This window comes from Rhizobacter sp. SG703, from assembly GCF_012275445.1.
In the GTDB taxonomy this organism is placed as follows: Bacteria; Pseudomonadota; Gammaproteobacteria; order Burkholderiales; family Burkholderiaceae_C; genus Rhizobacter.
Genome location: NZ_JAAZQK010000002.1, coordinates 1 through 114,647, shown reverse-complemented (window position 1 = coordinate 114,647; position 114,647 = coordinate 1). Strand labels below are relative to the sequence as shown.

The 114,647-nt window shown below is 68.6% G+C and carries 97 protein-coding genes (1 of these 97 running past the window's edge); 43 read left to right on the top strand and 54 right to left on the bottom strand.

Annotated features, from left to right (window positions below):
- From FHT26_RS03505 to FHT26_RS03495, 3 genes are all read left to right on the top strand, one after another.
- Window positions 1-1,632: the 3' portion of a C1 family peptidase gene (locus FHT26_RS03505; RefSeq protein ID WP_168558801.1), read on the top strand. It extends 309 nt beyond the left edge of the window; only the last 1,632 of its 1,941 coding nucleotides appear in the window; its start codon lies off the left edge, out of view; its stop codon occupies window positions 1,630-1,632.
- Between the two features lie 549 nt (window positions 1,633-2,181).
- Window positions 2,182-3,330: a sensor histidine kinase gene (locus FHT26_RS03500; protein WP_168558800.1), complete on the top strand. Its 1,149-nt coding sequence runs from the start codon at window positions 2,182-2,184 to the stop codon at window positions 3,328-3,330.
- Window positions 3,327-4,112 (top strand): LytR/AlgR family response regulator transcription factor, encoded by a 786-nt coding sequence (locus tag FHT26_RS03495; protein WP_056806651.1) that lies wholly within the window; start codon window positions 3,327-3,329, stop codon window positions 4,110-4,112. The genes FHT26_RS03500 and FHT26_RS03495 overlap by 4 nt, the downstream gene beginning before the upstream one ends.
- Window positions 4,113-4,133: 21 nt before the next feature.
- On the opposite strand, the gene FHT26_RS03490 is transcribed toward FHT26_RS03495, so the two are convergent.
- Both FHT26_RS03490 and FHT26_RS03485 read right to left on the bottom strand, forming a co-directional pair.
- Complete coding sequence (locus tag FHT26_RS03490) at window positions 4,134-4,346, bottom strand: hypothetical protein (RefSeq protein ID WP_168558799.1); 213 nt, start codon at window positions 4,344-4,346, stop codon at window positions 4,134-4,136.
- 144 nt (window positions 4,347-4,490) lie between these two features.
- Entirely contained in the window at window positions 4,491-6,311 is a 1,821-nt protein-coding gene (locus FHT26_RS03485; protein WP_168558798.1) for an aminopeptidase P family protein, read from the bottom strand.
- Between the two features lie 177 nt (window positions 6,312-6,488).
- On the opposite strand from FHT26_RS03485, the gene FHT26_RS03480 reads away from it, so the two are divergent.
- Window positions 6,489-7,358, top strand: a complete 870-nt coding sequence (locus tag FHT26_RS03480; protein WP_168558797.1) for a hypothetical protein — start codon at window positions 6,489-6,491, stop codon at window positions 7,356-7,358.
- Here the strand turns inward: FHT26_RS03480 and FHT26_RS03475 are convergent.
- On the bottom strand, window positions 7,282-7,611 hold the full coding sequence (locus tag FHT26_RS03475; protein WP_168558796.1) for a darcynin family protein: 330 nt from the start codon (window positions 7,609-7,611) through the stop codon (window positions 7,282-7,284). The genes FHT26_RS03480 and FHT26_RS03475 overlap by 77 nt on opposite strands.
- Window positions 7,612-7,727: 116 nt before the next feature.
- On the opposite strand from FHT26_RS03475, the gene FHT26_RS03470 reads away from it, so the two are divergent.
- The gene (locus tag FHT26_RS03470; protein ID WP_168558795.1) at window positions 7,728-8,357 is read left to right on the top strand and encodes a TetR/AcrR family transcriptional regulator; all 630 of its coding nucleotides are present in this window, start codon (window positions 7,728-7,730) and stop codon (window positions 8,355-8,357) included.
- Between the two features lie 66 nt (window positions 8,358-8,423).
- Window positions 8,424-8,831 carry a hypothetical protein gene (locus FHT26_RS03465; protein ID WP_168558794.1) on the top strand — a complete coding sequence of 136 codons (408 nt, stop codon included), beginning with the start codon at window positions 8,424-8,426 and terminating at the stop codon, window positions 8,829-8,831.
- 10 nt (window positions 8,832-8,841) lie between these two features.
- Here the strand turns inward: FHT26_RS03465 and FHT26_RS03460 are convergent, their stop codons facing one another.
- The 23 genes from FHT26_RS03460 to FHT26_RS03350 all read right to left on the bottom strand — a co-directional run bounded on the left by FHT26_RS03460 (window position 8,842) and on the right by FHT26_RS03350 (window position 34,447).
- A complete protein-coding gene (locus tag FHT26_RS03460) occupies window positions 8,842-9,807 on the bottom strand; it encodes an ABC transporter permease (protein ID WP_168558793.1) in 966 nt (321 codons plus the stop codon).
- Window positions 9,800-10,795 (bottom strand): ABC transporter permease, encoded by a 996-nt coding sequence (locus FHT26_RS03455; protein WP_168558792.1) that lies wholly within the window; start codon window positions 10,793-10,795, stop codon window positions 9,800-9,802. The genes FHT26_RS03460 and FHT26_RS03455 overlap by 8 nt, the downstream gene beginning before the upstream one ends.
- Window positions 10,792-12,309, bottom strand: coding sequence for a sugar ABC transporter ATP-binding protein (locus FHT26_RS03450; protein ID WP_168558791.1), 1,518 nt, complete (start codon window positions 12,307-12,309; stop codon window positions 10,792-10,794). The genes FHT26_RS03455 and FHT26_RS03450 overlap by 4 nt, the downstream gene beginning before the upstream one ends.
- Before the next feature lie 64 nt (window positions 12,310-12,373).
- Window positions 12,374-13,498: a sugar ABC transporter substrate-binding protein gene (locus FHT26_RS03445; RefSeq protein WP_168558790.1), complete on the bottom strand. Its 1,125-nt coding sequence runs from the start codon at window positions 13,496-13,498 to the stop codon at window positions 12,374-12,376.
- 136 nt (window positions 13,499-13,634) lie between these two features.
- Window positions 13,635-14,078, bottom strand: coding sequence for a prepilin-type N-terminal cleavage/methylation domain-containing protein (locus tag FHT26_RS03440; protein ID WP_282597137.1), 444 nt, complete (start codon window positions 14,076-14,078; stop codon window positions 13,635-13,637).
- A 3-nt stretch (window positions 14,079-14,081) separates the two neighbouring features.
- Window positions 14,082-14,450, bottom strand: coding sequence for a type II secretion system protein (locus FHT26_RS30240; RefSeq protein WP_168558788.1), 369 nt, complete (start codon window positions 14,448-14,450; stop codon window positions 14,082-14,084).
- Between the two features lie 217 nt (window positions 14,451-14,667).
- Window positions 14,668-16,461, bottom strand: a complete 1,794-nt coding sequence (locus FHT26_RS03430; RefSeq protein WP_168558787.1) for a pilus (MSHA type) biogenesis protein MshL — start codon at window positions 16,459-16,461, stop codon at window positions 14,668-14,670.
- Complete coding sequence (locus FHT26_RS03425) at window positions 16,458-16,850, bottom strand: hypothetical protein (protein WP_168558786.1); 393 nt, start codon at window positions 16,848-16,850, stop codon at window positions 16,458-16,460. The genes FHT26_RS03430 and FHT26_RS03425 overlap by 4 nt, the downstream gene beginning before the upstream one ends.
- A complete protein-coding gene (locus FHT26_RS03420; RefSeq protein ID WP_168558785.1) occupies window positions 16,847-17,500 on the bottom strand; it encodes a hypothetical protein in 654 nt (217 codons plus the stop codon). Before FHT26_RS03420 ends, FHT26_RS03425 begins: the two co-directional genes overlap by 4 nt.
- Complete coding sequence (locus tag FHT26_RS03415) at window positions 17,497-18,087, bottom strand: PilN domain-containing protein (protein WP_168558784.1); 591 nt, start codon at window positions 18,085-18,087, stop codon at window positions 17,497-17,499. The genes FHT26_RS03420 and FHT26_RS03415 overlap by 4 nt, the downstream gene beginning before the upstream one ends.
- 13 nt (window positions 18,088-18,100) lie before the next feature.
- Window positions 18,101-19,153 carry a type IV pilus biogenesis protein PilM gene (locus tag FHT26_RS03410; RefSeq protein WP_168558783.1) on the bottom strand — a complete coding sequence of 351 codons (1,053 nt, stop codon included), beginning with the start codon at window positions 19,151-19,153 and terminating at the stop codon, window positions 18,101-18,103.
- Between the two features lies 1 nt (window position 19,154).
- Window positions 19,155-22,181, bottom strand: a complete 3,027-nt coding sequence (locus FHT26_RS03405; protein WP_168558782.1) for a PA14 domain-containing protein — start codon at window positions 22,179-22,181, stop codon at window positions 19,155-19,157.
- The gene (locus tag FHT26_RS03400) at window positions 22,178-22,663 is read right to left on the bottom strand and encodes an agglutinin biogenesis protein MshP (RefSeq protein ID WP_168558781.1); all 486 of its coding nucleotides are present in this window, start codon (window positions 22,661-22,663) and stop codon (window positions 22,178-22,180) included. Before FHT26_RS03400 ends, FHT26_RS03405 begins: the two co-directional genes overlap by 4 nt.
- A complete protein-coding gene (locus FHT26_RS03395; RefSeq protein WP_168558780.1) occupies window positions 22,644-23,501 on the bottom strand; it encodes a PulJ/GspJ family protein in 858 nt (285 codons plus the stop codon). Before FHT26_RS03395 ends, FHT26_RS03400 begins: the two co-directional genes overlap by 20 nt.
- Window positions 23,479-24,060, bottom strand: a complete 582-nt coding sequence (locus FHT26_RS03390; RefSeq protein ID WP_168558779.1) for a PilV family protein — start codon at window positions 24,058-24,060, stop codon at window positions 23,479-23,481. Before FHT26_RS03390 ends, FHT26_RS03395 begins: the two co-directional genes overlap by 23 nt.
- A 44-nt stretch (window positions 24,061-24,104) precedes the next feature.
- Window positions 24,105-25,340, bottom strand: coding sequence for a type II secretion system F family protein (locus FHT26_RS03385; RefSeq protein WP_168558778.1), 1,236 nt, complete (start codon window positions 25,338-25,340; stop codon window positions 24,105-24,107).
- Between the two features lies 1 nt (window position 25,341).
- On the bottom strand, window positions 25,342-27,108 hold the full coding sequence (locus FHT26_RS03380; protein ID WP_168558777.1) for a GspE/PulE family protein: 1,767 nt from the start codon (window positions 27,106-27,108) through the stop codon (window positions 25,342-25,344).
- A 37-nt stretch (window positions 27,109-27,145) separates the two neighbouring features.
- Window positions 27,146-29,641: a GspE/PulE family protein gene (locus FHT26_RS03375; RefSeq protein ID WP_490362767.1), complete on the bottom strand. Its 2,496-nt coding sequence runs from the start codon at window positions 29,639-29,641 to the stop codon at window positions 27,146-27,148.
- 204 nt (window positions 29,642-29,845) lie between these two features.
- A complete protein-coding gene (locus FHT26_RS03370) occupies window positions 29,846-31,147 on the bottom strand; it encodes a TRAP transporter large permease (RefSeq protein WP_168558776.1) in 1,302 nt (433 codons plus the stop codon).
- Window positions 31,140-31,649 carry a TRAP transporter small permease gene (locus tag FHT26_RS03365; RefSeq protein WP_168559205.1) on the bottom strand — a complete coding sequence of 170 codons (510 nt, stop codon included), beginning with the start codon at window positions 31,647-31,649 and terminating at the stop codon, window positions 31,140-31,142. Before FHT26_RS03365 ends, FHT26_RS03370 begins: the two co-directional genes overlap by 8 nt.
- 8 nt (window positions 31,650-31,657) lie before the next feature.
- Window positions 31,658-32,632: a TRAP transporter substrate-binding protein gene (locus tag FHT26_RS03360; protein WP_168558775.1), complete on the bottom strand. Its 975-nt coding sequence runs from the start codon at window positions 32,630-32,632 to the stop codon at window positions 31,658-31,660.
- A 222-nt stretch (window positions 32,633-32,854) separates the two neighbouring features.
- Window positions 32,855-33,811, bottom strand: coding sequence for an alpha/beta fold hydrolase (locus tag FHT26_RS03355; protein WP_168558774.1), 957 nt, complete (start codon window positions 33,809-33,811; stop codon window positions 32,855-32,857).
- A 147-nt stretch (window positions 33,812-33,958) separates the two neighbouring features.
- Complete coding sequence (locus FHT26_RS03350; RefSeq protein WP_168558773.1) at window positions 33,959-34,447, bottom strand: MarR family winged helix-turn-helix transcriptional regulator; 489 nt, start codon at window positions 34,445-34,447, stop codon at window positions 33,959-33,961.
- 95 nt (window positions 34,448-34,542) lie between these two features.
- On the opposite strand from FHT26_RS03350, the gene FHT26_RS03345 reads away from it, so the two are divergent.
- The 15 genes from FHT26_RS03345 to FHT26_RS03275 all read left to right on the top strand — a co-directional run bounded on the left by FHT26_RS03345 (window position 34,543) and on the right by FHT26_RS03275 (window position 56,770).
- The gene (locus FHT26_RS03345; RefSeq protein WP_168558772.1) at window positions 34,543-35,532 is read left to right on the top strand and encodes a LysR family transcriptional regulator; all 990 of its coding nucleotides are present in this window, start codon (window positions 34,543-34,545) and stop codon (window positions 35,530-35,532) included.
- 125 nt (window positions 35,533-35,657) lie between these two features.
- Entirely contained in the window at window positions 35,658-36,452 is a 795-nt protein-coding gene (locus FHT26_RS03340; RefSeq protein WP_168558771.1) for a putative hydro-lyase, read from the top strand.
- 35 nt (window positions 36,453-36,487) lie between these two features.
- Entirely contained in the window at window positions 36,488-37,771 is a 1,284-nt protein-coding gene (locus tag FHT26_RS03335) for an ABC transporter substrate-binding protein (RefSeq protein ID WP_168558770.1), read from the top strand.
- 22 nt (window positions 37,772-37,793) lie between these two features.
- Entirely contained in the window at window positions 37,794-38,660 is an 867-nt protein-coding gene (locus FHT26_RS03330; protein WP_168558769.1) for a branched-chain amino acid ABC transporter permease, read from the top strand.
- Window positions 38,657-39,703, top strand: a complete 1,047-nt coding sequence (locus FHT26_RS03325) for a branched-chain amino acid ABC transporter permease (RefSeq protein WP_168558768.1) — start codon at window positions 38,657-38,659, stop codon at window positions 39,701-39,703. Before FHT26_RS03330 ends, FHT26_RS03325 begins: the two co-directional genes overlap by 4 nt.
- A complete protein-coding gene (locus FHT26_RS03320) occupies window positions 39,700-40,413 on the top strand; it encodes an ABC transporter ATP-binding protein (RefSeq protein ID WP_168558767.1) in 714 nt (237 codons plus the stop codon). The genes FHT26_RS03325 and FHT26_RS03320 overlap by 4 nt, the downstream gene beginning before the upstream one ends.
- On the top strand, window positions 40,413-41,117 hold the full coding sequence (locus FHT26_RS03315; RefSeq protein WP_168558766.1) for an ABC transporter ATP-binding protein: 705 nt from the start codon (window positions 40,413-40,415) through the stop codon (window positions 41,115-41,117). The genes FHT26_RS03320 and FHT26_RS03315 overlap by 1 nt, the downstream gene beginning before the upstream one ends.
- Window positions 41,118-41,178: 61 nt before the next feature.
- Entirely contained in the window at window positions 41,179-44,856 is a 3,678-nt protein-coding gene (locus FHT26_RS03310) for a hydantoinase B/oxoprolinase family protein (protein WP_168558765.1), read from the top strand.
- Window positions 44,857-45,102: 246 nt separating this feature from the next.
- The gene (locus FHT26_RS03305) at window positions 45,103-45,882 is read left to right on the top strand and encodes a hypothetical protein (RefSeq protein ID WP_168558764.1); all 780 of its coding nucleotides are present in this window, start codon (window positions 45,103-45,105) and stop codon (window positions 45,880-45,882) included.
- 209 nt (window positions 45,883-46,091) lie between these two features.
- The gene (locus FHT26_RS03300) at window positions 46,092-51,239 is read left to right on the top strand and encodes a putative Ig domain-containing protein (protein WP_168558763.1); all 5,148 of its coding nucleotides are present in this window, start codon (window positions 46,092-46,094) and stop codon (window positions 51,237-51,239) included.
- A gap of 102 nt (window positions 51,240-51,341) precedes the next feature.
- Entirely contained in the window at window positions 51,342-51,797 is a 456-nt protein-coding gene (locus FHT26_RS03295) for a hypothetical protein (RefSeq protein ID WP_168558762.1), read from the top strand.
- Window positions 51,794-52,366 carry an SCO family protein gene (locus FHT26_RS03290; RefSeq protein WP_168558761.1) on the top strand — a complete coding sequence of 191 codons (573 nt, stop codon included), beginning with the start codon at window positions 51,794-51,796 and terminating at the stop codon, window positions 52,364-52,366. The genes FHT26_RS03295 and FHT26_RS03290 overlap by 4 nt, the downstream gene beginning before the upstream one ends.
- A 195-nt stretch (window positions 52,367-52,561) precedes the next feature.
- Window positions 52,562-53,809 carry an N-6 DNA methylase gene (locus FHT26_RS03285; RefSeq protein ID WP_282597136.1) on the top strand — a complete coding sequence of 416 codons (1,248 nt, stop codon included), beginning with the start codon at window positions 52,562-52,564 and terminating at the stop codon, window positions 53,807-53,809.
- Entirely contained in the window at window positions 53,806-55,569 is a 1,764-nt protein-coding gene (locus tag FHT26_RS03280) for a zinc ribbon domain-containing protein (RefSeq protein ID WP_168558759.1), read from the top strand. The genes FHT26_RS03285 and FHT26_RS03280 overlap by 4 nt, the downstream gene beginning before the upstream one ends.
- A gap of 16 nt (window positions 55,570-55,585) precedes the next feature.
- On the top strand, window positions 55,586-56,770 hold the full coding sequence (locus FHT26_RS03275) for a hypothetical protein (RefSeq protein WP_168558758.1): 1,185 nt from the start codon (window positions 55,586-55,588) through the stop codon (window positions 56,768-56,770).
- Window positions 56,771-56,876: 106 nt separating this feature from the next.
- Here the strand turns inward: FHT26_RS03275 and FHT26_RS03270 are convergent, their stop codons facing one another.
- From FHT26_RS03270 to FHT26_RS03255, 4 genes are read right to left on the bottom strand one after another with little or no spacing between them, the layout of a single operon-like run.
- The gene (locus FHT26_RS03270; RefSeq protein ID WP_168558757.1) at window positions 56,877-57,506 is read right to left on the bottom strand and encodes an ATP-binding cassette domain-containing protein; all 630 of its coding nucleotides are present in this window, start codon (window positions 57,504-57,506) and stop codon (window positions 56,877-56,879) included.
- A gap of 4 nt (window positions 57,507-57,510) precedes the next feature.
- The gene (locus FHT26_RS03265; RefSeq protein ID WP_168558756.1) at window positions 57,511-58,236 is read right to left on the bottom strand and encodes an ABC transporter ATP-binding protein; all 726 of its coding nucleotides are present in this window, start codon (window positions 58,234-58,236) and stop codon (window positions 57,511-57,513) included.
- Window positions 58,233-58,976: an ATP-binding cassette domain-containing protein gene (locus FHT26_RS03260; protein WP_168558755.1), complete on the bottom strand. Its 744-nt coding sequence runs from the start codon at window positions 58,974-58,976 to the stop codon at window positions 58,233-58,235. Before FHT26_RS03260 ends, FHT26_RS03265 begins: the two co-directional genes overlap by 4 nt.
- A gap of 3 nt (window positions 58,977-58,979) precedes the next feature.
- A complete protein-coding gene (locus tag FHT26_RS03255) occupies window positions 58,980-60,008 on the bottom strand; it encodes a branched-chain amino acid ABC transporter permease (RefSeq protein ID WP_168558754.1) in 1,029 nt (342 codons plus the stop codon).
- Between the two features lie 125 nt (window positions 60,009-60,133).
- Between FHT26_RS03255 and FHT26_RS03250 the strand changes: the two genes are divergently transcribed.
- The 11 genes from FHT26_RS03250 (at window position 60,134) to FHT26_RS03200 (ending at window position 77,053) form a co-directional block, all read left to right on the top strand.
- Window positions 60,134-61,084: a MurR/RpiR family transcriptional regulator gene (locus tag FHT26_RS03250; RefSeq protein ID WP_168558753.1), complete on the top strand. Its 951-nt coding sequence runs from the start codon at window positions 60,134-60,136 to the stop codon at window positions 61,082-61,084.
- The gene (locus tag FHT26_RS03245) at window positions 61,081-63,072 is read left to right on the top strand and encodes a bifunctional 5-dehydro-2-deoxygluconokinase/5-dehydro-2-deoxyphosphogluconate aldolase (RefSeq protein ID WP_168558752.1); all 1,992 of its coding nucleotides are present in this window, start codon (window positions 61,081-61,083) and stop codon (window positions 63,070-63,072) included. Before FHT26_RS03250 ends, FHT26_RS03245 begins: the two co-directional genes overlap by 4 nt.
- 31 nt (window positions 63,073-63,103) lie before the next feature.
- Window positions 63,104-64,015, top strand: a complete 912-nt coding sequence (locus FHT26_RS03240; RefSeq protein WP_168558751.1) for an NAD(P)-dependent oxidoreductase — start codon at window positions 63,104-63,106, stop codon at window positions 64,013-64,015.
- Window positions 64,016-64,054: 39 nt separating this feature from the next.
- A complete protein-coding gene (locus tag FHT26_RS03235) occupies window positions 64,055-65,386 on the top strand; it encodes an ABC transporter substrate-binding protein (protein ID WP_168558750.1) in 1,332 nt (443 codons plus the stop codon).
- A 74-nt stretch (window positions 65,387-65,460) separates the two neighbouring features.
- Entirely contained in the window at window positions 65,461-66,744 is a 1,284-nt protein-coding gene (locus tag FHT26_RS03230) for an ABC transporter substrate-binding protein (RefSeq protein WP_349238085.1), read from the top strand.
- Between the two features lie 27 nt (window positions 66,745-66,771).
- Window positions 66,772-67,701, top strand: a complete 930-nt coding sequence (locus FHT26_RS03225; protein ID WP_210427238.1) for a branched-chain amino acid ABC transporter permease — start codon at window positions 66,772-66,774, stop codon at window positions 67,699-67,701.
- Window positions 67,702-67,721: 20 nt separating this feature from the next.
- Window positions 67,722-68,468, top strand: a complete 747-nt coding sequence (locus FHT26_RS03220) for an SDR family NAD(P)-dependent oxidoreductase (RefSeq protein ID WP_168558748.1) — start codon at window positions 67,722-67,724, stop codon at window positions 68,466-68,468.
- A gap of 2 nt (window positions 68,469-68,470) precedes the next feature.
- Window positions 68,471-69,274 carry an SDR family NAD(P)-dependent oxidoreductase gene (locus tag FHT26_RS03215; protein ID WP_168558747.1) on the top strand — a complete coding sequence of 268 codons (804 nt, stop codon included), beginning with the start codon at window positions 68,471-68,473 and terminating at the stop codon, window positions 69,272-69,274.
- An 81-nt stretch (window positions 69,275-69,355) separates the two neighbouring features.
- The gene (locus tag FHT26_RS03210; RefSeq protein WP_168558746.1) at window positions 69,356-70,210 is read left to right on the top strand and encodes a MurR/RpiR family transcriptional regulator; all 855 of its coding nucleotides are present in this window, start codon (window positions 69,356-69,358) and stop codon (window positions 70,208-70,210) included.
- A gap of 277 nt (window positions 70,211-70,487) precedes the next feature.
- Entirely contained in the window at window positions 70,488-74,459 is a 3,972-nt protein-coding gene (locus FHT26_RS03205; protein ID WP_168558745.1) for an Ig-like domain-containing protein, read from the top strand.
- An 11-nt stretch (window positions 74,460-74,470) separates the two neighbouring features.
- Window positions 74,471-77,053, top strand: a complete 2,583-nt coding sequence (locus FHT26_RS03200; protein WP_168558744.1) for a PQQ-dependent sugar dehydrogenase — start codon at window positions 74,471-74,473, stop codon at window positions 77,051-77,053.
- 395 nt (window positions 77,054-77,448) lie between these two features.
- Here the strand turns inward: FHT26_RS03200 and FHT26_RS03195 are convergent, their stop codons facing one another.
- From FHT26_RS03195 to FHT26_RS03175, 5 genes are all read right to left on the bottom strand, one after another.
- Window positions 77,449-78,177, bottom strand: coding sequence for an RHS repeat-associated core domain-containing protein (locus FHT26_RS03195; RefSeq protein WP_168558743.1), 729 nt, complete (start codon window positions 78,175-78,177; stop codon window positions 77,449-77,451).
- 17 nt (window positions 78,178-78,194) lie between these two features.
- The gene (locus FHT26_RS03190) at window positions 78,195-78,827 is read right to left on the bottom strand and encodes a hypothetical protein (RefSeq protein ID WP_168558742.1); all 633 of its coding nucleotides are present in this window, start codon (window positions 78,825-78,827) and stop codon (window positions 78,195-78,197) included.
- Window positions 78,828-78,848: 21 nt separating this feature from the next.
- The gene (locus FHT26_RS03185) at window positions 78,849-79,439 is read right to left on the bottom strand and encodes an RHS repeat protein (protein ID WP_168558741.1); all 591 of its coding nucleotides are present in this window, start codon (window positions 79,437-79,439) and stop codon (window positions 78,849-78,851) included.
- A 334-nt stretch (window positions 79,440-79,773) separates the two neighbouring features.
- Window positions 79,774-80,682 (bottom strand): site-specific tyrosine recombinase XerD, encoded by a 909-nt coding sequence (gene xerD, locus FHT26_RS03180; protein ID WP_168558740.1) that lies wholly within the window; start codon window positions 80,680-80,682, stop codon window positions 79,774-79,776.
- A complete protein-coding gene (locus FHT26_RS03175) occupies window positions 80,679-81,659 on the bottom strand; it encodes a tripartite tricarboxylate transporter substrate binding protein BugE (protein ID WP_168558739.1) in 981 nt (326 codons plus the stop codon). The genes xerD and FHT26_RS03175 overlap by 4 nt, the downstream gene beginning before the upstream one ends.
- A 154-nt stretch (window positions 81,660-81,813) precedes the next feature.
- On the opposite strand from FHT26_RS03175, the gene FHT26_RS03170 reads away from it, so the two are divergent.
- Entirely contained in the window at window positions 81,814-82,719 is a 906-nt protein-coding gene (locus tag FHT26_RS03170; protein WP_168558738.1) for an AEC family transporter, read from the top strand.
- Window position 82,720: 1 nt separating this feature from the next.
- Here FHT26_RS03170 and FHT26_RS03165 read toward each other — a convergent pair whose 3' ends face one another.
- The 4 genes from FHT26_RS03165 to queG all read right to left on the bottom strand — a co-directional run bounded on the left by FHT26_RS03165 (window position 82,721) and on the right by queG (window position 88,254).
- Window positions 82,721-84,943, bottom strand: coding sequence for a TonB-dependent receptor (locus FHT26_RS03165; protein ID WP_168558737.1), 2,223 nt, complete (start codon window positions 84,941-84,943; stop codon window positions 82,721-82,723).
- Between the two features lie 83 nt (window positions 84,944-85,026).
- The gene (locus FHT26_RS03160; RefSeq protein ID WP_168558736.1) at window positions 85,027-86,061 is read right to left on the bottom strand and encodes a purine-nucleoside phosphorylase; all 1,035 of its coding nucleotides are present in this window, start codon (window positions 86,059-86,061) and stop codon (window positions 85,027-85,029) included.
- On the bottom strand, window positions 86,058-87,092 hold the full coding sequence (locus FHT26_RS03155; protein ID WP_168558735.1) for a 5'-methylthioadenosine/S-adenosylhomocysteine nucleosidase: 1,035 nt from the start codon (window positions 87,090-87,092) through the stop codon (window positions 86,058-86,060). Before FHT26_RS03155 ends, FHT26_RS03160 begins: the two co-directional genes overlap by 4 nt.
- 64 nt (window positions 87,093-87,156) lie before the next feature.
- Window positions 87,157-88,254, bottom strand: a complete 1,098-nt coding sequence (queG, locus tag FHT26_RS03150) for a tRNA epoxyqueuosine(34) reductase QueG (RefSeq protein ID WP_168558734.1) — start codon at window positions 88,252-88,254, stop codon at window positions 87,157-87,159.
- Between queG and tsaE the strand changes: the two genes are divergently transcribed.
- Together tsaE and FHT26_RS03140 are read left to right on the top strand one after the other, a co-directional pair.
- A complete protein-coding gene (gene tsaE, locus FHT26_RS03145; RefSeq protein ID WP_246867701.1) occupies window positions 88,255-88,734 on the top strand; it encodes a tRNA (adenosine(37)-N6)-threonylcarbamoyltransferase complex ATPase subunit type 1 TsaE in 480 nt (159 codons plus the stop codon). It abuts the gene before it with no gap.
- On the top strand, window positions 88,731-90,092 hold the full coding sequence (locus tag FHT26_RS03140) for an N-acetylmuramoyl-L-alanine amidase (RefSeq protein WP_168558733.1): 1,362 nt from the start codon (window positions 88,731-88,733) through the stop codon (window positions 90,090-90,092). Before tsaE ends, FHT26_RS03140 begins: the two co-directional genes overlap by 4 nt.
- A 106-nt stretch (window positions 90,093-90,198) precedes the next feature.
- Here FHT26_RS03140 and FHT26_RS03135 read toward each other — a convergent pair whose 3' ends face one another.
- Window positions 90,199-90,843 carry a DedA family protein gene (locus FHT26_RS03135; protein ID WP_168558732.1) on the bottom strand — a complete coding sequence of 215 codons (645 nt, stop codon included), beginning with the start codon at window positions 90,841-90,843 and terminating at the stop codon, window positions 90,199-90,201.
- Between the two features lie 77 nt (window positions 90,844-90,920).
- Entirely contained in the window at window positions 90,921-92,534 is a 1,614-nt protein-coding gene (locus tag FHT26_RS03130) for a cation:proton antiporter (protein WP_168558731.1), read from the bottom strand.
- A 128-nt stretch (window positions 92,535-92,662) separates the two neighbouring features.
- Here FHT26_RS03130 and mutL point away from each other — a divergent pair, with 128 nt between their 5' ends.
- On the top strand, window positions 92,663-94,546 hold the full coding sequence (mutL, locus tag FHT26_RS03125) for a DNA mismatch repair endonuclease MutL (protein WP_168558730.1): 1,884 nt from the start codon (window positions 92,663-92,665) through the stop codon (window positions 94,544-94,546).
- Between the two features lie 2 nt (window positions 94,547-94,548).
- A complete protein-coding gene (locus FHT26_RS03120) occupies window positions 94,549-95,142 on the top strand; it encodes a MarC family protein (RefSeq protein WP_210427237.1) in 594 nt (197 codons plus the stop codon).
- Between the two features lie 59 nt (window positions 95,143-95,201).
- On the opposite strand, the gene FHT26_RS03115 is transcribed toward FHT26_RS03120, so the two are convergent.
- From FHT26_RS03115 to FHT26_RS03105, 3 genes are all read right to left on the bottom strand, one after another.
- A complete protein-coding gene (locus FHT26_RS03115) occupies window positions 95,202-96,170 on the bottom strand; it encodes a porin (protein ID WP_168558728.1) in 969 nt (322 codons plus the stop codon).
- Between the two features lie 186 nt (window positions 96,171-96,356).
- Window positions 96,357-97,109, bottom strand: a complete 753-nt coding sequence (locus FHT26_RS03110; RefSeq protein ID WP_168558727.1) for an amino acid ABC transporter permease — start codon at window positions 97,107-97,109, stop codon at window positions 96,357-96,359.
- An 18-nt stretch (window positions 97,110-97,127) separates the two neighbouring features.
- On the bottom strand, window positions 97,128-97,997 hold the full coding sequence (locus tag FHT26_RS03105; RefSeq protein ID WP_168558726.1) for a basic amino acid ABC transporter substrate-binding protein: 870 nt from the start codon (window positions 97,995-97,997) through the stop codon (window positions 97,128-97,130).
- Between the two features lie 206 nt (window positions 97,998-98,203).
- On the opposite strand from FHT26_RS03105, the gene FHT26_RS03100 reads away from it, so the two are divergent.
- The gene (locus FHT26_RS03100; protein WP_168558725.1) at window positions 98,204-99,400 is read left to right on the top strand and encodes an acyltransferase family protein; all 1,197 of its coding nucleotides are present in this window, start codon (window positions 98,204-98,206) and stop codon (window positions 99,398-99,400) included.
- Here the strand turns inward: FHT26_RS03100 and FHT26_RS03095 are convergent.
- Window positions 99,363-100,151: a ferritin-like domain-containing protein gene (locus FHT26_RS03095; RefSeq protein WP_168558724.1), complete on the bottom strand. Its 789-nt coding sequence runs from the start codon at window positions 100,149-100,151 to the stop codon at window positions 99,363-99,365. The genes FHT26_RS03100 and FHT26_RS03095 overlap by 38 nt on opposite strands.
- A 37-nt stretch (window positions 100,152-100,188) precedes the next feature.
- On the opposite strand from FHT26_RS03095, the gene FHT26_RS03090 reads away from it, so the two are divergent.
- The 3 genes from FHT26_RS03090 (at window position 100,189) to FHT26_RS03080 (ending at window position 102,284) form a co-directional block, all read left to right on the top strand.
- On the top strand, window positions 100,189-100,716 hold the full coding sequence (locus FHT26_RS03090) for a gamma carbonic anhydrase family protein (protein ID WP_168558723.1): 528 nt from the start codon (window positions 100,189-100,191) through the stop codon (window positions 100,714-100,716).
- Window positions 100,717-100,816: 100 nt separating this feature from the next.
- Window positions 100,817-101,788: an Hsp33 family molecular chaperone HslO gene (gene hslO / locus FHT26_RS03085; protein ID WP_168558722.1), complete on the top strand. Its 972-nt coding sequence runs from the start codon at window positions 100,817-100,819 to the stop codon at window positions 101,786-101,788.
- A 19-nt stretch (window positions 101,789-101,807) separates the two neighbouring features.
- On the top strand, window positions 101,808-102,284 hold the full coding sequence (locus FHT26_RS03080; RefSeq protein ID WP_168558721.1) for a CopD family protein: 477 nt from the start codon (window positions 101,808-101,810) through the stop codon (window positions 102,282-102,284).
- Between the two features lie 45 nt (window positions 102,285-102,329).
- Here FHT26_RS03080 and FHT26_RS03075 read toward each other — a convergent pair whose 3' ends face one another.
- From FHT26_RS03075 to mutS, 9 genes are read right to left on the bottom strand one after another with little or no spacing between them, the layout of a single operon-like run.
- Entirely contained in the window at window positions 102,330-102,956 is a 627-nt protein-coding gene (locus tag FHT26_RS03075) for an AAA family ATPase (RefSeq protein ID WP_168558720.1), read from the bottom strand.
- Complete coding sequence (gene pnuC, locus FHT26_RS03070; protein WP_246867700.1) at window positions 102,953-103,582, bottom strand: nicotinamide riboside transporter PnuC; 630 nt, start codon at window positions 103,580-103,582, stop codon at window positions 102,953-102,955. Before pnuC ends, FHT26_RS03075 begins: the two co-directional genes overlap by 4 nt.
- Before the next feature lies 1 nt (window position 103,583).
- Window positions 103,584-103,865 carry a cell division protein FtsB gene (ftsB, locus tag FHT26_RS03065; protein ID WP_168558719.1) on the bottom strand — a complete coding sequence of 94 codons (282 nt, stop codon included), beginning with the start codon at window positions 103,863-103,865 and terminating at the stop codon, window positions 103,584-103,586.
- Between the two features lie 21 nt (window positions 103,866-103,886).
- Window positions 103,887-105,170, bottom strand: coding sequence for a phosphopyruvate hydratase (gene eno, locus FHT26_RS03060; protein WP_047594661.1), 1,284 nt, complete (start codon window positions 105,168-105,170; stop codon window positions 103,887-103,889).
- Window positions 105,171-105,217: 47 nt separating this feature from the next.
- Window positions 105,218-106,072, bottom strand: a complete 855-nt coding sequence (gene kdsA / locus FHT26_RS03055) for a 3-deoxy-8-phosphooctulonate synthase (RefSeq protein ID WP_168558718.1) — start codon at window positions 106,070-106,072, stop codon at window positions 105,218-105,220.
- Complete coding sequence (pyrG, locus tag FHT26_RS03050) at window positions 106,069-107,748, bottom strand: CTP synthase (protein ID WP_168558717.1); 1,680 nt, start codon at window positions 107,746-107,748, stop codon at window positions 106,069-106,071. Before pyrG ends, kdsA begins: the two co-directional genes overlap by 4 nt.
- A gap of 51 nt (window positions 107,749-107,799) precedes the next feature.
- Complete coding sequence (locus FHT26_RS03045) at window positions 107,800-108,627, bottom strand: alpha/beta fold hydrolase (RefSeq protein WP_168558716.1); 828 nt, start codon at window positions 108,625-108,627, stop codon at window positions 107,800-107,802.
- A 3-nt stretch (window positions 108,628-108,630) separates the two neighbouring features.
- Window positions 108,631-109,455 (bottom strand): proteasome-type protease, encoded by an 825-nt coding sequence (locus FHT26_RS03040; protein WP_168558715.1) that lies wholly within the window; start codon window positions 109,453-109,455, stop codon window positions 108,631-108,633.
- Window positions 109,452-112,007 carry a DNA mismatch repair protein MutS gene (mutS, locus tag FHT26_RS03035; protein WP_168558714.1) on the bottom strand — a complete coding sequence of 852 codons (2,556 nt, stop codon included), beginning with the start codon at window positions 112,005-112,007 and terminating at the stop codon, window positions 109,452-109,454. The genes FHT26_RS03040 and mutS overlap by 4 nt, the downstream gene beginning before the upstream one ends.
- Before the next feature lie 238 nt (window positions 112,008-112,245).
- Between mutS and FHT26_RS03030 the strand changes: the two genes are divergently transcribed.
- Complete coding sequence (locus tag FHT26_RS03030) at window positions 112,246-113,553, top strand: tyrosine-type recombinase/integrase (protein ID WP_168558713.1); 1,308 nt, start codon at window positions 112,246-112,248, stop codon at window positions 113,551-113,553.
- Window positions 113,554-113,942: 389 nt separating this feature from the next.
- Complete coding sequence (locus FHT26_RS03025; protein ID WP_168558712.1) at window positions 113,943-114,440, top strand: hypothetical protein; 498 nt, start codon at window positions 113,943-113,945, stop codon at window positions 114,438-114,440.
- Window positions 114,441-114,647: the final 207 nt, after the last annotated feature.

Genomic DNA, 114,647 nt, shown 5'->3' with positions numbered 1-114,647 from the left:
ATGGCGCGCCGCTACGACGAGTACCCCGGCTCGTCGGAAGACAAGGGCTCCAGCCTGCGCGGTGCGATGAAGGGCTGGTTCAAGCACGGCGCCTGCCGCGAGCCGCTGTTCCCGGGGCTGGAGATGCCGGCGGCGAGCACGAGCCTGGCCGACGACTGGTGGTTCGATGCCGTCAAGCGCCCGCTCGGCGCCTACTACCGCATCGACCACAAGGCGATCACCGACATGCATGCCGCGCTGAACGAGGTCGGCATCCTGTATGCGAGCGCCGGCTGCCATTCCGGCTGGGACGACGGCATCGAGCTCACCGCGCTGAAGAAGCGGCCGACCTCGTTCGCCGAGCCACGCAAGGGCATCTGGGAAATCCCGGTCAAGGGCGGCCATGCGCGGCACTCGGGCCACGCCTTCGCGATCGTCGGCTACAACGAGCGCGGCTTCCTGATCCAGAACTCCTGGGGCACCGACTGGGGCTCCTACAGCTACGCGATCCTCAGCTACGACGACTGGATCGCCAACGCGATGGACTGCTGGGTCGCGCAGCTGGGCGTCGTGACGCAGGACCACACCGCGATCTCGAAATCGATCAGCCTGCGCACCGACGCGGCCGGCCGCGTCGCGCTCGCCGCCAGCGAGGTGCTGCGCAACCGCGAGCTGTCGCCGTTCATCGTCAACATGGGCAACAACGGCGCGCTGAGCAACAGCGGCGTGTTCCGCACCCGGCCCGACGACGTGCGCGCGATCGTCGATGTGCAGCTCGCGCAGGCACGCAAGCAATGGGGGCTGCAGGACGACGTGGTCGACGTCTGCATCTTCGCGCACGGCGGCCTGGTCGGCGAGGCCGCCGCGGCCGACATCGCGGCGCAGTGGATCCCGATGCTGTACGAGCAGCGGATCTTCCCGATCTTCCTGATGTGGGAGACCGACTTCTTCACCAGCGCGCTGAACTGCATCGACGACGCGATCCGCGACGTGCCGCGCAGCACCGCCGCCGGTTCGTCGATGGGCGCCTGGTGGAACGAGCGGCTGGAGCGCGTGCTGTCGCGTCCCGGCACGCGCATCTGGGGCGAGATGAAGCAGAACGCCGATGCGATGAGCCTGTACAAGCCCGGCGTGCCGGACGACGAGCAGGCGGGCGCGGTGCTGCTGTACGGGCACTTCAAGCATGGCGTGGCCGACAAGCGCATCCGCATGCATTTCGTCGGGCATTCGGCCGGCAGCATCGTCGCGAGCCTGATGATCGACCGGCTGGCGCAGGAGGGCCTGCGTTTCGAGTCGGTCAGCTTCCTGGCGCCGGCGGTGCGCGTCGACACCTTCGAGCGCTGCGTGCGGCCGCACCTCGACTCGGGCGTGGTGCGGCGCTACCAGCAGTTCCACCTGAGCGAGCGCGCCGAGCAGCAGGACCACACCTGCGGGCCGTACCGGCGCTCGCTGCTGTACCTCGTCAGTGAATCCTTCGAAGGCGGCAGCACCACGCCGATCCTCGGGATGCAGCGCTTCTTCGAGGCGATGCCGACGCTGCCGAACACCACCGCGTGGGTGTCGCCGGGGCCGGTGAGCGCCAGCACGACGCACGGCGGCTTCGACGACGACCCGGGCACGCGGGCGCAGGTGGTGAAGTTCATCCGGGGTTGAGCACGGCATGGCAGTGCCGGGTCTCGCCCCGGCGGGCGAGTCACTTTCATTTGCTGGCTCAAATGAAAGTAACCAAAGCAAAGAGCCTCCAACCCGAACACCATACGGCTCGTTCTGGCCCGCGTCGGACAACACTGCCGCTTCGGCTGGAACTCCACCTTCGTTGGGATTGTTGGCCGTTCTTCTCCACCCGGCTCGCTTCGCGTTGCCTTGAGTGACGCTCGCGTGCGCGCGACGATGCGAAGCGAGTCGTGCGAAAAAGAGGAAGGGCAACAATCCCGAGCAAGGCGGATGTGCAGCGGCGTGGCAGTGTTGTCCGCAGCGTGCAGAACGAGCCGTATGGTGTTCGGGTTGAAGGGCCCTTTGCTTTGGTTACTTTCATTTGGGCCAAATGAAAGTGACTCGCCCGCCGGGGCGAGACCCGGCAGCAGCCCCACGCAGTGCTCCATGCTCAGCCCTGCCGTCATTCACCCCCCGGGATCCGGCGTCCGTCGCATACCGGGCCGCGCGGCTTGCCGGGCCCGGCCCCGCGCCGTATCGTGGTACCCCATGAAACCCGTTCCGCCCACCACCGCCGCATCGCCGGCGCCTGCTGCCCGGCACCTCGCCCACCTGTGGGCTTCGCTGACGCCGCGCCGCATCGCGATCAACCTGGTGGTGGCGACCGTCGCCGCGATCGCGCTGAACCCGATCTTCGAAACGCCGTTCCTCAGCGTGTGGGGGCGGAGCATCTTCGTCGGGCTGATGCTGCTGGTGGCCTTCGACATCGCCGGGCACTGGCCGTCGCGCTGGCTGCCGCGCTGGGTGGTGCAGGTGGCGGCGGTGGTCGTCACCGCGCCGGTCGCGACGCTGGTCGCCTACCTGGTGATGGTGCAGGGCGACGTGACCAGCTTCCAGCGCAACGAAGGCCTGCTGTGGGGCTTCTTCTCGATCGCGACCACCGGCCTGGCGGTCGGCCTGACGCTCGCGCTCGGCGCGCTGTACCGCGAACGCGATGCCCAGGCCCGCTCGCAGGCGCTGGCCTTCGCGCTGGAACGCAGCACGCTGGAGAAGCAGGCGCTCGACGCGCGGCTGCGCCTGCTGCATGCGCAGGTCGAGCCGCATTTCCTGTTCAACACGCTGGCCAACGTGCAGCAGCTGGTGGAGTCGGGGTCCGAACGGGCCGGCCCGGTGCTGAAGAGCCTGATCGCCTACCTGCGCGCTGCGGTGCCCAGCCTCGCGCAGGGCAGCAGCACGCTCGGTCACGAGATCGGCCTGGTGCGCGCCTACCTCGACCTGATGCGCATGCGCATGCCCGACCGGCTGGCGTTCGAGGTGTCGATGCCGCCGGCACTGGCCGAGCTGCCGTTTCCGCCGATGGCCTTGCTGACGCTGGTCGAGAACGCGGTGCGGCATGGCATCGACCCGAGCGAGACCGGCGGGCGCATCGAGGTCGGCGCGCGGGCCGATGCGCAGCAGGCCCGCGTCGAGATCTGGGTGCGCGACACCGGCGCCGGCCTGGACGAGAAGGCGGTGCCCGGCACCGGCCTGGCCAACCTGCGAGAGCGGCTGAAGGCCACCTATGGCGATGCAGCGCAGCTGCAGCTTGCCGACGAGTCGCCGCACGGCCTGCGCGCGACGCTGCTGCTGCCCGATCCGCGTCCGGATTTCGACGGCGCTGCGGCCGCCGCAGGCGCAGCGGCAGGAACGACCCGATGACCCAGCCCACCGCACTGATCGCCGACGACGAACCGCTGCTGCGCGAGCGGCTGCGCGGGCTGCTGCAGCGGCTGTGGCCGGCGCTCGAGATCGTCGCCGAGGCGCGCAACGGCCGCGAGGCGGTCGAGCTGTTCGACCAGCATGCGCCGCAGGTGGTGTTCCTCGACGTGCACATGCCGGGGCTGAACGGGGTCGATGCGGCGCGCTCGATCGCGCGGCGCGCGCTGGTGGTGTTCGTCACCGCCTACGAGCAGTACGCGGTGACGGCATTCGAGCAGGGTGCGCTCGACTACGTGGTGAAGCCGTTCGACGAGGAGCGCCTCGCCGACACCGTGCAGCGGCTGCGCGAGCGGCTGGCCGGCCCGCCGGCGGCCGCCGACGACGACCGGCTGCAGGCGGCGATCGAGAAGATGTCGGCCGAACTGCGCCGCCAGGCCCCGGCGCAGCAACCGTCGGGCTGGCTGCAGTGGATCAAGGCGTCGGTCGGCAACAGCGTGCGGCTGATCCCGGTCGAGCAGGTGGCCTACCTGCGCTCGGACGAGAAATACACGCTGGTGGTGTGGGAGGGCGGCGAGGCGCTGATCCGGCGCACCATCCGCGAACTGGCCGACGAGCTCGACCCGGCGTGCTTCGTGCAGGTGCACCGCTCGGTGATCGTGAACCTGCGGCAGGTGGCGCAAGTGGTGCGTGGGCCGAACGAGACGGCCGATGTGCACATCAAGGGCCGCAGCGAGCTGCTGCCGGTGAGCCGCAGCTTCGTGCACGTGTTCCGGCACATGTGACGGCCGGCCACGCGAGGCCGGTCATTCCATCGTCGTGCGCAGGGCCTGGGTGGCTTCGGCGACGCTCTGCACGCGCTTGCCGGTGATCGTGACGGCCGGCATCGTGATGACGTCGGCGCTGGCCTGCTGCGCTGTGCTGCTGCGGCCTTCCTCGAGCATCGCGGTCGCGATGGCCAGCGTGGCGGCGATCAGCAGCGTGAAGGTCAGCAGCGGGGCGAAGGTGCGGTCGAACATGTCGGTCTCCAGCGGGGGTGTCGTTGGAGTGAACTGTAGGCACCGGTGCGCGCCGGCGACAGCGCGCTGAGACGAAGCGTCGAAACATGGGGACAGGCTGCGGGCCGACGTGACGGGGCGCGCCGCCGGCCGCGCTGTCGGAGGTCAGATCGGCTCGGTGCGCTCGACCAGCCAGGCCAGCGCCGCACCGCTCACCAGCGGCGACAGCCGCTCGCGCACCACCCGGTGGTAGTCGTTCAGCCACGTCGCCTCGTCGGCGCGCAGCAGGCCGCGGTCGATGCAGCGGGTGTCGATCGGGCAGAGCGTCAGCGTCTCGAAGCCGAGGAACTCGCCGAACGCGCCCGCCTCGGGCGTGTCGACCGGCACGTTCAGCACCAGGTTCTCGATGCGCACGCCCCACTGGCCGCCGCGGTACAGCCCCGGCTCGATGCTGGTGACCATGCCGGGCTCCATCGCCATGTGCGGCTCGGGGATGGCCTTGCTGATGCTCTGCGGGCCTTCGTGCACGTTCAGGAAGTAGCCGACGCCGTGGCCGGTGCCGTGGCCATAGTCGAGGCCGTGCTCCCACAGCGGCGCGCGGGCGATCGCGTCGAGCATCGGCGACAGCGTGCCGCGCGGGAAGCGGGTGCGGCTCAGTGCCAGCGTGCCCTTCAGCACCAGCGTGTAGTCGCGCCGCTGCGCCGCCGAGACGGTGCCGATCGGCCAGACGCGCGTGATGTCGGTCGTGCCGCCGAGGTACTGGCCGCCGGAATCGATCAGCAGCAGGCCGTCGCCCTCGATCACCGCATGCGATTCGGGCGTGGCCCGGTAGTGCGGCATCGCGCCGTTGGCGTTGAAGCCGGCGATCGTGTTGAAGCTCAGGCCGACGAAGCCGGGCCGGCGTGCGCGCGCGGCGCTCAGCTTCTCGTCGATCGTCAGCTCGGTGATGCGCTCCTTGCGGTGCGGATCGCGCAGGGCCTGCTCGAACCACGCATAGAACTCGCACATCGCGGCACCGTCTTCGGCCATCGCGTCGCGCACGAAGGCGGCTTCGGCGCTGCTCTTGCGGCTCTTCAGCAAGGTGCTCGGGTTGATGGCTTCGACCACCTTGACCGCGGCCGGCACGTTCTCGCGCAGGCCCAGCGTGATGCGGCGCGGGTCGATCAGCAGCGTCGTGTCGGCGCCCAGGCGGGCCAGCGCGGCGGCCGCGTCGGCGTAGGGCGCGAGCTCCACGCCGTCGGCGGCCAGCACCGCCTGCAGCGCCGGCGACACCTTGCCGGCGCCGACGAACAAGGTGGCGCCATGCAGGCCGACCAGCGCATGCGCCAGGAACACCGGGTTGTAGCTGACGTCGGCGCCGCGCAGGTTGAACAGCCACGCGATGTCGTCGACTGTCGATACGAAATGCTGGTTCGCACCGTGGCGCGCCATCGCTTCGCGCACCTGGGCCAGCTTGGCGCTGCGGGCCAGCGGCGCGTGCGGCGCCGCATGTTCGTGGACCGGTGCGCCGGGCAGGCCGGGGCGCTCGGGCCAGACGTCGTCGAGCAGGTCGAGGTCGGTGCGCAACGGCACGCCGGCGCGGGTCAGCGCGGTGCGCAGTTGCTGCGCGGCGGCCAGGCCCAGCACGGCTCCGTCGACCGACACCACCTGCCCGGGCGGTACCTGGCTGGCGAGCCAGTCGATGTGGTGGGTGGCCGCACCGCTCGGGATCTTCACGAGGTCGATGCCGGTGCCGGCCAGTTCGGCCTCGGCCTGCACCCAGTAGCGGCTGTCGGCGAACAGCGCGGCCCGCTCGGTGGTGACGACCAGCGTGGCCATCGAACCGGTGAAGCCCGACAGCCACTCGCGGCCCTGCCAGCGCCCCGGCAGGTACTCGGACAGGTGCGGATCGCTCGACGGCACGAGCAGCGCGGCCATCTGGTGCTGCTTCAGGGCGTCGCGCACGCGCTCCAGGCGCAGGCGGATCGGGGAGGTGCGGGTGTCCATGGGGTTCGGCTCCGGTCGGGACCCGCACGCGTCCCGGGTCGGGAGGCCAGCGGGGGGAGCGCCGATTCTAGGCCCGGGCAGGGTTTACACCGGGCAAAGCAGGCGTGCAGCCGAGGGGCATCTGCAACTTCTCTTCGCAGTTGCCGCGCAATCTCGGCAACGCCCCCAGGAGATGCCATGCCGTTCGACCCCCGGATCGAGAAAGAATCCTTCCTGCACGCCGATCGTGCGCTGCTGCGGCAGCTTCTCGACACCGAATTCAAGATCTACCGCCCGATGGGCTACCTGGCCTCGACCGTGCTGCACAAGCTGGTGTACTGCTGGCTGGTCGGCCTGCACGACGAGATCGCGCCGGTGTTGCCGCGCGTGATCGGATGGCTCGACCATGCAACCGCTGCGGCGCCCGTCGAGCCGGCGGGCGACGAGCCGCGCGGGCCGCCCATCAACCTGCACGCGACGCTGGCCATCGCGCGTTGGCTGTACCGCGGCGATGCGGCCCGCGACGACTGGCGCGCCGCGCGTGGCGCGCAGCCCGGCTGGCACGCCAGCCTCGCGCGTGGCGAGCGCCGCACGACGCCCGGCCAGATCGCGCTCGACGACTACCTCGCCTGGTGCGTGCAGTCCGGCGACCACGCCATCGGCGTCGAGTTGATCGAGAGCCAGCTGGCGCTGCGAGCGTCGGCACCAGCGCATGCGGTGCTGACGCGCCTGCCGCGCCCGCGCGAGTTCGCCTATGCGATCTGCCTGCACCACGTGCGCGGCCGCTTCGAGCCGGCCGAGCTGTTCGAGGCCGGCAAGCGCATGCTCGGCGGCTGCCTGGACGAAGCCTGGCTTGCCACCGGCGAATCGCTGCGGGCGGCGATGTGGCTGAAGATCGTCTACGCGGACCTGGCCGCGCCGCTCGGCCTGGCCGCCGCCAGCCCGCTCGACGCGGTACGGCGCGCGCACGACCACCTGGCGGCGGCGGCGCTCACAGTGCGCACGATTGCGACACCGCGAAGTCGTCTTCTCGCCAGCACTCGCCGTGTGTCGGAATCACGTCGATGACCTCGAAGTACGGCAGCCCGAAGTACTCGCAGCGGTGCAGCGCGTCGACCGCGGCGTGGTACTCGTCGAGGTCGGGCGTCTCCCAGACCGCGACCTCGGCGCACTGGGTCTCCCAGCGCGATTCGCAGGTGGCGAACTGGCGCAGCCGCAGTGTCGGGAAGCCCTGGAACACCAGCACCAGCACGCGTTCGCGGAACGCCGCGCGCTGCTCGGCATCGAGCGAGCGCCAGTGGTGGGTGGCTTGCAACAACATGAAGAAAGTGTGGACTCTTGGCATGGCGAGCGTGGGGGTGGAGTTGACGCAGCGAAGCGCCTTGCCGACACTATGCGAGTTTTTATTCGTATTTGAAACTCGCATTTCGACCACCGATGTCCGCGCCCCAGAATGCCACCCTGATCCCCCGCAAGGCGCCGCGCCAGGCCCGGTCGCGCGCCACCGTCGACGCGATCCTCGATGCCGCGGCTCGCGTTCTGGTGCAGCGCGGCTATGCCGCGACGACGACCAACGCGGTGGCCGAGGTGGCCGGCGTCAGCGTCGGCTCGCTGTACCAATACTTCCCGAACAAGGATTCGCTGATCGCCGCGCTGCATGACCGGCACGGCCGGCAGATGAGCGCGCTGCTCGACGCCGCGCTGCTGCAGCACCGTGGCTCGACGCTGCCCGAGGCGCTGGCCGGCGTGATCGAGTCGGCCGTCAAGGCGCACCAGCTCGATGCCGACCTGCATCGCGTGCTCGAGAAGCAGGTGCTGGGCCTCGACCCGTTCCCCGGCGAGGACGACTCTGCCGACGAGATCGAGCGCCGCCTGCGCGGGCTGCTCGAAGCGCACCGCGCCGAGATCGTCGTCGAAGACCTGCGGCTGGCCACGTACATGGTGATGCACGCGGTGCATGCGCTGATCCATGCGGTGGTGCTGGAACGGCCGAGCGGCGTGTCGGTAAAGGCCGCCACGCGCGAGACGGTGCGCATGGCGCTGGCCTACCTCACCGCGCGGCTGTGACGTGGTGGAACCCGGGCGCCTGGGGCGTTACTCACCGGGCATCACGGACATGACAAGGACTTCGGAATGCAGCCATTCAGGCGCGTCCTTCAATGCTGCGCCGGACTCGGGGCGCCGCTCACCGACGAAGAACGGGATCCGCAACGGCCCGCGCCGATCCCGCTCCAGATCGAAGGAGCACGCCGGTACCTGGCCGCCAACGTGCCGTCCAGCGCCACGTTGGTCAAGGGCGGCGTCGCAGGAACGGTCACCTTCCTGACGCTGGCCATCCTGTTGCTGCACAAGTCGGAGAACCTGGCCCGCGACGATGCCGACCACCAGGACGGTGTGGTGTCTGCTGCGCAACGCTACGTGAGCATTGGCAGTGCAATGTCGCTCGTGATCGCGATCTCCTGCGTCGTGGTGTGCCTGGGCGCCGCCTTCGACCTTGGCATGTCTTGCGCATCGCGCGATGCGCCTGCCGAACCCGCGTGAGGCCCGCCGGTCAGCGCGTCGGCGCAGCCCGTCCGTACAACAGCAGCATCGCGACGATCACGCCGCCGTAGATCAGGTGCCGGCCCCATTCCTCGATCTGCATCACCGACAGGATCGACTGCAGCAGCGTGATCAGGATCACGCCGGCGACGGTGCCGAGGTAATGCCCGCGCCCGCCGAGGATCGAGGTGCCGCCCAGCACCACCGCGGCGATGGCCGGCAGCAGGTAGGGGTCGCCCATCGCCTGCGCCGCCTTGCTCGCGTAGCCGGCCAGCAGCACGCCGCCGAAGGCCGACAGCCCGCCCGCCACCGCAAAGGCGGCCATCACGACCAGCCGGGTGCGTGCGCCCGACAGGTAGGCGGCGCGCTCGCGGTTGCCGATCGCGTAGACGCAGCGGCCGAAGCCGGTGCGCGTCAGCACGAACACCGCCCCCGCGCCGACGGCCGCCCACACCAGCAGCGCGTTCGGAATGCCGAGCAGGCCGTGGCCGGTCGCGATGAAGCGCATCGCCGGCGACGACGCGTCCTGCGGCGAGAAGCCGCCGGTGTGCACCACCATCAGCCCCTGCGCGACGGCATTGACCGCCAGCGTGACGATCATCGATGGGATGCGCAGGAACGCGACCCCGAAGCCGTTCAACAACCCGAGCGCGACGCCGCAGGCGATGCCGAACGGGATCGCGAACGCGCTGCCCCACGGCCCCCAGCCGGTCGCGGCGGTGGCCATCATCCCGCCGACCGCCACCACCCATGGCACCGACAGGTCGATCTGCCCGAGCAGGATCACCAGCATCGCGCCGGTCGCGATCACGCCGAGGAACGACGCCACCTTCAGCTGCTGCAGCAGGTACTCCGGCGACAGGAAGCTGCTGCTGTAGAGGCTGCCCAGCAGCAGCAGCGCGACGATGCAGCCGAAGGCCGATGTGATGGGACCCCCAATCAGGCCGCGCAGGCGCTCGACCAAGCCGCTAGCCATACAGATCCAGCCGGTTGCGCAGCTTCAGCAGGCGCAGCGCGCCCAGGCAGATCGCCGCGAACAGCACCACGCCCTGGAACAGCGGCTGCCACAGCGGTTCGAGGTTGAACACGAACAGCAGGTCGCCGATGGTGCGGAACATCAGCGCGCCGAACACCGCGCCGACCGCGCTGCCGGTGCCGCCGAACAGCGACACGCCGCCCAGCACCACCGCGGCGATCGAGTACAGCGTGTAGGTGCTGCCGTTGGCCGACGAGGCCTCGCCCGAGTAGGTGATGCAGGTGACGAACAGCCCGGCCACCGACGCCAGCAGGCCGGACAGCAGGTAGGCGGTGAACTTGGCGCGCCGCACCGGCACGCCCGACATGAAGGCCGCCAGCTCCGACGAGCCGACCGCCGCCGCCGCGCGCCCGATCGCCGAGCGGCGGTACGGCAGCCACACCGCCAGCACCAGCGCGAGCAGCAGCGCGAGTGCGGCCGGGATGCCGCCCGGCAGCTGGCCGGTCAGCGCGTCGGCCAGGCCGTCGTTCACGTCGCCGCCCGGCACGCGGCGCAACGCGAGCGCGATGCCGAAGAAGGCCGAACCGGTCGCGATCGTCGCGACGATCGGCTGCAGCCGGCCGACGATCACGATCAGCCCGTTCAGCGCACCGCACGCGCAGCCGGCCGCCAGCACGCCGGCCACGCCGAGCGCGGTCTGCAGCGGCGTGCCGACGACCAGGTGCGACGCGAGGCAGTTGGCCAGCACCAACACCATGCCGACCGACAGGTCGATGCCCGAGGTCAGCACGACCAGCGTCTGCGCCATCGCGACGATCGCCAGCAGCACGCCCTTGTTGGCCGCGGTGGTGGCGACGTTCGCGTTCAGGCCTGCCGGGTGGTTCGCGGCATAGACCACGAACATCGCGACGAAGCCGGCGAACGCGAGCAGCGTGCCCTGGTGCTCGCGCAGCAGGTGCGGCCAGTCGCCGGCGCGGGACCGCGTCATGCCGCCGCCACGTCGAGCGCCGCGCCGACCAGCGCGTGTTCGGTGATCTGCGCCCCCACGAGCTCGCGGCGGACGCGGCCTTCGACCATCACCAGCACGCGGTCGCAGCAGCCGACCAGCTCGTCATGGTCGGTCGAGTAGAAAAGGATGGCCGCGCCGTCGTCGGCGAGGCGGCGCAGCAGCTGGTAGATCTCCTGCTTGGTGCCGACGTCGATGCCGCGCGTCGGGTCGTTCAGCAAGATGATGCGCGGCGCCATCATCAGCCACTTGCCGATCACCAGCTTCTGCTGGTTGCCGCCCGACAGCGAACCGGCTGCGACGTCCATGCCGTCGCAGCGCACCGCGAGCAGGGTCATCATCCGCTCGACGGCCGCGCGCTCGGCGCCGCGGTCGATCACGCCGCAGCGCGACAGCGCACCGAGCGCCGCGAACGACAGGTTTTCGCGCACCGACATCGGCAGCATCAGGCCCTCGGTCTTGCGGTCTTCGGGGATCAGCGCCATGCCGATGCGCGGCTGCTTTGCGGCGTGCGGGCCGGCGATCGGCGCAGGCCGGCCGTCGATCAGCAGCTCGCCGCGGCAGCCGCGCAGCACGCCGAACAGCGCCAGCAGCAGCTCGCGCTGGCCCTGGCCGTCGAGCCCGCCGAGGCCGACGATCTCGCCGGCGCGCAGCTGCAGCGAGATGTCGGCGAGGCGGTGTGTCCAGTGCAGGCCGCGCAGGTCGAGCCGCGGCGGTGCGGTGCCGGCCACCGCGTCGGGCGGGCGCACTGGTCTGTCCGGGAACACGCCGCTGTAGGCGCGGCCGATCATCAGCTCGACGATCTCGGTGTCGGTCTTCGTGCCGGCGGCGAAGTGCGCGACGCTGCGGCCGTCGCAGAACACCGTGCACTCGTCGGCGAGCTCGGCGATCTCGTGCATGCGGTGCGAGATGTAGAGCAGCGCGAGGCCGTCGGCGCGCAGCCGCTTCAGCACTGCATAGACCTGCGCGACGTCGGCCGCGGTCAGCGCGGACGTCGCCTCGTCGAGGATCAGCAGCCGCGGCCGGCGCGCCAGCGCCTTCGCGATCTCCACCATCTGCCGGCGCGACAGCGACAGGTCCTTGACCCGCGCGAGCGGGTGGATGTCGGCGGCGCCGGCGCGCGCCAGCGCTTCTTCGGCCTGGCGGCGCTGCGCGCGGCGGTCGATCAGGCCGAAGCGCGTCGGCGGTGCGCCGATGAAGAGGTTGTCGGCCACCGACAGGTCGGGAATCAGCGACAGCTCCTGGAACACGCAGACGATGCCGGCGGCGTTGGCGGCCGCCGGCGACGCGAAGGCCACCGGCTGGCCGTCGAGCAGCATGCGGCCCTCGTCCGGCGCGACGACGCCGGCGATCAGCTTGATCAGCGTCGACTTGCCGGCGCCGTTCTCGCCGAGGATCGCGTGGATGCGGCCGGGCTCGACGAGCAGGTCGGCGGCCTGCAGCGCGTGGACGCCGCCGTAGCGCTTGCCCAGGCCTTGCACTTCGAGGAGGCTCATCGCGCAGCCCGGATGCCAATCCGGGTGGGGCCCGTGGTCGACGAATCCCGGATTGGCATCCGGGCTACTTGTTCGATTCGGATTGGCCCATGATTTCCTGGGCCGTGAAGTTGATCCCGCAGCTCGGGAACGCATTGCCGACGAAGAAGTTGTCGGACTGCGTCGCGTAGAAGTTGGTGCCGTCCTTGAAGCCCGGCTCTTCCACCGTCGACAGCGGCAGCTTGATCGACTGCGGCAGCACCTTGCCTTCGAGTGCCGCGATCGCCACCTTGATCGCCACCGCTACCTGGGCCGGCCCGGTGCCGCCCGACGCGCACTTCAGCCCCTGCCCGGCGTACTTCGCGCAGAACTTGCGGAAGCCGTTCTCGGTCTCGCCGGCGAACGGCACCATCGGGTGCTTCGCATCGAGCATCGCCTGCACGACGCCGGTGTCGCCGCCCTGCGCGGTGATGGCGTCGAACTTCTTGTGCACCGCGATCGCGTCGGCCGTGACCTTCTGCGAGGTCGGGTCGTCCCACTTGCCGATCACCTCGATGGTTTCCCATTTCTTGCCTGAGGCCTTGAGCGCCTGCTGGATGCCGTCGTGCCGGTCGCGGTCGACCGAGGTGCCCGACACGCCGCGCACCTCCAGCACCTTGCCGCCGTTCGGCACGTTCTTGATCAGCCACTGGCCCCAGTAGGTGCCGAGGCCCTTCTGGTCGACGTTGACGTTGATCGCCTCCTCGGTGTCGAGGATGTTGTCGAACGCGACCAGCACGACGCCGGCATCGTTCGCGCGCTTGATCACCGGCTTGAAGGCGGCGGGGTTCTGCGCGTTGACGACGATCGCGTCGAAGCCGGAATCGATGAAGTTGTTGATCGCGGCGATCTGCGCGGCGACGTCTTCGCCGGTCGAGACGACCTTGTACTCCTTCAGCTTCGCGGCCACGTCGGGCTGCGCCGCATAGGCCTTGGCCGTCTTGATCATCTGGATGCGCCAGGTGTTCGCGATGTAGCCGTTGGCGAGCGCGACGCGGTACGGGCCCTTCTTCGCCGGGTACTGGAACAGCTTGGTGGTGCTGGACCACGGCGCGAAGCACTGCGGGTCGGCGTTGGCCGTGGTGACCACCTTGGGCGGCGCAGCAAACGCCGTGCCGCCGAGGCCGAGGAGCAACGCGAGCTGCACCGAACGAGTGAGGATGAACGCCATGGCCGGGGTCTCCTTCATGCGGGTCCCGAGTCGAGACCGGGAAGGCAATGTAGCCACTTCGCCTCGGTGCGAAAACTCGGGTGAAACCCGCTCGGCCGGGACAAGGCTTGTCCCGCGCGGCGCGCGCTGCCGGTGCTCAGTGCACCGCGCCGGTGTCGTTCTCGACCGTGAACGCGCGCGTGTAGCTGCCGCTGCTGACGGTGATGGTCAGCGCGCTGCCCGACGAGGTCAGGGCCTGACCGGAGTTGCCGGCATTGAAGGTGATGCTGCGCGTGCCGGATTCGGCGATGCAGCTGGAGACGGCCGGCGGGCAGGCGAGCGCGCCGAGGCTGGTGCCGCTGACGTACGCGAAGCTGGCCCCGGTGGGGGTGATCGTCACGATCACCGGCCGGCGCTGCGAGAGGGCGAGGCGCTGCATCGATTGCAGCCGCCCCTGCAGCTGGTCGCCATAAGCCTGCAGTCGCCACATCGTGGTGTCGACCATGCGGGGGAGGGCCATGACCGCCAGCGTGCCGATGAGCAGGATCACCATGATCAACTCGATCAGGGTGAACCCCCTCGCTCGGCCCGGTGCACGCATGGGTCAGTTGATCCCGATCGCGGTGACCGTCGTGGTGCTGCTGGTGGCGGTCTGCGTCAGCGTGCAGGAGGAGGTGCTGCCTGCGGCGACGGCGGATGCGGCCACGGCGTAGCCGGCCGGCACGCCCCCCTGGAGCACGTTGTCGGAATCGCTGCAGTTGGCCACGGCGACGCCCTTGGCCGCATTGGCCGAGCGGGCCGCGTAGTTGATGGCGAATGCGGAATTCAAACTGCCCGCGACGCCTTGAAGCGCCGCTGCCTGGGCATCGGACTTCATGTCGATGAACTTCGGCAGCGCCGTCACGGCCAGCACGCCGAGGATGACGATGACCATCACGAGTTCGATGAGGGTGAAACCAGATTGCTTCTTCATGGGTACTTCCTTTGAAAGGCGGTTACTGCCAACTGCTTGCTCTTGCGCCGCCCGGTGGAATCACCTCGAACGACCGGTCGCTGCGGACAGGCACGATTGCCTGGGTTCGCTTGGCTGGCAGGTGAATGCTGACGAGCGACTTGGGAGAGAGCATGCAGATTCGCGAGCGGATCTCGACCGGATTGCAAACCATTGCAAACCGGCACGCTGACCCGGCTCAGCGCACCGCCGGCTTCTTCGCCGAACCGTCGAGCGTGATCACGCGGCGCTGGCCTTCGATCTCGTCGAGCGACGCCCGGCTCTGCTCGGTCAGCCGCTGCCAGTCGTCGGGGCCGCGGATGATGGTCGGCTTGATCAGCACCACCAGCTCGCGCTTGCGGCCGGCGTTGACGCGGTTGCTGAACAGCGTGCCGGTCAGCGCGTTGCTGCTCGCGCCGGGCAGGCCCGAGCTCTGGCGCGACGACTCCATCTGCATCAGCCCGCCGATCGCGACGATCGCGCCATCGGGAATGCGCACCACCGTGTCGGTCTCGTTGACGCTGCTGGACGCCAGCGGCAGCCGGTAGTTGCCGATGGTGCCGAGGTCGATCTGCTTGGTCTTCTCGACCACCGAGGTCACCGACGGGTGCACGTGCAGCGTGACCATGCCGGCCTCGTCGATCTGCGGCGTCACGTCGAGCGCGATGCCGGAGAAGAACGCGGTCAGCGTCAGCGTCGGCAGCGTCGTCGTGCCGGTGCTCGTGCTGCTGCCGGTGGTGATGCTGCCGCCCGACACGTTGGTGACGAAGTAGTCGTCGGTGCCGACCTTCAGCACCGCCTTCTGGTTGTTCAGCGTCGCGACGCGCGGGCTCGACAGGATCTGCACGTCGCCGTGGGTCTCGATGAAGCCGAGGATCGACTGGAAGCCACCGCTCGCGATCGCGAGGCCGGTCGCGCCGCTGCCCGAGACCGGCAGGCCGACGGCATCGGCCAGCGCCGATGCGCCGCTGGCCAGCGTGGGCAGCCCGTTGGCGTTGCCGACCAGCGCATTGCCGGCGCTGCCGCTGCTCTGGCCGATCGCGAAGCGGCTGCGCAGCACCGACCAGTCGATGCCGTTCTGGAAGCCGTCGCGCAGCTCGACCTCGATGATCTTCGCCTCGAGCATCACCTGCCGCTCGACCGAGGCCCGCGTGCTGCGCAGGAAGGCATCGACCTGGCGCAGCTCGTCGGGCATCGCGCGCACCGCGATCGTGCCGGACTGCGGGCTCGCGATCACGTTGCGGCCGGCGGCCGTGCCGACCATCGCGCGCAGTGCCTCGGTGGTCTCGGCCCAGAAGTCGCTCTTCGAGCTGGTCGACACCTGGCTGCCTTCGGTGTCGCTGCCGCGCGAGCGGCCGCCGTTCGACGCGGTGCCGCCGTTGGCGCCCGTGCTCCCGTTGCTGCTGCTGTCGCCGCCGGACGACGCGCCCGAGCTGATGCGCGTGTCGCTGCGCCCGCTGCGCTGGGTGTGCAGGTAGTTCACCATGAAGATGCGCGTCTGCAGCGTCGGCGGGAACACGGTGACGCGGCGGCCGTCGATCTTGTAGTCGTAGCCGTAGACCTCGCGCAACGATTCGAGCGCCTCGCGCATCGTGACGCCCTTCAGCGTCACTGAGATCGTGCCGCCGACGTCGGGGTGCATCAGCATGCTGTAGCGCGAATCGGTGACCAGCGACAGGAACACGTCGCGCACCTGCGCGCCGTTGACGATCAGGTCGAAACGCGCCTCGGACGGCGGCACGGGCATCGCCAGCTTCGGCGCCGGCGGCGGGGTGTCGGGCGTCGACACCGGCGCCGACGGCGGGCGCTGCGCGAGCGCCGCGGCGAGTTCGGCCTGCAGGTGGGCGTTGGGGCTGGCGGTGCGCAGCGGCTGGTCGGCGCAACCGTACAACCCGAGGGCCAGCCCCAGGGTCAGCAGCGGCGCTGCGCACAGGCTGGACATCCAGCGGAGGCCCGGGCGGCCGGGCCGCCTGACTGCTTGGATCGGGTTCATCGCGGGACATCCTTTGTCGTCTGACGGTGGGAGGGAACAGGCCCAGGGACGGCGTGGCGCGTCACGCCCGGGTACAGCGGCACGCGCTGCACGCCCTGCGCATCGCGCAGCCACACGGCGTCGTCGTCGATGCGCTCGATGCGGCGGTCGCCGAGCAGGTCGCCGACCGACAGCCGGTGGCCCTGGTCGACCAGCTGGCGGGTCGTGCCGACGACGACGATGTGGCGCGGCGCCACGTCGCCGCGCTCGCCCGGTGCGCTGGCGGCCGGGGCCGGCTGCGCGGACGCGGGCGGCTGCATCGGGTCACGCAACGGCTCGGCGGCGGTGGACGCGGCCGCGGGCAGCAGCCCGGCGAGGGCCATGGTGCGGATCAGCGGCAGGATCGTCATGGCGCCACCTCCACCAGGGACAGGCGCAGCGCGAGCGACGACGGCGCCGCCGCGCTGCCGCTGAGCTTCAGCGTGTCCCAGCGCAGGCCGGGCAGGGCCTGTTCCAGGTCGGCGAGGTAGTCGACCAGGTCGGCATAGCGGCCGCTGACGCCGAGTTCGACGCCCTGCCAGCGGATGCCGTCCGGTCCACCCGACGCGGCGGAGACCGGTGCGGAGGCCGAGGCCGGCGCTGCGGCGACGGTGGCGATCTTCACCAGCGTCAGCCGCTCGTGCCGTGCCAGCGTGCGCTCGAGCAGCTGCGAGAGCGTCGGCCGCTCGCCGCTCGCGGCCCCCAGGCGCGCGATGTCGGCGTCGACCGCCTGCTGCCGCGCCTGCCACTGCGCGATCTCGCGGCGCAGGCGGGCCAGCGGCGAATCGTCGCCGGCATGGCTGGCCGCATCGAGCTGCACGCGCAGCGCCGAGAGTTCGGTGCGTTCGCGCTTCAGGCGTTCGGCCAGCCGCTTCTGTTCGGTGATGGCGGGCGACAGCAGCGCGCTGTCGGCCACGGCCACCACCAGCGTGGCCGCTGAGATGAACAGCATGCAGCGCTCGCGCAGCCCGAGCGCATCGATGCGGCGCGCACAGCGCTTCCAGGTGTCGGCGGTCTTCATGGCCGCGCCCCCGATCTCACCAGCACGAAGCGCCAGTGTTCGCCCGCCTGCTCGACCTTCAGCGTGGTGAGCGCCTGCCCGGCCAGCAGCGGTTCATCGGACAGGCCGGCGATCCACGGCTTCAGCGCCGCCGGGTCGAGCGTGCGGCCGGACAGCGACAGCGTCTCGTCGTGCAGCGCGATCTCGTCGAGCCAGGCCGAGGCGGGCACCGTGCGGGCGACCAGGCGCAGCCGCGCCGAATGGCTGCGGCCGTCGACGATGCGGCCGCGCATCAGTTCGGCCAGCAGGCGCTCGCGTTCGCCGACCTGCCGCTTCAGCGCCTGCAGGCTCTGCTCGAGGCTGGTGGTCTGCAGCGCGGCGGCGGGGTTGGCGGCGATCGCCTTCTGCAGCGATTGCCGCTCGGCCGCATGCTGCCGCGAGGTCGCCTGCAGCTCGCGGTCCAGCGCGGCGCGCTGGAACGACACCCAGGCGCAGGCGGCGAGCGTGCCGGCCACCACCAGCGCGAGCGATTGCGCGATGGTGCGGGCGGAGAAATGCCGATGCGTGGCCAGCAGGACCGGGCGGTAGAGGTTGATCTGTTGGGGCATCGTCGGCCTCGACTCAGAGCGGGGCGCCGTCGCGCAGCAGCGCGCCGAGCAGCGGCAGGCAGTGGCGCGCCAGCGCGGCGTTGCCGCGGCAGGCCTGCTGCAGGCCGTCGAAGGCCGGGCGCGGATCGAAGGGCGTGACCGGCAGGCTGAGCTGCCGTGCCAGCAGCCCGACCAGCGCAGCCGTTTGCTCGCCGACGTCGACGCTGAGCGTGGCCAGCGGCAGCTCGGGCCACGAGCGCTCCCACAGGTCGAGCGAGCGCTGCAGGTCGAGCACGATGCGCGGCATGTCGGCGGCAGCGGCGTCGAATGCCGACTCGGCACCGTAGTCGATGAAGTCGGGCAGGTCGGTGTCGCCGCCCGGGCCGCCGTCCAGCGGGATGGGCTGCGACAGCCGCTGGAGCGCGCCCGGCAGCGCCGTCGCCATCGCCCCGTTCCAGTCGAAGCGGCGTGCGACGAACAGCTCGCCTTCGGCGCTGATGGTCAGCAGGCACTGGTCGCCGTGCTTCATCAGCAGCGCCTGCGCGCGATCGGTGCGGCCGGCGGCCCGGGCGACCGCATGCTGCAGGTTGCGCTGCGCTGTTTCGCGGATGTCGATCGCGCCGAGTTGCAGCCCGGCCGACTCGCAGACGGTCGCGATGCGCTCGATGACGCGGGTCGGCGCGGCGGCGACGAAGGCCTGCTTCTGCGCACGGGGCCGCCCGTCGCCGACCAGCATCACGTCCAGCGTCAGGTCGTCGACGTGGCCGTCGACCAGGTCCTTGATGCGCCAGCGCGCGGCCGATTTCAGTTCCTCGGGCGGCACCGCGGGAGCCTCGATCTGCAGCAGTGGGCACTGGTCGAGCGGCAGCAGCGCGACGATCGAACGCATCGGCAGCCCGAGCGCGCGCAGCTGCCGGCCCAGGTCCTGCGGCCGCTCGGCGTCGAACGGCAGCGTGCCGCAACGCAGCACGCGCCGCGGCATGGCGGCGCCGTCGCCGTCGGCCAGGTGGGCGAAGACGAGCTGCGAGCCTTCGAAGGCGAGCGCCATCGAGTCGGTGGGGGCGGGCTTGCGCCAGGTCCAGAGCATGTCAGTAGTTCTCGCGTTGGTCGACCAGCCGGTCGGTGCCGTGGAACACGCCGAAGGCGGCGCGTGCGGCAGGGTCCTTGTCGTAGCCGCTGCCGCACCAGCCGCCCCGCAGGAAAGCGAGGCCGGCGCCTGCCGTCGCCGCCTTGCCGGGGGTCCATGGCTGCAGGCAGGCGTTGTCGGCGACGGTGTCGAGGCTGAGTGCGACGTCGACCGTGCCGCTGTGGTTGCCGGACGGCGCGGCCAGCAACAGCGTGGTGACGCCGTTGGCGACCAGGATGCTGCTGTTGGTCAGCGTCGTGTCGGCCGCGGTCAGCGTCTTGCGATGGTTGCCGAAGCTCACGCTCGCCGGCGGCACCGAGGTGCAGTGGTCCGACGTGTTGGTCTGGAAGCTGCCGTCCATCCAGTACTGCGCCGTCAGCGGCATGTTCAGCACGCGGCCCTGCGAGCCGACGGCGTTGGACAGCTTCAGCCTGCCGTACCGCAAGGGCACGGTGGTCAGCAGCGTGCGGTCGTAGCCGCTGACGGTGTCGGTGTCGAGGTTGTAGCTGCTCATCGCGACGCCGTCGCTGTCGACCGGCGCAATGCCGAAGCTTGCGGTGAACGGCCCGTCAGGGGTGGCGCCGCGCTGCGCTGCCGCCACCAGGGTCACGTTCGACGCGGTGCCGCCCGACGATCCGGTGCCCCAGGCGCCGCTGGAGGTCCCGAGCGCCAGGCGAGGCGAACTGCCGGAGGTCAGGAAGCGGGTGCTGCCGTCGACGCCGCCGAGTTGCCATGCGGTGGCCGACGTCACGTCCAGCATGGCAAAGAGGCCGGTGTAGTTCTTGGTCCTCACCCCGGCGCCGTTGACCGCGGTCAGCGTGAACTTCAGCTGGAAATTCTGGCCGAGGTAGGTGAAGTTCTTGCTGGAGGCGCAGGTGATGTCGGACCGGTTCGTCAGCGAAACCGTGCCGACGGTGAAACCGGCGGGCGTGAAGCGCCCGACGCGCGCCGACTGGGCGCCGGAGGCGTTGAACACCGTGGGAGTCAGCGACAGGCCGCTGCCGATGAAGTTGCTTACCACGCTGGTCGTCGCGAACAGGAAGCTTCCCACTTCGGAGTACTGCATCGTCGCCGTCGCGCTGCCGCCACTGAAGCCGGTGATGCTGCCGCCGCTCAAGGTGCCCAGTATTCCGCCCGCGGGCGTCTGGCTGCCGCTCACGGTCGACAGCGTGACGGTGCTGGAGAACGACGGCGCGAGAAGACCGGCGGTGGTGTTCGCGAGCGTGGCGCTGCTGTCCGGCAGGCCGTCGTCGTTGGCGTCGGTGCCGTTGCTCTTCATCGCGGCGGTCCATCGATAGGCGCCCACCGTGGCCTGGAAGTTGACACCGGCCTTGGCGAACATGCCGTCGGTGCTGCTCGATCCACCCGGGTTGCCATTGCTGCCCTGCGTCAATCCCTGCACGACGATCGCGAACGGTCGCACCGTCAGGGTGTTGCTGCTGCCGCTGACGGTCGAGCTCGTCTGGCTCGGGGTGTCGTCCTGCAGGTTGAGGCCGTAGCGGCCGATGTCGGTGGTGTCGAGCATGAAACTCGCCACGCCGGACGTGAAGCTCAGCGTCAGGTTGTTCGACGCGGGTTGCGACGAGGGGATGCTTGTCGCGGACACGGTCGGGGCCGTCCAGGTGCCGTTGCTGTCGGTGCGCCACATCTTCAGCGCGCGGCTGCCGGTGTAGTCGGTCGCGACACCGCAACTGCCGGTGCTCGGGTCCTTGCGGATCAGCGAGGCGGTGTAGTCGTGCGGACGGCCCGCGACCGCGACATCGCTGCCGCTGATCTTGTTGGAGGCGTCTTCGGCGAAGGTGAAGGCGTTGTCGCGAAAGGCCAGCGTGTTCGACGCCGACGCGCCGGAAACCAGGGCGTTGGTCACGGTGACGACGACGTCCTGGGCCAGCGTTTCGGCAAGCTTGAGCTTGACGATGCCGGCGTCGCTGGCATTGAAGGCGTAGCTCGCCGCGCCGTCGTTCGCGCTGCCGTTGTCGAGCGTGCCGACGGGCGCCGGCGAGCCGCCGGCGCTCCAGTCGCCGCGTCCGGTCGAGGTGCCGAGCGTGATGCTGCCGGCGTAGTCGACGTAGGTGTTGCCGGTGTTGTCGATCGCGGTGATCGACACGCTGGCCGGCGCGCAGGTGGACTGGCTGCCGCTGGCGCTGATGTTGAAGTGGTTGAGCGAGAGCGCTTCGTTCTGGCAGTGGAACAGGTTGCTGGCGGGGACCGTGACGTAGCTGGACGATCCGGGAGGTTTCCAGCGCAGCTTGCTCACGGCGATGCCGCTCTCCTCGTAGAACTCCAGTGTCAAGGGGATGTAGTTGCCTGCCGTCAGGCCGGTGACGGTGGCGTAGTAGGTGTTGCTGACGGTCAACCAGTGGGAAATGATCTCGGCATCGTTCACGTACAGCCGCACGCCGTTGTCGGCGACGAGCTCGAAATCGTAGGTGCCGGAGGTGGGCACCAGGATCAGGCCGGTCCAGCGGACCGAGAACTGATCTGCCGGGATGCTGCTGTCCGGAGAGCCGCTGGACCAGTCGAAATCGATCGTGCTGTCGAGGCGGGTGAGCGTCTTGCCGGTGAAGTAGGCAGCGGCCGTGCCGTTCTGGTCGTAGTAGGTTCCGACGAGTCCGGCGAGTGGTGCCGCCCGGAAAGGCACGCTCACCTGCGCGTTGGCCGCAATGGTGTTGCCGGCCAGGTCGGCCACGTTGTTGACGGTCAGGGCCTGGCTGCCGACGGGTGGGGACGACAACGTCAGGTGCACCGTGCGCTTGTCGGCCAGCAGCGTCGCCGATTGGATGGTCGCTCCACCGCTCAACGCGTAGTTGGCTGCCGCCTGTGCGCTGGCGTCGGTGACCTGTTCGGAAAACAGCACGTCGGCTTCGACGCTGCCGCAGCGGGTGGTGGATGCCGATGTGATCCAGGGCTTGGTGGTGTCAGCGGCATGCGAGGGCCATGCCGTGCAGGCCACCGCCAGAAGGAGCAACAGGCGCAGCGGGAGCTTCATCGCACGAGCGTCCAGGTGAGTTGCCGCTCGACATAGGTCTCGCCGACGGCGTCGGTGGCCGGGCAGATGCCGTTGGTCGGCGCGTTGCAGGCGTTGGCGACCACGGTCCAGAAGGTCAGCGCGGTGGCGCCGTCGCTGGCCGTGTCCGGGGCCGTGCCCGGCGTGCGCGAACAGGTCAGCGTCACGGTGAAGCCCGCCAGGTTGCCGCCGGGCACGATGCTGTTGGTGGCCATGCAGGCGCCCGTCGCACCGCCGACCTTGCGCTGCCAGTACGCCCACCACTCCAGCCCGGCCCGCGCCGCCTGGTAGGCCCGCGCCGACTGCAGCTCGGCCGCGCCGGCCAGGTGCTGCTGCCGGCTCACCGAGGCCAGTGCCGCGCCGAGCGCGGCCAGCACGACCAGGATGAACACGACCGACACCATCGTGAAGCCGGTGTGCGTCGTGCGGCGGCCCGCGCCGCGTTCAGGGCGCGTTGTCGACATGGGCTTCATGGTGCAGCGTGATGCTTTCGGTGCCGGAGGTGCTGGTGGTGGCGAGCGTGAGCTGCAGGCTCACCAGTCCGGCGCTCATCGCGACGACCGCGCTGTCGTAGGCAAAGCGGCAGGCGGTGACGCCGGTGGCCAGCACGCTCGACGCGCCCCCGGTGGGCGGGTCCGGCTGGCTGGCCTGGAAGCCGTAGCCGCTGTAGCGCGTCACGGTTCCGGCACCCAGGTCGCAGCGGTAGGTCACGGGGGTGTCGACCGCGAACACGCGGTACGGCGACGCGAAGTCCATCAGCGGCAGGCCCGCCAGCGAACTCATCGTGATCGCCGTCGCCGGCCCGGCGGCATTGGTCGCGGTGCGGCGGTTCGAGTCCGCCTGCTCGGTGGCCGTGCCGTTCGGTGCGTAGGCGTCCGAGCCGGTGATGCCGCTGCCGAGGTTGAAGAAGACCAGCTGCTGCGCGCTCTTCAGCGTCAGCGCCGGCCCGATCAGGTCGAACGAGGTGTCGATGCTGCCGAACACGAGGGCGTCGCTGCCTTCGGTGCGGTAGCGGGCGATGCCGGTGGTCGGGATCAGCTCGACCGCCAGCCCCGAGGCGTTGACCCGCACGCTGTTCGGCAGCGCGGCGCGCAGGTCGCGCGCGATGCGGCGCAGCGCGGTATCGGCCGCCTCCACCAGGCCGGCGCGCGCGACGGTCGACAGGTAGAGCCGCACCGGCAGCACGATGAAGTTCGCGACGATGCCGGCCAGCACGCCGGTGATCGCGATCACGATCACCGCCTCGAACAGCGTGAAGCCGCGGCTGCGGGCGGCCGCGTCACAGGGCCGGTGACGGTGCATGGAAGCTCCTGTAGCCGTCGAGGGCGAGGCTGTTGCCATCGGGGCTGGTGACGGTGACGGTGATCTTCAGCACCACGTTGTTGGCGGCCGTCAGCGGGTAGAAGCTGTTGCCGAGCGCCGCTGCCGCCACCGTCACCGCGGCCGAATAGCCCGACAGCGCGGCGACCGGCGTGTTCGTGATGTCGACGATGCCGTTCATCGCGTAGCCGTTGTAGTCGTTGACGTTGTCGAACTGCGGCGATGCGAAGCGGGTCTCGCCCGTCTCCGGTCCCATCGCTTCGGGGAGGCTTGCACAACCGGCCGTGCTGACCACGGTCGCGGCTGCGTTGGCGTCGTCCGGGTCGCACCAGGTGTACGGCATCAGCTCGATCTCCTCGAGCAGCGATTCGGCGATCGCCAGCGCCTGGCGCCGTTGCAGCGGGTCGGCGCTGTGCGCACCGGCCTGGATGAACACCCGCAGCACGCCGGCCAGCGCGGCGCTGAGCACCACCATGAACACGACCAGCTCGATCAGCGACAGGCCGGTCTCGCGGGTGGGGCGGAAGGTCAGGGTGCTCATGCCGGACTTATCGGAGAGGGGTGGTGCTGCTGGAGGGGTACAGATCAACCGGGCTTGCCGAGGGCGGCCTGGCCGAGGTTCCACAGCGGCAGGAAGACGCCGAGGGCCAGCACCAGCACCAGGCCGGCGATCACCAGCAGCAGCAGCGGCTCGATCGCGCCGGCCAGGTTCTTGATGCCGTAGGCGGTCTCGCGCTCGTACATGCCGGCCACCTCGACCAGCAGCGTGTCGAGCTCGCCGGTTTCTTCGCCGACCGCGATCATCTGCAGCACCACCGGCGTGAAGATGCCGCTGGCCGCCGCGCAGCGCGACAGCGTGCCGCCGCGCTCGACGCCGTCGCGCATCTGCTCGATGCGGCTGGCGATCCAGGCGTTGTCCACCGTCTGCGCGACCACCGTCATCGCCTGGCTCAGTGGAATGCCGCTGCGCGACGCGAGCGCGAAGCTGCGTGCGAAACGGGCCAGCGTGGCCTTCAGCACGATGGTCCCGACGATCGGCAGCCGCAGCTTCAGGCGGTCCCAGCGGTAGCGGCCGTCCGGCGTGGCCAGCCAGCTGCGCAGCGCGACGAACCCGCCCGAGCCCGCGACCAGCAGCGCCGGCCACCACGCGAGCGTGAACGCCGAGAAGCCGAGCAGCACGCGCGTCATCAGCGGCAGCTGCGTCTTGAAGCCGGCGAACACCGACGCGAAGGTCGGCAGCACGAAGAGGTTGATGACCACCAGCGCGATGCCCATCGCCACCATCACCATCGCCGGGTAGCGCAGCGCCTGGCCGATGCGGGCGCGGATGTCCGTCTCGAACTCGATGTGCTCGGCCAGGCGCTGGAACACCTCCGGCAACCGGCCGGTCATTTCGCCGACCCGCGTCATCGCGACGAAGAAGCCGGAGAACGCCCGTGGGTGGCGTGCCATCGCGGCCGACAGCTCGCGGCCCTGGTCGAGCGAGGCGCGCACGTCGGCCAGCATCAGCGACAGCGCCGGCTTGATCGACGAGGCCTGCAGGCCCGCCAGTGCACGCAGCAGCGGCACGCCGGCGCGCAGCAGCGAATGCAGCTGGCGGGCCAGCACCAGCGTGTCCTCGGACGTGATCGGCTGGCCGCGCAGCGCCTGCCACCACGACGGTCGCGCGAGTGCCACGAGGTCGGCATTCGGTGCGATGGTCACCGGCGTCACGCCGCCGGCCAGCAACTGGTCGGCGACCGCCGCTTCGCTGCCGGCGTTCAGCGTGCCGGTGATCAGCTCGCCGCGCACGTTGCGCCCCTTCCAGTTGAAGCGATCCATCTCAGGACTCCGTGTCGAACTCGCTGGTCAGCCGCATCGCCTCGGCGACCGAGGTCTGGCCGGCACGGACCAGGTCGGCGGCCCGGTGCGCGAGCGTGCGGCCGTGCATGCGCGCGCGCGCCGCGGCCAGGAAGGTGGCCGGGTCGCCGTGGGTGGCGGTCTGCGCCAGCGCGGCGTCCATCTCGAGCATCTCGTAGACGCCGAGCCGCCCGGCGTAGCCGGTGCCGTTGCAGGCCAGGCAGCCGCGGCCGCGCCGGGTCGCCAGCGCGCCGTCGCCGGTCATCAGGCCGAGCCAGGCGGCCTCTTGCGGCGATGCGTCGTGCAGGCGCGCGCACTGGCTGCAGTTGCGGCGCACCAGGCGCTGCGCGACCACCGCCTGCAGCGCGGTCGCGACCATGAAGGGCGGCACGCCCATGTCGAGCAGCCGGTACGGCGTGCTGGCGGCATCGCGGGTGTGCAGCGTCGACAGCACCAGGTGGCCGGTGATCGCCGCGCGCAAGCCGATCTCGGCAGTCTCGGTGTCGCGCATCTCGCCGACCAGGATCACGTCGGGGTCCTGGCGCAGCGTCGCGCGCAGCACGCGGGCGAAGCTGAGGTCGATCTTGTCGTTGACCTGCACCTGCGTCAGCCCGGGCAGCCGGTACTCCACCGGGTCTTCGACCGTGATGATCTTCTGGCTGCTCGCGTCGAGCTCGGCGAGCGCGGCGTACAGCGTGGTCGTCTTGCCCGAGCCGGTCGGGCCGGTGACCAGCACGGTGCCGGTGCTGCGGCCGAGCAGCGCGCGAAAGCGCGCCAGCATGTCGGCCGGCATGCCGATCTCGTCGAGCCGCCGCACCTCGCTGCCCTGGCCGAGCAGCCGCATCACGACCGATTCGCCGTACTGGCTGGGCAGTGTCGACAGCCGCACGTCGACCGTGCGGCCGCGCAGCCGCAGCGTGAAGCGGCCGTCCTGCGGCAGGCGTTTCTCGGAGATGTCGAGGTTGGCCATCAGCTTCAGGCGCTGCGTCAGCGCGCCGGCGATGCGCTTGTCGGCCTGCGTCTGCGTCTGGAGCACGCCGTCGATGCGGCTGCGGATCAGCAGCTCGTTCTCCTGCGGCTCGAGGTGCACGTCGGACGCGCCGATCATCATCGCGTCCTCGAACACCGACTGCAGCAGCCGCACGACCGGTGCGCCCTCCTGGCCGACCGATTCCTGCAGCGCGCCGAAATCGACCGCATCGCCGATGTCTTTCTCGAGCGCCTTCGCCAGGCCGGAGATTTCATCGGTGCGGCGGTAGTGGCGGTCGAACGCCGGCGTCAGCTGGCTTTCGGGCACCACGGCGACCTGGATGCTGCGCTTCAGCAGCCGGGCCACGTCGTCGTGGGCCGTCAGGTCGAGCGGATCGGAGAACGCCACCAGCAGGTGGTCGCCGCGGTCGTCGAGCACGATCGCGCGGTGGCGCCGCGCCGCGGCCTCGCCGAGCTGGCGCACCAGCTCGCCCTTCAACGGGTAGCTGTTCAGGTTGACCACCGGCGCGCGCAACTGGCGGGCCAGCGCATGGGCCAGGGCTTCCTCGGTCAGTGCGCCGCGCTCGATCAGCACGCGGCCGAGCTTGCGGCCGCTGGTGTTCTGCAGGTCGAGCGCCTGCGCGAGCTGCTCTTCGGAGATCAGGCGCTGCGCGAGCAGCACGTCGCCCAGGCGCAGCTTGTCGCGGCGCGTGGCGGTTGTGGCGTTGGTGGCTGCGGCGGCAGCGGTGCCCGATCCGGCCGATGCAGCGATCAGCTTCATGGCCGCGCGCTCCCGCCGCGGCCCGGGTGCGGCCCGCTCAGGCGTTGCTGGTCGCGCGCACCTCGGCCAGGCTGGTCACGCCCTGCAGCACCTTCTCGATGCCGTCCTGGCGCAGCGTGCGCATGCCTTCCAGCAGCGCGCACTGCAGCAGCTGCTCGGCACGCGCGCTGGTCTGGATCAGCCGGCGCAGCTCGCGCGACACGATCATCAGCTCGTGCAGCCCCGCACGCCCGCGCTGCCCGGTGCCGCCGCATTTGTCGCAGCCGGGACTGTGGTGCTGCATCAACTGGCCGTTCTGGCCGAAGCGTTCTGTCCATTCTTTAAGGATCACGTCTGGTTGGAACCCAGGGTGATCTTGCGGACAGATATGCAAGTAATCGTGCAGAAGCTCGTCGATTTTTTCGGTAGATGCCAACCCTGACACACGGCAGTGGGGGCACAAACGTCTCACCAGCCGTTGTGCCAGCACACCCAGCAGGGAGTCTGCAAAGTTGAACGGGTCCAGGCCCATGTCGATCAGCCGCGTGACGGTCTCCGGCGCGCTGTTGGTGTGCAAGGTGGACAGGACCAGGTGTCCCGTCAGCGAGGCTTCGACGCCCATCTGCGCGGTTTCGCCGTCGCGCATCTCACCGACCATGATCACGTCGGGGTCGGCGCGCAGGAAGGCCCGCAGCGCCTTCGCGAAGGTCCAGTCGATCTTCGGGTTCACCTGCACCTGGCGCAGGCCGGGCTGGGTGATTTCGACCGGGTCCTCGGCGGTCCAGATCTTGCGCTCGGGCACGTTGATGTGGCTGAGCGCCGAATGCAGCGTGGTCGTCTTGCCCGAGCCGGTCGGGCCGACGCACAGCACCAGGCCATACGGGCGCTCCATCGCTTCTTTCAGGTGCTTCAGGTTCCACGGGCTCAAGCCCACGCTGTCCAGCGGGATCGGCTTGGCCGACGCGAGGATCCGCATCACCACGTCCTCGAGCCCGCTGTTGGTCGGTATGGTGGCCACGCGCAGCTCGATCTTGTGCTGGGCCGAGAACTTCGAGAAATTGATCTTGCCGTCCTGCGGCTTGCGGCGCTCGGAGATGTCGAGGTCGCACATGATCTTGATGCGGGCGATCAGCGCATTGCGGTAGTTCGGCGGAAGCTCCAGGTGGGTGCGCAGCGTGCCGTCCTTGCGGAAGCGGATCTTGATCTTGTCGCGGCCCGGGTAGCTCTCGATGTGGATGTCGGAGACGCCTTCCTTGTGTGCCTCGATGATCATGTTGTTGATCAGCCGCACCAGCGAGTTGTCGGATTGCTCGATCTGCCGCTCGTCCTCGAAGCCGGGCAGATCGGAGTGCTCCTTCTCGAGCGTCTCCATCAGCTTGCCGGTGTCGGCGGCGACGAACTCGATCGGCCTGTCGGGCGACTCGCCGCCGGCTGCCTGGTGGTTGGCGGCACCGATCTTCTCGTAGGCGTCGAAGATGGTGTCGCCCACCGAGCGGCCGAGCGCCAGCACCGGCACGACCTTCATCTGCGCGATGAACTCGACCTCGTCGACCGCGCTGCGCCGGCGAGCCGGGTCGTCGATCGCGATCACCAGCCGGCCTTCGCGGATCAGGAGCGGCAGCACCTGCAGCCGCGCGGCCGCCGCATACGGCAGCTTGCGCAGCGCGTCGGCCTCGACCGGGAACGCGTTGACGTTGACGACCGGGTAGCCCATCTTGCGGGCGAGCGCCGTCTGCAGGTCCTCGCGCGAGACGGTGCCCATGCGCACCAGCAGCTCGCCCAGCGGCACGCTGCGGTCGTTCTTCTGTTGCGAGAGCGCGTCCTGCAGCTGTTCTTCGCTGACCAGGCCGAGCGAGGTCAGCGCCTCGCCGATGCGCACCATCGGCATCTTGGCCTGCTGCTCGATCGCGCTGAGCAGCTGGTTCGGCGTGACGATCTGGCGCGAGACCAGGATGTCGCCGAGCTTCTGGTTGCGCAGCTGCTGCTGCATGTCGGCGGCCTCGGCCACCTGCTGCGGCGTGACCACTTTCTGCGCCACCAGCAGGTCGCCGATGCGCTCGCCGATCTCGAAGCCGGCATAGGCGTCGCGCGGCACGAACAGGCGCTGCACGCTGCCGGCGGCATCGATCGGCGGGAACAGGAACAGGCCGTGCGGCGTCTCCACATGGCCGATGGTGTCGCCGTCGAGCAGCGCGCCGGATTTGAGCGTCACCTTGTAGCGGCTGGATGGGCGGTGTTCCAGCATGCCGGCGTGCGGGTCGCGGCTGCCGTCGCTGGCCGGCTTCAGCGGCTCGACGACGCGCAGGCTGCGGAACTGCGAGAAGCGCAGCGCCATCGTCGTGCGCGCCGGCGGCACCTGCACTTGGGCGACGGTCTCTTCCGGCACGAAGAAGATCAGCCGGCCGTTCATCTCGCGGTCGTTCAGCCCGACGATCCGGCAGGCCTGCGGCTGGTTCTGCTCCAGCGCGTCGGGGTAGGCGGCGAACGGCGGCGTCGGCCAGCGGAAGCCCTCGTGGCGGGCCTTCTCGGACGGTGCCGGCGCAGGCGTGGGCAAGGGGGGCGGCAGGTCCAGGGCCCAGTTCGGCGGAGTCGTCAGATCGGACACGGGTCCATCCTTTGAAGGACGGGCGCGTGCGGACAGGCCGGCGCGCCAGGGCGCGGAACAGTTTTCCGCCCTGGCATCGTAGAAGTACCAGCCCCTGTACAAAGCGACGAATTGACGGCGTTTGGGCCGCCAGATCCGCTGCTGGAGCGGGCACTAGCTCTTCATCTGGTTCGGCAGGAAGGTGATGATCTGCGGGAACAGGTACAGCAGCACCACCATCAGCACCATCAGCATGAAGAACGGGAACGCGGTCTTCGCGATGAAGCCGATCTCGCGCCGCGTCATGCCCTGCAGCACGAACAGGTTGAAGCCGACCGGCGGCGTCACCTGGGCCATCTCGACGACGATCACGATGAAGATGCCGAACCACAGCGGGTCGATGCCGGCCTTCTGCACCGTCGGCATGATCACGCCCATCGTCAGCACCACCATCGAGATGCCGTCGAGAAAGCAACCGAGCACCACGTAGAACGCGGTCAGCATCAGGATCAGCCCGAACTGGCTCAAGCCGAGCGACGCGATCCATTCGGCCAGGTGGCGCGGCAGGCCGATGTAGCCCATCGCGAGGGTCAGGAACGCGGCCCCGGCCAGGATCAGCGCGATCATGCAGTACAGCCGCGTGCCGCCCATCAGCGACTGCCGGAAGGTGTGCCAGGTCAGCGAGCCCTGCAGCGCCGACAGGACGAGCGCGCCCAGCACGCCGAGCCCGGCCGCCTCGGTCGCGGTGGCGAGGCCGGCGTAGATGGAGCCCAGCACCGCGGCGATCAGCAGCACCACCGGGATCAGGCTGCGCGAGGCCTGGAGCTTCTCGCGCAGGCTCGTCGGCGCATCGGCCGGCGGGATCCGGTCCGGGTGGCGCAGCGACCAGACCACGATGTAGCCCGAGAAGATCAGCGCCAGCAGCATCCCCGGCAGCACGCCGGCGATGAACAGCTGCGAGATCGAGACGTCGGCGGTGACGCCGTAGACGATCATGATGATCGACGGCGGGATCAGCAGCCCCAGCGTGCCGGCGCCGGCCAGCGAGCCGATCGCCATCGCGTCGGGATAGCCGCGGCGCTTCAGCTCGGGCAGGCTCATCTTGCCGATGGTGGCGCAGGTGGCCGCGCTCGAGCCCGACACCGCCGCGAAGATCGCGCAGCCCACCACGTTGGTGTGCAGCAGGCGGCCCGGCAGGTGCTGCATCCACGGCGCGAGGCCCTTGAACATGTCCTGGCTGAGCCGGGTGCGGAACAGGATCTCGCCCATCCAGATGAACAGCGGCAGCGCGGTCAGCGTCCAGCTCGACGCCGAGCCCCAGATCGTCACCGCCATCGCGTCGCCGGCCGGCCGCGCGCTGAACAGCTGCATGCCGATCCACGCGACGCCCGACAGCGTCAGGCCGATCCACACGCCGCTGCCGAGGATCAGGAACAGCGACGCAATGAGCAGCGTCGTCACCAGCAGGTCATTCATTGCGGCTCGCCTCTTCGGAGACCGGCACCACGCGCCGGCCGAGGATTTCCAGCACCAGCTCGTCGACGAACGCGATCGCGAGCACCGTGCTGCCGACCGCCATGCTCAGCTGCGGGATCCACAGCGGTGTCGCGTCGTTGCCGGTCGAGATGTCGTGGAACACATACGACTGCCAGGCCAGCCGGCAGGCATAGAACGCCGCCAGCAGTGCCAGCGCGCTCGCGGCGCCGAGCGCCCAGATCTCGAGCCGGCGCCGCGCGTTGCCGTGCAGCGCGTTGACCAGCAGCGTGACCCGGATGTGCTCGCCCTGCTTCAGCGTGTGGGCCAGCGCGAGGAAGCCGGTGGCCGCCATCAGGTAGCCGGCATGGCTGTCGATGCCCGGCAGGTTGAAGTGCAGTTGCCGGCTGACGATCGACAGCAGCACGGCCACCAGCAGCCCGACCATGAAGACCGCGGCGAGCGCGGCGCTGGCGTCGTACAGCGCGTCCAGCCCGCGGCGCAGCGCCGCGCTCACGGCTTGCGGTAGGCGTCGACGATGGCCTGGCCTTCGGGGCCGGCCTTCTGCAGCCATTCCTGCAGCATCGTGTCGCCCACCTTCTTCAGGTCGGCCTTCAGCTGCGCGGACGGCGGCAGCACGTTCATGCCGTTCTTCTTCAGCAGCTCCAGGTACTCGGTGTTCTTGCTCTTCGACAGCGCCCAGCCGCGTGCCTCGGCCTCGGCGCCGGCCTTCAGCAGCGCGGCCTGGGTGGGCTTGTCGAGCGCGTCGAAGGCGGCCTTGTTGACCAGCACCGCGTTCTTCGGCAGCCAGGCCTGGGTGTCGTAGAAGTACTTGATGTGCTCGTAGGTCTTGGTGTCGTAGCCGGTGGAGCCGGACGACATGTACGACTCGATCACGCCGGTGGCCATGGCCTGCGACAGCTCGGCCGCCTGCACCGTGACCGGCTGCGCGTTGACGAGCTCGGCGATGCGCGAGGTGGCCGGGCTGTAGGCGCGCCACTTGACGCCCTTCAGGTCGGCGGCCGAGTTGATCGGCTTCTTCACGTAGATGCCCTGCGGCGGCCAGGCCACCGCGTACAGCAGCATCATTCCCTGCTCGGCGAGCTTCTTCTCGAGCACCGGCTTCTGCGCCTTGTAGAGCTTCGCCGATTCGTCGTAGCTGTCGGCCAGGAAGGGCAGGCCGTCGGCACCGAAGATCTGCCACTCGTTCTGGTAGTTCACCAGCAGGATCTCGCCGATCTGCGCCTGGCCGCCCTGCACCGCGCGCTTGATCTCGGGGGCCTTGAACAGCGAGGCATTGGCATGCACGGTGATCTTCAGCTTGCCGGCCGTGGCGCGGTCGACGTCGGCGGCGAACTGGGTCAGGTTCTCGGTGTGGAAGTTGCTGGCCGGGTAGGCCGCCGGCAGGTCCCACCTGGTCTGGGCCCAGGCCGGGGCGGCGAGGGCGGCCGAGAACAGGCAGGCCAGGAGCGGAAGACGCACGCGCATGAGAGGTACTCCAGGGAATTGATGCGGCCAGGGTACGAAACCTGCGGCCGGACGACCATACGGACTTCTACGCTTTAGCAAGGTCTGTTCCATCGGTGCCCTCGAGGATCTGCAATTTCTCGGCGAGACACGCCATGAAGCCGGCTGGCGGTGGTGAACCTGCTGCTTCGCCGAGCGACGCGGTCCGCCGCACTGCGCGGGCCGCGTCGACATCCGCTTGCCTTACTTGCGGATGAACTCCAGCAGATCCTGGTTCAAGCGCTCCTTGTGCGTGTCGGTCAGCCCGTGCGGCGCACCGGCGTAGACGATCAACTGCGCGCCCTTGACCAGCTTCGCCGAGGCCTTGCCCGAGATGTCGATCGGCACGATCTGGTCGTCGTCGCCGTGGATCACCAGCGTCGGCACGTCGAACTTCTTCAGGTCCTCGGTGAAGTCGGTCTCCGAGAAGGCCTTGATCGAGTCCAGCGTGTTCTTGTGGCCGCCCGCCATGCCCTGCAGCCACCAGTTGTCGACCAGGCCCTGCGAGACCTTGGCGCCCGGGCGGTTGAAGCCGTAGAACGGGCCGCTCGCGATGTCCTTGTAGAGCTGCGAGCGGTTCTCGATCTGCGCCTTGCGCAGGCCGTCGAACACCTCGATCGGCACGCCGTTCGGGTTGACCTTGCCCTTGACCATCTGCGGCGGCACCGCCGAGACGAGCACCACCTTCGCGACCTGGCCGGTGCCATGCCGGCCGATGTAGCGCGCCACCTCGCCGCCGCCGGTCGAGAAGCCGACCAGCACCGCCTTCTTGCCCTTCAGGTTCACGGCCTGGATCACCGCAGCCAGGTCGTCGGCGTAATGGTCCATGTCGTTGCCGTCCCAGGGCTGGCTGGAGCGGCCGTGGCCGCGGCGGTCATGCGCGATCACGCGGTAGCCGTGGTCGGCCAGGAACAGCATCTGCGATTCCCAGCTGTCCGAATCGAGCGGCCAGCCGTGGCTGAAGATCACCGGCTGGCCGTCGCGCGGACCCCAGTCCTTGTAGTACAGCTGCACGCCGTCCTTCGTGGTGACGTAGCTGCCGGCCGGCTGCGCGGCGGCGACGGCCGGCTTGGCGGCCGTCGCCTTCTGCGCGGCGCTCGCGGCGCCGGCGAAGGCGGCAACGGCCGAAAGGGCGATCAGGGATTTGGCGAATGCATTCATGGAAAGCTCCTGGTGAGTGAGGGAACGTGGAACGGTCGGATCGACGATGTGTTGCGCTTGCTAAAAGATCGTGTACTAAGTAAATATCAGGTCTTGGTGTCGTGGGTCATGGCTTCGGCGCTTCAGGGGGGGAGAAGAGGCCGCGCTTCAGGCGGCCGCGTGGTCGAACATGCGCCCGCGCAGCGCCAGCAGGCGATCACGCAGGTCGAGGATCTCGGCCACCGGCATGTCGGCGGCGGTGGCGATGCACTGCGGCAGGTGCGATGCACGGCTGCGCAATGCACGACCGGCATCGGTCAGCGTGACCAGCACCTGGCGCTCGTCGACGGCCGAACGCGTGCGGTCGACCAGGCCGGACGATTGAAGGCGCTTCAGCAGCGGCGTCAGCGTTGGCGAATCGAGGAACACCCGCTCGCTGATGTCGCCGACAGTCAGATCGTCGCGCTCCCAAAGCACCATCATCACCAGGTACTGCGGGTAGGTCAGCCCCAGGTCCTTCAGCAGGTCGCGGTAGACCTTGTTGAAGCCCAGCATCGTCGAATAGAGCGCGAAGCACAGTTGCTGGTCGAGCTGCTGGGAGAACGATGCTGCACTGGCCGGCTTGCCGGCTGCGGAGCGTGAGGTGTTGCGTGCCATGGGACGAATAATACATCGTGTGCAATCTATTTGCAAACAACTGATGGATGCCCGAGCGGAAGGCCGCATGCCGCCGAGTGCCGACAATGCGCTGCATGAACCACCGTTTCGTCGAAGCCTTCTACTGGGTCGTCACGCTGAAGAGCGTCTCGCGCGCCGCCGAGAAGCTGTTCATCACGCAGTCGGCGATGTCCAGCCGCATCGCGGCGCTCGAAGAAGAGCTCGGCGTGCTGCTGCTCGACCGGCGCGACAAGCAGTTCCGCCTGACGGTCGGCGGGTTGCGCTTCTTCACGCATGCGCAGCGGCTGCTGGCGCTGCACCGCGACATCAAGGCCGAGATGGGCGCCGCGGCCGGCGGCGCGCAGCGCGCGGTGTCGCTGCGCATCGGCGTCATCGAGTCGGTGCTGCATTCGTGGCTGATCGACTGGGTGCAGCACATGCGCCGCACCCATCCCGATTTCGCGCTCGAGCTGACGGTCGAGACCACGCCGGTGCTGGTCGACCAGGTGCAGCGCGGTGCGCTCGACCTGGCCTTCGCGGCGCTGCCGACCTCGGGCGAGAACCTGCGCAGCCGGGCGCTGCCGCCGATGGAGATGGTGTTCGTCGGCCACAAGGACCTGCACCGCAAGCGCCGCTACATGCTGGCCGACCTGGCGCCGCTGGAGCTGCTGACCTTCCAGCGCGGCTCGCAGCCCCACGTGGCGCTGCTCGACCTGTTCCGAGAGGCCGGGCTGGAGCCGAGGCGGGTGCATGCGATCTCGTCGATCTCGGCGATGGTGCAGCTGGTGGAAGGCGGCATCGGCGTCGCGACGCTGCCGCTGGCCGCGGTGCTGCGGCTTGGCGAACGCCTGCCGATCAAGCCGCTGGCCTGCGACGCGCCGCTGCTCCCGTTGCCGGTCCATGCGAGCTGGCGCGACGACCCGACCTCGTCGGTCGCGATCGACGTGCTGGATGCGGTGTTCGAGTTCATCGGCGTGCCGAAGGCAGGGGCGAAGGCGCCGAGGAGACGCACGACACCGCGCACGACACCGCGCACGACACCGCGCACGACACCGCGCACCACGCCGCGCACCAAAACCGGGTGAAAACCCCAACTCGGCGCATCGAAAAAATCGATGAACTGAGCGAAAAATTTCTTGTTTGCGGCAAGCCCGTTCAGGCCAACACAATCCGCTCCATTCGCAAACCCACCAGCCGCCAGGGTCTTGTCATGAAGCCTGAACAGACGTCCTCCAGTGCAGCGCGCGCCCGCGCCGAGATCCGCGCCGGCCGACACGCCAGCCACACCAGCGGCCTCGCCGACGACCATGTGCAGGGCAACCTGGTGATCCTGCCGCAGGCGCTCGCGAACGACTTCCTGCGCTACTGCCAGCGCAACCCGAAGCCGTGCCCGGTGCTGGCCGTCTCGGAGCCGGGCGACCCGATGCTGCCGACGCTCGGACACGACATCGACATCCGCAGCGACGTGCCGCGCTACCGCGTGTGGCGGCATGGCGAGCTGGTCGACGAGCCGACCGACATCGCAACGCTGTGGCGCGGCGACCTGGTCAGCATCGTGATCGGCTGCTCGTTCTCGTTCGAGCAGGCGCTGCTGGACGCCGGCGTGCCGCTGCGCCACGTGCAGCAGAACCGCAACGTCGCGATGTACCGCACCAGCCTGCAGACCGTTCCGGCCGGCCCGTTCCACGGCCCGATGGTGGTCTCGATGCGCCCGATGACGGCGGCCGACGCGATTCGCGCGGTGCAGGTGACGTCGCGCTTCCCGTCGGTGCACGGCGCGCCGGTGCACCTGGGCGACCCGGCGCAGATCGGCATCGCCGACCTCGCGCGGCCCGACTACGGCGACGCGGTCGACGTGCTGCCCGGCGAGCTGCCGGTCTTCTGGGCCTGCGGCGTGACGCCCCAGGCCGCGATCGCGCAGGCACGCCCCGAGTTCTGCATCACGCACGCGCCCGGCGCGATGCTGATCACCGACCTGCTGAACTCGCACATCGCGAGCCTCTGACGTCCCTCATCACTTCACTTCCAGGAGCAGTCCCCATGCCACATCCGCAACCGCGTCGCAGTGTTCTCCAGGCGCTGGGCGCCACCTTGTTCGGCCTGGGTTTCGGCAGCGGCGCGCGTGCGCAGGCTGCCGAGGTGAAGATCGGCGTGATCTACCCGCTGACCGGACCGGCTGCGTCGACCGGCGCCGAGCTGAAGAACGCGCTCGAGCTGGCCGCCGACATCATCAACAACGGCGCGAAGTCCATTGCCGACCTGCCGTTCGCCGCCGGCGGCGGGCTGCCGAAGCTGAAGGGCGCGAAGATCAAGCTGGTATTCGCCGACCACCAGGGCAACCCGCAGGCCGGCGCGACCGAGGCCGAGCGGCTGATCACGCAGGAGAAGGTGGCGGCACTCGTCGGCGCCTACAACAGCAACGTGACCGCCACCGCGAGCCAGGTGGCCGAGCGCTACGGCGTGCCCTTCCTGAACCCGGAGTCGTCGTCGGCCTCGCTGACGGCGCGCGGCTTCAAGTGGTTCTTCCGCACCACGCCGCACGACGACCTGTTCGTGCACAACTTCTTCGATTTCCTGAAGGAGCTGGAAGCGAAGAAGAACTTCAAGGTCGGCGCGATCGCGACCTTCAACGAGAACACGCTGTGGGGCAACGAGACCACCAAGCTGCAGGCGAAGCTCGCGCCCGAGAAGGGCTACGCGCTGGTCAAGCAGGTGACCTACCCGGCCAAGAGCACGCAGCTCACGTCGGAAGTGCAGACGTTGAAGGCGGCCAACCCGTCGCTGGTGATGCAGTCGTCGTACCTGGGCGACGCGCTGTTGTCGATGAAGACGTACAAGGAACTCGGCTTCTCGCCGGACATGATCCTCGCGAACAACGCCGGCTTCACCGACACCGAGTTCATCCGGACGCTGGGCAAGGACGCCGAGTACGTGATCACGCGCGAGGTGTGGGCGCTCGACCTCGCGACGCGCAACCCGCTGATCAAGCAGGTCAACGACCTGTTCTTCGCGCGGCACAAGGCCAACTTCACCGGCAACTCGTCGCGCACCTTCACCGGGCTGATGGTGCTGGCCGATGCGATCAACCGTGCCGCGTCGACCGAGCCGGAGGCGATCCGCAAGGCGCTGGCCGAGACCGACCTGCGCGCCGAGAACCTGATCATGCCGTGGAAGGGCGTCAAGTTCGATGCCACCGGCCAGAACACGCTGGGCCGCGGCATCCTGGTGCAGATCGTCGACGGCAAGTACAACACGGTGTACCCGTTCAACCTCGCGACGCGCGAGGTGACCTGGCCGATGCCGAAGTGGGACCAGCGCAAGTAAGCCGGTTGCCGGGACGTTCGACATGACCGCAGAGATCCTTCTCCAGACCCTCGCCTCCGGCGTGCTGATCGGCCTGATCTACGCGCTGGTCGCGATCGGCCTCACGATGATCTTCGGCGTGATGGACATCGTGAACTTCGCGCACGGCGAGTTCCTGATGCTCGGCATGTACGCGAGCTTCTGGCTGTTCGCGCTGTTCGCGCTCGACCCGCTGCTCACCTTGCCGCTCACGGTGCTGATGCTGTTCGCGTTCGGCATGCTGCTGTACAAGCTGGTGATCCGCCGCATCATCGACGCGCCGATGCTCAGCCAGATCTTCACCACCTTCGGGCTGATGATCCTGCTGCGCGGCGTCGCGCAGTTCCTGTGGAAGCCCGACTTCCGCTCGATCGAGGGCTCGTGGGTCAGCGGCAGCATCAAGCTGGCCGGCCTGCAGCTCGGGCGTCCGCAGTTGGTGGCCGGGCTCGGCGCGATCGCGGTCACCGCGCTGGTGCACTTCTTCCTGACACGCACCCGGCTCGGCGCCGCGCTCGAGGCGACCGCGGCCGACAAGGAGGCCGCGCAGCTGATGGGCATCGATTCGCACCGCATGTTTGCCCTCGCCTGGGGCATCGGCGCGGCCTGTGCCGGCGCGGCGGGCGTGCTGCTCGCGACCTTCTTCCCGATCTTCCCGGAGGTCGGTGCCAACTTCATCCTGCTCGCCTTCGTGGTGGTCAACCTCGGTGGCTTCGGCAGCGTGACCGGCGCGTTCTGGGCCGGCATCCTGGTCGGCGTGATCGAGGTGATGGGCGGGCTGCTGCTCGGCCCGCCGTACAAGACCGCGGTCGTGCTGGTGCTGTTCCTCGCGGTGTTGATGTTCCGGCCGCAGGGCCTGATGGGGAAAGCATGAAAGCTTCGACAAAGACCGCGGCGCTGGCCGTGCTCGCGGCCGCGGCGTTGCTGCTGCCGTTCGTCACGCACAGCCCGTCGCACCTGAACCTCGCGATCCTGGTGCTGATGGCCGCGCAGCTTGGCGTCGCGTGGAACCTGCTCGGCGGCTATGCCGGCCAGGTCTCGCTCGGCCACGCGGCGTTCTACGGGCTCGGCGCCTACACCTCGACGATGCTGCTGCTGAACTTCGGGCTGAACCCGTGGCTCGGCATGCTGCTCGGCGGCGGGGTCGCGGCGCTGTCGAGCCTGGCGTTCGGCTGGTCGTGCTTCCGGCTGAAGGGCCACTACTTCGCGATGGCGACGATCGCGGTCGCCGAGATCGTGCAGATCGTGTTCACCAACTGGGAGGACGCCGGCAGCGCGGTCGGCCTGACGATCCCGATGGACCAGCGGGGCTGGGGCGCGATGGTGTTCGCCGACAAGGCGCCGTACTACTGGCTCGCGCTCGGGCTGTTGGCGCTGACGCTGCTCGCGACCTGGGCGGTCGAGCGCAGCCACATCGGCTACTACCTGCGCGCGATCAAGGACGAGCCCGATGCCGCGCGCAGCATCGGCATCAACATCGCGCGCTACAAGCAGGTGGCCTTGTCGATCAGCGCGTTCTTCACCGCGCTCGGCGGCAGCCTGTACGCGCAGAAGGAGCTGTACATCGACCCCGGCTCGGTGCTGTCGACCGCGCTGTCGATCAAGATGGCGCTGGTCTCCATCCTCGGCGGCGTCGGCACGCTGTTCGGGCCGGTGGTCGGCTCGGTGGTGCTGACGACGATCGAGGAGCTGACGCGCGCCAGCTTCGGCGGCACCGGCCGCGGCACCGACACGATCATCTACGCGGCGCTGATCGTCGGCATCGCGGTGTTCTACCCGAGCGGGCTGATCGGCGGGTTCCGCGAGTGGCAGCGGCGCAGAGCAGCGCGGCGGGCCGAGCGCCGGGCCGCTCCCAAGCCGGCCCGCATCCCCTCGGGGGATCGGCCGGCGTACACGACGGACGAGGGGCAGTCATGAGCCTGCTTGAGTTGCAAGGCGTCAGCAAGCGCTTCGGCGGCCTGATGGCCAACCAGGACGTGTCGTTCAGCGTCGACGCCGGCCAGATCGTCGGGCTGATCGGCCCGAACGGCGCCGGCAAGACGACGGCGTTCAACTGCGTCGCCGGTTTCTACGCGCCCAGCGCCGGCGAGATCCGGCTGGCCGGCCAGGTCATCTCCGGCCTGCCGCCCGAGGCCTGCGCCCGAGCCGGCGTCGGCCGCACCTTCCAGGTCGCGCGCACCTTCACCAGCATGACGGCCTGCGAGAACGTGATGGCCGGCGCGCTGCTGCGCACGCGCCGCGTCTCGGCAGCGCGCGACGAGGCGATGCAGTGGCTCGCTTTCGTCAGGCTCGACGCGTTCGCCGACAAGCCGGCCGGCAGCATGACGATCAGCGAGCAGCGCCGCCTGGCGGTGGCCCGCGCGCTGGCGATCGCGCCGAAGCTGCTGCTGATGGACGAGGTGATGGCCGGCTTGAACCCGACCGAGGTGCGCGAGATGGTCGCGGTGGTGCAGGCCATCCGCGAGCGCGGCATCGCGTGCCTGATCGTCGAGCATGTGCTCGAAGGCATCATGCCGATCGCCGACAGGATCGTCGTGCTGGACCGCGGCCTCAAGATCGCCGATGGAACCCCGGCCGAGGTCTCCCGCGACCCGCACGTGATCCACGCCTACCTGGGAGACGAGTGATGCTGCAGGTCTCGAATCTCCGCGTCAGCTACGGCGGTGTGCTCGCGCTCTCCGACGTGAGCCTCGACGTGCCGCAGGGCAGGATCGTCGCGCTGGTCGGCGGCAACGGCAACGGCAAGTCGACCACGCTGCGCGCGATCGCCGGGCTCAACCGGCTCGACGCCGGCAGCGTGCGCTTCGACGGCCGGCCGGTGCACGGGCTGGCGGCGCACCAGCGCGTGCCGCTGGGGCTGTCGCTGGTGCCCGAAGGCCGGCGGCTGTTCCCGCGGCTGACGGTGCGGCGCAACCTCGAACTCGGCGCCTTCACCCGCCGCGATGCGCACGAGGTGGCGGCCGGCATCGACGAGATGTTCGCGCTGTTCCCGATCCTGAAGGAGCGCGAGACGCAGCTCGCCGGCACGATGAGCGGCGGCGAGCAGCAGATGCTCGCGATCGCGCGCGGGCTGATGGCCAGGCCGAAGCTGCTGATGCTGGACGAGCCGTCGTGGGGCATCGCGCCGAAGTTCGTCGCGAAGGTGCTGGAGGTGATCCAGCGCGTCAACGACACCGGCGTGACGATCCTGCTGGTCGAGCAGAACCTGCACAAGGCCTTGTCGATCGCGCACCATGGCTACGTGATCCAGACCGGGCGCATCGTGATGCAGGGCAGCGGCGCCGAGCTGGCCGCCAACGACGACGTGAAAAAGGCCTATCTCGGGTTGTGAGTCCCGGGGTTGGGATACTCGGGTCGTGAAGACCTCCACCGCGAGGCACAGGAAGGAATCCATGCAAGCTCAAGTTCAAGGCACCGACCGCTGGCAGTTCTGGATCGACCGCGGCGGCACGTTCACCGACGTGGTCGCGAAGCGGCCCGACGGTGTGCTGGTCACCCACAAGCTGCTCAGCGAGAACCCCGAGCAGTACCGCGATGCCGCGGTCGCCGGCATCCGCCACCTGCTCGGGCTGAAGCCGGGCGAGCCGTTCCCGGCCGAGCGCGTCGAGTGCGTGAAGATGGGCACCACGGTGGCCACCAACGCGCTGCTCGAACGCAAGGGCGAGCCGACGCTGCTGGTCACGACGCGCGGGTTCCGCGATGCGCTGCGCATCGCGTATCAGGACCGGCCGCGCATCTTCGACTGCCACATCCAGCTGCCCGAGCTGCTGTACAGCCGGGTGATCGAGGCGCGCGAGCGCGTCGGCGCGAAGGGCGACCTGATCGAGGCGCTCGACGAAGCGCAGCTGCAGGCCGACCTGCAGGCGGCCCACGACGCCGGGCTGCGCAGCGTCGCGATCGTCTTCATGCACGGCTACCGCTTCACCGCGCACGAGCTCGCCGCGAAGGCGATCGCGCAGCGCATCGGCTTTCCGCAGATCAGCGTGTCGCACGAGGTCAGCCCGCTGATGAAGCTGGTCGGCCGCGGCGACACCACGGTGGTCGACGCCTACCTGTCGCCGATCCTGCGCCGCTACGTCGAGCAGGTCGCCGGCGAGATGCCCGGCGTGAAGCTGTTCTTCATGCAGTCGTCCGGCGGACTGACCGATGCGCATGCCTTCCAGGGCAAGGACGCGATCCTGTCCGGCCCGGCCGGCGGCATCGTCGGCATGGTGCGCACCGCGCAGCTCGGCCTGTCGCCGCTGGGCCTGCAGGCCGACGACCTGCCGGCCGGCGCGAACGGCAATGCGGTGGCCGACGTCAAGGTGATCGGCTTCGACATGGGCGGCACGTCGACCGACGTGAGCCACTTCGCCGGCGAGTTCGAGCGGGCGTTCGAGACGCAGGTGGCCGGCGTGCGCATGCGCGCGCCGATGATGAGCATCCACACGGTGGCGGCCGGCGGCGGCTCGATCCTCAGCTTCGACGGCGCGCGCTTTCGCGCCGGCCCGGAGAGCGCCGGCGCGAACCCCGGACCGGCCTGCTACCGCCGCGGCGGCCCGCTCGCGGTGACCGATGCGAACGTGATGCTCGGCAAGATCCAGCCGGCGCATTTCCCGAAGGTGTTCGGGCCGCATGCCGACGAGTCGCTCGACCGCGACGTGGTGCTGCGCAAGTTCGGCGAGATGGCGGCCGACATCGAGCGCGCGACCGGCGTCAGGCGCTCGCCGGAGGAGGTGGCCGAAGGCTTCATCGACATCGCGGTCGGCGCGATGGGCAATGCGATCAAGAAGATCTCGGTGGCCCGCGGCTACGACGTGACGCGCTACGCGCTGCAGTGCTTCGGCGGCGCCGGCGGCCAGCATGCCTGCCGCGTCGCCGATGCACTCGGCATGAACCGGGTGTTCGCGCACCCGCTGGCCGGCGTGCTGTCGGCCTACGGCATGGGGCTGGCCGACCAGGCGGTGCTGCGCGAGCGCGCGGTCGAGCTGCCGCTGGCCGGCGCGATGCCGGCGGTGACCGAGCTGCTCGATGCGCTGGCCGCCGAGACCGAAGGCGAGCTGAAGCGCCAGGGCACCAGCAGCGCCGCGGTGACGGTGCTGCGCCGCGTGCATGTGCGCTACGAGGGCACCGATTCGGCGCTGGTGGTGCCGTTCGGCACGCCGGACGCCATCCAGGCCGCATTCGAGGCGGCGTACCGCCAGCGCTTCGCGTTCCTGATGAACGAGCGCCGGCTGGTGGTCGAGGCGGTGTCGGTCGAGGCGGTGGGCGCCGGCGATGCGCCGGTCGAGCCGCGCCATGCGCTGGCCGCGAGCGGCGCGGCGCCGGTGCGCGAGACGGTGCGGCTGTTCAGCGGCGGACGCTGGTGGGATGCGGCGCTGGTGGTGCGCGAGGACGCGCTGCCCGGCCACACCATCGACGGCCCGGCCATCATCGCCGAGAAGACCGCGACCACCGTCGTCGAGCCCGGCTGGCGCGCCCGCGTCACTGCGCACGACCACCTGCTGCTCGACCGCGTGCAGCCGCGCGAGGCGCGCCGCGCGATCGGCACCACGGTCGACCCGGTGATGCTGGAGGTGTTCAACAACCTGTTCATGAACATCGCCGAGCAGATGGGGCTGCAGCTGCAGAACACCGCGTACTCGGTGAACATCAAGGAGCGGCTCGACTTCAGCTGCGCGCTGTTCGATGCCGACGGCAACCTGATCGCCAATGCGCCGCACATGCCGGTGCACCTGGGCTCGATGAGCGAATCGATCAAGACGGTGATCCAGGGCAACGCCGGGCGCATGCGGCCGGGCGACGTCTTCGTGCTGAACGACCCGTACCACGGCGGCACGCACCTGCCCGACGTGACGGTGGTGACGCCGGTCTACCCGACCGAGGCGGCCGGCGACAAGCCGCTGTTCTATGTCGGCTCGCGCGGACACCATGCCGACATCGGCGGCATCACGCCGGGCTCGATGCCGCCGTTCTCGACGCGCATCGACGAAGAGGGCGTGCAGATCGACAACGTCAAGCTGGTCGAGGCCGGCGTGCTGCGCGAGGCCGAGATGCTCGCGCTGCTGAAGAGCGGCGCGCACCCGTCGCGCAACCCGCAGCAGAACATCGCCGACCTGAAGGCGCAGATCGCCGCCAACGAGAAGGGCGTGCAGGAGCTGCGCAAGATGGTGCTGCAGTTCGGGCTCGACGTGGTGCAGGCCTACATGCGCCACGTGCAGGACAACGCCGAGGAATCGGTGCGCCGCGTGATCACCCGGCTGAAGGACGGCGCGTTCGTGCTGCCGCTGGACAACGGCGCGCGCATCAGCGTGGCCATTCGCGTGAACGAGCAGGCGCGCAGCGCGGTGATCGATTTCACCGGCACCTCGGCCCAGCTGACGAACAACTTCAACGCGCCGCGCGCGGTCTGCATGGCGGCGGTGCTGTATGTGTTCCGCACACTGGTCAACGACGACATCCCGCTGAACGCCGGCTGCCTGAAGCCGCTGCAGGTGATCATCCCCGAGGGCTCGATGCTGAACCCGAACCCGCCGGCGTCGGTGGTGGCGGGCAACGTCGAGACCTCGACCTGCATCACCAACGCGCTGTACGGCGCTCTCGGCGTGATGGCGGCCGGCCAGTGCACGATGAACAACTTCACCTTCGGCAACGCGACCTACCAGTATTACGAGACGATCTCCGGCGGCTCGGGTGCCGGGCCGGATTTCGACGGCACCTCGGTCGTGCAGACGCACATGACGAACTCGCGGCTCACCGATCCGGAGGTGCTCGAGTTCCGCTTTCCGGTGCGGCTGGAAAGCTACCAGATCCGCCCCGGTTCGGGCGGCAGCGGGCGCCACCGCGGCGGCGATGGCGGCGTGCGGCGCGTGCGCTTCCTCGAGCCGATGACGGCGTCGATCCTGTCGAACGGGCGGCATGCCGGCGCGTTCGGCATGGCCGGTGGATCGCCCGGCATGCCGGGCATCAACCGGGTCGAACGGGCCGACGGCCAGGTCGAGACGCTGGACCACATCGGCTCGGTGGCGATGGGGCCGGGCGACGTGTTCGTGGTCGAGACGCCGGGCGGCGGCGGCTACGGGGCGGCCTGAGGGGGCCAACGGCAAGTCGCAAACGATGTCAGTACAGATGGACCGGTGTAGGCGGGTGGGCCAGGGGGTGAACGCTCCCTACACTTCGACCCGCTCGGCCAATACCTCCCTCCGGCCGAGTTGTCCGGCCCTCTCCTCCCTCCGGCCGGACCTTCGGGCCCGCTGTCGCAGTTCTCCAGTTCCTGCCGGCGGGCCCATTCTTTTTGGCGTGCCTTTTTTGGGCATGCCCCCCCGACGGTCCCCCCGATGTTCCTGCTGAAGCTGGCGCTTGTCTGCGCGGTCGTGCTCGCGGCCAGCGTCGCCGCGAAGCGCTTCGGCCATGGCGTCGCGGGCACCTTGTCGGGCCTGCCGATGATTGCGGGGCCGATCATGGGCTTCGTGCTGCCGCAGGCGCCGCTGTCGCAGGCGCACGCGATCGCGGTCGCGACGATCGTCGCCTACCCGGCGATGGTGTCGCACATGGTGGCGTTCGCGCATGCGGTGCGGCGCTGGCCGTGGTGGGTGGCGCTGTTGGCGGCGAATGCGGTGTTCCTCGCGGTCGGCAGCCTGCTGGCGTGGGTCGCGTTGCCGCTGCCGGCGGCCTGCGTGCTCGCGGCGTTGGCGCCATGGGCCGGGCTGCGGTCGATGCCGGCGCACCGGCGCGAGCGCACGGTGCTGCGCATCCCGCCGATCGAGCTGGTGCTGCGCGTGGCCGCCGCCGCGGCGCTGGCGGCCGCAATCATGGGCGGCGCGTCGGTGTTCCCGGCGGCGGTCAGCGGGCTGCTGCTCGCGCTGCCGATCACCGGCAACGTGCTGCCGTGCTTCACGCGCGCGCGGCATGGCGCCGACGCGACCATCGAACTGCTGGCCGGCTTCCTGCGTGGCATGGTCGGCTTCGGTGCGTTCTTCATGGTGCTCGCGTTGGCGCTGCCTACGCTCGGGGCGGGGCTGTCCTATGCGACGGCCTGGGGGGTGGTGCTGGTCGTTGCGTGGGTGCTGCAACGGCATCGCGGCACGTTGACGGTGCCGCCGGTCGCGCCCGATTGACGGTTGATTCCCGGATGCCAATCCGCGACGCTCGTTACACCGCGTCGGGCCGACCCGCGTTGACACCGCCTCGCTCGCGCTGTAAAAAGAGCATGTGTTCTACACTAAGTAAAAATAGAACATACGTTCAACAGAGCGTTCGAGCAGAGTTCAAACACAAGGTGCAGCGCGAGCCCTGAAGCCACCGCATGTGCCGGCAGGAGACAAGCATGACCCGTTCATTCCGAGCCGGGGCGCCGCGGTGCGCCTCGCTGATTGGTGCGCTGCTGCTGGCAGCGTGCGGTGGCGGCGGCAGCGACCCCGCGCCGACTCCCCCTTCGGCCGAGGCGGGCGCGCCGCCCACCGAGCGCGCGGCCGCGGTGGCCGCGCCGGGGGCCGGCCAGTGGACACCGTTGATCCCGCTGTCGATGGTGACGCCGTCGGCCGCGCTGCTGCCGAACGGCAAGGTGATGCTGTGGGCCTCGTCCGACCGCTTCACCGACGGTGCGCCCAGCGGCCAGACCTGGACCACGCTGTTCGACCCGGCCACGCAGACCGCCGGCGAGACGCTGGTGACGCAGACCGGCCACGACATGTTCTGCACCGGCACCACCAACCTGCCGGACGGCCGCATCCTCGTCAACGGCGGCAAGGACAGCGGCAAGACCACGATCTACGACCCGGTGGCCAATGCCTGGAGCACCGCCGCGACGATGCAGATCCCGCGCGGCTACAACGCCAACACGATCCTCGCCGACGGTTCGGTCTTCACGCTCGGCGGCTCGTGGAGCGGCGGGCGCGGCAACAAGCACGGCGAGCGCTGGACCGCCGCCGGCGGCTGGGCGAGGCTCACCGGCGTGCCGGTCGATGCGGCGCTCGGCAACGACCCCGACTTCGCGTTCCGCGCCGACAACCACATGTGGCTGTTCCCGGCCCCGAACGGCAAGGTGCTGCACGCCGGCCCGGCCGCCAACATGAACTGGATCGACCCGCAGGCGAACGGCGGCACCGGCAGCATCGCGCCGGCCGGCACGCGCGGCGACGATGCGTACAGCCAGAGCGGCAACGCGGTGATGTACGACATCGGAAAGATCCTGAAGGTCGGCGGCGCGCCGGCCTATGAAGGGCAGAACGCCAACAACCGCGCCTACGTGATCGACGTGAACGCCGGCGTCTCGGTGCGCAAGGTCGCGCCGATGGCGTATTCGCGCATCTTCAGCAACGGCGTCGTGCTGCCGAACGGGCAGGTGCTGGTCGTCGGCGGCCACAGCTTCGGCCACCCATGGTCCGACGACAACTCGGCGCTGGTGCCCGAGCTGTGGGACCCGGCCACCGAGACCTTCGTGCCGCTGCCGCCGATCGGCGTGCCGCGCAACTACCACAGCATCGCGCTGCTGCTGCCCGACGCCCGCGTGCTGACGGCCGGCAGCGGCCTGTGCGGCAGCTGTTCGACCAACCATGCGAACGCGCAGATCCTGACGCCGCACTACCTGCTGAACGACGATGGCACGCTCGCGACGCGGCCGGCGATCAGCACCGCGCCGGCCACCGCGACGCAGGGGACCAACATCGCGGTGACGACGAACGCCGCAGTCGCGCAGTTCTCGCTGGTGCGCGTGGGCTCGACCACGCACACCGTCAACAACGACCAGCGCCGCATCCCGCTGCAGTTCACCACCACCGGCACCAATGCCTACTCGCTGGCGCTGCCGTCGAACCCCGGCGTGCTGCTGCCCGGCTACTACATGCTGTTCGCGATGAACGCGGCCGGCACGCCGTCGGTGGCCAAGATGGTTCGCGTCAGCGGCGACGCCGCGCCGAAGCTGGTCAATCCCGGCACGCAGAGCAGCATCAGCGGCAACGCGGTGAGCCTGGCGCTGGCCGCCACCACGCCGACCGGCACGCTGACCTGGTCGGCCACCGGGCTGCCGCCGGGCCTGTCGCTGAACACGACCACCGGTGCGATCACCGGCACGCCGACCACGGTCGGCCAGTACGTCGTCACGGTCAGCGCGCGCAACGACGTGGCCGCCAGCAGCACGATGCTGGCGTGGAACGTCACGCCGGTGCTCGGCGCGACGGTGCAGTACGTGATGCTGGAAGCGGTGTCGGAGCAGGGCGGCAACGCCTGGACCTCGATGGCCGAGTTCAACCTGCTGGACCGCGCGGGTGCGGTGATCCCGCGCACCGGCTGGGCGGTGCAGGTCGACAGCCAGGAAGCGGCAAGCGGGCAGAACTCCGGCGCCGCCGCGATCGACGGCGATGCCGCGACCTTCTGGCACACCAAGTACACCGGCGGCAATGCGCCGCTGCCGCACCGCTTCATCGTCAACCTCGGCACCGCGCGCGGCATCGGCGGCTTCAAGTACCTGCCGCGGCCGGCCGCCACCGGGCTGAACGGCACCATCGCCGCGTACAACTTCTACATCGGCAACGACGGCGTCAACTGGTCGCTGCTGAAGAGCGGCAACTTCAACGATTTCCCCGACCGCAGTTCGGAGAAGACGGTGACGGTCGACCGCGCACCGGCCATCGCGCCGATCGCCAACCGCAACAACCTGGTCGGCCAGGCGGTGTCGTTCGGCGTCAGTGCCGGCGACCCGGACGGCGATGCGCTCGCGTACTCGGCCACCGGACTGCCGAGCGGCTTGTCGATCAACGCGACCAGCGGGCTGATCAGCGGCACGGTGACCACGGTCGGCAACTTCGCGGTGACGATCGGAGTCAACGACGGCCACGGCGGCACCGCGAGTGCGGCCTTCGGCTGGAACGTCAGCGCGGCGGCCTTCGTGATCGACCCGGTCGCGGCGGCGCCGGTCGCGTCGGGCGGCAGCGTCACCTTCAATGTCGCGTCGAACGGCGGCACCGGCACCCGCTACCGCTGGACCTTCGGCGACGGCACGGCGCAGACGGCGTATTCCACCGCGACGTCGATCGCCCACACCTATGCGGCGCCGGGCCTCTACAACGTGACGGTCGAGGCGATCGATGCGAACAACGTCGTGACCTCGCGCACCTTCAAGCAGGCGGTCTACGCGACGGCGACCGCGGCCCGCCCGACCGCGTCGTCGGCGATCGCGCTGGAGCCGGCCACGACGCCGCGCGTCTGGCTGGTCAACCAGGACAACGACAGCGTCAGCGTCTTCAACGGCAGCACGCAAGCGCGGGTGGCCGAGATCGCGGTCGGCGCGCGGCCGCGCAGCGTGGCACGCGCCCCGGACGGCCGGATGTGGGTCGTCAACAAGGGCGACGCGACGATCACCATCGTCAACGCCGGCACGCTGGCGGCCGCGCAGACGGTGGCCTTGCCGCGCGCGTCGCAGCCGTTCGGGCTGGCCTTCGCGCCCGATGGCAGCGCGGCCTACGTCGCGCTCGAAGGCACCGGCCAGCTGCTGAAGCTGAACGCGTCGACCGGCGCGACGCTCGGCAGCGTGGCGGTCGGTGCCAACCCGCGCCACGTGTCGGTGACGGCGGCGAGCGACCGCGTGCTGGTGTCGCGCTTCATCTCGCCGGCGCTGCCGGGCGAGGGCACGGCCAGCGTGCAGACCGCGGTGGGCGGCGTCAAGAAGGGCGGCGAGGTGGTCGTCGTGACCGCGGCGATGGCGGTGGAGCGCACCGTCGTGCTGCAGCACAGCGACAAGCCCGACAGCCTGCTGCAGGGCCGCGGCATCCCGAACTACCTGGCGCCGGCGGTGATCTCGCCGGACGGCCAGAGCGCCTGGGTGCCGGCCAAGCAGGACAACCTGCTGCGCGGCACGCTGCGCGACGGCAACAACCTCGACTTCCAGAACACCGTGCGGGCGATCAGTTCGCGCATCGACCTGGCCGGCTGGGCCGAGGACTACCCGGCACGCATCGACCACGACAACTCCGGTGTCGGCAGCGGCGCGGCGTTCCACCCGACCGGCGCCTACCTGTTCGTCGCGCTCGAGACCAGCCGCGAGGTGGCGGTGGTCGACCCGGTCGGCAAGGCCGAGATCTACCGCTTCCCGGTCGGCCGCGCGCCGCAGGCGGTGGCGGTGTCGGCCGACGGGCTGAAGCTGTACGTCAACAACTTCATGGACCGCACGCTGGGGGTGTACGACCTGGCGCGGCTGGTCAACTTCGGCGAGCTGAACCTGCCGCTGCTGGCGAACGCCGGCGCGGTCGGCACCGAGAAGCTCGCGGCCAACGTGCTGGCCGGCAAGAAGCTGTTCTACGACGCGGCCGACACCCGGCTGGCACGCGATGCCTACATGAGCTGCGCGTCGTGCCACAACGACGGCGGGCAGGACGGCCGCACCTGGGACTTCACCGGCCTCGGCGAAGGCCTGCGCAACACCATCCCGCTGCGCGGGCGCGCCGGGGCGCACGGCAACCAGCACTGGACCGGCAACTTCGACGAGATCCAGGACTTCGAAGGCCAGATCCGCAACTTCGCGCTCGGCACCGGGCTGATGAGCGATGCGCAGTTCAACACCGGCACGCGCTCGCAGCCGCTGGGCGACCGCAAGGCCGGCGTCAGCACCGACCTGGATGCGCTGGCGGCGTACGTGGCGTCGTTGAAGACGAGCGATGCGAGCCCATACCGCAACACGAACGGCACGCTGACGGCCGATGCCGTGGCCGGGCAGGCGCTGTTCCGCGGCGCCGGCGGCTGCCTGGCCTGCCACGGCGGGGTCGACGTGACCGACAGCGCCGGTGGCGTGCTGCGCAATGTCGGCACGATCAAGGCGTCGTCGGGCAAGCGGCTCGGGCAGACGCTGACCGGGCTGGACACGCCGACGCTGAAGGGCGTGTGGGCGAGCGGGCCGTACCTGCACGACGGCTCGGCCGCGACATTGCTGGACGTGCTGACCACCGCCAACGCGGCCAACCAGCACGGCGCGGCCGGCAGCCTGACGGCGGCGCAGCGCACGCAGCTGGTGGCCTACCTGCAGCAGATCGACGACAGCAACGATGCGATCAGCGCGGCGACGATCGGGGGCTTGTCGGTGCTGGACACCGCGAATGCGGCGGACTGGTCGGTGCAGGCCAACCTGCAGTCGGGCGGGCTGCAGTTCGGCGACCGCACCTTCACGATCACCGGGTTGCCGGCGCCGTTGTCGGGTTCCCCCTGGTTGCGCACCGCGAACGATTCGAAGACCTTCACCGGCAACCCGACGGCGAGCTTCACGCTGAACCAGCCGGCGGACGTGTACCTGACGGTCGACGACCGCTTCGCCGGCGCGTTCGCGTGGATGGCGGGGTGGTCGAACACCGGGCTCAAGATGACGACCGACGAGGCAGGCACCGCGCGCAGCTTCACGGTGTGGACGAAGAGCTTCCCGGCCGGCACGGTGAGCCTGGGGCCGGTGGCTTCTGGAGGGAACAGCATGTACAGCGTGGTGGTGCGGTAGGGCATGGTTCCGTTCGGGCTGAGCCGATCTCCGTTCGGGCTGAGCTCGTCGAAGCCGGGTGGCCTGCGAGCAACCCTTCGACAGGCTCAGGGCGAACGGGTGTTGCCGTTCGGACTGAGCTTGTCGAAGGCCTGGTGGCTCGGCAGCGTTCTGGCCATGTGCGGTGGGGTCGCGCTGGCCGATCCCGGCCTGGCCGTCGGCCGCCAGCTGTACCGCGGCGAGCTGGCGCTGCCCGGCACGATCAGCGGCCACGCCCAGCCATTGCCGCCGATGGCCACGCGCTGCACCAACTGCCATTCGCGCGACAGCGCGGCCCAGGCCGCATCGGGCGCCGCCTCGTTCGCGCCGCTGCTGACGCGCGAGCGCCTGCTGGGTCCGATCGCGCGGCGCGGCGGGCCGCCGTCGCGCTACGACGAGGCGTCGTTCTGCCGCCTGCTGCGCAGCGGCATCGACCCGGCCATCATGCTGATCCCGCGGCAGATGCCGCGCTATGCGATCGACGACGCGCAGTGCAAGGCCTTGTGGACGTACCTGATCGACGCAGGAGAAACGCGATGACGACGCGGCGTGAATGGCTGGTGGGTGCCGCTGCGTGCGGGCTGTTGATTCACCAGGCGCGGGCCCACGGCGCCTTCGGCCCGGTGCAGCCGGCGTTGCCTGCGCCCGCGCTGTCGCTGCAGGACATGGCCGGCAAGTCGGTGCCGTTGCCCGCACTGCTGGCGGGCCAGGTCACCGCGGTGCAGCTGATGTTCACCGGCTGCAGCGCGACCTGCCCGATCCAGGGCGCGGTGTTCGCCGACGCGCAGGCCCGCCTCGCGAAGGAGAACGCCGGTCTGCGGCTGCTGTCGCTGTCGATCGACCCGCTGGGTGACGACCTGCCGGCGATGCGGGCGTGGCTCGCGAAGTTCGGCGCGCAGTCCGCGCGCTGGGCGGCTGCGCTGCCGAAGCTGAAGGATGTCGATCCGCTGCTCGATTTCCTGCGCGGCCGTGCGCCGGGCACCGACCGGCACACCGCGCAGGCCTTCGTGTTCGACCGGCAGGCGCGGCTGGTCTATCGCACCGAGGACATGCCGCAGCCCGAGGAGTTGGTGAAGCTGATGCAGAGGGTGGCTGCTAGTCGCGTCTGAGGATGGGGCGTCTCCGTCGTGCCATCGCATTTCTAGCGCGTAGATTGTTCTTCGCTGGAAGGGGGAACTTCGTGGAGAATCTCGCACTGGCACCCCGGCAACGGCGCCTCCTTCCGACCGAGACCGAAGCGCGATGGTAGTGCTGAGCCGGAGCTTCGTACTGCAAGCGGATGGAGGCAAGACAGATCATCTTGAATGCGCACATACGAGCACGCTAGAACAACGGACCACTTGGGTCGCTACTACACAGACGCGACTGTGAGTCGCTTGCTCGTAGCGAGTCTTCCCGCAAGGACGCCCAGTAGTTTGCTTGATCTCGGTGCGGGCGAAGGCGCCCTTGCGCTTGAGGCCTCATCAAGATGGAAATGTCTGGATCTTGTGACCGTTGATGTCGATCACCACGCGTCCAGGGTTTTAGCGCAGCAACTTCAGCGGCGTGGCTTTGCGGGTCGGCATCGACACGTGCAGCAGGACGCACTGGAAGTTGACTTGTGTCGTCGCTTGTCTCAAGAGATGAAGTGGCGTCCTTCCGCGGCGGTCTGCAACCCACCGTTTCTCGTTCCCGCATGGCGCAAAGGTTATTGCAGCATCGTTGAAGATGCCGGCTTCAGTGGTGCGCTGCCGGCCATAACCTCTACGGATGCCGCCACCTTGTTCCTTGCGCAGAATCTGCGACTGATGGAGATGGGCGGCACCGTAGCCATCATCGTTCCAGACTCCCTGGTGTCCGCTTCCAAGTACCAGCGGTTCCGGGAGACTTTGCTGGCCAAGTACGACCTTCAGCAGGCGATTCGGCTTCCTCGGGGTGCCTTCGCTGGAACCGATGCGCTCGCTCATGTCTTTGTGGTTGCGAAGCGCAAACCTGCGAACGATCTAGTGCGCCTTTCTGTTCTTCCCGCGCTGGGAGCGAAGGTCAAAAGTATTTATGTTGATCGCGATCGCGCCGCAAAGCGTCTGGACTACTTCTTTCACGCCTCTCAGCAACAGCAGCAGCATCCGCCAAGCCTTGCTCTTGCCGACATTGTGGTGGATCTCCGGCGCGGTAGCTTTAACAGCGCAGAGGTACGTGCCAGCCCGGCCTTTGTTCTGCACACGACAGACATTCATCAAGCGATGCGGGGTACTTGGTTCGATTTCACGGGGGGAGACGAGACGTATCGTGACGAGCGCTTTAAGAGTGCGGTCATAGCCGAAGCGGGCGATATTTTGCTATCTCGCGTCGGCAGAAACGCCGCTGACAAGGTTATCGGTGTTTTGGCCGGCAGCATTGCGATAAGTGATTGCCTCTATAGACTACGAGTAGGCCCAGATCATCGCGTGAGCGTCCTCAGAAGTTTGACGTCTGCAGCGGGTGAATCGTGGCTCAAGGCGCATGCATATGGTGTTGCGGCAAGACAGATCAGCAAGGCTGATCTGTTGATGCTTCCTGTGGAGCCTCTATGACAACAGACGGACAACAAGATAGCGCACCGGTTTCGGCTGAAGAGCAAGCCGAGATAATGCAGTTGTACGAGGAGCGAGCGGATCATTTGGAGCTCCAGGTCTTTAAGCACAACACTGTGCTTGCCGCGGGGTCCGAGGAGTGGGTGCAAGCATTGACTGGTACAGGCGCAAAATTGCTTGTCGGTCCGCGAGGCTGCGGCAAGACTCATTTAATGCGCTTTGCATTTTCCGAATGCATCGAGAATGAAAATCATCCATTCGCGATATATGTCAATCTCAACCGGTACTACCGACTTGAGCCGTTGCTCCGTCGTCGGCCCGACGCTATTGCAATGTTCTATACCTGGGTTGTGGCCAATGTGCTTGTAGGGCTAGCCGATGCTCTAAAAGAGTTCGCTTCAGTTGCTCAGCGCGATCTGGATATTGAAGCGCTTCTCGAATTTGATCCTCTGGAAGCTCGTGATTTGATTGGAGCGCTGGAGCAGAGCCGATCTCTCGATCATGAACAGGATGTTCTCGCTGCAAAGTTCACAATTGATCGAACGAAGAATCTGATCTTCCGCGCTACTGAGGCACTTGGCCGAAGACGAGCAGTTCTCTTTCTCGACGACGCAGCTCTGACGCTGGCTCCCGAGTACTTGACACATTTTTTCGATATCTACCGCGCCTTGAAGGCGGCGCGCATTGCGCCGAAGGCGTCGGTCTATCCAGGAACTACCGAGTACGGAGCTAGCTTTCATGTCGCGCATGAGGCCGATCGGGTGTTCGTTTGGAAGTCGGTGACAGACGGAAACTATCAGCCATTTATGCAGGATATCGCTGCGAAGCGGTTTCCTGATGCCGCTCAGGTTCCTGAGGACGTTCGTGCGCTCCTGGCATATGCGGCGTTTGGCGTGCCAAGATCGTTCATGGCGCTCGTTCGGAGCTTTAATAAGGGCAGGCAGGCTTCTCCCTCGGCCACACCACAGAGCCTTTTCAATACAGTCATCGAGGACTTCTGTGGCGAAAAGATGAAGGAGTACAGGAGCCTGAAAGCCAAGACACCGCAGCTGGCAACAATACTCGAGGCCGGTGCGACCTGTTTCACGCACGTTGTCGCGAGTGTGGCGGAGGCAAGCCAAAACTTGGCTGATGAGGGAACGAGGCAGATCTTCATTGGAATTACATCCGATGGCATTGGCAACACCTACGTGGAGCGAATGCTTTTGTTGCTGCAAGAAGTTGGCATGATCTATCGCTATTCCACTGTCTCTCATGGCGACAGGGATTACGTACGATTCGTTCCTCATCTTGCGGCGCTAATTGACCGCAGAGCCTTCTCGCGCCGTGGGGCGTTCTCACCCAGGCTTGCGGTTGAGATCCTGCAGCGTCCTGACGAGAAGCACCCGGTTCGACGCTCCATTTCTACCCTACTGGACAGTGCGTTGTTGCAAGGCCTTGGACTGGACCTTCCCAATTGCGTCAACTGTGGAACTCGACGCGTGGAGGGGGCGAAGTACTGCTTCTATTGCGGAGCGAAGCTTACCGAGGAGTCAACATATGATCGCCTCCTGCAGACGAGGCTTTCCGACGTGCCGGGGCTAACCTCCTACCAGAAGAAAAAGCTCGCCGAGTCGCCTGACGTGCCCAAGACCGTAGGGGAGTTTTTGGCGCTTCAAGACCGAGGAACTCCGTTGCGGACAATTCGTTTCATTGGAAGCAAGCGCGCCAAGACTGTTATCGACACAGTGGAAGCCTTCCTCGACGAGTTTCTTTCTTGATAAAAGGTAGGCTTCGATGTCGGCGTCAATTCTTGAGACAATCACGCCCTCCGCTGCACACTCAACGGCAAGGCTCGATACCGCGAGTTGGTTTGACGCGACTTTTCAGGCCAGCGAACAGTCTCCAATTGATGAGTTCTTGGAGAACCTTTACGGCATCAACAAGCTCTATCTCCAAGCCAATGGTCGAGGAGAGTACGCTCCAATGCTTGGTTCGTTGGTCTACCTCGGCATGGTTTCGGCCGTCGAGGGCTACTTTCGCTCGCTGCTGCGAAGGCTGGTGCTGATCGACGAGTTGTGTCAGAGCAGAGCGGAGCAGCGCACAGTTAGCTACGGTGCTGCAGTTCACCACACGCGAGAACTGCTTCCTGAGGCACTGTTCGAAGGGATTTCGCTTGCGTCAAAGCGAGGTGTCGCGATAGAGCTAAAGACATTATGTGGAGTCACGCAGATGACGAAGGACGGCGACGTTCCGCATCATCTCGATCTGTTGTTTAGGAATTTTGAGTCAATATGCCAAGTCCGGCACTGCGGCATTCATCGGTTTGGAAAGCTCGGTAGTCAGCAAGCGCTCCGTCTTGGGATTGACGCGCATCGAGATGTGATGGAGAAGCCTCTCAAATTGAGTGTGCCGCAATTGGAGGACATTGCCGAGGCTCTGGAGGCATTGGTTCGGGGAGTCAACTCGTATTGCTTTCTTGACATCATTAAGCGGACGCATTTGGATGGGCCGGCCGGAAAACCAGATGATCCATCCTACTCTTGGAGTTGGCAGCGAGATCTTGCGTCAGATCGAATAGTGTTTTCACGGTACTACGATCTATTTGCGTCGATTAAGAAGCCGAACCAGTCACCTTCATTGGAAGATGTCTACGCTGAATTCTTGACGTTCATTGCGGAACAGGACGCCAAGGCGGCAGCGAAGGGTAGGTCGAAATCAGCTTCGAACTCCGGGGCGCAAGGTGGTGCGGCGACATCGCGGTTGTTCCATTCCGCGCCCTCCCATGTTTCTGGCGTCGTAGCAACCTCATCGACCTCGATGAAGGTATCCAATCCAACGACAACGACAACGACAACGACAACGACAGCGTCGCCTAGCGCTCGCCAAGTTGCGGCACAGCACGCGAGTCCTGCGCCGGCAAAAGCCATGGGGTCACTCGCTCGTATTTGGACAAGTTTCCTTGCTTGGCTGAAGAATTAAGTGCTGTGCTAAGTCAGGCGTGGGTAGTCGACGAAGTAACTTCGTGACGTCAGCATCTCGACAGATGGGCTCGGCGACCCAATGAGGTTTCTTGAAGACAAGGAGCCTAAGGCGCCAGCTTCCCGAGATACCCCCGCACGCTCGCATGCGTGCACAGCTCCCCCATCGTCGCCGCATGCATCAGCCGGCTCACGCGGCTCTCGTCCTTGTGCACGAAGATGTAGCGCTCGCAGATGTCGGCCAGGATCTCCATGTGCACCGGCTCGTTCGGGTGCAGGCACAGGAACACCAGCTTGCCCTGGCTGCGCAGCTTGCGGAAGAACGCCAGCATGAAGCCGATGTAGCCGTCCTGCGTGTTGAACTGCGGCTCGTCGAACAGGTGCACCACCGCGCGCTCCGCGCCGGCATGCGCCAGCATGAAGTTCGGCCGGTCGCGCTTGAACGAGCGCACCTGGTACGACTGGTGGTAGTGCAGCGCCAGCCGGTCGCGCTCGCGGTAACGCACCTGGTGGATGTCCTGCCCGGCCACCATCACCCGCCCGCCGCTCGGCGCGTTGCCGCCGGTGATCAGCTCGAACATCGTCGTCTTGCCGGCGCCGTTGGCGCCCATCACGCCGATGATGCCGGGGCCGTCGACCTGGAAGTCGGCCTCCAGCGAGAACGTCGTCTGCCGGTTCGGCCAGCCGCGCCGGTACTGCTTGCGCAGGCCGTCGACATGAAGAATCGGTGCAGCCATCTCGTCAGACTCCCAGCAGTTTGCGTTGCAGAGCAGCGTCGCCGCGCAGCGCCGCGGCGCTGCCCTCGTGCACGATGCGGCCCTGGTGCATCACGTACGCGCGGTCGGACACCGCCAGCGCACTCTCGACGTTCTGCTCCACCAGCAGCACCGCCACCCCCTCGCGCTTCAGCCGCGTGACGGTCGCCATCACGTCCTGCACCACCTTCGGCGCGAGACCCTGGCTCGGCTCGTCGAACAGCACCAGCCCCGGCGACCCGATCAGCGCGCGCGAGATCGCCACCATCTGCATCTCGCCGCCCGACAGGTTCTCGCACTCGCGGCCCATCAGGTACTCCATCGCCGAGAAGATCTCGAAGCATTCCTTCTCGTTCCACGCCCGGAAGCGCGTCTTCTTGCGCGCGATCGCCAGGTTGCGCGCCACCGTCAGCGTCGGGAAGATGCGCCGGTCGTCCGGCACCCAGCCGATGCCCATGCCGGCGATGCGGTGCGTCGGCAGCTGCGTGATGTCGACCCCGTCGAAGCGCACGCTGCCGCGCTTGGGCGGCGTGAGCCCGAGGATCGAGCGCAGCGTCGTCGTCTTGCCGGCGCCGTTCGGCCCGAGCAGCGACACCACCTCGCCCGGCGCGATGGACAGCGACACGCCGAACAGCGCCTGCGTCTCGGCGTAGAAGGTCTCGATGCCGTGGATCTCCAAAATGGCGGGCTGCGGCTTCAACACGGCGCTCATGACAAGGTCCCCAGGTTCGAGCGTTGCACCCACGGGTTGTCGCGCAGCTGCGCCGGCGTGCCTTCGGCGATCACCTGGCCCCAGTGGATCACGTTGATCTTGTCGGCCAGGCCGAACAGGAAGCGCATGTCGTGCTCGATGATCACGATCGTCAGCTCGCGCTTCAACTGCGCGATCAGTTCGGCCACGCGGGCCGTGCCCTCGGCGCCCAGGCCGGCGGTCGGCTCGTCGAGGAACAGCAGCCGCGGGTCGGTCGCGAGCGCGACGCCGATCTCCAGCGCGCGCCGCTCGCCGTACGACAGCGCACCGGCCATCGCCCCCGCCTTGGCCGCGAGCCCGACCCGGTCGAGCACCGCCATCGCCAGCTCGCGCCCGCGGCTGAAGCGGCCGAGGTCGCGCCACATCGACATTCCCTGCTCGCGCACCGCCGGCAGCGCGATCAGCACGTTGTCGAGCGTGGTCTCGTCGTCGAACAGGTTCATGATCTGGAACGACCGCGACAGCCCGCGCCGCGCGATCTGCCGCGGCGACAGGCCGGTGATGTCCTCGCCGGCGAAGCGCACGCTGCCGCGGTCGGGCGTGTAGCGGCCGGTCAGCACGTTGAAGCAGGTCGTCTTGCCGGCACCGTTGGGACCCATGATCCCGGTAAGCTGCTTCTCCTCGAACGACAGCGTGATGCTTTCCAGCACCACCTGGTCGCCGAAGCGCTTGTGCAGTTGATGGGCTTCGAACAGGGCCACGGGTCAGGTCTCCTTCGGGGTGGCGAGCGTTGCGTTGGGTTGGGGCGACGTGGGCTTGCGGGCGGCGCAGCGCGCGCGCCACGACTTCCACGCCCCGGCCACGCCGTCGGGCTGGAACAGCACCACCAGGATGAACAGCAGCCCGTACCACAGCAGCCAGGTCTCGGTGTAGGCGCCCAGCAGGTCGCGTGTGAGGATGAACACCAGCGCGCCGATCACCGGCCCCCAGAAGCTCACCAGGCCGCCGCCGATCAGCACCATCATCACGACGAAGCCGGAGTTGTGCAGGCTCATCACGTTCGGGTAGGCCGACTGCTGCGCCATCGCGAACAGCGCGCCGGCCAGCCCCGCGACCGAGGTCGACAGCATGAAGGCCAGCCACTTGTAGAGCCACACCGGGTGGCCGACGAAGGCGGCGCGCATCTCGTTCTGCTTGATCGCCCGCAGGATGCGGCCGAACGGCGAGTGCACCAGCCGCCACAGGCCCATCAGCACCAGCGCGAACACCACCAGCGCGAAGTAGAAGAAGGCCTCGTTGCTCTTCAGCGAGATGTCGACGACGCCGAGCGACAGGTCGGGCCGCTTGATGTTCAGCAGCCCGTCCTCGCCGCCGGTCACGGTGTGCCACTTGCCGGCCACGAACCACGCGAGCTGGCCGAACGCAATCGTCAGCAGCGCGTAGTAGATGCCGCGTCGGTGCGAGATGAACAGGCCGACCAGCGCGCCGGCCACTGCCGCTGCGAGCACCGCGCCGAGCAGGCCGGCCAGCAGCCCGGCACCGCCGCGCAGCTGCAGCAGCCCGAACGCATACGCACCGATGCCGAAGTACGCGCCATGCCCGAACGACGGCAGGCCGCCGTAGCCCAGCAGCAGGTTGTGGCCGAGCGCGAACAGCATCCAGATCATGATTTCCAGCGCCAGGTACTGGTAGAGCCCGACCTGGCTCAACCACAGCGGCGTGCTGGCGAGCGCCGCCACCGTGAGCAGGAGCGGAAGCGGGGCGATCGGCGCGTGTCGTGTGGTGCTGAGCATGTTGAACGCTGGACCTGAACGATGAGGAATGGTGGACCAGTTGGAATATATGTTCTACAGTTTCTGAGCGCAAGAATGTTTGTTCCTATTGTGCGTTGGTGCTTCCACCTAGACAGTCCAGCCTCATGAGCCAGATCTCCAGCTACGACGAATTGAAGGATGCGATCTCGCGCGCCTACCCGGACCTGCCGGCGCAGCTGCAGCGCATCGCGCGCTTCGCGCTGGAGCGGCCGAACGAGCTCGCGCTCGGCACGGTGGCGGTGATCGCCGAGGCCGCGCAGGTGCAGCCGTCGTCGCTGATCCGCTTCTCGAATGCGCTCGGCTTCAACGGCTTCTCGCAGATGCAGCAGGTGTTCCGCGACCACCTGGTCGAACGCTCGGGCAGCTACCGCGAGCGCATCAACCAGCAGCGCCGCAGCGGCGATGGCGCGGCCAGCGGCGGCTTCCTGAACCAGTACGTGGCCGAGGCGATCGCCGAACTCGGCCACCTCGAAGACAGCGTGCGCGCGGCCGACGTGAAGGCCGCGGTGCAGCTGCTGTGCACGGCGCGCCGCGTGCACGTGCTGGCGCAGCGCCGCGCGTTCCCGGTCGCCAGCTACCTGGCCTATGCGCTGAGCCAGCTCGAACTGAAGGCCTACCTGCTCGAAGGGCTGGGCGGCATGCTGCGCGAATCGCTGCGCAACATCGCGAGCGACGAGGTGCTGGTCGTCACCAGCTTCCACAGCTACTCCCGCGAAGTGATCGATGCCGCCGAGGCGGCGCAGCAGGCCGGCGTGCCGGTGATCGCGATCACCGACAGCGCGCTGTCGCCGTTGAAGCGCTCGGCCACGGTGTGCTTCGAGCTGGGCCTGGCGTCCGACCAGGTGTTCCGCTCGCTGGTGGCGCCGCTGTGCCTGGCGCAGGCGATCGTCGTCACCACCGGCCACCGGCTGGCGGAGATCGCCGCCGGGAAGGCGGACAAGAGAGCCGACAAGAAGGCCAATGAGAAAGCCACCGGCCGCCTGTCGCCGAAGCGCCGCACCGCGGCCCGCGGCACGGCGGCCCGACCCCGTCATTTGAATGGAGATGCTGCATGAGTGTCAGAGATTCCGTCCCGCCGGCGGCCCGCGCGCTGGACCTGGTCTGCGTCGGACGGGCTGCCGTCGACCTGTATGGCGAGCAGCTCGGTGCGCGCCTCGAAGACGTGCAGACGTTTGCGAAATACCTCGGCGGCTCGCCGGCCAACACCGCGGTCGGGTCGTCGCGGCTCGGCCTGCGCTGCGCGATGCTGAGCCGCGTCGGCGACGAGCACAACGGCCGCTTCGTGCGCGAGACGCTGGCCGCCGAAGGCGTCGACGTGTCGCAGCTGAAGACCGACCCGGCACGGCTGACCGCGCTGGTCTTCCTCGGGCTGCGCGACCGCGACACCTTCCCGCTGGTGTTCTACCGCGACAACTGCGCCGACATGGCGCTGTGCGAGGACGACGTCGACCCGGCGGTGATCGCGAGCGCCCGCGCGCTGCTGATCTCGGGCACCCACCTGTCGCGCCCCGGCACGCGGGCCGCCTGCCTGGCGGCGATTCGCGCGGCGCGCGCGGCCGGCACGCGCGTCGTGCTCGACATCGACTACCGCCCGGTGCTGTGGGGCCTGACCGCGCCGGGGCTGGGCGAGCAGCGCTACATCGCGTCGGCTACGGTCAGCGCGCAGCTGCAGGAGATCCTGCCGCTGTGCGACCTGGTCGTCGGCACCGAGGAAGAGGTGCACATCGCCGGCGGCAGCGACGACAGCGCGACCGCGCTGCGCCGCATCCGCGAGCTGTCGGCCGCGTTGATCGTGATGAAACGCGGGCCGATGGGCTGCGTCGCGTACGACGGCGCGATTCCCGCGCGGCTCGACGACGGCGTCGCCGGCCCCGGCTTCCCGGTCGAGGTGTTCAACGTGCTCGGCGCCGGCGATGCCTTCATGGCCGGGCTGCTGCGCGGCTGGGTGCGCGACGAGCCGCTGCCGCAGGCGCTGCGCTATGCGAATGCGTGCGGCGCAATCGTCGTGTCGCGGCATGGCTGCGCACCGGCCATGCCCAGCTGGGTCGAATTGAGCCACTTCCTCGCGCACGGCTCGCGCCACCACCGGCTGCGCGAAGACGCGAAGCTGGAGCACCTGCACCGCGCGTCGACCCGCCACCGCCCGTGGCCCGGCCTCGCGGTGCTGGCCTTCGACCACCGCGCGCAGTTCGAGGAGATCGCCGCGAAGCACGGCACGCCGCGCGAGCGCATTCCGCAGTTCAAGGCGCTGGTCGCGCGCGCCGCGGCGCAAGGCCATGCGACCGCGCGGGCGGCACACCCGCTGCGCCACCCGGGCCAGCCGTTCCCGGACGCCGGCGTGATCCTCGACGGCCGCTTCGGCGAGCAGATCCTGCCGCCGTTGACCGGCGTCGGCCTGTGGGTCGCGCGCCCGGTCGAGCTGCCCGGCTCGCGGCCGCTGGATTTCGAGGACGGCTGCAACGTCGGCCTCGCGCTGCGCACCTGGCCGCAGGAGCATGTGGTGAAGTGCCTCGTGTACCACCACCCCGACGACGAAGCCGGGCTCGCGGCGCAGCAGGTCGCGAGCGTCGGCCTGCTGGCCCAGGCCTGCCACGCCACCGGCCACGAGCTGTTGCTGGAGGTGATCCCGCCACGCGGCATGGCGGCCGACGACGAGACGCTGGCGCGCGCGATGCGGCAGTTCTATGCGGCCGGCATCCACCCCGATTGGTGGAAGCTGCCGCCGCCGTCCAGCGAAGCGGCCTGGCGCCACATCGAGGCGGTGATCGCATCGAACGACCCGCTGTGCCGCGGCGTGCTGCTGCTCGGCATGGAAGCCAGCGAGCAGGCGCTGCGAGAGGGCTTCCGCATCGCCGCGGCGCAGCCGCTGTGCAAGGGCTTCGCGATCGGCCGCTCGCTGTTCGCCGAGGCCGCGCATGGCTGGTTCGCCGGCACGCTGGACGACGACGCCGTCGTCGCGCAGGTCGCCGCGAGCTACCAGCGCCTGATCGAATTCTGGACCGAGGCCCGCGCCGAATGCGCGAGCGGCTCGCTCGTCAATTGATTACGACATCGACACCACGGAAGGAAAGAACATGACTGCAAGCAAGAACCCCCGCGTCGGCTTCATCGGCCTGGGCATGATGGGCCACGGCATGGCGAAGAACCTGCTGGCCAAGGGCTTCCCGGTCAGCTTCGTCGCGCACCGCAACCGCTCGAACCTGCAGGACCTGCTCGACGCCGGCGCGAGCGAGCAGCCGACGCGCGCCGCGGTGGCGGTCGCGAGCGACGTGGTGATCATCTGCGTCACCGGCTCGCCGCAAGTGGAAGAGATCGTCTACGGCACCGAAGGCCTGCTGACCGCTGCCGCGAAGGGGCTGACGGTGATCGACACCTCGACCGCCGAGCCGGCCTCGACCGCGCGCATCCGCGCCGACTTCGCCGCCCGCGGCGTCGCCTTCATCGACGCGCCGCTGGCCCGCACGCCGAAGGAAGCGGAAGAAGGCCGGCTGAACACGATGGTCGGCGCCGAGCAGGCCGACTTCGACCGCATCCGGCCGGTGCTCGCGGCCTTCTGCGAGAACATCTTCCACGTCGGCCCGCCGGGGCACGGCCATGTGCTGAAGCTGATCAACAACATGCTCGCGATGACGACCGCGGCCGCCATCGCCGAGGCCGCGGCCACCGCGGCGAAGAGCGGGCTGTCGCTGCAGAAGCTGTTCGAGGTGATCTCGGCCGGCGGCGTCAACTCCGGCATCTTCCAGATGATGCTCGGCAAGACGCTGCAGGGCGACCTGGCCGGCTTGAAGTTCGCGATCGGCAATGCGCAGAAGGACCTGCGCTACTACACCCACCTGACCGAGATGCTGCCGACCACCAGCTTCCTCGCCGAGGCGGCGCACCAGAGCTTCGTGCAGGCCGGCAACCTGGGCCTCGGCGACAAGTTCATCGCGTCGCTGCTGGAAGCGCAGGAGAAGCTGAACAACGTGCAGATCATTCCGCGCTGATCCTTCAAGCGCAACACAACGACCACCCTGGAGACAAGCATGGACAAGTCGACGAAAGAAGTTCAGGCGATCGATGCCGGCGCACCGGATACCGCAAGACGCACGCTGCTGAAGGCGGGGGCCGTCGCGGCGGCCGCGCCGGCCACCTTCTTCGGCCCGTGGGCGCACAACCGCGTCTGGGCCCAGGCGGCCACCGCGAAGCCGCTGGTCATCGGGCTGACGATGGATGCGTCCGGCCAGTACGGTGCGAGCGGCGGCGAAGAGCGGCTGGGCGCGATGATGGCGATCAAGGAGTTCAACGACAAGGGCGGCGTGCTGGGCCGGCGCATCGAGGCGCTGCACATGGACACCGAGACCACGCCGGCCTCGGGCTCGCGCATCGCCGAGCGCATGATCACCCGCAACGAGGTCGCGTTCCTGGTCGGCGCGCTGCACTCCGGCGTGGCCAACGCGATCTCGCAGGTGGCGCAGAAATACGGCACGGTCTTCCTGAACACCAACTCCAGCTCGCCGACCGAGGCCGGCAAGGACTGCCACCGCGTCAAGTTCGTCTGGGACGGCAACGGCACGAACTTCGCGCATGCGATCGTCAAGAACGCGATCAAGGTGAACGGCAAGAACTGGGTGCTGCTGACCAACGACTACGTGTGGGGCCGCACCACGTCGGCCGCGACGCGAGCGATCGTCGAGGCCAACGGCGGCAAGATCGTCGAGGAGCTGCTGGTGCCGCAGAACACCCGCGACTTCTCGTCGTACCTGCTGAAGCTGCAGCAGCTCAAGCCCAATGCGGTGGCCACCGCGATCGGCGGCGACGACATCAAGGCGCTGCGCCAGCAGGTCATTCAGCTGAACCTGCAGAAGAGCATGGCCTGGATCAACAACCAGCAGGATTGGCCCGATGTGTACGGCCTGGGCCCGGAATCGATCTTCGGCGTGTTCGGCACCACCTGGTACTACCGGCTCGACCTGCCGGGCGTGAAGGAATTCGTCGCGGCCTACCAGAAGCAGTTCCCCGGCATGGCGATCAAGGTGCCGGGCAACGTCTACCACAACAGCTACATGGCGACGCGCGAGCTGCTGCGTTGCGTCGAAGAGGCCGGCAGCACCAACAACATCGCGGTGATCAAGAAGCTCGAAGGCCGCAAGATGCCGGCGCGCGACCGGCTGCAGCACTTCGATGCGTGGATGGACCCGGTGACGCACCAGGTGCAGCAGACCATCTACATGGCGAGCTACAACGAGACGCCGGCCGAGAAGGACGACATCTTCAAGATCCTGTCGAACGTGGATCCGAAGGAGGTCGTCGATGCGGATGCGCAGAAGACCTGCAAGCTCGAGAGCTACGACGCCACGCCTTCGTACCAGCAATGACCCACCCCCGGAAACGCTTCGCGCCTCCCCTTCAAGAGGGCGCACCCGATGGACCGGCAAAGCCGGATCCATGGGTGCCGCTCGGTCTGGGGCGCCGCCGTCTGCTGCTGGGTGGTGCGGCGTCGGTTGCGGGTTTTGCCGGGCCGTGGGCGACGCGGTCCGTGTCGGCCCAGGCGAAGGCGAGGAAGCCGTTGCTGATCGGCCTGGCCACCGACGACAGCGGCCCGTATGCCGCCAGCGGCCAGGACGAGCAGCTCGGCATGCGCCTGGCGATCGCCGAGTTCAACGAGCGCGGCGGCGTGCTCGGCCGCCGCATCGAGGCGACGCACGAGAACACCGCCGGCGACCCGGCGGTGGCCGTCGGCGTGGCCGAGAAGATGATCCGCCAGCAGGAGGTGGCCTTCCTGGTCGGCGGCGTGCACTCGGGCGTGGCCAGTGCGATGTCGCGCGTCGCGCAGAAGTACGGCTGCATCTACTTCAACAGCAATTCCAGCTCGCCGACCGAGGCCGGCGCCGAATGCCACCGCGTCAAGTTCGTCTGGGACGCCAACGGCACCAACTTCTCGATCTCGGTGGTGAAGGGCGCGATGACCGGCTTCGGCCGGCAGTGGGTGCTGGTCACCAGCGACTACCTGTGGGGCCACACGACGGCCAAGGGAATCCGCCGCATCGTCGAGGCCAACGGCGGGCAGGTCGTCGAGGAGATCCTGGTGCCGCAGGGCATGCGCGACTTCGAGCCGGTGCTCGCGAAGATCCGCGCGCTGAAGCCGGGCGTGGTGGCGACCGCGGTCGGCGGCGACGACCAGAAGCTGCTGCGCACGCAGGTGCAGGCCGCCGGCATGGACCGCAGCGTCGGCTGGATCAACAACCAGCAGGACTGGCCCGACGTCTACGGCCTCGGCCGCCAGGCGCTGTTCGGCATCTTCGGCACCACCTGGTACTGGCGGCTCGCGCTGGCCGGCGTGCCGGAGTTCGTCGCGCGCTACCGCAAGGCCCTGCCGGAGTACCGGCTGAAGTCGCCGGGCAACGTGTTCTTCAACGGCTACATGGCCACGCGCGAGCTGCTGCGCGCGGTGCAGCGCACCGGCAGCACCCACAACCTGAAGCTGATCCCCGAGCTGGAAGCGCTGCGCGTGCCGGCGGTCGACCGCCTGCAGCACTTCGACGCGTGGATGAACCCGCTGACCCACCAGCTGCAGCAGACGGTCTACGTGGCCGCCTACAACTCGATGCCGGAGCAGCCCGACGACCTGTTCCGCATCCTCGCGCGCGTGCGCCCGGACGAGGTGCAGGACGCCGACAGCGCGCACGCCTGCAAGCTCGAACCGCTGGCGGCGACGCCTTCCTACGAACCCTGACCCACATTCTTCGAAGCGGATCCGACCATGGACATGCTGATCTCCCTCCTGCCGCACCTGGCCAACGGCATCACGCTGGGCCTGTTGTTCGCGCTGATCGCGCTCGGCTTCATGCTGATCGTCGGCGTGATGGAAACCATCAACCTGGCGCATGGCTCGCTGTTCGCGCTCGGCATGTACGTCGCGCTGTTCCTGCTCGCGCCGAAGCTCGGCTGGTTCCCCGAGGCGCAGGCCGCCTACATGGCGCTGCCGCTGGGCACGCGCTACGGCATCGCGCTGTTCGCCGCGCCGCTGGTGGTCGGGCTGGTCGGGCTGGTGCTCGAAGCCTGCCTGCGCCGCACCTACGGCCGCGACCCGCTGTACGGGCTTCTGCTGACCTTCGGCGCCGCATTGCTGATCGAGGAGCTGATCCGGCTGGTGTGGGGCAGCAACGAGCAGCAGATGCCGCTGCCGCAAGCGATCTCCGGGGCGTTCCTGATGGGCGACCTGATCTATTCGCGCTACCGTGTGTTCGCCAGCGGCTTCGCGGTCCTCGCGATCGCGGCGCTGTGGCTGTTCCTCGAACGCACGCCGTACGGCGCGATCATCAAGGCCGGCGCGCACGACAGCGAGATGGTGCGCGCGCTCGGCATCAACCTGTCGCGGCTGCGCTCGGCGGTGTTCGCGCTCGGCGTCGCGCTGGCCGCGTTGGCCGGCGTCGTGATGGCGCCGATCTGGGGCATCCGGCCGCAGGTCGGGGTCGACGCGGTGGTGCCGGCCTTCCTGATCATCGTGCTCGGCGGCGTCGGTTCGCTGTGGGGCGCGGTGATCGCCGGGCTGCTGGTCGGCCTGGTCACCGGCCTCACGGGGGCGTATGCCTCCGAATGGTCGCTGATGTCGATGTACCTGCTGTTCATCGGCGTCGTCACGTTCCGCTCGCGCGGGCTGTTTGGAAAGAAGAGCGTACTCGACACATGAGCGGACACATGAGCGGACACATGAAAGCAACCCTCGAAGGCAAGGTCGCGCTGGTCACCGGTGCCGGCGGCACGATGGGCCGCGCGGTGGTCGACGCGCTGCGCGCCGACGGCTGCCGCGTCGCGATGATCGACCTGTCGCTCGCGTCGATGGAATCGCTGGCGGCGCGCCATGGCAGCGCGGTGCTGGCGGTGGCCTGCGACATCTCGCAGCCGGGCTCGGTGCAGGCGGCGCATGCGCAGGTGCGCGAGCATTTCGGCGAGGTCGACATCCTGGTCAACAACGCCGGCGTGCTGTCGAACAACAAGATCGAGGCGACCTCGATCGACGAATGGCACCGCGTGCTCGGCGCCAACCTGGACGGCGCGATGCTGTGGTCGCAGGCGGTGGTGCCTGCGATGAAGGCGCGGCGCTGGGGCCGCATCATCAACACCAGCTCGCTGGCCGCGAAGACCGGCGGGCTGACGGCCGGCACCGCGTACTCGGTGTCGAAGGGCGCGATGAGCGCGCTGACCTTCTCGCTGGCGCGCGAGCTGGCGGCGCACGGCGTCACCGCGAACGCGATCGCGCCGGCCTATGTGCGCACGCCGATGGTGACCGAGCAGCTGAACGAGGCGCAGCGGCAGGCGCTGCTGCAGCAGATCCCGGTCGGCCGCTTCTGCGAGCCGGAGGAGTTCGCGCATGCGGTCAGCTTTCTCGCGTCGCCGCTGTCGGGGTTCATCACCGGCGAGGTGCTCGATCAAAACGGCGGACTGCTGATGGACTGAAGATGAGCGATGCACCGATGAATCTGGGACTGGCCGACCTGTTCGGCCTGAAGGACCGCGTGGCCTACGTGCCGGGCGGCTATGGCGGGATCGGCGAGGCCATTGCGCGCGCGCTGGTGGGGGCCGGCGCGCGCGTCGCGGTCTCGGGGCGCAATGCCGACAAGGCGGCCACGCTGGCGGCGTCGCTCGGCGGCGATGCGCTCGGGCTCGCGATGGACGCGCATTCGGTCGACAGCGTACGCGCATCGGTCGACGCGGTGGCGCGGCACTTCGGTGCGCTCGACCTGCTGGTCAACTGCATCGGCATCCAGCGCGAGGAGCGGCTCGCCGAGGTCAGCGAAGACGCGTTCGACGAAGTGGTGCAGGTCAACCTGAAGGCGGCGATGTTCCTCGCGCAGGCCGCGGCGCGCCACCAGGTCGATGCGGTCGCGGCCGGCCGGGCGCCGGGGCGGCAACTGCACCTGCTGTCGGTGCGCGCGCAGCTGGGCATGCGCGAGCGCGGCTATTCGGCGTATTGCGCGACCAAGGGCGCGCTGGTGATGCTGATCAAGCAGCATGCGGTCGAGCTGTCGGCGCACGGCATCACCGTCAACGGCATCGCGCCGACGGTGGTGCGCGGCGAGATGGGCGCGCACTGGCTGGCCAACCCGGTGACGCGCGAACACATCCTGGGGCGCATTCCGCTGGGCCGCGTCGCCGAGCCGTCCGACGTGGCCGGCGCGGCGGTGTTCTTCTGCGGGCCGGGCGCGGGCTTCGTGACCGGGCAGGTGCTGTACCTGGACGGCGGGCTGACGGCGACGCAGTAGCTGCTGCAGATCGGCCGCGCCGTCGAACGATTGTGGTTGCGCCGGGTCAGAAAGAACGTTTGTTCATGATAAGTTTCATGGATGACCCGGGCGACGAACTACGAGCAACTGAAGGCCGCGATCGAGCAGGCCTACCCTGAACTTCCGCAGCAGCTGCAGCGCATCGCGCGTTATGCGCTGGACCAGCCGAACGAGCTCGCGCTGGGCACGGTGGCGGCGGTCGCCGAGGCGGCGAAGGTGCAGCCCTCGTCGCTGATCCGCTTCGCGAACGCGCTGGAGTTCAAGGGCTTTTCCGAGATGCAGCAGGTGTTCCGCGGGCACCTGGTCGAGCGATCGAGCAGCTACCGCGAGCGCATCGACCGGCAGCGCCGCCAGGGGCAGCCGGCCACCAGGGGCGCGGGGCTGCTGAGCCAGTTCGTCGGCGACGCGGTGTCGGAGCTCGGCCAGCTCGAGGAAAGCGTGCGCGCGGCCGACCTCACCGCGGCGATCAAGCTGGTGTGCGCCGCGCCGCGCGTGCATGTGCTGGCGCAGCGGCGCGCCTTTCCGGTCGCCTGCTACCTGGCCTATGCGCTGAGCCAGCTCGACCTGCGGGTGCACCTGCTGGACGGCGTCGGCGGCATGCTGAAGGAGACGCTGCGCAACCTGGAGCGTGGCGAGCTGCTGATCGCGACCAGCTTCCACAGCTATTCGCAGGACGTGGTCGATGCCGCGGCGTCGGTGCATGCGCGCGGCGTGCGCGTGATCGCGATCACCGACAGCGCGTTGTCGCCGCTGAAGCCGTCGGCGACCGTCTGCTTCGAACTCGGCCTCGCGTCCGACCGCCCGTTCCGCTCGCTGGTGGCGCCGCTGTGCCTGTCGCAGGCGCTGGTGGTGGGGGCGGGGCATCAGCTGGCGGAGGCGGGGAAGGGTGCCAAGGGGGGGCGGCCGCGCGCATGAGGCCACTTTTTCCCTTGACGGCGCTGGGGAGCGTGCAGCTTTCGTGCGGGCTGGCACCTACTTGGGCGCCGTCGCCTGCGCATTCGCTGTAGCGATGGCGAGAGACGTGGCGCCAACAGCTGCCGCCCATCCCCTCCCCGGTTGACACCCCTCCTCGTGGCTGATATAAGAACAAATGTTCTTTGATATTGTTGTGTAGAACGTTCATTCCAAAAGCGTTCCGCGCAGCATCCGCAGCACCGGACCACCGGCGCGCGGCCACTGATGGAGACAAACGATGTTCAAGCACCTTCGGCGCGCGCGTTGGGCTGCGCGCATTCTTCATGTCGTCCGGACGCTGCCGATCGCCGCCGCGCTGTGCGCGGCCGGCATCGCGGGCGCCGCCGGGCCGGGCCTGCCCAACCTCACCTACAGCGCCTCCGAGGTCTTCCAGCCGCTGTCCGTCATCCACAGCGCGGTGGGCGGCAGCGCCCGCGGCGAGGGCACGGTGCAGATGGTCGAAGGCTACCTGTTCGTGCCGTTCGGCAAGGACTCCGGCGTGTCGGGCGGCGGCTTCTCGTTCTACGACATCTCGAACCCGCGTTCGCCGGTCAAGGTGTCGCAGACCGACGTGACCGCGCTGCGCGAGCCGCACGGCTTCGGTTTCGCCAACGGCGGCAAGCATGCGGTGATGCAGACCATCAACGGCATCATGTTCTGGGACTTCACCAACCCGCTTGCGCCGGTGCAGCTCAGCCAGCTGGTGCTGCCGGGCATCCAGGAGTCCGACTACGCGCTCGGCGCCTGGTGGGCGTTCTGGCAGGCGCCCTACGTCTACGTCGGCGGCTCGGGCAACGGGCTGCTGATCGTCAACGCCGCCGACCCGCGCAACCCGGTCTACGTGAAGACCATCCCGACCAGCACCTGGGGTGGCTTCCGCGTCGGCCCGACCTTCGCGGTCGGCAACCTGCTGGCGATGACCAGCACCGACGGCAGCGGCCTGGTGACGCTCGACATCAGCGACCCGGTCAACCCGCGCCTGATCGGCGCCACCTCAACCACGGCTGGCCAGTACAGCGGCATCGTCAACGGCGAGCGCATCGTCACCGCCGGCACCGACAACAAGCTGCACGTGTTCGACATCAGCAACCCGGCCGTCTTCACGCAGACCGCGGTGTCGGCCGACCAGGGCGGCAAGGGCGGCTACGTCTCGGTGCAGGGCGGCTACGCCCACTCGGGCTTCTCGGTGAAGTACGCGAAGGTCGACCTCGCGAGCGGCGCCACCGCCGGCACCGGCACCTCCAACATCTCCGGCCGCGACGAGGACTTCGGTACGGTGTTCGGCAACCTGGTGCTGATCGGCAACGACCACGGCTCCGGCAGCGCGATCGTGCCGCACCAGGCCGCGCCATGGACGCAGACGCCGAGCGTCAACATGGTCTCGCCGAAGAACAACGCGGCCAGCATGCCGGTGACGAGCCGCGTGGGCCTGACCACCACCGCGCACATCGACCTGCGCACGGTGTCGACCACCAGCTTCATCGTGCGCCCGGTCGGCGGCTCGGCCTTGCCCGGCCGCTACAGCGGGCAGTCCGGCGTGCTGAACTTCGCGCCCGATGCACCGTTCTTCCCCGGCACCACCTACGAGGTGGTGGTGCCCGCCGGCGGCATGAAGGACGACAACGGCAACGCGATCGCCGCGTTCACGTCGCGCTTCACGACCGCCGGCAGCGCGGCCGTGGCCTGCACGCTCGCGCCGCGCAGCGCCGCGCTGGTCGGCAGCAGCCAGTCGTTCGCGCCGGCCTCGACCAGCGGCAGCAACCTGCAGTATTCGTGGAGCTTCGGCGACGGCAGCAGCACCGCGTTCTCGACCACGCCGTCGGCCACGCACAGCTACACCGCGCCGCGCCATTACCCGGTGATCCTGTCGGTGCGCAGCGGCACGCAGACCAGCACCTGCTCGGCCAACCAGACCATCCACACCGCGCCGACCGCCAACGCGCCGCGCACGACCGGCACCATCGCCTACGACGCCGGCCGCAGCCGCGTGTGGGTCGTCAACTCCGACAGCAACACCGTCAGCGCGATCAACACCGCGAACAACACGCGGGCGCTGGAGGTCGGCGTCGGCACCAACCCGCAGACGCTGGCCTTCGCCCCCGACGGCCGGCTGTGGGTCGCCAACTTCGGCTCGGGCGACATCAGCATCCTCGACCCGGCCAGTGGCGGCATCGTGCAGTCGATCGCGCTCGGCAACGGCTCGCGGCCGTTCGGCATCGTCTTCAACCCGGCCGGCACCGCGGCCTACGTGTCGCTGTCGGGCTCGCAGGGCGTCGTCAAGCTGCACCCGACCACCGGCGCGGTGCAGGCCACGCTGTCGCTCGGCGCGGTGCCGCGCGGCATCGCGGTGAGCGGCGATTCGTCGCGCGTGCTGGTCACTCGCTACATCTCGCCCGCCACCCGTGGCGAGGTGATCGAGGTCAACGCCGCGCTGACGGCGGTCACCCGCACCTTCGCGCTCGCGACCGACCCCGGGCCCGACACCGAGGCCAGCGGCCGCGGCGTGCCGAACTTCATCACGTCGATCGCGATCCAGCCCGACGGCCAGCGCGCGTGGATCCCGTCGAAGAAGGACAACACGCTGCGCGGCAGCTTCCGCGACGGCCAGGCGCTGACCTTCGAGAGCACGGTGCGCACCATCGTCTCGCAGATCGCACTCGACACCAACGCAGAGGTGCTGGCCGACCGCATCGACCTGAACGACCGCGAACTCGCGAACGCGGTGGTGTTCAGCCCGCTCGGCGACTACGCGTTCGTCTCGACGCAGGGCACCAACCAGATCGAGGTGGTCGACGCCTACACGCGCCAGATCAGCACCGGCATCGTCAACGTCGGCCGCGCGCCGCGCGGGATGCTGCTGACGCCGAACGGCCGGCTGTACGTGCAGAACTTCATGTCGCGCAACGTCGGCGTGTACGACGTGAACGGCATCCTGAACGCGACCAGCAACGTCGCGAGCAAGATCGTCGACGTGGCCGCGGTGTCGTCGGAGCCGCTGTCGGCGCAGGTGTTCGCCGGCAAGCAGATCTTCTACAACGCCGACGACCGGCGCATGAACCGCGACAAGTACATCTCGTGCGCCAGCTGCCACCAGGACGGCGGGCACGACGGCCGCGTGATGGACTTCACCGACCGCGGCGAGGGCCTGCGCAATACCACGGTGCTGAACGGCCGGCGCGGCACCGGCCAGGGCCGGGTGCACTGGAGCGCGAACTTCGACGAGATCCAGGACTTCGAGCACGACATGCGCAACGCGTTCGGCGGCACCGGCTTCATGACCGATGCGCAGTTCAACACCGGCACGCGCAACCAGCCGCTGGGCAACCCGAAGGCAGGCGTCAGCGCCGAGCTCGATGCGCTGGCGGCCTACGTCAGCTCGCTGGCGACGGTGGGCCCGAGCCCGTACCGCAATGCCGACGGCACGCTGACCGCCGACGGCGTCGCCGGCCAGGCGATCTTCAAGGGCGCGGGGCAGTGCAGCAGCTGCCACTCGGGGGCCGATTTCACCGACAGCGCGACCGGCGTGCTGCACGACGTGGGCACGATCAAGGCGTCGTCGGGCCAGCGCCTGGGCGGGCCGCTGACCGGCATCGACACGCCGACGCTGCGCGGTGTGTGGGACAGCGCACCCTACCTGCACGACGGCTCGGCCGCGACGCTGCTGGACGTGCTGACCACCGCCAATCCGGCCGGGCTGCACGGCGCCGCCAGCAGCCTGACGGCGGCGCAGCGCACGCAGCTGGTGAGCTACCTGCTGCAGATCGACGACAGCACCGATGGCGCGGCCGGCGTGGGCTTGAGCAACCTGTCGGTGAAGGACACCGCGAATGCCGGTGGCTGGGCGCTGGTGTCGAACCTGCAGGCCGGCAACCTGCAGTACGGCGATCGCACCTACACCATCACCAGCGTGCCGGCGGCCCTGGCCGGGTCGGCCTGGTTGCGCACCGCGAACCTGTCGCGCGCCTACACCGGCACGACGCTGGCGACCTTCACGATCAGCCAGGCCGCCGACGTGTACGTGGGCATCGACAACCGCACGGCCGCGCCGTCGTGGATGAGCGGCTGGACCAATTCGGGGCTGCAGCTCGTCAACAGCGAATCGCCGGGCCGCACCTTCGTGCTGTACCGCAAGAACTTCGCGGCCGGGACGGTGACGCTTGGGCCGTTGAACAACGGCGGCGTGAGCATGTACTCGGTCATCGTCAAGTGAATGGAGCCACCATGAAGCTTCTGCAACGATGCATGGCCCTGGCGATGCTGCTGGTCGCCGGCCCCGTGCTGGCGGCCAGCGTGCCGACCGGTTTCGTCGACGCCCAGGTCGCGACCGGCCTGACCAGCCCGACCTCGATGGCGGTGATGCCCGACGGCCGCGTGCTGGTCGTGCAGCAGAACGGCGTCGTGCGCCTGATCAAGAACGACGCGATGCTGGCGGCCAACTTCCACGCCTTCGCGAACGTCGACTCGACCAACGAGCGGGGCTGCCTCGGCGTCGTGCCGGACCCGGCCTTCGCCACCAACCACTACGTCTACTTCTACTGCTCGACGGTGGTCGGCAGCGTGTCTCGCAACCGCGTGATTCGCGTCACCGAAGCGGCCGACGCGGTGGTGGCCGGCAGCGAGCGGGTGATCTTCGAGCTGCCCGACATTCCGAGCGCGACCAAGTGGCACATGGGCGGCGCGATGCGCTTCGGCACCGACGGCAAGCTGTACATCGCGGTCGGCAACCATGAAGACAACCCGCAGCCGGTGGCCACATCGAACTCGCAGAACCTCGCGAGCGCCTTCGGCAAGGTGCTGCGCATCAATGCCGACGGCACCGTCCCGTCGGACAACCCGTTCTTCGGCAATGCGAGTGCCTACAAGGCCACCTACATGCTCGGCTTCCGCAACCCGTTCGTGCTGGACATCCAGCCGACCACCGGTGCGATCGCGATCGGCGACGTCGGGCAGGGCAGCTGGGAGGAGATCAACCGCGGCCAGGCCGGCGGCAACTACGGCTGGCCGGCGGTGGAGGGCGTCGGCACCAACGCGTCGTACCTCAACCCGATCTACGCCTACTCGCATTCGGTCGGCTGCTCGATCACCGGCACGCAGTTCTACAACCCGGCGACCGCGCGCTTCCCGGCCAGCTGGGTCGGCCAGCTGTTCTTCGCCGACTTCTGCAACGGCACGATCAAGTCGCTGAGCCTCGCGTCGCCGACGGTCATCAACAACTTCGCGAGCGGCATCGGCAACCCGACCAACATCGGCGTGTCGCCGAGCGGCGCGCTGTACTACCTGGCGCGCAACCAGGGCACCGGCACGCCGGCGCCGGGCGCCGGCACGGTCAGCAAGATCAGCTACACCGGCAGCCAGGCGCCGGCGATCACCGCGCAACCGCAGAGCATCACGGTGTACGTCGGCACGGCGGCGACGTTCAGCGTCGGCGCCGATGGCGCGACCGGCTACCAGTGGCAGCGCAACGGCGTCAACATCGCCGGCGCGACCGCGAGCAGCTACACGCTGGCGACGACCACCGTCAACGACACCGGCGCCACCTTCCGCGCGGTGGTCACGAACGCGTCGGGCAGCGTCACGTCGAACGAGGCGACGCTGACGGTGACCACCAACCGCGCACCGACCGCGACCATCGTCGCGCCGGCCGCCGGCGCCGGCTTCTCGACCGGCGACGTGATCTCGTACTCGGGCAGCGGCAGCGATCCGGAAGACGGCAACCTGCCGCCGAGCGCGTTCACCTGGAAGGTCGACTTCCAGCACGACGCGCATGCGCATTCGTTCGTGACCCCGGTCAGCGGCGCGACCAACGGCACGTTCACGGTGCCGGACTTCGAGGCCACCGAGGCCAACATGTGGCTGCGCATCACGCTGACGGTGCGGGATTCGTCGGGCGCCACCGCGAGCGCGACGCGCGACATCGTTCCGCGCACCCCTGTCAGCCAGCTGCCGGTGGTCGGCACGCCGGCCAATGGCTGGGGGCCGTACGAGGTGGACCGCAGCAATGGCGAGCAGGGCGCGGCCGACGGCAAGCCGATGACGCTGGCCGGCGTGCCGTACCCGCGCGGGCTCGGCGTGCATGCGCCGTCGGACATCACGTTCGCGCTGAACGGCAACTGCTCGGGGCGCTTCCTGTCGGACCTGGCGGTCGACGGCGAGGTCGGCAACAACGGCTCGGTGGTGTTCCAGGTCTGGCTGGATGGCGCGCTGGCGTACGACAGCGGGGTGACCCGTGCCGGCGACCTGCGCAAGAAAGCGGATGTCGGCGTGGCCGGCAAGAACCAGCTGCGGCTGGTCGTCACCGATGGCGGCGACGGCAAAGGCAGCGACCATGCCGACTGGGGCGGGGCACGTGTCACCGGCTGCGGCACGACGCCGCCGGTCGCGGTGGTCGGCAATCTGCTGGTCTCCGATGGCGCCAACTCGGCGGCCTGGTCGGTGCAGGGCAACCTGCAGGTCGGCAACACCGTCTACGGCGATCGCGCGTTCACCATCGCCGGCCTGCCGGCCGCAGTGACTGGCGGCAGCTGGGTCCGCACCGCGAATGCATCGAAGTCGTACGCCGGCACGCCGCTCGCGACCTTCACACTGAGCGCGGCAGCGGATGTCTACCTGGCGTTCGACAACCGCGGCGCGCTGCCGTCGTGGGTCGACAGCAGCTGGGTCGACACCGGGACCGACCTGACGACCTCCGAGGGCGGCACGACGCGGGCGTTCAGCATCTTCAAGAAGCGCTTCAACGCCGGCACGGTGACGCTGGGGCCGCTGAGCAATGCGGGGATCAGCATGTACCTGATCGTCGTGAAGTAGAGGGCGTCGTCTGCGGATTTCTTGTTGCTGCCGATCATGATTTCGGCACAACCTGTGTGCAATTTATGGGCAAAAGAATGAAATGGGGGCTCCGTTCGACGGACGCCAGATGGGCACCGATTCCAACACGAAGCTTCCGTCTATGACATAGCCATCGCCTCCGTCTGCAAGACGCACATGGATCGCGGGATAGGACTTCAGGTCATCGCAGCTTAAGACACTCGCGCGTTGTCCAGCTTGCATGCTCCGCACGGGCCTCGCGCTTGGGACAGGATAACTATCGACTTGTATCGGCTTCTGCGCCACCAGCACGAGCCTGCGCGCTGCAACGGCAACCGTGATAACGGCGACCAACATTGCCAATGCAAGACCTGATATCAATAGAGTTCGTCGCATCAGAAGCCCCACACGATGGGATTTTCCAGAGGGCCAGCATCCTTGGCGGGCCCGGGATAGAAGGTACTTCCGGTCGCTGAAGGCGACGATCTGAGATTGCCAAAGATCGCGATTGGCCGAAATGCGTTGTCGAATTGCACGCTTGCTCTCCTCAAGCAGTCTTGAATAGCTGTACCGCAATTATTGGATGAGAGGCTGTAGGTGCCGCTCGATGCACTCAAGCATGCCCCAAGTGACATTTCCTGTTCCAGTGTCAAGTTGAGCACGACACCGCTTCCATCTCGGAACGTCTGCTGTCTCGCGATGTACGACGACGCCAACGGATATTTGGTGTCCCATTGACCAGGTGGCCCCCACGAGTAGTTCTTACCGTTGATGTTCGTTGAGATGTGGCCAAACTGAGATTCGCCAACGCCAACACCGTGCCAATAGATCACTTCCGTGTACAGGCCAAGAGGATCCACATAGCGAAGGGGGTTTCCCGCGACATAGAGATACGGGTTGATCCCGCCCGCCAAGCCAGTCGGGTCTGGCTGCGGATAGCCGCCCCTCGACGGGTCGTAGCTGCGAAAGTAGTTGTACCAAAGCCCACTCTCCGCATCCGCATACTGCCCCGGGAAGCGCAGGTTCTGCGTGAAGACGCCCAGCCCGCTCGGATTGTTCGCCGGCGCCGTGGTGCCGAAGGGCTCGGCCAGCCAATGCCAGCGCATCTGGTTGCCGCGGTCCACCACCACCCGCGCCGCGTTCAGGTGATCGGCGTGGATGTAGAAGACGAGCGGCGGGCCGCTCGCGTTGCGTTCAGGCCGTAGGTCGCGGTATAGCCCGCGCTGTCGCTGGTCGTGTTGCCGGCGTTGTCATAGCCGAAGCTCCTGGCCGGGTTCGTGATGCTGGTGAGCCGGTTGCTCGTCGCCTCGGTGTTGTAGAGGCTTGAGCTGCCGTTCAGGCTCACGCTCGTGCGGTTGCCGTTCGGGTCATAGGCGATCGCCCAGCTCGCCGAATTCGTCGTGATGCCAGTCAGCCGGCTGTTCTCGTCGTACCCGAAGCTCTGGTCCAGCGCCGGCTGCGGCGTGCCGTCGCTGGCCAGCAGGTGCGTGAAGCCGCTGATGCGGTCCGCCGCGTCGTAGCTCACGTCGCGCAGCACGTTGCCCAGCGGGTAGCGCACGATGCGACCGCTCAGGTCGAACTGCCTCGTGTGCGGCACGAGGCCGCTCGCCATGTGCCAGTCCCAGCCGCTCACCGGGCCGAACGGCTCCCACTTCACGTTGCTGATCAGCGGGATGGGCGTGCCGCCTGCGCTCTGCGCCAGGCTCATGCCGATCAGTTCACCGACGTCGCGCGTGAGGATCAGTTGCCTCCCCGACGGATAGGTGATGCTCATCAGGTCGCCGTGCGAGTAGGCTTACTTCACCGTCGTCAGGATCTGCACGGTGTTCGCGCCGGCCTTCGCGTTCACCGACTGCACGGTCTCGGTGATCCGGCCCCGCGGGTCGTACCGGAAGCGGGCGAAGCCGCTCGGGTGATCGACCCGGCTCACGTGGCCGATGCTGTAGGTGTAGTCCGGGCCAGTCAGGTCCCAGCTCCACGTGGTGGTCTGGCTCGCTTGTCCGCTCTGCGTGTAGACGACGCTGGTCAACCGGCCTTCGAGGTCGTAGGTGTAGGTCTCGGTGACGCCGCGGCTGTCGGTGCGGGTCTTCAATCGCCGGGCCGCGTCGTAGGTGATGCTGGTGATGCCGGTGTCGGGGCTGATCAGCTGCGTCGCATCGCCGAAGCCGTTGCGCGGGTACTGCGTGACCAGGCTGCGTGGGTCGGTCACCTTGGTAGGCCTTCCTCCGCCGTCGTACTCGATCGCGGTCTTGCCGTTCTTCGGGTTGGTCAGCTCCTTCACGCGGCCCAGCGGATCGTAGCTCGCCCTGTTCTGCAGGTTCAGGCTGTCCGGCGCCTTGGTGGTCTTGGTTGGAGTGCCCTCGGCGTCGTATTCATAGGCGGTCACCGGTGTGGGCGATACCGGAGGAGGAGGCACTTGGGCCATGGCCAGATTTGCGTCGAACAATACCGCAGTCGCTGCGGCGATCAGATTGCGTTTCATCATTCTCATTCCCTGCCGATTCTCTGCTGCGTACGACCTGCGACCCGTCGAGATCAGGCGACGCAAACCATGCCGCATCGACATGCCCTCTTCAGGGGACTGCTGCCTCAAAGGGAGTTACTGCTTTGGCGATGCGGCCGGCGAATTAGACGGGAAGAGCCACCGGCTTACAAGGTTCGAGAAGCAAGTGCCCCATGCCGATTTCGCAAGCCCCTCGGCACCGCGCGCATGGGACAGCTCACCCGCGCGGGTGATGCATCGCATGGAGAGCCTTCAACCGCTCCCGCGCCACATGCGTGTAGATCGTCGTCGTCGAGATGTCCGCATGCCCCAGCAGCATCTGCACCGCGCGCAGGTCGGCGCCGTGGTTCAGCAGGTGGGTCGCGAAGGCATGGCGCAGCGTGTGCGGCGACAGCGGCGCATGGATGCCGGCCTGCAGCGCGTATTTCTTGACGAGCTGCCAGAACATCTGCCGCGTCATCGGCCCGCCACGGCCGGTGACGAACAGCGCGTCGCTTGCCTGGCCCTTCAGGATGTCGGCGCGCGCCTCGTCGAGGTAGCGCCGCAGCCACGCATGCGCCTCGTCGCCGAACGGCACGATGCGTTCCTTCGAGCCCTTGCCGGTGACGCGCAGCGCGCCGTCCGACAGCCCGAGGTGCACCGCCTTCAGCGTGACGAGTTCGCTGACGCGCAGCCCGCTGGCGTACATCAGCTCGAGCATCGTGCGGTCGCGCAGCCCGAGCGGGGTGTCGGTGTCGGGCGCCTTCAACAGCGATTCGACCTGGGCCTCGCTCAGCGTCTTCGGCACGCGCAGCGGCTGGCGCGCGGTCAGCAGCTTCAGCGTCGGGTCGGTGCCGACCAGGTGCTCGCGCAGTGCCCAGCGGAAATAGCGCTTGAACACCGTGAGCCGCCGGTTCGCGCTGGTGGCCTTGCCGGCGACCTGCGTCACCGCGTAGGCGCGCAGGTCGATTTCGGTGGTCGCGTTCAGCGCCTTCTTCGGCTCCTTCGCGAGCCACTGCGCATACAGCGTCAGGTCGCGCCGGTAGGCGGCCAGCGAGTTGGCCGCGAGGCCGTCCTCGATCCACAGCGCGTCGATGAAGCGGTCGATCGCGCCGTGGCTGTCCGCGAGTTCAGGCGAGGTGCTCAATCAAGTTTCAGTTTCTGCTGCGCGACGACCTTCTTGTACACCTCGTACTCGGCCGCGATCTGCGCCGCGAACTGCTCCGGCGTGTTGGCCACCAGCAGCGAGCCGGTCTCCTCGATGCGCTTCTTCACCGCCGGGTCCTCCAGCGTCTTCTTCACCGCGACGCTGACCTTGTCGACGATGTCCTTCGGCAGCCCCTTCGGTCCGTAGATGCCGTAATAGGCCATGCGGTTCACGCCTTCGAAGCCGACCTCCTTGAAGGTCGGCACGTTCGGCAGCACCGCCAGCCGCGTCGGCGCCGCGACGACGATCGGGATCAGCCGGCCGTCCTTGATGAACGGCAGCGCCGACGGCAGGTTGTCGAAGATCATCGGCACCTGGCCGGCGATGGTGTCGTTCAGTGCCGGGCCGGCGCCGCGGTACGGGATGTGCGTGACGAAGGTGCCCGACAGGCTCTTGAACAGCTCCATCTGCAGGTGGCCGATGCCGCCGGTGCCCGAGCTGCTGAACGAGTACTTGCCGGGGTTCTTCTTCAGCTCGGCCAGGAAGCCGGCGAAGTCGCGGGCCGGAAAGCTCGGGTGCACCGCGATCACGTTCGGCGTGGCCGCGACGTTGATGATCGGCGTGAAGTCGGTGATCGGGTTGTACGGGATCTTCGCGTTGATCGCCGGGTTGGCCGCGGTCGTCGACACGGTGGCGACGCCGAGCGAGTAGCCGTCGGGCGTCGCCTTCGCGATCTCGTTGGCGCCGACCGAGCCGCCGCCGCCGGCCTTGTTCTCGACGATCATCGTCTGGCCGAGCGGGCCGTTGATCTTCTCGGCCACCACGCGGGCAATGATGTCGGTGGTACCACCGGGCGCGAAGGGCACGACCAGCCGCACCGGCTTGGTCGGCCAGGCCTGTTGCGCCAGTGCGGCGCCGTGGGCCGCGAGCAGCGCGCTCGCGAGGGCGGCGGCGGCGATCAGTGGTCTGCGTTGCATGGTGTCTCCTGTTGCGGATGAGTCGAGGCACGAAACGAAGGGCATTGTGAGCGATCCTGCCGCCCGCGCCGGGCCGCGCCGGTGTGGAAACTACGAAGCGGGAAAGCACGGGGAAGCACGGATCACGGCGGTCTCGCTGGCACACTCGGGCCGCATGTCGAACGCCCTGCTGTTGCTCCCCGATTTCCTGCTGATCGTCTGCGGTTTCTGCATCTGCCGCTACACCGCGCTCGACCGCCCGGTGTGGGAGGCGGCCGAGCGGCTCGTCTACTACGTGCTGTTCCCGGTGCTGCTGTTCAACTCGATCGTGCGCAGCCCGCTGCAGCCGGCCCAGACGCTGAGCCTGGCAGCCGGCGGTGTCGGCGCGGTGCTGGTGGGCATCGCGCTGTCCTACGCGCTGAAGCGCTGGCCGGGCGTCGATGCGCGCCTGCATGCGTCGGGCGCGCAGACGGCGTTCCGCTTCAATTCGTTCATCGCGCTCGCGCTGGCCGAGCGGCTCGGCGGGCAGCAGGGTGTCGCGTGGATGGCCTTGCTGATCGCGCTGTGCGTGCCGCTGTGCAACGTGGCGGCGGTGTGGCCACTGGCGCGCCATGGCGGGCATTCGTACGGGCGCGAGATCGTGCGCAACCCGCTGATCATCAGCACGGTGGCCGGGCTGATCGCGAACCTGGTGGGCTTGCAGTTCCCGGAGGCGGTCGCGACCACGCTGCAGCGCATCGGTGTCGCGGCGCTGCCGGTCGGGCTGATGGCGGTGGGGGCAGGGCTGCGGGTCGCCGGCCTGAAGGCCGCGCCGGGGCTGGCCGCGGCCTTCCTGGCGATCCGCCACGCGGTGCTGCCGGCGGCGGCGATCGGGCTGACCGCAGCGCTCGCGTTGCCGCTCGCGCAGCGCGACATCGTCGTGCTGTTCGCCGCGATGCCGACCGCGTCGAGCGCGTATGTGCTGGCGGCGCGGATGGGCGGCGACGGCGCCTACGTGGCCGGGCTGGTCACCTTGTCGACGCTGATCGGGATGCTCAGCATCCCGATCTGGCCGGCGGTGCTCGCCGCGCTCCCCTCGTAGATCAGAACGTCGCCTTGAACTGCGCGCCGAAGGTACGCGGCTCGTTGATGAAGCCGGTCAGGTTGTTGAAGTCGATGCCGCCCACCACCTGGATCTCGTTGGTGATGTTGCGCGCGAAGACCGCCGCCTCGTACTTCCCGTTGGCCCACTGGTAGCCCAGCCGCAGCCCGCCGGTCAGCAGCGACTTGCCGGTGAACTCGGTCGACTCGTACAGGAAGAAGTTGATCTTGCTGCGGTACGACCAGTCGGTGTAGACGAAGTACTCGCCGCCGCTGGCCGTCGGCACGCCGTAGCGCAGCGTCACGTTGCCGATCCACTTCGGGGCCTGCGGCAGCGGGTTGCCGTCGATGTGGTACGTGCCCGGCACCGTGCCCGCCGGGTCGGTCACCGTGCATTGCGCGCAGCCGGCCACGACGAGGTCGCCGTCCTTGATCTTCGTCATGTTGTAGCTGCCGTTCATCGTCAGCAGCAGCGTGTCGGTCAGGTAGGCGTCCAGGCTGAACTCCACGCCCTGGCCTTGCGCTTTCTTCGCGCTGACCAGCGTCGTGACGTTCTGCGAGCCCCCGACCGCGCTCAGCTGCTGGTCCTTCACGTCGTAGTGGAAGACGCTGACCGCGGTGCGCGCCCGTTTGTTCCACAGGTCGGCCTTCACGCCGGCTTCGTACGAGGTGTTGGTCTCGGGGCCGGCCTTCGATTGCGGGCCGAAGGCCGACGCGTTCTGCAGGCTCGACGCGCGAAAGCCGGTGGCGACGCGGGCGTACAGGTTCAGGTCGGGCGTCAGCGCGTAGGTGCCGCTCAGGTCCCAGTTGACCTTGGAGTCGCTGGTGTCGGCGCTGGTGCCGGCGGTGGCGTTGATCGGGGTGTCGGCAGTCGTCGTCGACAGGAACTTCTCGTCGTGCGTGTAGCGCAGCCCGCCGCGCACGTTCAGCTGCGGCGTGAACTGGTAGTTGGCCGAGCCGAACACCGCCCAGGCGTTGTTGAGCTGCGAGGTCTTCACCGAGGTGTCCGGGCCATGGAAGATGGTGTCGTAGCTGATGCTGTCGATCACGTAGCGCTCGCGGAACAGGTAGACGCCGCCCTGCCACTTCAGCGGGCCGCCGGCCAGCGACTCCAGGCGGAACTCCTGCGAGTACTGGCGGTGGCCGTTCAGCGCGTCCGAGGTCTCGCTCGAGAACGGGATGAAGCCCGGGCCGTTCGCGCCGCCCGGCGCATACGGCGCGCCGTAGCCGCCGTCGACATCGCCGCGGCTGTAGGTGTACAAGTGCTCGAAGCCGGTGATCGAGTTCAGCGCCACCTGGCCCAGGTTCCAGCGCAGCCGCAGGCTGGTGCCGAAGTTCGACAGCGTCTGCTCGTTCTTGCCGTCGATCGTCACCGACTTCTCGTCGAAGCCGTCGACCAGGTCGTTGCTGCCCTTCTTGATGATGTTGGCGCGGAACAGCCGCGCGGTGCCTTTCAGGTCGCGCAGGTGCACGTTGCCGAGCGCGCTGAAGTTGTTGTCGGGCTGGTACAGCGCCTGCAGGCGGACCGCGTTGTCGTCGTAGCCTTCGAGCTTGTCGGTCTGCGACGGGCGGTAGTTGTTGTCGACCCAGTCGTCGCGGTGCTGCGATTGCACCGACACGCGGGCCGCGAAATCGGGGCTCGCCGAGACGTTCAGCGCGCCTTCGACGTTGGTGGTGCCGAAGCTGCCGTAGCTGAGGCTGCCGTAGCCGCCGTTCTTCTTCAGCTGCGGCTTCACCGATTCGAACTTGACGACGCCGGCCGGCGTGTTGCGGCCGAAGAGGGTGCCTTGCGGGCCGGCCAGCACCTCGATGCGGTCCAGGTCGAAGGCCGGGAAGCCCTTCAGGATCGGGTTCTCCTGCACCACGTCGTCATAGATCAGCGAGACCGGCTGCGACGCGTTCAGGTGGAAGTCGGTGTTGCCATACCCGCGGATGTAGAAGCGCGGGAAGGCCCGGCCGAACGACGATTCGATGTTCAGGCTGGGCACGCGGCCCGACAGCATGCGCACGTCTTCGCCGGACGAATTCAGCACGTCGAGCTTCTCGCCGCCGAGCGTCGAGATCGACATCGGCACGTCCTTCGCGTTCTCGGCGCGGCGCTCGGCCGTCACGGTGACGGGGGCCAGCACGCTGGCGTCCTGGGCCTGCGCGGCCAGTGCGGCCAGCGCCAGGCCGATCGAGAGGGAGGCGCGGGTCAGCGCGAACGGGGCCGCTTGGTGGGGCATGGATGCATCCGTGGGGGTGAGGGAATGGAGGGCAACAGCAACTGCCATGCCACGTCCGGGAGACCGGGCGTGGGCCTGGGCCGTCAGGGCGCCGGCACGCCGACGCGCCACTGGTCCCAGTGCGCGACGATGTCGTTCACCAGCAGCCCGCCGACCGCGTAGAGGTTGTGCGTCGCCGGCACGAACCCGCCCGGCGTGCCGGCGGTCGACGCCATCAGCGACGCGTAGGCGCTCTGCCCCGAATGGGGGCGGTCGAAGTTCGACGCGGTGCGCAGCACCGCCAGCCGCTTGACGTCGGCGCGGCCGGCCGCGGTCGCCCGGGCCAGCGCGTTGTAGGTGGCGTTGTCTTCCTGCTGCGTGGTGCAGTAGACGCCCTTGCCGTCGGTCAGCAGGCGGGTCCACGCGCGGGCGTGTTCGCCGAGCTTGTCGCCGTGCCACCAGGTGTCGCCGCCGAGCGTGTCGCACTGGGTCACGCTGGGCGCCTGCCGGGCCGCCGCCTGCCGGTAGTGCTTGCGGTAGGCCTTCGCGGCATCGCTGTCGGCGAGCGTCGCGTTCCTGCTGAGGGCCAGCGCCTTCTGCAGCAGCGCCTCGTCGAGCTGGGCGACCTCGGTGTGGTACTCCAGCTTCGGCTTCTCGCCCGGGCCCTTGGTCATGATGCCGAAGTAGCCCGAGGCCCAGCCGCGGGGCATCTCGCGTGCATCGAGTTCGTGCGCGATGCCGACGTCGACCAGGTAGCGTGCCCACGCGGCGGTACCGAGCGTGCCGCGCGCCGGGTCGATGCCGGCGATGCCGGCGATCAGCACGTAGGTCTGCCGCAGGTCGAAGCGCGGGTCGAGCGTGACGGCCATCGTCGACGCGGCGACGTTCGCATGCCCCATGCCGGCGGTCAGCAGGCAGACGTCGTCGGTGTTGCAGCGCAGCGCCGGGCTCTCGGGCAGCAGGCCGGGCACCGGGATCGATTCGGTCAGCTTCATCGGCTCGATCCACGGCGCGGCCTCGGGCTCGAACATCGCGATGATCAGCACCTTCAGCGGGCGCGGGGCGGCGGGCTGCGCCTGCGCCTGGGCCAGCGGGGCGGCCGCGGCCAGCACCAGCGCAAGGGTCGTCGTCTTCTTCATTTCGGTTGTCTCCGGGGGGTGGCGCGGGCCTTCCAGGCCTCGAGGAAGGCCATCGTGACGGCCGCTTCATTGGTTTCGGCGAGCCCGCTCGAGAACAGCGCGCCGACGTCGGCGTTGAATTCCTCGGCGCCGGCCAGGTCGCTGAGGCTGCGGAACGCGATGTAGGGCACGCCGTTCGCATGGGCCACGTGCGCGAGCGCGGCGGTCTCCATCTCGAAGGTCTCGGCCTGCAGGGTCTCGAACAGGTAGGCGCGGTAGGCGGGGTTCGCGAGGAAGACCGTGCCCGACACGCCGCGCCCGCCGACCACCACGCGCGGCTGGGTCGCGACGCACTGCTTCGGATCGGGCTCGGCGACGCCCGGCGTGTAGGCCTTCGGGCCGCAGCGCGCCAGCGCCGGCTTGACCGCACGGGCCACGTCGAGCATCGCCGGGTCGGCCTCGTAGTCGAAGCGGAATTCGCCCTGCGGTGCGCGCTCGCGGCTCATCACGAAGTTCTGCCGCATGAACAGCCCGCCGACCGGCGCCGCGCCGACGAAGGGCGGCACCGTCTTGCCGTTCACCTCGGCGAGCTTCAGGCCGAGGCAGCCGACGTCGCCGGGCGTGCCGCAGGGCGCGGGCGGCGTGCCGTCATGGTTCCAGTAGACCTCCAGCGGCATCGCCCAGCGCTCGGGCACGATCACGTCGCCGACATGGTGGGCCGGGTTCACGCCGCCGCTGATGCCGCTCATGATCAGCCGTTGCACGCGGAAGTGGTCGAGCATCAGCTGCGTGACCATCGTCGAGTTGATCATGCTGACGCCGCTCAGCACGATGACGACCGGGTTGCCGCGCAGCGTGCCGGTCGTGAAGCGGTTGCCGTTGACGGTGATGCTGCGCCGGCCGGTGGTGTTGGCGACCAGGATGTCGGCTTCGGCGCCGAAGGCCGAGACGATGCCGATGCGCGGCGTGCAGTCGCTCAAGCAGCGCGGCGCGGCGGATGCAGGGATGAAGGCGAACGCGAGAAGAAGGAGCGGCAGCAGGCGGGCGATCATGCGTGGCAGTTCGTTGGGGACAACATCGGGTTGAGCAATGTTCGTGCCGTTCGACTGCCACGGATCACGCGTCGGAGAGCGCCCAGTCTATGTGCTCCCGCACCAGTTCGTCAGCCCCCTCGCGCGAGGACTGCAAGGCCGCGGCCAGCGCCGCGCGGTCGGCGGCCGGGGTGCCTGCATGGCGCAGCGCATTGCCGATCGCCACCGCGAGGTTGCGGCGCCAGCGCACATGGCCGATGCGGCGGATCGCGCTGCCTTCGGTGTGGCGCAGGAAGTCGGCCTCGGTCCAGGTCCACAGCCCGAGCAGCGTCGGCGCGGCGAGGGCGTCGCGCAGGTCGAAGTCGGGCAGCGGGCTGCGCCGGGCGAACTTGTTCCACGGGCAGGCCAGCTGGCAGTCGTCGCAGCCGTAGATGCGGTTGCCGATGGCCGGGCGCAGTTCGACCGGGATCGGCCCGGCATGCTCGATCGTCAGGTACGAGATGCAGCGCCGCGCATCGACGCGGTAGGGCGCGACGATGGCGCGGGTCGGGCACACGTCGATGCAGGCGCTGCAACTGCCGCAGTGGCCGGCGACCGGCGTCGACAGCGGCAGCGGCAGGTCGACGTAGATCTCGCCGAGGAAGAACATCGAGCCGGCTTCGCGGTGCAGCGTCAGCGTGTGCTTGCCGCGCCAGCCGATGCCGCTGCGCGACGCGAGCTCCACTTCGAGCACCGGCGCCGAATCGGTGAACACCCGGTGGCCGCGCGGGCCGACCGCTTGCTGCAGGCGGTCGGCGAGTTTCTGCAGCCGCTGGCGCAGCACCTTGTGGTAATCGCGGCCGCGGGCATAGACCGACACCGCGGCCTGCGCCGGCGACGCGAGGCGCTGCCATTCGACGGCCTGCCAGTCGTCGGCGCTGTCCTTCGGCAGGTAGTCCATGCGGGCGGTGATGACCCGCACGGTGCCCGGCACCAGTTCGGCGGGCCGTGCGCGCTTCAGGCCGTGCGCGGCCATGTAGCCCATCTCGCCATGGAAGCCGTCGCGCAGCCACGCGAGAAGCCCTGGCTCGGCGGAGGACAGATCCACATCGGCGACGCCGATCTGTGAAAATCCGAGCGCGAGGCCCCACTCGCGCAATTGCGCGACGAGGCCGTCACCGTCCACCTGCTGAGCTTCGGTCATTTGACGATTCTAGAAACCCGATCGCTGTCCTGGCCCGACGAGGCCGCCTGTGCCGCCACGGCGCAGCGGCTGGCGGCGCAGCCCGCGCTGCGCGAGGCCTTCGTCGAACTGCACGGCCCGCTGGGCGCCGGCAAGACCACCTTCACGCGCCACCTGCTGCAGGCCCTCGGCGTCACCGGCCGCATCAAGAGCCCGACCTATGCGGTGATGGAGCAGTATCCGTTGCCGGACGGCCCGGCGATCTCGCACTTCGATTTCTATCGCTTCGAGGACCCGCAGGAGTTCGAGGATGCCGGCTTCCGCGACGTGTTCGGCGCCCCGGGCCTGAAGATCGCCGAATGGCCGGAGCAGGCGCACGGCCTGCTGCCGTTGGCAGACCTGCGCATCGACATCGCGCTGAGCGACGACGAGCCGGGGGACGGGCCGCGCCAGGTGCGCCTGGCGGCGCAGACCTCGCTGGGCCTGGAGCTGCTGTCGTGAAGCGCCGCGCCGCGCTGAAGGGCCTCGGCAGCCTCGTGCTGGTGCTCGGGGCCAACGAGCTGGCGTTCGGCGCCAGCATCGTCGCGGTGCGGGTGTGGCCGGCCGCCGACTACACCCGCGTGACGCTCGAGTCCGACAGTGCGCTGTCGATCAAGCACTTCCTGGCAGAGAACCCGAACCGGCTCGTCATCGACATCGACGGGCTGGAGCTGAGCCCGGCGTTGCGCGAGATCGTCGGCAAGGTGCGGTCCGACGATCCGTTCATCGGCGGCGTGCGGGTCGGGCAGAACCAGCCGCGGGTCGTGCGCCTGGTCCTCGACCTGAAGCAGGCGACGGCACCGCAGCTGTTCGCGCTGGCGCCGGTCGCGGCCTACCAGCACCGGCTGGTGTTCGATCTTTATCCGACCCAGGAGCGCGACCCGCTGCTGGCGCTGATCAAGGACAAGGAGCAGGCCGAGCAGCGCGCCGCACAAGAGGTGCAGGACGCGCTCGGCGAGTTCATCGGCAAGATCGGCAAGCCGCCCGAGGTGAGCATCAAGCCGCTGCCGGCGCCGGCGCAGCCGCCGGTGGCCGCGGCGTCGCAGCCGCATGGCGGGCCGCTGGCGGACGGTGCCGCCACGGTGCCGCCGATGTCGCAGGGACGCATCGACCGGTTGATCATCGTCGCGCTCGATCCCGGCCATGGCGGCGAGGACCCCGGCGCGAGCGGGCCGAGCGGGCTGCACGAGAAAGACGTGGTGCTGCAGGTGGCGCTGAAGCTGCGCGACCGCATCAATGCGCTGCCGGGCTTTCGCGCGATGATGACGCGCGACGCCGATTTCTTCGTGCCGCTGCAAGACCGGGTGCGCAAGGCTCGGCGCGTGCAGGCCGACCTGTTCGTGTCGATCCATGCCGATGCGTTCCTGACGCCGAAGGCGCGCGGCGCCTCGGTGTTCGCGCTGTCGCAGCATGGGGCGACCAGCACTGCGGCGCGCTGGATGGCCGACAAGGAGAACGCGGCCGACATGGTCGGCGGCGTCAACTTCAAGGCCAAGGATGCGGCGGTGCTGCGCGCGATGCTCGACATGAGCACCACCGCGCAGATCAAGGACAGCATGAAGCTCGGCAGCGAGGTGCTGGGCCAGATCGGCAAGGTCGGCAAGCTGCACAAGGGCAGCGTCGAGCAGGCCGGCTTCGCGGTGCTGAAGGCGCCGGACATCCCGTCGATCCTGGTCGAGACGGCGTTCATCTCGAACCCGGAAGAAGAAGCCAAGCTGCGCGATCCGGCCTACCAGGGGCAGCTGGTCGACGCGCTGACGACCGGCATCCGGCGCTACTTCGCGAAGAACCCGCCGCTGGCTCGCCAGCGGCAGCTGTAGCCCGGATGCCAATCCGGGGGATGACCACCCCTCGTCCGGCGCGTACACCGGCCGGTCCCCCGAGGGGACGCGGGCCGGCTTGGGGCGGCCCGGCGCTCGGCCCGCTTCATGCCGCCTGCGTGCGTCGAGCCTTCCACGCGCCGAGCACCACCAGCAGCCCGGGCAGCAGGATCGCGCCCCAGATGATCTTGTCGAGGTGCTCCTTGACCCACGGGATGTTGCCGAACAGGTAGCCCGCGAGCGTGACGCCGCCGACCCACAGCACCGCGCCGCTGACGTCGTACAGCGTGAACTTGCGGCGCGTCATCTGCGCGACGCCGGCGACGAAGGGCGCGAAGGTGCGCAGGAAGGGCATGAAGCGCGCCGCGACGATCGTGATGCCGCCGTACTTCTCGTAGAACGCATGGGCCTGCTCGAAGGCCTTCTTGTTGAAGAAGCGGGAGTTCTCCCACTGGAACACGCGGGGGCCGAAATGGCGGCCGATCGCGTAGTTGCTCTGGTTGCCGAGGATCGCCGCGGCCACCAGCAGCCCGATCGACAGCGGCAGGCTCATCAGCCCGGCACCGCACAGCGCGCCGACCACGAACAGCAGCGAGTCGCCCGGCAGGAAGGGCATCACGACGACGCCGGTCTCGACGAAGATGATCAGGAACAGCAGCGCGTAGACCCAGGTGCCGTAGGCGGCGACGAAGTTCGCGAGGTGCACGTCGACGTGCAGGATGAAGTCGAGGAGGAAGTGGGCGATGTCCATGAAAGTATTGTGCCCCCCAGTCGTCGCTTCGCTCCTCCTGCCCCGAAGGGGCAGGAGCGATAGCGACTGGGGGGGCTCTACAACAATGCCTTGATCGCCCGAGCCATCTGTGCGCTCTGCTCGTCGCGCCCGTCGCTGACGAACTGCGCGCCGAATTCTTCCAGCCAGGCACGCTCGGCATCGGTGTTCGCGCTGCCGCTGATCACGATGCGCGGGTTCAGCCGGCGCGCCTGCGTGCAGACCTGGATCTTGTCGGCCAGCAGCAGGTCGGCGACGACCAGCAGGCGCGCGTCGGCGATGCCGGCGGCTTCGAGCACCTCGGCGCGCGTCGGGTCGCCGAACACCAGCGTCGTGCCGGGCACCGCGTCGATGTCCGGATCGCGGTGCACCGCGGCGACCGCGATGCCGCTCTCGGCGCAGCGTGCCGCGATGCGCCGGCCCAGCGAGCCATAGCCGCACAGCAGCACCGCCGGCGCGCCGGGCACCACGGTCGGTTCGACATGCGCCGCCTCCGGCTCCGCGACCCGCTTGCCGATCCAGCGGAACAGCAGCGGGTTCACCGCGATCGAGACGATCGCGCCGACCACCAGCGCGTCCATCGCCTCGCGCGGCAGCACGCCGATCGACAAGCCCAGGCTCGCGAGGATGAACGAGAACTCGCCGATCTGCGCCAGGCCGACCGCGACCGTCGCGCTGGTGCGCGGCGGCTCGCGCAGCAGCGCGACGATCGCGACCGCCACCAGCGGCTTGACCACCAGCACGATCGCCAGCACGCCGAGCACCATCCACGGGTGCTCGACGACGAAGCTCGGGTTGAACAGCATCCCGACCGAGACGAAGAACAGCGCCGAGAAGACGTCGCGGAACGGCGCCATGTCGGCGGCCGCCTGCGGGCCGAAGCGCGATTGCCCGACCACCAGCCCGGCGAAGAACGCACCGAGCGCGACCGACACATGGAACACCTGCGCCGCCAGCACCGCGACGCCCAGCGCGACGACGAACACCGTCAGCGTGAACAGCTCGGACGACTGCGTGCGTGCCACTTTCTCGAGCACGCGCCCGACCAGCCGCGTGCCGACCACGCCGACCAGCAGTGCGAACACGACGACCTTGCCGAGCGCCATCAGCAGCGCCATGCCGAGCGAAGGTGCCGCCCCCGCGGCGCCTTCGGCCGGCGGCGCGAGCAGCGGCAGCACCACCAGCGCACCGACGGTGAACAGGTCCTCGACGATCAGCCAGCCGACCGCGACATGGCCGTCGCGGCTTGCGAGCCGGTTCTGCTCGACCAGCATGCGCATCAGCACCACCGTGCTGGCGACGGCCAGTGCCATGCCGAAGATCGCCCCGGCCGCATGCGACCAGCCGAAATGGCGCGCGAGCCCCCAGCCGGCGGCGCCTGCCACCGCACTTTGCGCGATCGCCCCGGGCACCGCCAGCTTCCACACCCGCAGCAGCTCCTGCGGGTGGAAGTGCATGCCGACGCCGAACATCAGCAGGATCACGCCGATCTCGGCCAGCTGCGACGCGAGGCCCGCATCGGCGACGAACCCTGGCGTGAACGGCCCGACGACGATGCCGGCCAGCATGTAGCCCACCAGCGTCGACAGCCCGATGCGGCGCGTCAGCGCGCCGAACACGAGCGCAAACGCGAGGCCGCCGGCGAGGGTCAGGAGCAAGGTCAGGTCGTGCATCGGCACATTGTTACCTGCCCACTCGCCGCTTCATCCAGCAACGCCCTACGGAACCGGCTTTGCCGGGCCGCAGGGTGGCGCCCCTTGGGAGCAGGAGCGATAGCGACGGGGGGCCTAAAATCTTCTGGATGAATGCCCTTTTGCAGCCCGTTCCCCGCCGTCCGATCCGCGAGCTGCCCGATGAGCTGATCAGCCAGATCGCCGCCGGCGAAGTGGTCGAGCGGCCGGCTTCGGTGGTGCGCGAGCTGGTCGACAACGCGCTCGATGCCGGCGGCCGCGAGATCGCCGTCAAGCTGGTGGCCGGCGGGGTGCGCAGCATCCTGGTCGAAGACGACGGGCAGGGCATCCCGAGCGACGAACTGCCGCTCGCGCTGCGCCGGCATGCCACCAGCAAGATCGCGTCGCTGGCCGAACTCGAAGGCGTCGTCACGATGGGGTTCCGCGGCGAGGCGCTGGCGGCCATCGCGTCGGTGGCCGAGCTCGGCATCGCGAGCCGCACCGAAGGCGCGCCGCATGCGCAGCGGCTCGACGCGCGCTCCGGCGAACTGGTGCCGGCAGCGCGCGGCATCGGCACCAGCGTCGAGGTGCGCGAGCTGTTCTTCAACACGCCGGCGCGCCGCAAGTTCCTGAAGACCGACGCGACCGAGTTCGCGCACTGCCTCGATGCGGTGCGCCGCCATGCGCTCGCGCGGCCGGACGTCGGCTTCGCGGTGTGGCACGAGGGCAAGCTGTCGCAGCAGTGGCGCCGCGCGGCGCAGGCCCAGCGCATCCGCGACGTGATGGGCGATGAGTTCGTCGAGCAGAGCTGCGAGGTGCTGCTCGAAGCCGGCCCGATGCGCATCACCGGTCGTGCCGGCACGCCGGCTGCGGCCCGCGCGCGCGCAGACCAGCAGTATGTTTACGTCAACGGCCGCTACGTGCGCGACAAGCTGATCGCCCACGGCGTGCGATCCGCGTATGAGGACGTGCTGCACGGCGGGCGCCAGCCGGCCTACGTGCTGTTCATCGAGATCGCGCCCGACCGGGTCGACGTCAACGTGCACCCGACCAAGATCGAGGTGCGCTTCCGCGATTCGCGCGAGGTGCACCAGGCGGTGCGCCGTGCAGTGGAAGGCGCGCTGGCCGCGCCGCGCGCTGCGGTGGCCGCCGGCGACGAGGCCGGTGGCGTCGCCGGCGTGCTGCTCGCGTCGGAACACCTGGCCGGCTACGGCGCGCTGCCGGCGGCACGGCCGGCACCGTCGTTCGCCGGTGGCGGCTACGCGCCGTCGCCGATGCGCCCGCAGGTGCAGGGCGCGCTCGGGCTGCAGCAGGTCGCGACGCTGTGGGGTGGTGGTGGCGATGCCGTGCCGCCGGCACGCGTGGCACCGGTTCTCGCAACGCCTTCTGCGGTGCCGTCGACAGCGCCGGCGCTCGACTTCCAGCGCGACGAATGGCCGCTCGGCCGCGCGGTCGCGCAGATCGGCGGCGTGTTCGTGCTGGCCGAGAACAGCCACGGGCTGGTGATCGTCGACATGCATGCGGCGCACGAGCGCATCGTCTACGAACGCCTGAAGGCGAGCCTCGGCAGCACCGCGATCGACAGCCAGCCGCTGCTGATCCCGGCCACGTTCGCCGCGACCGCGCAGGAGATCGCGACCGCCCAGGCGCAGGCCGACAACCTGCGCACGCTGGGCCTCGACGTCTCGCCGCTGTCGGCCACGACGCTGGCGGTGCGCTCGCAGCCGGCGGCGCTGGTCGGCGGCGACGTCGTCGAGCTGGCGCGCAGCGTGCTGGCCGAGCTGTCGCAGTACGACGCCAGCAGCGTGATCCAGCGCGCGCAGGACGAGCTGCTGTCGACGATGGCCTGCCACGGCGCGGTGCGTGCGAACCGGCAGCTGACGATCGACGAGATGAACGCGCTGCTGCGCGACATGGAACGCACCGAGCGCTCCGACCAGTGCAACCACGGCCGACCGACCTGGCGGCAGATCACGATGAAGGAGCTGGACGCCCTGTTCTGGCGAGGCCGTTGAGCATGGATCACAGTTTCTTTTCTGCCTTCGTGCTGCTGCTGCTGGTGCTCGACCCCCTGGGTAGCCTGCCGATCTTCATTCCGATCATGCGCGAGGTGCCGAAGCAGCGGCGCCGCTGGGTCGCGATGCGCGAGGTCGGCATCGCGTTCGGCGTGCTGTTCTTCTTCATGTTCTTCGGCAACGGCTTCCTGCGCGTGATGCACCTGTCGGAGCGCTCGCTCGAGGTCGCCGGGGGCGTGATCCTGCTGATGGTGGCGATCCGGATGATCTTCAGCCACGAAGGCGGCGTGTACGGCACGACCGAGGGCAGGGAGCCGTTGATCTTCCCGCTCGCGGTGCCGCTGCTGGCCGGCCCGTCGGCGATGGCGACCGTGCTGCTGCTGGCCTCGCGCCAACCGGACCGCCTGCTCGACTGGGTGGCCGCGCTGACGGCGGCGATGGCGGTGTCGGGTGCGGTGTTGATGTTGTGCGACCGCATCCGCCGCCTGCTCGGCGATTCGGTCGTCTCGGCGATCGAGAAGCTGATGGGCCTGGTGCTGACGGCGATCGCCGTCGAGATGGTGCTGGCCGGCCTGAAGCGCTACTTCCTGGGCTGAAAGCAAAAAAGGCCGGTCTTGCGACCGGCCTTCCTGCTTCGATCCTGCGGGTGCAGGGATCAGAAGTTGTGGCGGATGCCTGCGGCGATCGAGCTGAAGTCGACGCCGGCCTTGCCGGTCGCATAGGTGGCCAGCGCCTTGTTGTCGACCTTCGTGTAGAAGGCGTACAGCTTGGTGCGCTTGCTCAGGTTGTAGTTGTACGCGACGGTGGCTTGACGCGAATCGGTGTCGTCGATGTCGTCGAGCTTGCCGGCGAAGCCGACGTTCAGGTGGAACTCCGAAGCGCCGACGGCGTACATGCCCGACAGGCGCACGATGTTGACCTTGCCGTCGAGCGGCTGGAACGTGCTGCCCAGCTCGGCGCGCTGGTAGTAGCCGCCGAACGTGAAGTCGCCCAGCGTGTACAGCGCGCGGACGGCGAACTGCTTGTCGGACTTGTTCTTCGAGAAGCCGGCGCCGAGGGCCAGGTTGCCGGCCGAGTAGTTGGCGGCCAGGTCATAGGCCTTCTCTTGGCCCGGAACTGCTTCGCCTGCCGACACGGCCGCTTCCAGCGACAGGTTCTTCACGAATTCCGGCGCGCGCCATGCGACCTTGTTCGTGTCGCGCATGACGTATTGGTACAGCGCGTCCGACGAGGTGCCGGTGTCATGGTTGTGCATGCTCACGTAGTCGGCCGTCGCGTAGTACGACTCGCTCGTGAAGTTGCCCAGGCGCAGCGTGCCCAGTTCGGCGCTTTGCAGGAAGACTTCCGACTGGCGGGCCCAGAAGGCGGTCTGGCTTTGCTTGCCGTTGTCGGCGTTGAAGCCGTGTTCCAGCTGGAAGCCGGCCTTCAGGCCGCCGCCCAGGTCTTCGACACCCTTGAAGCCGATGCGCGAAGCGTTGTTCTGCAGTGCGTAGATGCTGTCGTCGCCGGTCTTCTGGCGCTCGACGGAGTCGTTCAGGCGACCATAGATCGTGACGCTGCTTTGTGCGAACGAGGTGCCTGCGGCAACGGTGGCCAGCGCGGCGACGATGAGGGAGCGTTTCATGGAAGCTGTCCTTGGGGTTGGGATGTTCATGGTTCTGCTGCACCCTTTGCTTTTGTCTTGAAGGTGCAAGACGCAAATGTTATGCGGGGGAGGCTTCGATGGCGAAAACCGTCGACACGAACGCGCGAAACCTTGCCAGAAATGTTGTGACCAAACGACATCTGCCCGCGGCGGACGCCGCGGGGTTCAACGACCGCGCAAGTGAGCGGGAGCTTCCAGGCGCTTGGCCAGCATCGACAGCAGCAGCGTCAGCACGAGGTACAGCGCCGAGATCGCGAGGTAGGGCTCCCAATAGCGCGAGTAGGTGCCGGCCACGGTGCGGGCGGCCAGCGCCAGTTCGGCCAGGCCGATCGCCGACACCAGCGACGAGTCCTTGATCAACGTGATGCCCTCGTTGACCAGCGCCGGCATCATGCGGCGGAAGGCCTGCGGCAGCACGATGAAGCGCATCGCCTGCGGGTGCGTCAGGCCCAGGCTGTAGGCGGCCTGGGTTTGCCCGAGGTGGATGCTCTGGATGCCGGCGCGGAAGATCTCGGAGATGTAGGCGCCGGCGTTCAGCGTCAGCGCGAGGGCGCCGGAGAAGAACGCGCCGTGCTGCTGGCGGAAGTCGCGGGCGGCCTCGCCGCTGAGCAGCAGGCCGCCATCCGGGTGGATCAGCGCCGGCATCAGCGCGAAATGCACCAGCAGGATCTGCACGAACAGCGGCGTGCCGCGGAAGAAGGTCACGTAGGCCAGCGTGACCGAGCGCAGCGCGGTCAGGAACCAGCGCGCCGGCAGCGATTTCGGGGGCGGCGCGTCACGCGAGCTGCTGACCAGGCCGAGCAGGACGCCGAGCAGCAGCCCGGCGCCGATCGCGATCAGCGTCAGCAGGATCGTGTTCCACAGGCCCGACAGGAAGAGCGGGCCGTAGCCGGCCAGAATGCTCCAGCGCAAGTCCATGACCGGCTCGGTGCGGCTTTACTTCGACGCGGCCGAAGCGGCCGGCGCGGCGGCTGCCGGCGCGCCGAAGTACTTCGCGTAGATCTGGTCGTAGGTGCCGTCGGCCTTGATGTCGGCCAGCCCCTTGTTCAGCTTCTCGAGCAGCTCGGTGTTGCCCTTCTTGACCGCGATGCCGTACTGCTCGGGCGCGAAGGCCTTGTCGGCGACCGTCTTGAACTTGCTGTCGGCGTTGTTGGCGACGTAGTTGATGACCACGCCGTTGTCGGCCACGACCGCGTCGACGCCGCCGGCTTCCAGCTCCTTCAGCGCGAGCGGGGTCGACTCGAAGCGCTTGATGTTGGTGCTGGTCTTGCCCTGCAGCTTGCTGACGACCTCGTCGCCGGTGGTGCCGGTCTGCACGCCGACCTTCAGCTTCTTCAGGTCGTCGAACTTCGAGATCTTCGAGGTCTTCTTGACGGCGATCAGCTGCTGCGCGTCGAAGTAGGGACCGGCGAAGTCCATCGTCTGCTTGCGCTCGTCGGTGATCGTGATCGCCGAGACCAGCAGGTCGCGGTCGCCCTGGCCGAGCGTGTTGAAGATGCCTTCCCACGGCGTGTTGGTGAACTTCACCTCGATGCCGGCCTTCTTCGCGATGGCGGTGACGACGTCGATGTCGAAGCCGACGATCTCGCCCTTCTCGTTCTGCGATTCGAACGGTGCGTACGCGGCGTCGGTGCCGACGGCGTAGACCTTGGCAGGCGCCGGGGCCGGTGCGGAGGCGACGGCTTCGGGCGCCGAAGCGGCCGGCGCGGCGGCGGTGGGCTCCTGCTTGCTGCAGGCGGCGAGCAGCAGGCCGGCGACGGCCAGGCCGGCTGTCTGCAGGAAGCGACGGGTGGTCAATGCGGTCATGGATACCCCTGGGGTGGTCTGTGTGAGAACGGGATTGTTGGGTCCGCGAGCCATAGCAAGTCGCGGGCCGGTGGAGTGTAAGCCGGCCGAAACCGGTTTCCCGGTGGGGTGGTCGCCGGGTTGCACCGACCGCCGCGGCCCGTGGATACGGGGTGTCGCGCGGCGCAGCCCGATGCTACAAACGGCCTCGACCCCGGAACGTTCCCATGAATTCCTCTCCTGCTGCGCGCATTCCGCAGCACCTTCCCGCGCTCGACGGCGTCCGCGGCCTGGCCATCGCGCTGGTGCTGTGCCACAACTTCCAGATCCTCGAAGGGCCGCCGGACCTGATCGGGCGGGTGGCCGAACTCGCGTTCGACCTCGGCTGGATCGGCGTGCAACTGTTCTTCGTGCTGAGCGGGTTCCTGATCACCCGCATCCTGCTGCAGACGCAGGATGCGCCGAACTACTACTTCGCCTTCTTCGGGCGGCGCCTGCTGCGCATCTTCCCGCTGTACTACGCGACGCTGGCCGTCGCGTTCATCCTGCTGCCGGCGCTGGGCGCGATGCCGGCGCGCTGGGAGGCCGACCGGCCGCAGCAGCTGTGGCTGTGGCTGTACCTGTCGAACTGGACCGCGCCCTACGGCAGCGCGTCGCATGCGTTTCCTCATTTCTGGTCGCTCGCGGTGGAGGAGCAGTTCTACCTGCTGTGGCCGCTGCTGGTGCACCGGCGTTCGGCCGCGCAGGTGCTGCGCTGGTGCGGTGCGATCGCGCTGGCGATCCTCGGCGTGCGCATCGGCATGCTGGCGGCCGGGTTGGGACCGGACCCGGTGTACTCGTTCACCGTGACGCGGCTGGACGCGCTGGCGATCGGCGGCGCCGCGGCGGCATGGCTGCAGCTGCCCGGCGCACCGGCACGGGCGATCGCGCTGCGCCAGCGCTTGATCGCCGCGGCGCTGGTGCTTGCGGCCGTCGGATTCGTCGCGACGCGCGGCTACCCGCGCACCTCGCCGCTTGGGCAGACGCTCGGCTACAGCGTGCTGGCGCTGGTGTTCGCGCTCGGGGTGGTGGCCGCCGCCGCGGGCGATGCGGTGGCGGACGGCGTGGCGGCCCGCGGCTGGGTCGGCTGGCTGCGCGCCGCGCCGCTGCGCCTGCTGGGCCGCTACAGCTACGGCATGTACGTCTTCCACAAGCCGCTGCACGACCTGGCCGGCAAGCCGCTGCTGCAGTCGCTCGGGCTGTACGAACACGCCGGCAGCGCGGTGGCGGTGGCCTACATCGCGGTCGCGACGCTGGTCACGCTGGGTCTCGCGATGGTGTCGTACCACCTGTTCGAGAAGCGCTTCCTCGGGTTGAAGCGGTGGTTCGTGGCCGAGCCGGCAAGGCTCATGGCTGCGTCAGGAAGGCCAGTTCCTCCGCGCTGAACCCCGCCGCCTCGCGGGCTTCGCGGTTGAACGGCGGGCGCAGCCGCGGGGCTTCGTACTGCCGCACCAGCAGCGCGTAGTGCGCGATCGGGTCGAGCCCGTCGCGCCGGCACAGCCAGCGGTACCAGTGGTTGCCGATCGCGACGTGGCCGATCTCGTCGCGCAGGATCACGTCGAGGATCTCGACCGTGCGCTCGTCGCCCGCCTTGCGGAACTTGGCCTGCAGCGGCGGCGTCGCATCGAGCCCGCGCGCCTCCAGCGTGCGCGGCACCAGCGCCATGCGTGCGACCACGTCGCCCGCGGTGCGCTGCGTCATCAGCCACAGGCCGTCGTGCGCATCGAAGTCGCCGTAGTCACGTCCCAAGCTGCGCAGGTGCTCGCGCAGCAGCGAGAAGTGCAGCGCCTCTTCGCTCGCGACGCGCAGCCAGTCGGCATAGAAGGCCACCGGCATGCCGGCGAACCGGAAGGCGGCGTCGAGCGCCAGGTTGATCGCGTTGAACTCGATGTGCGCGATCGCATGCAGCAACGCCGCGCGGCCCTCGGGCGTGAAGGCCGAGCGCATCGCGACCTCCTTCGGCGGCACCAGGCGAGGGCGCCCGGGGCGGCCGGGCAGGTCCGCGGGCACCGCGATGGCCTCGTCGGGATCGATCCGCGCCGCATCGAGCTGATCGAACAGCGCACGCGCCGCCGTTGCCTTGTCGGCCGGGTCGCGAAGGCTCAAGACCTCCAGGGCGCGCTGTCGCGGGTTCATCCCTAGAATCATAGGCTCTGCATTTCGGACGCTTGCCATGGCCGTCTACCAACTGGGGGAGCTGTCTCCCGACATCGCTGCATCGGCCTGGGTGGCCGACAGCGCCCGCGTGATCGGCAATGTGAGCCTGGGCGACGACGCGAGCGTCTGGTTCGGCGTCGTGGTCCGCGGCGACACCGAGCGCATCGCGATCGGCCGCGGCAGCAACATCCAGGACAACAGCGTCGTGCATGCCGATGCGGGGTTTCCGGTGTCGGTCGGCGAGAACGTGACGGTCGGGCACCAGGCGATGCTGCACGGCTGCACGATCGGCGATCATTCGCTGATCGGGATCCAGGCCGTGGTGCTGAACGGCGCGAGGATCGGCAGTCACTGCCTGGTCGGCGCCGGCGCACTGGTCACCGAAGGCCAGAGCTTTCCGGACGGCTCGCTGATCCTCGGCACGCCGGCCCGCGTGGTGCGGCAGCTGTCGCCCGAGCAGATGCAGGGGCTCGAGAAGAGCGCCGCACACTATGTCGAGAACGCCCGGCGCTACCGGGCTGAATTGAAAAAGGACAGTCGATGAGCAAGCGCGGGACGAGCGCCGGGCCGCTCCCAAGCCGGCCCGCGGTCCTCCGAGGGGACCGTCCGACGTACCCGTCGTACCCGTCGGATGAGGGGCTGTCATGAGCGAATTGCACAAGTTCCTGTTCGAAGGCCTGCCGGTGCGCGGCATGCTGGTGCGGCTGACCGATTCGTGGGTCGAGATCTTGCGCCGGCGCGCCGAGGCGTCCGATGCGTTCCCGCCCGCGGTGCGCGCGCTGCTCGGCGAGATGTCGGCCGCGGCGGTGCTGATGCAGTCGAACATCAAGTTCGAAGGCGCGCTGGTGATGCAGATCTTCGGCGACGGGCCGGTCAAGCTCGCGGTGGCCGAGGTGCAGTCCGACCTGGCGTTCCGCGTCACCGCCAAGGTGGTCGGCGATGTCGCCCCCGACGCTCGCCTCGACGCGATGGTCAACGCCGCCGGCAAGGGCCGCTGCGCGATCACGCTCGACCCGAAGCCGCGCGGCCCCGGCCAGCAGCCCTACCAGGGCGTGGTCGCGCTGCACGGCGACCGCGGAGAGCCGCTGCGCAAGCTGGCCGACGTGCTCGAGCACTACATGCTGCAGTCGGAGCAGCTCGACACGCGCCTGATCCTCGCGGCCAACGACCAGGTGGCGGCCGGGCTGCTGATCCAGCGCCTGCCGGTCGAAGGCGAGGGCAACCTCGGCGGGCGCCGCAATGAAGACGACATCGGGCTGGACGAGGGCTACAACCGCATCTCGCACCTGGCCTCGACGCTCACCGCCGACGAACTGTTGACGCTCGACGCCGAGACCGTGCTGCGCCGGCTGTTCTGGGAGGAGTCGGTGCGCCGCTTCCCGCCGATGACCGGCGAGCTGGGGCCGCATTTCGCGTGCACCTGCTCGCGCGAGCGCGTCGGCGCGATGCTGAAGGGCCTGGGCCGCGACGAGGTCGACGGCGTGGTCGCCGAGCAGGGTCGGGTCGAGGTGGGCTGCGATTTCTGCGGGCTGAAGTACCACTTCGACGCGGTCGACGTCGGCGAGCTCTTCACGATCGCGCGCGACCAGCCGCCGGGCAGCACGACGCTGAACTGAACTTCAAAGGACAACCGCGATGCTCTACGCCAGCCTCAAGGCGCTGCACTTCCTGTCGGTGATCGTCTGGCTTGGCGGCATGTTCTTCACGCTGTTCTGCCTGCGGCCGGGCGCGGCGCAGCTGCCGCCGGCGGAGCGCGTGCCGCTGATGCAGGCGGTGCTGCAGCGCTTCTTCGCGATCGTGCTGTGGGTCGCGTTGCTCACCGTGCTGAGCGGCGGCTGGATGGTGGGCCGGGTCGCGACGACGACCAGGGCGACCGGCGGTCCGTTCAACATGCCGCTCGAATGGAGCGTGATGGCCGGGCTCGGTCTGCTGATGGTCGCGATCTTCGGGCATATCCGCTTCGCGCTGTTCAAGCGCGTGCAGCGGGCGAGTGCCGCGCAGGACTGGCCGGCGGCCGGTGTCGCGCTGAAGGCGATCCGCGACTGGGTGGCGGTGAACCTGACGATCGGGGTGGTGATCGTCGTCGTCGTGATTGCCGGGACGATGACGTAAGCCTGTCCGCAAATCCGGGGCGATCGGCGCTCGCGCCTCCAGCGCCTACGGCAGCAAATGCCGCTCGCACTCCGCATCGCCGCAGCGCTCGCAGACCCACTGCCAGCGCGGGTTCGCGCGGGCTTCGTCGAGCAGCGAAGGCGCCAGCAGCGCATGCCGCACCGCCAGCAGCGCGTGCGACAGCCGCGACGGCCCGGTGCCGGCCACCACCGAATAGCCGATGCCGCCACGCCCGAGTGCCGCACGCACCAGCGCCGTGACCGGCTCGCGCACCTGCGGCCCGTCGCGCTGCAGGCCGTCGGCCTGCCACGGGATGTCGAGCGCCGTCAGCAGCGTCAGCGTGCAGCCGCGCTGCGCCTCGATCGCGCTGTCGTACAGGCTGCGATCGCCGAACACTTGCTCGCTGTAGACCGCGATCATCAGCGCGGTGGTGTCGGCGATCACGATGTCGTTCGCTTCGGCGGCGCGTGCAATGCGCTGCGACTGCTCGCGCGCGATGGCCGCCTGCTCGTCGACGCGCGGCGTGCGCGCGTGCCGGTCGCAGAACTCGCGCAGGTATTCGCCGACCAGCGCGACCGAATGCCCGTCGCGCTGCAACGAGGCCTGCAGCTCGCCGGCCAGCGTCGTCTTGCCGGTGCTCTCGGCACCGACGATCGCGATGATGCGGCTCATGTGGTGCGTTCGACCCGCCGCCACGCCTGCCAGCCGGCGAACGACATGCCGACGAAGATCGCGTACAGCACGGCCGTCAGCCACAGCCCCTTGTAGGCGAACAGCCCGACGCTGACGGTATTCACGACCACCCAGGTCGGCCAGTTCTCGACGTACTTGCGACCGAGCAGCCATTGCCCGACGACGCTCGCCGCGGTGGGGAAGGCGTCCCACCAGGGCACGTCAGTGTCGGTGTGGTGCTTCAGGAACCAGCCCAGCGCCGGCCACAGCGCGAGCGTCGCGGCGATCACCGCCAGCCGCCCGCGCGGACCCATCGAGCGCACCTGCAGCGCGCGGCCGTCGCGCTGCGTGCCGCGCAGCCACTGCCACCAGCCCCAGCCGGCGATCGCCGCGAAGAACACCTGCAGGCTGGCGTCGCCGTACAGCTTGATGTCCCGGAACAGCGCGACGTAGAGCAGCGAGCTGACGATGGCCAGCGGCCAGCCGAGTGGGTTGACGCGGATGTTGCAGACCACCATCGCGATCGCCAGCACGAAGGCGATCGCCTCGACCCAGCTGACCGGCGAGCCCCACAGCGTGAAAGCCGGGGCGAACAGCGGCTGCATCCCCTGCAGCAGGTCGGTCATGTCAGGGGCGTCTGGCGGTCGACACCTGGACGTAGATCTCGTCCGGCTTGACCATGCCGAGCTCGAAGCGCGCCTTCTCCTCGACCATCTCCAGGCCTTCCTTCAGGTCGCTGACCTCGGCGACCAGGCGCTCGTTGCGCGCGCGCGCCGCGTCGTTCTCGCCCTTCTTCTGCTCCAGCCTGGCCTGCAGCTCCATCACGCGCGGCACGCCGCCCTTGCCGAACCAGAGTTCGGCATGGACGAGCACCAGCAACGCGATGAGGCCGAGGGTGACGAGGCGCACGTCGAGAACAGCGGCTGCGGATCAGCGCAAGTTGTAGAACGCGCCGCGGCCGGGGTAGCTCGCGACGTCGCCCAGGTCTTCTTCGATGCGCAGCAACTGGTTGTACTTCGCCATGCGGTCCGAACGGCTCAGCGAACCTGTCTTGATCTGGCCGGCATTGGTGCCGACGGCGATGTCGGCGATCGTCGAGTCTTCGGTCTCGCCCGAACGGTGGCTGATCACCGCGGTGTAGTTGGCGCGCTTGGCCATCTCGATCGCGGCGAAGGTTTCAGTCAGCGTGCCGATCTGGTTGATCTTGATCAGGATCGAGTTCGCGATGCGCTTGTCGATGCCTTCCTTCAGGATCTTGGTGTTGGTGACGAACAGGTCGTCGCCCACCAGCTGCACCTTGGTCGTCAGGCGCTCCGTGATGTGCTTCCAGCCGTCCCAGTCGCCTTCGGCCATGCCGTCTTCGATGCTGATGATCGGGTACTTGTCGACCCAGGTCGCGAGGATGTCGGTCCACTCGGGCGCGCTCAGCGTCAGGCCTTCGGCGCTCAGCACGTACTTGCCGTCCTTGTAGAACTCGCTGGCGGCGCAATCGAGGCCGAGCGCGATCTGCTCGCCGGCGACGAAGCCGGCCTTGTCGATCGCCTGCAGGATCAGCTGGATCGCCGCTTCGTGGCTCGCGACGCTGGGCGCGAAGCCGCCTTCATCGCCGACCGCGGTGCTCATGCCCTTGTCGTTGATGATCTTCTTCAGCGCGTGGAACACCTCGGCGCCATAGCGCATCGCTTCGCGGAAGCTCGGCGCGCCGACCGGGATGATCATCAGCTCCTGCAGGTCGAGGCTGTTGTTCGCGTGGGCGCCGCCGTTGATGACGTTCATCATCGGCACGGGCATCTGCATCGCGCCCGAGCCGCCGAAGTAGCGGTACAGCGGCAGGCCGCTTTCTTCGGCCGCGGCGCGTGCCACCGCCATCGAGACCGCCAGCGTCGCGTTCGCGCCCAGCCTGCTCTTGTTCTCGGTGCCGTCCAGGTCGATCAGCGTGCGGTCGAGGAAGGCCTGCTCCGACGCGTCGAGGCCGAGCACCGCTTCGCTGATCTCGGTGTTCACATGCTCGACGGCCTTCAGCACGCCCTTGCCGAGGTAGCGGTTCTTGTCGCCGTCGCGCAACTCGATCGCTTCGCGCGAGCCGGTCGATGCGCCCGAAGGCACCGCGGCACGGCCCATCACGCCGGATTCCAGCAGCACGTCGCATTCGACGGTCGGGTTGCCGCGGCTGTCGAGGATCTCGCGGCCGACGATGTCAACAATGGCACTCATTCAGTCTTCCTTCAGGTTTTCGACTACTGCTAGGGTGATTCTGGCGGTCAGTTGAAATCGGCTTCGATGAAGCCGTTCTTCTTGGTGATGCGGTCGAGTTCCACCAGCGTGGACAGCAACGCTTTCATGCGCTTCAGCGGCACCGCGTTCGGGCCGTCGCTCAGCGCCTCGGCCGGGTTCGGGTGCGTCTCCATGAAGACGCCCGCGACGCCGACCGCGATGGCCGCGCGCGCCAGCACCGGCACGAACTCGCGCTGGCCGCCGGAGCTCGTGCCCTGGCCGCCGGGCAGCTGCACCGAATGGGTCGCGTCGAAGACCACCGGGGCCCCTGTGTCGCGCATGATGGCCAGCGAACGCATGTCGCTGACGAGGTTGTTGTAGCCGAAGCTCGCGCCGCGCTCGCAGGCCATGAAGCTGTCTTCCGGCAGGCCCTTGTCGCGCGCGGCGGCACGGGCCTTGTCGATGACGTTCTTCATGTCGCCGGGCGCGAGGAACTGGCCCTTCTTGATGTTGACCGGCTTGCCCGACTGCGCGACCGCGCGGATGAAATCGGTCTGGCGGCACAGGAAGGCCGGCGTCTGCAGCACGTCGACGACGGAGGCCACGTGTTCGATCTCTTCGGTGCTGTGCACGTCGGTCAGCACCGGCACGCCGATCTCGCGCCTGACCTTGGCCAGGATCTCGAGCCCGCGCTCCATGCCGGGGCCGCGGAACGAGGTGCCCGACGAGCGGTTCGCCTTGTCGTAGCTCGACTTGAAGATGAACGGGATGCCCAGCGCGGCGGTCATTTCCTTCAGCTGGCCGGCGACGTCGAGCTGTAGCTGCTCGGTCTCGACGACGCAGGGGCCGGCGATCAGGAAGAAGGGCTTGTCGAGGCCGACGTCGTATCCACAGAGCTTCATGCCGCGGCCTTCTCGGGTTGCGGCTGCTCGCTGCGGGCGGTCTGGTGCGCGAGCGCGGCCTGGATGTAGGAGCGGAACAGCGGGTGGCCTTCCCATGGCGTCGACTTGAACTCGGGGTGGAACTGCACGCCCATGAACCACGGATGCACCGTGCGCGGCAGCTCGACGATCTCGGTCAACTTCTCGCGCTGGGTCAGCGCCGAGATCACCAGGCCGGCCTCGCGCAGCTGGTCGAGGTAGTTGACGTTGGCTTCGTAGCGGTGGCGGTGGCGCTCGTTGACGACGTCGCCGTAGATCTCGTGCGCCAGCGTGCCGGGCGTCACGTCGGAGCTCTGCGCGCCCAGGCGCATCGTGCCGCCCAGGTCGGAGTTGGCGTCGCGGGTCTGGATCGAGCCGTCGGCATCCTGCCATTCGTCGATCAGCGCGATCACCGGGTGCGGCGTGTCGGGCTCGAATTCGGTGCTGTTGGCGTTGGCGAGGCCGGCCTTGTGGCGCGCGATCTCGATCGTCGCGACCTGCATGCCCAGGCAGATGCCCAGGTAGGGCAGCTTGTGCTCGCGGGCGAACTGGGCGGTCAGGATCTTGCCTTCGACGCCGCGCTTGCCGAAGCCGCCGGGCACCAGGATCGCGTCGTAGCGCGCCAGCTGGGCGACGTTGTCGGCCGTCAGCGTTTCGGAATCGACGTACTCGATGTTGACGCGGGCATGGTTGTGGATGCCGGCGTGGCGCAGCGCTTCGTTCAGCGACTTGTACGAATCGGACAGGTCGGTGTACTTGCCGCACATCGCGATCGTGACCTCGCGCTTCGGGTGCTCGACCTCGTCGACCAGCGCATCCCAGCGCTTCAGGTTGGCCGGCGGGGTGTTGATGCGCAGCTTGTCGCAGATCAGCCCGTCGAGGCCCTGTTCGTGCAGCATGCGCGGCACCTTGTAGATGGTGTCGGCATCCCACACCGAGATCACGCCCCATTCGGGCACGTTGGTGAACAGCGAGATCTTCTCGCGTTCTTCGTCGGGGATGCGGCGGTCGGCGCGGCACAGCAGCGCATCGGCCTGGATGCCGATCTCGCGCAGCTTCTGCACGGTGTGCTGGGTCGGCTTGGTCTTCAGCTCGCCGGCGGCGGCGATCCACGGCACGTAGGTGAGGTGCACGAACGCGGTGTTGTTCGGGCCCATGCGCAGGCTCATCTGACGCGCGGCTTCGAGGAAGGGCAGCGATTCGATGTCGCCGACGGTGCCGCCGACCTCGACGATGGCCACGTCGACCGCCTGCTCGGTGCCGAAGGCCGCGCCGCGCTTGATGAATTCCTGGATCTCGTTGGTGACGTGCGGAATGACCTGCACCGTCTTGCCGAGGTAGTCGCCGCGGCGCTCCTTCTCGAGCACGCTCTTGTAGATCTGGCCGGTGGTGAAGTTGTTGGCCTTCTTCATGCGCGTCGTGATGAAGCGCTCGTAGTGGCCGAGGTCCAGGTCGGTTTCGGCGCCGTCGTCGGTGACGTACACCTCGCCGTGCTGGAAGGGGGACATGGTGCCCGGATCGACGTTGAGGTACGGATCCAGCTTGATGAGGGTGACCTTGAGGCCGCGCGATTCGAGAATCGCTGCAAGCGATGCAGCCGCGATGCCCTTGCCCAGCGAGGACACCACACCGCCGGTGACAAAGACGAACTTGGTCATTGCAGGGTCAGCAAGCGCCTTGTCGACGATTGCCGTGGTGGTAAAGCGCGATTATAGGCGCGCAGTTTCGGCCCCTTGCTCGAACTCCCCCAGCCAGCGCAGCACCTCGGCGGCCGTTTGCCCCGGCTGCTCGAAGGGGAACAGGTGCGAGCCCTCGATCCACGAGATGCGCCTCTGCGTGAACCGCTCGGTGGCCTTCATGCCGACCTGGCGCACCTCGGCGGACTGCGTGCCGCCGATGAACGCCATCGGGCAGCCGAGTGGGCGGCGCAACAGCAGCCGCGGGATGTGGTGCGGCAGCGTGTGGTAGATCTGCGTCTCGACCTCGCGCCGGAAGGCCAGCGACTGGCCATGGCCCGACGGCTCGATGCCGGCGGCGATGTAGTCGCGCAGCACGCCGGGCGCCCAGCGCGCGAAGGCCGGCTTCGATTCGAAATGCGCGAACGCCGCCTCGGCGCTTGGCCAGTGCTGGCGGCGGCGCTTCGAGACGTGGCCCGGCGAGAAGCGCTTGCCGATGCCGGTCGCCTTGGCCACCTGCAGCGTGCGCGCCAGCAGCCCGCCGATCAGCGGCGAGTCCAGCAGCACGACGCCGCGCGCCAGGTCGGGCCGCTTCGATGCCGCCAGCACGCTGAGGAAGCCGCCCAGCGAATGCCCGACCAGCCAGACCGGCCCGGCCGAGGCGTGCTGCTCGATGAACGCGATCAACTGGTTGCGCAGCAGCGGCCAGTTGTTGGTGACGCGGTAGTGCTCGTCGTGGCCGAGCTTCTCGATCGCATGCACCTCGTGGCCGGCGGCGCGCCAGGCTGCGAACAGTTGCCGGTAGGTGCCGGCCGGAAAGCTGTTGGCGTGCGAGAAGACGATGCAGCCGCGCTCAGCCATCGATCAGACGATCTTCTCGCCCGGGTGCGTGATCTTGCGCATCGGCTCGAAGCGCTCGGACGGCACGCACAGCGGGTGCTCGGCGGCGCTGCCGTCCCACTGCGGGTCGTCGATCGATTCGAACACCTGGCGCAGCCGCTGGCCCCAGGTGCTGCGGATCATCGCGAAGTACGGGTTGCGCTCGTCGATGCAGACCATCTGCTGCGTCTGGAAGGTGTCGGCCTCGTAGACCAGCAGGTCCAGCGGCAGGCCGACCGACAGGTTGGACTTGAGCGTCGAGTCCATCGACACCAGCGCGCACTTGGCGGCTTCGTCGAGCGCGGTGTGCGGCGTGATCATGCGGTCGAGCACCGGCTTGCCGTACTTCGATTCGCCGACCTGGAAGTAGCAGGTCTCGCGGGTGGCCTCGATGAAGTTGCCGGCCGAATACACCAGGAAGAGCCGCATCGCCTCGCCGTTGATCTGGCCGCCGAGGATCATCGACGCGTTGAAGTCGACGCCGGCCTGCTTCAGCGACGGGCCATCCTGGTCGTAGACGCGGCGCACCGCGCTGCCGAGCACGCGGGCGGCGTCGAACATGCTGGTGCAGTTCCAGATCGTGATCGGCGGTTCGTCGCCGTTGTCCAGCTTCTCGACCTGCAGGATCTCGCGCACCGACTGCGAGATCGACAGGTTGCCGGCCGACAGCAGCACCATGAAGCGGTCGCCCGTCTTCTCGTAGACCATCATCTTGCGGTAGGTGCTGATCTGGTCCAGGCCCGCGTTGGTGCGCGAGTCGGACAGGAAGACGAGGCCGGCATCGAGCTTGATGCCCACGCAGTAGGTCATGACGGGGTGTCCTGCAGGTTCTTCAGGCGGTACAGCGCGTCGAGCGCTTCCTTCGGCGACAGCATATCGGGGTTGAGGCCGGCCAACGCCCGCTCGATGGCCGATACGGGTTTCTCGGCCTCGGGCGCGGGTGCTGCGAACAGGTCGATCTGCGCGCTGCCCGCGTGCTGCTGCGCTTCGAGCGCCTCCAGCGTCGCGCGCGCCTGGCGCACCAGCGTGCCGGGCATGCCGGCCAGCCGCGCGACCTGCACGCCGTAGCTGCGGCTTGCCGGGCCGGCCTGGATGTCGTGCAGGAAGACGATGTCGTCGCCGCTCTCGGCCGCCGACACGTGCACGTTCAGCGCGCGATCGTGCTTGACCGGGAATTCGGTCAACTCGAAGTAGTGCGTGGCGAACAGCGTGAAGCTCTTGTTGCGCTCGTGCAGGTGGCTCGCGATCGCGCCCGCCAGCGCGAGGCCGTCGAAGGTGGAGGTGCCGCGGCCGATCTCGTCCATCAGCACCAGCGAGTGTTCGCCGGCGCTGTGGATGATGGCGGCGGCCTCGGTCATCTCGAGCATGAAGGTCGACTGCGCATTGGCCAGGTCGTCGGCCGCGCCGATGCGGGTGTGGATCGCGTCGATCGGCCCGAGCCGGCAGGCGTCGGCCGGCACGAACGAGCCGATCGCCGCCAGCAGCACGATCAGCGCGACCTGCCGCATGAAGGTGCTCTTGCCGCCCATGTTCGGACCGGTGATCACGAGCATCTTGCGCGCCGCGTCGAGCCGGCAGTCGTTCGCCATGAAGTTGCCGCCGCCGGTCTCGGCCAGGCGCGCCTCGACCACCGGGTGGCGGCCGGCCGTGATGTCGATGCAGGCTTCGCGCACGAACTGCGGGCGGGTCCAGTTCAGCGTGTCGGCGCGTTCGGCCAATGCCGCCAATGCATCCAGGCTTGCGAGCGCGCGGGCCAGCCCCGACAGCGCCTCCAGGTGCGCCTGCAGCTGGTCGATCACCTGCTCGTAGAGCATCTTTTCGCGCGCGAGCGAGCGCTCCTGTGCCGACAAGGCCTTGTCCTCGAAGGCCTTCAGTTCGGGCGTGATGAAGCGCTCGGCGTTCTTCAGCGTCTGGCGGCGCTGGTAGTCCGTCGGCACCTTGGCGGCCTGGCCCTGCGTGACCTCGATGTAGAAGCCGTGCACCTTGTTGTATTGCACGCGCAGGTTGGCGATGCCGGTGCGGGCGCGCTCGCGGGTCTCGAGGTCGATCAGGAAGGCGTCGCAGTTCTGGCTGATGTCGCGCAGCTCGTCGAGCGGCGCGTCGAAGCCGCGCGCGATCACGCCGCCGTCGCGAAGCATCACCGACGGCTCGTCGGCGATCGCGCTGCGCAGCAGGGCTTCGATGGCGGGCGACGGGGTCAGTGCCTCGGCCAGCATCTCGAGCAGCAGCGCCTGGCGCGGTACGCGATCGCGTAGCGCGGGCAGGGCCTGCAGCGTGGCCCGCAGGCCGGTCAGCTCGCGCGGGCGCACCTGGCGCAGCGCGACGCGGGCGGTGATGCGTTCGACGTCGCTGATGCCGCGCAGCGTCTCGCGCAGCGGCTCGACGCCGTGCTCGATCAGCACGTCGAGCGCGTCATGGCGTTGCGACGCGACGGTGCGTTCGCGCAGCGGGTGCGTGAGCCAGTGGCGCAATGCGCGGCTGCCCATGCCGGTGCGGCAGGTGTCGAGCAGCGACAGCAGCGTGGGTGAGTCGTCGCCGCGCAGCGTCTGCGTGAGTTCGAGGTTGCGGTGCGTGGTGGGCGGCAGGTCGAGCAGGTCGCCGCTGCGCTCGACCTGCAGCGCGCGCATGTGTGCCAGCGCCTGGCCCTGGGTGTGTTCGGCATAGCTCAGCAGCGCGGCGGCAGCGGCTTGCGCGATGCCGAGCTCCTGTGCGTTGAAGCCGGCGAGGCTGGCGACGCGCAGCTGCTCGCACAGCTTGCGCAGGCCGAGCGCGGTGTCGAACTGCCAGCCGGGTCGGTGGGTGATCGCGTGGCGGGCCTGCGCGATGGCGGCGGGCACCTGGTCGCGGTCGACCAGCACCTCGGCGGCATTCAGGCGGGCGAGCCAGCCGGGCAGTTCGCGCTCGGTGCATTCGGTCAGCCCGAGCTGGCCGCTGCTGAGGCCGAGCCAGGCCAGGCCATAGCCGGTGACGCCGCGGTGGGTTCGCTGCGAGACGGCGAGCAGCAGCGCGTCGCGCTTGTCGGCGAGCAGTTCGGTGTCGGTGACGGTGCCGGGGGTGACGACGCGCACCACCTTGCGTTCGACCGGGCCCTTGGCGGTGGCGACGTCGCCGACCTGCTCGGCGATCGCGACGGCCTCGCCCAGCTTGATCAGCTTGGCCAGGTAGCTCTCGACGGCATGGAAGGGCACGCCGGCCATCACGACCGGCTCGCCGCCGCTCTGGCCGCGGCTGGTCAGCGTGATGTCGAGCAGCTTGTTGGCGCGCCGGGCGTCGTCGAAGAACAGCTCGTAGAAATCGCCCATGCGGTAGAAGACGAGCGTGTCGGGGTGCTCGGCTTTGATGCGCAGGTACTGCTGCATCATTGGGGTATGGGCCGAAATGGGCGTCGACGCGGGAGCCCGGCTGGCGGGCGATTCTTCCGCTAAGTCATTGAATTGCTGAGTATTTTTGTCGGATGACATGCTCACGATGGACTTTTCGGCGCGTATGGAAACTTGGGGGAACTTGGGCGTTCTGCGTAGGTTTGCGGACTTCTAAAATCGAAACCTACGCTGGGCTGCGACCTGGTCTTCCAGAAAACCTACGCTTGCAGGGAGCGCAATGCAGTTCGACGCCCGCGCAGCCAAGGCACTTCAGCCAAGCGCGCACCTTACCATCGACGGCTGCCCAGGCCTTCGTCTCGAAGCCACTCAAACCCGACGCGCTTGGACCTATCGGTACCGCAGTCCGGTCGACACGCGGATGCGCCAGGTCGGCCTGGGACGTTGGCCAGCAATGTCGTTTCCAGCGGCGGCGGCCGAGTGGGAGCGTTTGCGCGGGGAGCGCGACGCGGGCGGCGATCCTGCGCTGTCGAAGCGCCAGGCGCGGGAGGCCGAGCGGACGGCCCGTGTGGCTGCAAAGCAGGAGCAGCAGGATCGCGGGTACACGGTGCGCATCCTGTGCGAGGACTATCTGGTCGGACACGTCGATCGAGCCCGCAAGCCCAAGGGGGCGATCGAAGTGCGACGCATGTTCGACACGATGCTCGGCCCGCTCGACGCGGAGCCGGCTTCCGCGCTGACCCGGCGGCAATGCTTCGACCTGCTGGAGTCGCTGCAGCACATCCCTGTGCAGGCGGCGAAGCTGCGGGCCGAGTTGGGAGCTGCGTGGGACTACGCGCTCGATGCCGGGCGGATCCCGGAGTCCACGCCGAACTGGTGGCGCCAGAACATGCGCGGGCGGCTGCGCTCGAAGGGCAAGAAGATTTCCGGCGAGTCGATCGGCACTTCGAAACGGGCACTCAGTACAGCAGAGGCTGGTGCGCTCGTCGCTTGGCTTCCGAACTTTCCCCGCCTGGTCGAGGACGCGCTGACCGTCTACCTGTGGACGCTTGCGCGAGGCGCCGAGATCATGGCGATGGAATCCAGGGAGGTGACCAAGGAGAAGGACGGCTGGTGGTGGACCGTGCCGAAGGCGAAGACCAAGAACGCGCGGCACGCGAACGCCACGGACTTCCGGGTGCCGCTGGTTGGCCGGGCGCTCGACGTGGTGCGCCGACGCATGGAGGTGCACGAAGGTTTCCTGTTTCCCTCGCCAGGGGAAGGTGGCCACGTGTTGCAGAAGACGATCCAGACGGCGGTGCATTACCACCAGCCGTACAGCAAGACACGGCCGGAGCATGCTCGGCCACGTCTTCAGGTTACTCACTGGTCACCGCACGATCTTCGGCGCACCTCTCGCACCTTCCTCACGTCGCTGGAGTGCCCTGACGACGTAGGCGAGGCGATGCTGGGGCACATGCAGGAGGGGGGCAAGGGGATCTACAACCTGCACACGTACGACAAGCAGCGCCGTGTCTGGATCAACCGTCTGTCCGCGCACCTCGAAGAGTTGGCGCGGCGGCGGATACATCGATCCATCTCACGTTGAATGGCCGGTGGGCGACGGCAAGTGAGCACCGAGCGTCAGCGTCAGGCTGGTTGCGTTGGGTCATGTCCAGCCACCAAGCGACGGCTCGGACCGAAGGAAGGCGTTCGTCGCACCTCGCGTCGAGCCCCACGTAACGTACCCGAGCGGCCGGCTTGCAACGCCTGAGCGGATAGGGCCGTTTGGCGGCGCCAACTTGGTCGAACGGCTGCTCTCGCGAGTTGCGAAGCGGAGCTATCGACCCATCAGCGACATTCGTCAAGCCTGACTCGGTGTCTGGAAGCGGACACCCGATGGGAGCCGACGGCCATCGGGTTCGTGAAGATCCCATGGTCAGTTTTTGCCTTCACCTCTAGTAGGATGATCAGCTGACACTCAACCTGGAGAGTAGTTTGCGAGTCCTCATTCCCATTGTTCTGATTGGTCTTCTGGGCGGCTGCGCCAATCTGCAGGAGCCGATTCCCCCTGGGTACGCTGGGCCGACGGCGCTGGTGGGCGACAACTGTGTCGCAGAGAGCGGATCAAAGGCCAGATGCTTCGTTGTCGAGGCGGTTGACGGCAATCAGATCAACAACGCACTGATTGCCTCGCGACAGGCAAGTTCTGGCAATGGGTTCGCTCTCACGACGCGCAATACGGCGCGACGGCTGACAGCGATGTCGATGAAAGTGAAGCTTGTCGGCACGCACGTGACCGCCGCGCCGATCGAGGCCCTGGCTAGCAAAGCGGCAGGCACGTTCTTTTCCGTGGAGGGCATCGTTGAATTCACTCCGACGGCTGACGTTGTCTACCGGGTCAATGGCGAACTGACCAAGGAACGATCGAGTGTCTGGATCGAGGAAGCAAGCTCTGGTCAGGTCGTGACCAACAAAGTTTCATCGAAGCTTTGAAGAAGGAATGTAGTTGGTCAGAGCGCTGCGATGGGGCGCCTCGCGCTCGCTGCGCCGACAGCTGGAAGCCCCACAGACGGGCAGAAAGCAGTCGGTGGAGAGCGGCAGATTTTGGCCGCATGCCGAAATTCCTGGCGGCAGGTATCGAAGCCTGCACCCCTCGCGGGGACGGTTGTTACCGTGCGTCTACCATTCCGCCACGCCGGT

Bases quoted from the DNA above. Each gene is read 5' to 3' on its own strand.
- FHT26_RS03275 (WP_168558758.1), top strand. From the start codon at position 55,586: ATGTCGGCGTCAATTCTTGAGACAATCACGCCCTCCGCTGCACACTCA.
- FHT26_RS03080 (WP_168558721.1), top strand. From the start codon at position 101,808: ATGCTCTACGCCAGCCTCAAGGCGCTGCACTTCCTGTCGGTGATCGTC.
- FHT26_RS03105 (WP_168558726.1), bottom strand. From the start codon at position 97,997: ATGACCGCATTGACCACCCGTCGCTTCCTGCAGACAGCCGGCCTGGCC.
- FHT26_RS03330 (WP_168558769.1), top strand. From the start codon at position 37,794: ATGACCGCAGAGATCCTTCTCCAGACCCTCGCCTCCGGCGTGCTGATC.
- FHT26_RS03030 (WP_168558713.1), top strand. From the start codon at position 112,246: ATGCAGTTCGACGCCCGCGCAGCCAAGGCACTTCAGCCAAGCGCGCAC.
- FHT26_RS03285 (WP_282597136.1), top strand. From the start codon at position 52,562: ATGCGCACATACGAGCACGCTAGAACAACGGACCACTTGGGTCGCTAC.
- FHT26_RS03445 (WP_168558790.1), bottom strand. From the start codon at position 13,498: ATGGCGTTCATCCTCACTCGTTCGGTGCAGCTCGCGTTGCTCCTCGGC.
- FHT26_RS03410 (WP_168558783.1), bottom strand. From the start codon at position 19,153: ATGCTCTGGACCTGGCGCAAGCCCGCCCCCACCGACTCGATGGCGCTC.
- FHT26_RS03480 (WP_168558797.1), top strand. From the start codon at position 6,489: ATGCCGTTCGACCCCCGGATCGAGAAAGAATCCTTCCTGCACGCCGAT.
- FHT26_RS03465 (WP_168558794.1), top strand. From the start codon at position 8,424: ATGCAGCCATTCAGGCGCGTCCTTCAATGCTGCGCCGGACTCGGGGCG.
- FHT26_RS03390 (WP_168558779.1), bottom strand. From the start codon at position 24,060: ATGAGCACCCTGACCTTCCGCCCCACCCGCGAGACCGGCCTGTCGCTG.
- FHT26_RS03315 (WP_168558766.1), top strand. From the start codon at position 40,413: ATGCTGCAGGTCTCGAATCTCCGCGTCAGCTACGGCGGTGTGCTCGCG.
- FHT26_RS03255 (WP_168558754.1), bottom strand. From the start codon at position 60,008: ATGCTCAGCACCACACGACACGCGCCGATCGCCCCGCTTCCGCTCCTG.
- FHT26_RS03130 (WP_168558731.1), bottom strand. From the start codon at position 92,534: ATGCACGACCTGACCTTGCTCCTGACCCTCGCCGGCGGCCTCGCGTTT.
- FHT26_RS03495 (WP_056806651.1), top strand. From the start codon at position 3,327: ATGACCCAGCCCACCGCACTGATCGCCGACGACGAACCGCTGCTGCGC.
- FHT26_RS03045 (WP_168558716.1), bottom strand. From the start codon at position 108,627: ATGGCTGAGCGCGGCTGCATCGTCTTCTCGCACGCCAACAGCTTTCCG.
- FHT26_RS03345 (WP_168558772.1), top strand. From the start codon at position 34,543: ATGAACCACCGTTTCGTCGAAGCCTTCTACTGGGTCGTCACGCTGAAG.
- FHT26_RS03380 (WP_168558777.1), bottom strand. From the start codon at position 27,108: ATGAAGCTGATCGCTGCATCGGCCGGATCGGGCACCGCTGCCGCCGCA.
- FHT26_RS03475 (WP_168558796.1), bottom strand. From the start codon at position 7,611: ATGTTGTTGCAAGCCACCCACCACTGGCGCTCGCTCGATGCCGAGCAG.
- FHT26_RS03430 (WP_168558787.1), bottom strand. From the start codon at position 16,461: ATGAACCCGATCCAAGCAGTCAGGCGGCCCGGCCGCCCGGGCCTCCGC.
- queG (WP_168558734.1), bottom strand. From the start codon at position 88,254: ATGACCGAAGCTCAGCAGGTGGACGGTGACGGCCTCGTCGCGCAATTG.
- FHT26_RS03170 (WP_168558738.1), top strand. From the start codon at position 81,814: ATGTCGAACGCCCTGCTGTTGCTCCCCGATTTCCTGCTGATCGTCTGC.
- FHT26_RS03110 (WP_168558727.1), bottom strand. From the start codon at position 97,109: ATGGACTTGCGCTGGAGCATTCTGGCCGGCTACGGCCCGCTCTTCCTG.
- FHT26_RS03385 (WP_168558778.1), bottom strand. From the start codon at position 25,340: ATGGATCGCTTCAACTGGAAGGGGCGCAACGTGCGCGGCGAGCTGATC.
- FHT26_RS03450 (WP_168558791.1), bottom strand. From the start codon at position 12,309: ATGAGCCTCCTCGAAGTGCAAGGCCTGGGCAAGCGCTACGGCGGCGTC.
- FHT26_RS03115 (WP_168558728.1), bottom strand. From the start codon at position 96,170: ATGAAACGCTCCCTCATCGTCGCCGCGCTGGCCACCGTTGCCGCAGGC.
- FHT26_RS03415 (WP_168558784.1), bottom strand. From the start codon at position 18,087: ATGCCCCAACAGATCAACCTCTACCGCCCGGTCCTGCTGGCCACGCAT.
- FHT26_RS03095 (WP_168558724.1), bottom strand. From the start codon at position 100,151: ATGAACCCGCGACAGCGCGCCCTGGAGGTCTTGAGCCTTCGCGACCCG.
- FHT26_RS03340 (WP_168558771.1), top strand. From the start codon at position 35,658: ATGAAGCCTGAACAGACGTCCTCCAGTGCAGCGCGCGCCCGCGCCGAG.
- FHT26_RS03290 (WP_168558761.1), top strand. From the start codon at position 51,794: ATGACGACGCGGCGTGAATGGCTGGTGGGTGCCGCTGCGTGCGGGCTG.
- eno (WP_047594661.1), bottom strand. From the start codon at position 105,170: ATGAGTGCCATTGTTGACATCGTCGGCCGCGAGATCCTCGACAGCCGC.
- FHT26_RS03160 (WP_168558736.1), bottom strand. From the start codon at position 86,061: ATGAAGAAGACGACGACCCTTGCGCTGGTGCTGGCCGCGGCCGCCCCG.
- FHT26_RS03120 (WP_210427237.1), top strand. From the start codon at position 94,549: ATGGATCACAGTTTCTTTTCTGCCTTCGTGCTGCTGCTGCTGGTGCTC.
- FHT26_RS03155 (WP_168558735.1), bottom strand. From the start codon at position 87,092: ATGATCGCCCGCCTGCTGCCGCTCCTTCTTCTCGCGTTCGCCTTCATC.
- FHT26_RS03460 (WP_168558793.1), bottom strand. From the start codon at position 9,807: ATGGCTAGCGGCTTGGTCGAGCGCCTGCGCGGCCTGATTGGGGGTCCC.
- FHT26_RS03425 (WP_168558786.1), bottom strand. From the start codon at position 16,850: ATGACGATCCTGCCGCTGATCCGCACCATGGCCCTCGCCGGGCTGCTG.
- FHT26_RS03455 (WP_168558792.1), bottom strand. From the start codon at position 10,795: ATGACGCGGTCCCGCGCCGGCGACTGGCCGCACCTGCTGCGCGAGCAC.
- FHT26_RS03420 (WP_168558785.1), bottom strand. From the start codon at position 17,500: ATGAAGACCGCCGACACCTGGAAGCGCTGTGCGCGCCGCATCGATGCG.
- FHT26_RS03040 (WP_168558715.1), bottom strand. From the start codon at position 109,455: ATGACCTACTGCGTGGGCATCAAGCTCGATGCCGGCCTCGTCTTCCTG.
- FHT26_RS03135 (WP_168558732.1), bottom strand. From the start codon at position 90,843: ATGGACATCGCCCACTTCCTCCTCGACTTCATCCTGCACGTCGACGTG.
- FHT26_RS03240 (WP_168558751.1), top strand. From the start codon at position 63,104: ATGACTGCAAGCAAGAACCCCCGCGTCGGCTTCATCGGCCTGGGCATG.
- FHT26_RS03210 (WP_168558746.1), top strand. From the start codon at position 69,356: ATGACCCGGGCGACGAACTACGAGCAACTGAAGGCCGCGATCGAGCAG.
- FHT26_RS03220 (WP_168558748.1), top strand. From the start codon at position 67,722: ATGAAAGCAACCCTCGAAGGCAAGGTCGCGCTGGTCACCGGTGCCGGC.
- FHT26_RS03470 (WP_168558795.1), top strand. From the start codon at position 7,728: ATGTCCGCGCCCCAGAATGCCACCCTGATCCCCCGCAAGGCGCCGCGC.
- FHT26_RS30240 (WP_168558788.1), bottom strand. From the start codon at position 14,450: ATGAAGAAGCAATCTGGTTTCACCCTCATCGAACTCGTGATGGTCATC.
- pyrG (WP_168558717.1), bottom strand. From the start codon at position 107,748: ATGACCAAGTTCGTCTTTGTCACCGGCGGTGTGGTGTCCTCGCTGGGC.
- kdsA (WP_168558718.1), bottom strand. From the start codon at position 106,072: ATGAAGCTCTGTGGATACGACGTCGGCCTCGACAAGCCCTTCTTCCTG.
- FHT26_RS03320 (WP_168558767.1), top strand. From the start codon at position 39,700: ATGAGCCTGCTTGAGTTGCAAGGCGTCAGCAAGCGCTTCGGCGGCCTG.
- FHT26_RS03265 (WP_168558756.1), bottom strand. From the start codon at position 58,236: ATGAGCGCCGTGTTGAAGCCGCAGCCCGCCATTTTGGAGATCCACGGC.
- pnuC (WP_246867700.1), bottom strand. From the start codon at position 103,582: ATGACCGACCTGCTGCAGGGGATGCAGCCGCTGTTCGCCCCGGCTTTC.
- FHT26_RS03270 (WP_168558757.1), bottom strand. From the start codon at position 57,506: ATGGCTGCACCGATTCTTCATGTCGACGGCCTGCGCAAGCAGTACCGG.
- FHT26_RS03360 (WP_168558775.1), bottom strand. From the start codon at position 32,632: ATGCGCGTGCGTCTTCCGCTCCTGGCCTGCCTGTTCTCGGCCGCCCTC.
- FHT26_RS03370 (WP_168558776.1), bottom strand. From the start codon at position 31,147: ATGAATGACCTGCTGGTGACGACGCTGCTCATTGCGTCGCTGTTCCTG.
- FHT26_RS03165 (WP_168558737.1), bottom strand. From the start codon at position 84,943: ATGCCCCACCAAGCGGCCCCGTTCGCGCTGACCCGCGCCTCCCTCTCG.
- FHT26_RS03310 (WP_168558765.1), top strand. From the start codon at position 41,179: ATGCAAGCTCAAGTTCAAGGCACCGACCGCTGGCAGTTCTGGATCGAC.
- FHT26_RS03280 (WP_168558759.1), top strand. From the start codon at position 53,806: ATGACAACAGACGGACAACAAGATAGCGCACCGGTTTCGGCTGAAGAG.
- FHT26_RS03075 (WP_168558720.1), bottom strand. From the start codon at position 102,956: ATGAGCCGCATCATCGCGATCGTCGGTGCCGAGAGCACCGGCAAGACG.
- FHT26_RS03225 (WP_210427238.1), top strand. From the start codon at position 66,772: ATGGACATGCTGATCTCCCTCCTGCCGCACCTGGCCAACGGCATCACG.
- FHT26_RS03300 (WP_168558763.1), top strand. From the start codon at position 46,092: ATGACCCGTTCATTCCGAGCCGGGGCGCCGCGGTGCGCCTCGCTGATT.
- FHT26_RS03325 (WP_168558768.1), top strand. From the start codon at position 38,657: ATGAAAGCTTCGACAAAGACCGCGGCGCTGGCCGTGCTCGCGGCCGCG.
- FHT26_RS03490 (WP_168558799.1), bottom strand. From the start codon at position 4,346: ATGTTCGACCGCACCTTCGCCCCGCTGCTGACCTTCACGCTGCTGATC.
- FHT26_RS03190 (WP_168558742.1), bottom strand. From the start codon at position 78,827: ATGAGCATCACCTATCCGTCGGGGAGGCAACTGATCCTCACGCGCGAC.
- FHT26_RS03100 (WP_168558725.1), top strand. From the start codon at position 98,204: ATGAATTCCTCTCCTGCTGCGCGCATTCCGCAGCACCTTCCCGCGCTC.
- FHT26_RS03235 (WP_168558750.1), top strand. From the start codon at position 64,055: ATGGACAAGTCGACGAAAGAAGTTCAGGCGATCGATGCCGGCGCACCG.
- FHT26_RS03090 (WP_168558723.1), top strand. From the start codon at position 100,189: ATGGCCGTCTACCAACTGGGGGAGCTGTCTCCCGACATCGCTGCATCG.
- FHT26_RS03205 (WP_168558745.1), top strand. From the start codon at position 70,488: ATGTTCAAGCACCTTCGGCGCGCGCGTTGGGCTGCGCGCATTCTTCAT.
- FHT26_RS03405 (WP_168558782.1), bottom strand. From the start codon at position 22,181: ATGAAGCTCCCGCTGCGCCTGTTGCTCCTTCTGGCGGTGGCCTGCACG.
- FHT26_RS03485 (WP_168558798.1), bottom strand. From the start codon at position 6,311: ATGGACACCCGCACCTCCCCGATCCGCCTGCGCCTGGAGCGCGTGCGC.
- FHT26_RS03200 (WP_168558744.1), top strand. From the start codon at position 74,471: ATGAAGCTTCTGCAACGATGCATGGCCCTGGCGATGCTGCTGGTCGCC.
- mutL (WP_168558730.1), top strand. From the start codon at position 92,663: ATGAATGCCCTTTTGCAGCCCGTTCCCCGCCGTCCGATCCGCGAGCTG.
- mutS (WP_168558714.1), bottom strand. From the start codon at position 112,007: ATGATGCAGCAGTACCTGCGCATCAAAGCCGAGCACCCCGACACGCTC.
- FHT26_RS03245 (WP_168558752.1), top strand. From the start codon at position 61,081: ATGAGTGTCAGAGATTCCGTCCCGCCGGCGGCCCGCGCGCTGGACCTG.
- FHT26_RS03335 (WP_168558770.1), top strand. From the start codon at position 36,488: ATGCCACATCCGCAACCGCGTCGCAGTGTTCTCCAGGCGCTGGGCGCC.
- FHT26_RS03500 (WP_168558800.1), top strand. From the start codon at position 2,182: ATGAAACCCGTTCCGCCCACCACCGCCGCATCGCCGGCGCCTGCTGCC.
- FHT26_RS03400 (WP_168558781.1), bottom strand. From the start codon at position 22,663: ATGTCGACAACGCGCCCTGAACGCGGCGCGGGCCGCCGCACGACGCAC.
- FHT26_RS03395 (WP_168558780.1), bottom strand. From the start codon at position 23,501: ATGCACCGTCACCGGCCCTGTGACGCGGCCGCCCGCAGCCGCGGCTTC.
- FHT26_RS03305 (WP_168558764.1), top strand. From the start codon at position 45,103: ATGTTCCTGCTGAAGCTGGCGCTTGTCTGCGCGGTCGTGCTCGCGGCC.
- FHT26_RS03440 (WP_282597137.1), bottom strand. From the start codon at position 14,078: ATGCGTGCACCGGGCCGAGCGAGGGGGTTCACCCTGATCGAGTTGATC.
- hslO (WP_168558722.1), top strand. From the start codon at position 100,817: ATGAGCGAATTGCACAAGTTCCTGTTCGAAGGCCTGCCGGTGCGCGGC.
- FHT26_RS03355 (WP_168558774.1), bottom strand. From the start codon at position 33,811: ATGAATGCATTCGCCAAATCCCTGATCGCCCTTTCGGCCGTTGCCGCC.
- FHT26_RS03250 (WP_168558753.1), top strand. From the start codon at position 60,134: ATGAGCCAGATCTCCAGCTACGACGAATTGAAGGATGCGATCTCGCGC.
- FHT26_RS03215 (WP_168558747.1), top strand. From the start codon at position 68,471: ATGAGCGATGCACCGATGAATCTGGGACTGGCCGACCTGTTCGGCCTG.
- FHT26_RS03175 (WP_168558739.1), bottom strand. From the start codon at position 81,659: ATGCAACGCAGACCACTGATCGCCGCCGCCGCCCTCGCGAGCGCGCTG.
- FHT26_RS03350 (WP_168558773.1), bottom strand. From the start codon at position 34,447: ATGGCACGCAACACCTCACGCTCCGCAGCCGGCAAGCCGGCCAGTGCA.